This is a genomic window from Dechloromonas denitrificans (assembly GCF_020510685.1).
GTDB classification, from domain to species: domain Bacteria; phylum Pseudomonadota; class Gammaproteobacteria; order Burkholderiales; family Rhodocyclaceae; genus Azonexus; species Azonexus denitrificans_A.
In genome coordinates this window covers 4041650-4155210 of sequence record NZ_CP075185.1, presented here as the reverse complement: position 1 = coordinate 4155210, position 113561 = coordinate 4041650, and the positions used below count along the sequence as shown (strand labels likewise).

Here is a 113561-nt window from a genome sequence, read left to right as displayed (position 1 = left end):
TTGAATGCTGGGACCAAGGAAATTTTCTCCATTTGGAGTTCCTTTAAAAGTAATCAGTCGACGATTTTTGGGAAAGGGATCGGAATAATGAACTTGCCTCCGCGACGCCGAAACTCATGCAAGTTAGCAATGATCTCCTCGGCAAAATTCCAGGCCAATAGCAAGGCATAGTCAGGTTGACTGTTGAGGAGCTCTTCGTCAGACACCACGGGAATGTGCGCCCCCGGGGTAAAGCGGCCGATTTTTAGCTTTGATTTCTCAGTGACGAAATCAAGTACGTCTGTATCAAGGCGACAATAATTAAGCAGGGTCATGCCCTTAGCGGGAGCGCTGACGGCTGCGATGCGCTTGCCCTGATGCTTGAGCGAATGAAGCAACCACGTCAACTCTTCCTTGTTACGCCGTACGGAAGCAGCAAACTCGGCCAGCTTGTCGTGACGATATATGCCCATGTCAACTTCAGCTTGCAGCATGCGTTCTACATTCGGAGAGACCGGCCACATGCCAGCCCTGCCTACATGCACGCGGAAAGAGCCACCATGGATGTCTCGCTCCTCGATATGAAATATTTCCATACCGTGTTTGTGGAAAAAAGCCAACAGAGGCTTGACCGACAAGTACGATAGATGTTCGTGATAGATGGTGTCGTATTCGTTGTGCTTGAGCAAATTGACGAAGTACGGCGCTTCAAAAATCAATACGCCTTGTTCGCTGAGCAGAGATTTGACACTGGAGATGAAGGCGTCAACGTCGTCGACGTGGGCAAATACATTGGTCGCGGTAACTACCGATGCATGACCTTTGTCGGCAACGATAGTGCGAGCGGTATCTTCATTGAAAAAGTCACAAATGGTGTCGATGCCATTGGCCTGCGCGATCATTACGATGTTTGCCGCAGGGTCGACCCCTTGCACCCGCAAGCCTTGGCTTCGGAAAGCGCCCAGCAGCACGCCTACATTGCTGCCAATATCCACTGCCAAGTCCTTTGGGCCCAGCTTCAAGCGCGACACCACGCTGGCAGCGAACTCGGACCAATGCGCCTGACCGGTACGTGTGGTGGACGACTCGTAGGGATAGTCGTTGCGATATAAAACCTCAGGGGATACGACATGACTTAATTGAGCCAAGCCGCAGTCGTCGCACATCATTACCTGCAAGGGATAATGAATGTCCGGTTCACGCGTCTGATCCTTGCGCCGAAATTGGTCGGCCGGAGGCGTAAAACCCAAGTCGAGAAATTTATGCAACTTGGTGCTGCCACACATACGGCAATTCATGGGAGGTTATGCCTTTTTGTTTTATGGATTCAATGGAGTCAGCTAATCCGCGGGATTATATCCGATTGCCCTCGTCGAGTTAAGTTCGGAACCCGGTCGCCAGGGCGCTGCCGGCGGCAGGTTTCAGCATCCAAACCCCGGGCAAGGGGGGCAGGATCGAGAGCAGACGCTGCGCTGCCATCGGCGAACTCGATTGGCTCAATCCGCTCGGGTTGAAGGTCTGCTGGTCCAAGCTTGCATCAATCGCCAGCATCGAATCAACGCGCGAGAGCGGCTATCTGGTCGAGACGGAGAAACGCTAGGTGACCAGTTTGCTCCCCGCCGACAGTCGCCGTATCCTCCATGCGGTGCGAACCCACTGGTGCATCGAGAACGGCTTGCACTGGTGCCTAGATGCCACTTTCGGCGAAGACGTCAGCCTGATCCGCTTGCGCAATCCCGCCCAGAACCTCTCCTTTCTGCGCCGCCTCGTCTTGAATCTCTTTCGTGCCGATAAGTCTCGCTCAATCAGCATGCCCCGAAAACTCAAGGCTGTCGCCTACAATCCGGATTGTCTGCTTGTCGCTTTTCAGTTGCAGGAACTTTGATGCGCCAGCCCTGGCCCGGCCGCTGAGCCGATACGTTGGCTCGGTTACAACGAATTGACCGATCTCAGTTCTCGTCCAAAGATTGCACGTGTGCTGGAGGAAACAATGATGCAAAGTCCACCCTGGGAAACTCATCTAATTCGCCACCAGCAGTCGCGTTGAAAATGCGGATGCCATGATGCTGAGCGATTTGCTTGACGGCTCGATATTGCTCCCAAAGTCGCGCTAGTCCAATAAACTCTGTATACCAAGAACGAGGCTTGCCGCTAACATCTACCGTGCAGTCCTTGCCGCGCAAAACCGTTGGCTCGAAGAAATATTTATATTCGCCGCTGCGGAAGTGGTCATGGTCTGTGCCGAGGAGATATATCTCCGAAAACCCCATGTACATGGCGATCATCAAGCACATGACGGGGACAGACTGGACGGCAGGTATACAGGAGGCAATATCTGGAAGTTCGTCTATCGGATATTCGGAAAATCCGCCTGAGAAAACCGTATAACGCACTTCGCGTCCGACAAACAATGCTTCCTCGCGCACAACAGGCTCTTCTGTATAGTTTAGAAAAAGCGTCGCGTGCTCCAGTTTCTGGTGCATTTCACGGAACCAGGCAACTACGTCGGCTTGAGACATCAAGCCATAGGTAATTTGCGGCACGCAATGATATGCGGGTGCAATTTCCGAATATTCAGAGTGCAGATAACCGCTTGATACTGAAATCACGTGCTCGGACTTGAGCATGCTAATGTCTTGCTGTTTTACGCTAGGTCCGTTGGCAAGAATGAAACAACGCTGACCTGCATGCCGATTGCGCAACTCCGTATTCGGAGCGGCTAGACCAAGAGGCACGCGCAAGCGATCCAGCTCTTTCCGCAAGTGTTTGCCTCTACGCATGCTGCGTAGATAACTGCGTAGCGATTGAAGTATCGATATCACGATTCTAACGAGCAAGCCATCTTTTGGGCTTCACGTCTACACGACGTCATCGTTTCAGTTGGATTTATCATTTTTTCTGGCAACTGTCGATTTTTCTTAACAAAATTGATGGGGTCTGCAGCATCTAAATTGCTTCAACGCTCAGCATTTTGGCTGATGTTGGCTGCGAAGGCTATCCATTCACGGTTGAAATCGGTGTTTATGGGATCTCGGGAATTGCATTGTCATTGGTACGCTCGTCAGTGCCGGTTTGACCCGCGATTGATGACGTCATTGGCCAGTAGCTTCCTCGCCTCTTCCCGTCGTTCGTGGGCGCCCTTCAGGCTCGCATCGGGATAGATGCCAAGGGCCGAGCGCTTTTCCTTGCAATTGAATCGGTTCTTCAGTCGCCAGCGTTTATCCCGCTATCGATATTTCGAAGTACAGGTCGCCCCCGCCGACCAGGCTTTGCGCTTGGCTTGGCAGTGCGGGTCGTGGTGTCGGTCAGGGGCGTTTGGGGGCATTCTCTATCGGGCAATGGGCGGATGCCCCGAATAATGGCCCCGCACTGCTATGGACAAAAAATAGGCCAGAAACCTTGGTCTGTCGGGGTTTTCTGGCCTTCTTCGGGCTACTCTAAACTTGTTTCTGGTGGAGAGGATGAGGATCGAACTCACGACCTCCGCATTGCGAACGCGGCGCTCTCCCAACTGAGCTACCCCCCCAACTGCAACAATTCTAACTCAGTCTAATTCCCATCTCAAAGCCTAATAAGCCTCTGACGCTATCGCGGTGGAACCTGCCCGGAAAAATCGGCTCTCAACTGCGGTGACCAGATGCCTGAAAAGGAGATGCGATGCACCGTGGTGATTTGCTCGACAAGCGCTGCCAGCCATGCACGGGCGGCACGCCGCCGTTGTCCGCCGAAACGTCGCGTGGTTTGTTGGAAATGCTGCCCGGCTGGGCGTTGCGGAACGAACGGTTGGAGAAGTTGTTCGCCTTCAAGAACCATTATGAGGTGATGGCCTTCGTCAATGCCATTGCCTGGGTGTCGCACCGCGAGAATCATCATCCTGAGCTGACGGTCGGCTACAAGGATTGCCGAGTCTGTTACTCGACGCACGCCATCAACGGTTTGTCGGAAAACGACTTCATTTGCGCCGCCAAGCTGGAGCGGCTACGGGAAATTTGACTGCTTCAGCCTGGTCCGGCGCCCGCCACGGCGCGGCGCAGGCGATCGGCGACGGCCGCCCAGGCCGGATCGTCGGGCAGTGCTTCGACGGTGATCAGACTCATTCCGGCGTGGTCCATATCGCGTAACGCGGCATACAGCTCATGGGCATAGCCGACCGGATCGGCCGGCAGCATGCGCCAGATATGCGGCATGCCGGCATGCGGCGGCAGGCTGTGGCTGATGACGCCGCAGGCGTCGCCCTTGTGGCGCTGGGCGTTGAGAAAATCGAGCAGGCGTTCGCTGGCAATCAGTCGCATCGGCGTCTGCGGAGCGTAGTGTGCCGCCAGCGAGCCGGAGACGCGCGGTGCGCCGATGGCGGTTTCGATCGCCGGACGGCAGCCGAGCACGGCTTCGAGGTGGGCCGGGGAAATATGTCCGGGGCGCAGGACGACGGCTTCGCCGCGCGAGCAGTCGACGATGGTCGATTCGATGCCGACGGCACAGGGCCCGCCGTCGAGAATCAGCGGCACCCGGTCGCCGAGTTCTTCCTGGACATGCGCCGCGCTGGTCGGGCTGATCCGGCCGAAACGGTTGGCCGACGGGGCGGCGATGCCGCCATGGCCGCCGCTGGCGGCAAAGCGGCGGAGCAGTTCGAGCGCCACCGGATGACCGGGGACGCGCAGTCCTACGGTGTCCTGGCCGCCGGTCACGGCGTCCGGCACCCAGGCCTGCTTCTTCAGGATCAGCGTCAGCGGCCCGGGCCAGAAGGCTTCCATCAGTTCCCAGGCGACGGCCGGCACCTGTTCGGCCCAGTGGTCGACGGCGTCGTGGCCGGCCAGATGGACGATCAGCGGGTGGTCGGCCGGGCGGCCCTTGGCGGCGAATATCTTGGCGACGGCGGCCGGATTGGCGGCATCGGCCCCCAGGCCGTAGACCGTTTCGGTCGGAAAGGCGACCAGTTTGCCGGCACGCAGCAAGTCGACGGCGCGGGCGTATTCGGCTGCGGAAGGCGTCATGCGTCCTTGATGCCGATCGCCGTACGTGCCGCCAGCGCTGCTTGCTGCACCGTCGCGGCGTCCTCGCCGATCACTGTGAAATGGCCCATTTTGCGACCGGGGCGGGCGTGGTGCTTGCCGTAGAGGTGCAGCTTCAGATTGGGCACGGCATGCAGCTTGGTCCAGTCGGGTTCGCGATAGCGTTCGCCGTCGAACCACAGGTCGCCGAGCAGATTGACCATGACCGCCGGCGAATGGGCACGCGCTTCGCCGAGCGGCAGGCCGCACAGGGCGCGCACCTGCTGCTCGAACTGGCTGGTGACGCAGGCATCGACGGTGTAGTGACCGCTGTTGTGCGGGCGCGGCGCCATTTCATTGACGATCAGGCGACCCCGGCTGACGAAGAACTCGACGCCCATGGTGCCGATGTAGCCGAGTTTTTCGGCGATCCGGGCGGCGACCTCTTCGGCATCGCTCTTGACGCAACCGGTGGTCCGGGCGGGCACGATCGAAACGTCGAGGATGCCGTTGGTGTGCTGGTTTTCGCCGGTCGGAAAGCACCGAACCTGGCCGCGCTGGTCGCGGGCGAGGACGACCGAGACTTCGTAATCGAGGCTCAGGCGCTGTTCCAGCACGCAGGCTTCGCCATTGAAGCGGGCGAATGCCAGAAGGGCCTCGGCGGAGTTGTGGACCGTCGCCTGGCCCTTGCCGTCGTAGCCGAAGCGGGCAACCTTGAGGATCGCCGGAAACAGCGACGGGTCGGCCTTCTTGATATCGTCTTCGCCGTGAATCGCGGCGAACGGGCCGTGCGGCAGGCCGTTGTCGCGCAGGAAACTCTTCTCGGCGATACGGTTCTGGCAGATGGCGACGGCCGCTGCCGACGGGCGGACCGGCACGAACTTGGCCAGGTAGTCCAGCGTCTCGGCTGGGACGTTCTCGAATTCGGTGGTGATTGCCGCGCAGCCGTTGGCGAACTCGTCGAGCGCCGCAAAGTCATCGTAGGCGTCGCAGAAATGGCGCTCGGCGATCAGGCCGGCCGGGCTGTTCTTGTCCGGGTCGAGGACCCAGACCTGATAGCCCATTTCGTGCGCGGCGGTGACGAAGAAGCGGCCCAGCTGGCCGCCGCCCAGCATGCCCAGCGTGGCGGGCGGCAGGATCATGGTCGAAGGCATCGGATTCAAACTTCCGGCAGTTTCATGGCCAGGACCTTCTCGGTCTGGGCCTGGCGGAACGCCTGCAACTTGGCATTCAATTCCGGGTTGTCGTTGGCGAGCATGGCGACGGCGAACAGCGCCGCATTGGCGGCACCAGCCTCGCCGATGGCGAAGGTGGCGACCGGAATGCCCTTCGGCATCTGGACGATGGAATGCAGCGAATCGACGCCGGACAGCGCCTTCGACTGGACTGGTACGCCGAGTACCGGAATGGTGGTCTTGGCGGCCAGCATGCCCGGTAGGTGGGCGGCGCCGCCGGCCCCGGCGATGATCGCCTTGAGGCCGCGCTCACCAGCCATGGCCGCGTAGTCGAACAACAGGTCGGGGGTCCGGTGGGCGGAAACGACCCGGGCTTCGAAGGGCACGCCGAAGTCCTTGAGGATGACGGCGGCGGCCTGCATGGTCGGCCAGTCGGAATCCGAACCCATGACGACGCCGATCAGCGGCAGATGATTGCTCATAGTCCGGCCTTCCGTTCGGCGGCTTCGATGGTGTTGGCGAGCAGCATGGTGATGGTCATCGGGCCGACACCGCCCGGTACCGGGGTGATCTGCCCGGCCACTTCGGCGCAGCCGGCGAAATCGACGTCGCCGCACAGCTTGCCGTCGGGCAGGCGGTTGATGCCGACGTCGATGACGACGGCGCCCGGCTTGACCATGTCGGCGGTGACGAACTTTGGCTTGCCGACGGCGGCGACCAGGATGTCGGCACGCCGGGTATGGCCGGCCAGGTCCTTGGTGCGCGAGTTGCAGACGGTGACGGTGGCGCCGGCGTTGATCAGGAGCAGCGCCATCGGCTTGCCGACAATGTTGGAACGGCCGATGACCACGGCTTCCTTGCCGCTCAGATCGACATGGCCCTTCTCGAACATCTTCATCACGCCGTAGGGCGTGCACGGAATGAAGCGCGGATTGCCCTGGGCCAGCGCGCCGATGTTCTCGGCGTGGAAGCCGTCGACGTCCTTGGCGACGGCAATCGCTTCGAGTACGGCGGCTTCATCGAAATGCTTCGGCAGCGGCAGCTGGACGAGGATGCCGTGAATCGCCGGATCGGCATTCAGCTCGGCGATCTTGGCGAGTACCGTGGCTTGATCGACGGTCGGTTCGTAGGTGATCTTCTCGGAGTGCATGCCGATGGCTAGGCAGCCATTGACCTTGTTGCGCACGTAAACCTGGGAGGCCGGGTCTTCGCCGACCAGAATGACTACCAGCCCCGGGCGGTGTCCCTTGGCCGTCAGTGCTTCCACGCGGGCCTTGAAGCTCAGGCGTAGTTCATCGGCCAGAGCCTTGCCGTCGATAATTTGTGCTGTCATCGTCGCATCCAACAGAAAAGAAAAGGGGAAAGGCGGCTGCCTTTCCCTTTGAATTGGCGCGTATTTTAACAGATTACGCGGCGACGGCTTCCGCTGTCCCGACGGCCGCCCGTCCGGCGGCGAAGGCCTGGCGGTTCAGCTCGACCAGCTTTTCGCCCTTGCGCTGGAAACGCTTGAGCACGCAGTCGAGCAGCGTCTCGGCCGGAAACGGCAGGTGGTCGGCGATGGCGCCGAGCATCACGGTGTTGCCGAGGCGGATGTCGCCAAGCTGCTGGGCAATCGAGGTGGCATCGAAGGCGACGACCTTGTTGCCGCTTTTGCGGATTTCGCCGAGCGGATCGTCCGGATAATCGAACAGGCCGAGCTCGACGACCGGCGGGACCAGGCGGGCCGTATTCATCAAAGTGATACCGCCCGGGCGCAGCATGTGCTGCCAGCGCATCGCTTCGGCCGACTCGAAACCGAGCAGCACATCGGCGGTGCCCGGCGTGATCTGCGGCGACAGGACGCGCTGGCCGAAACGCAGGTGCGAGGAAACGACGCCGCCGCGTTGGGCCATGCCGGCGACTTCGGTTTTCTTGGCATCGTGGCCCATGGCGATCGCCGCTTCGGCGAGAATTTCGGTGGCGGTCATGACGCCCTGGCCGCCGATGCCGACGACGAGAATATTGGTGTTTTCACTCATCTCAGGCTCCACATCCCTTGCTGACCAGCTTGATTGGCGAAACCGGCGCGTAATGCACGATGGCTTTCGGCGCGCAGGGCTGGACGCACAGGCCGCAGCCGGTGCACACCGAGCTTTCGATGCGCACGAAAGCGAGGTCGACTTCCTTGCCGCTCGCCTTGACTTCCTTGCCGCGGCGCGTGACGTGGATCGCCGGGCAGCCGACGTCGATGCAGTTGCCGCAACCGGTGCACCGGTCGTCGATGACCTCGAACGGTTTCAGCTTGTGGTAATCCTTGATCAGCACGCAGGGCTGGTCGGTGATGATGACCGAGACTTCCGGCACCTTGACTTCCTCGCGGATGGTCTTGAACAGAACCGGCAGCTCGTAGGGGTTGACCTTGTGGATGCGCTCTTCCTTGACGCCGAGTGCCGAGACCAGCTTGGCGAAATCGACGCGGGGCGCTTCGTCGCCATGAATGTCGCGGCCGTTGCCCGGATTGTCCTGGCCGCCGGTCATGCCGACCGCGCGGTTGTCGAGCAGCAGCACGGTGACGTTGCCCTTGTTGTAGACCATGTCGAGCAGGCCTTGCATGCCCATGTGCAGGAAGGTCGAATCGCCGATCACGGCAACCACGCGTTTGTCCTTGTCGGCTTCGCCGCGGCCCTTGTCCATGCCGAGTGCAACGCCCATCGAGGCGCCCATCGAAACGCAGGTGTCGAGGGCATTCCACGGGTGACCGGCGCCCAGCGTGTAGCAGCCGATGTCGCCAGAAATGTTCAGGTTGCGCACCTGCGACAGCGTGTAATAGACGCCGAGGTGCGGGCAGGCGACACACATCGTCGGCGGCCGCGGGAAGACCTGCAGCGGAACGACGGCTTGCGGAGCCGGCAGCGGCTCGCCGAGCAGGCGGGCAATCGCCGGTTTCAATACGTTGGGCGACAGTTCGCCCTGCAGCGGCAGGATCTCCTTGCCCAGCACCTTGAGGCCTTGGGCCTTGAGTTCGGTCACGATCAGCGGCTCGACTTCCTCGACGACGACGACCTGGTCGACCAGCGCCGCCAGTTCGCGGCATTTCTCGAACGGCACCGGGCAGGAGAAGCCGAGCTTCAGGACCGGCGCATTCGGGAAGGATTCCTTGACGTGCATGTAGGCCGGGCCGGAGGCGATGAAGCCGACGCGCCGGTCAGAGCCGTGCTCGATGAAGTTGAGCGGCGAGGTTTCGGCCAGTGCGCGCAGTTCGCCGTCGCGTTTGAACATCAGCGGGATGCGTTTGCAGGCATTGCCCGGCACCATCACGAAACGGCCCGGTTCTTTCTTGAAGCCGGCGCCTGCGTGAGCGACGCGCTCGCCGGTGGTGACCAGCGACTTGACGTGGTTGATGCGCGTCGTCATGCGCAGGATGACCGGCACCTGGAATTGTTCGGACAGTTCATAGGCCTGCAGCGTCATCGCATGGGCCTCCTGCGAATCGGCCGGCTCGAACACCGGCAGGTGGGCGAAGCGGCCCCAGTAGCGGGAGTCCTGCTCGTTCTGCGAGGAGGACAGGCCGACGTCGTCGGCAATGGCGATGACCAGGCCGCCGATCACGCCGGTCAGAGTCAGCGTCATCAGCGCGTCGGAGGCGACATTCATGCCGACATGCTTCATGCAGCAGAAGGAGCGCGAGCCGGCGTAAGCGGCGCCGATCGCCACTTCCAGCGAGACTTTTTCATTGACCGACCACTCGGCATAGAGGTCCGGGTAGGTCGAGATCACTTCCAGCATCTCGGTCGACGGGGTGCCGGGGTAGGCAGCGGCGACCTTGACGCCCGCCTCCCAGACGGCGCGGGCGACCGCTTCGTTACCGGATAAAAGAAGCCGGCTGGCCGCCGGGGCTGGCATCACAGCTGCCATGGGTGCTCCTGTCGTCAATGCGAAACCGACGATTATAGGTGGCTGCGAAACCCTCGATTTGATACAGCGCAAGTCGATTCGCTTTTCCGATTTGTCTCACTTTGCGGGAGCGAATTTGCCATATTGGGGTTATCCACAATATTGCACGATACGAAGTTTGATTTTACAATGCGGAATAACAAGTAAGGGAAATCACGGGGCGGCCGAGTCACCCAAAGCCCCTCGTAAAGAGTTAAAGTTGTTTTGCAAAACAGGCAAAACAGAATGAAGCCAACTTAGGAGACAAACCATGGCCGATCAGCCGAATGCCCTGCCTGACCCGGCGGACGTAGATCCGCAGGAGACAAAAGAATGGATGGATGCCGTTGACGGCGTCATCAACCAGGAAGGTCCGAACCGCGCCCATTACCTGATTGAAAAGGTGATCGGCCAAGCCCGTCTGCAGGGTGTGGACATCCCCTATTCGGCCAATACCGAATACATCAACACCATTCCGGTCGACCAGCAGCCCAAGTACCCGGGCAATGCCGACATGGAAATCAAGATCCACTCCTATATCCGCTGGAACGCCATGGCCATGGTCGTCCGCGCCAACAAGGACACCAACGTCGGCGGCCATATCGCCTCCTTCGCTTCGGCTGCCGCGCTGTACGACGTCGGTTTCTCGCACTTCTGGCGGAGCATCCATGACGAATCCGGCGGCGACCTGATCTTCTTCCAGGGCCACTCGGTACCCGGCGTCTATTCGCGCGCCTTCATGCTCGGTCGCCTGAGCGAAGAGCAGATGGACAACTTCCGTCAGGAAACCGACGGCAAGGGCATTTCGTCCTACCCGCATCCGTGGCTGATGCCGGATTTCTGGCAGTTCCCGACCGTCTCGATGGGCCTCGGCCCGATCCAGGCCATCTACCAGGCCCGCTTCATGAAGTACCTCGATTCGCGCGGACTGGCCAAGGCTGGTGATCGCAAGGTCTGGGCCTTCCTCGGCGATGGTGAGACCGACGAAGTCGAATCGCTCGGCGCCATCGGCATGGCCGGGCGCGAAAAGCTCGACAACCTGATTTTCGTCATCAACTGCAACCTGCAGCGCCTCGACGGTCCGGTGCGCGGCAACGGCAAGATCATCCAGGAACTCGAATCCGAGTTCCGCGGTTCCGGCTGGAATGTCATCAAGCTGATCTGGGGCACGCAGTGGGACACGCTGTTCCTGCGCGACAAGAAGGGCATCATGAAGCAGCGCATGATGGAACTGTGCGACGGCGAGTACCAGACCTTCAAGGCCAAGAACGGCGCCTACGTCCGCGAGCATTTCTTCAACACGCCGGAACTCAAGGAACTGGTCGCCGACTGGACCGATGACCAGGTCTGGTCGCTGAATCGCGGCGGCCACGACATCTTCAAGATCTTCGCCGCCTACAACGCCGCCGTCACCCACAAGGGCCAGCCGACGCTGATCCTGGCCAAGACCATCAAGGGCTTCGGCATGGGGCAGGCCGGCGAAGCGATGAACATCTCGCACCAGCAGAAGAAAATGGACATCGAGCAGGTCGGCCGCTTCCGCGACCGTTTCGACCTGCCGGTGCCGGACGACAAGCTGGCCGAACTGCCTTACCTGAAGTTTGCCGAGGACTCGCCGGAATACCAGTACATGCGCCAGCGCCGTCTCGACCTCGGCGGCTTCCTGCCGCAGCGTCGGCGCCAGGCCGAACCGCTGGCCATTCCGCCGCTCGAAACCTTTGCCGCGCTGTTGAAGGCATCCGGCGAAGGGCGCGAACTGTCGACGACGATGGCCATCGTGCGCATCATGAACATGATGTTGAAGGACAAGAACGTCGGCAAGAACGTCGTGCCCATCGTGCCGGACGAATCGCGCACTTTTGGCATGGAAGGCATGTTCCGCTCGGTCGGCATCTGGAACCAGCAAGGCCAGAACTACGTGCCGGAAGACCATGACCAGCTGATGTTCTACAAGGAATCGAAGACCGGCCAGGTGTTGCAGGAAGGGATCAACGAAGCCGGCGCGATGAGCGACTGGATCGCCGCCGCCACTTCGTACTCCGTGCATAACGTCCAGACCATCCCGTTCTACATCTGTTACTCGATGTTCGGCATGCAGCGCGTCCTCGACCTGTGCTGGGCGGCTGGCGACCAGCGCGCCCGCGGCTTCCTGATCGGCGGCACCGCCGGCCGTACGACGCTGAACGGCGAAGGCCTGCAGCACGAGGACGGCCATAGCCTGATCCTCTCTAACCTGATCCCGAACTGCGTTTCCTACGACCCGACCTTCCAGTACGAAGTCGCCGTGGTCGCCCAGGACGGCATGCGCCGGATGTTCCAGGAGCAGGAAGACGTTTTCTACTACATCACGGTGATGAACGAGAACTACGAGCACCCGGAAATGCCGGCCGGTTCGGAAGCCGACATCATCAAGGGGATGTACCTGTTCAAGAAGGGTGGCGAAGCGGCCGGCCCGCGCGTCCAGCTGCTTGGCGCCGGGACCATCTTCCGCGAAGTCATCGCCGCCGCCGACCTGCTCAAGAACGACTGGGGTGTCGAGGCCGATCTGTGGGGTTGCCCGAGCTTCAACGAACTGGCCCGCAACGGTCAGGACGTGCAGCGCTGGAACATGCTGCACCCGCTGGACGAGCCGAAGCTGTCGCACGTCGAACAAAAGCTGGCCGGGGCCAAGGGGCCGGTCATCGCCTCGACCGACTACATCAAGCTGCTGTCCGAGCAGATCCGGCCGTTCGTCAAGGCGCCGTATGTCACGCTCGGCACCGACGGTTTCGGCCGTTCCGACACCCGCGAGAAACTGCGCAACTTCTTCGAGGTCGACCGTCACTGGGTCACGCTGGCTGCCCTCAAGGCGCTGGCCGACAGCGGCGAAATCAAGCGCGAAGTGGTTGCTGCCGCTCTGGTCAAGTACAACCTTGACCCGAACAAGCCCAACCCGATGTCGGTTTAATCAGGGAGAGACAACATGAGCCAAATCATTGAAGTCACAGTCCCCGATATCGGCGATTTCGAAAGCGTTCCGGTCATCGAACTGTTTGTGAAGGTCGGCGACACGATCAAGGTCGACGACGCCATCGTCACGCTCGAATCCGACAAGGCGACGATGGACGTGCCGTCCACCGTTGAAGGCGTGGTCAAGGAAGTGCTGGTCCAGCTCGGCTCCAAGGTTGGCGAGGGCGCCTTGCTGATCAAGGTTGAAACGGGTGGCGCCGCTGCGGCAGCCCCCGCCCAGGCCGCGCCAGCCGCTGCGCCAGTGACGGCCCCGGCCCCTGCTGCAGCACCGGTTGCCGCTGCCCCCGCCGCGGCGGGCGGCGTGGTTGAGGTCAAGGTGCCGGATATCGGCGATTTCGCCGAAGTCCCGGTCATCGAGCTGTACGTCAAGGTCGGCGACAGCATCAAGGTTGACGATGCCATTGCCACGCTGGAATCCGACAAGGCGACGATGGATGTGCCGTCTACCGTCGCTGGTACGGTCAAGGAAGTGCTGGTCCAGGTCGGGTCCAAGGTCGGCGAAGGTTCGGTGCTGATCAAGGTCGAAACCGGCGCTGCCGCTTCCGTTGCCCAAGTGGCGGCTCCGGCCCCCGCTGCGGCGGCTGCGGTTTCTGCTCCGGTCGCCTCGACCGTTGCGGCCGCTCCCGTTGCCAGCGCTCCGGCCGCCCTGGCTCCGGCCTTGCCGCTCGGCGCCAGGGTCCATGCCTCGCCGTCGGTGCGCGCCTATGCCCGCGAACTCGGCGTCGATCTGGCCAAGGTGCCGGCCACCGGCCCGAAGAACCGCATCGTCAAGGAAGACCTGACCAAGTACGTCAAGGGCGTGATGTCCGGTGCCACGGCGGCCCCGGTCGCCGCTGGCGCCAGCCTTGGCGGCGGGCTCGACCTGCTGCCCTGGCCGAAGGTCGATTTCGCCAAGTTCGGCGAGATCGAGGTCAAGCCGCTGTCGCGCATCAAGAAAATTTCCGGCCAGAACCTGTCGCGCAACTGGGTGATGATCCCGGCCGTGACCTATCACGAAGATGCCGACATCACCGACCTCGAAGCCTTCCGCGTGCTGCTCAACAAGGAAAACGAGAAGGGTGGCGGCGCCAAGCTGACCATGCTGGCGTTCCTGATGAAGGCTTGCGTCAAGGGCCTGCAGAAATTCCCGGAATTCAATTCCTCGCTCGACGGCGACAACCTGGTGCTGAAGAAGTATTTCAACATTGGCTTCGCGGCCGATACGCCGAATGGTCTGGTCGTCCCGGTGGTGAAGAACGTGGACAAGAAGTCGGTCTTCGAGCTGGCTCAGGAATCCGGCGATCTGGCCAAGCAGGCGCGCGACGGCAAGCTCAAGCCGGCCGACATGTCCGGTGCCTGCTTCACGATTTCCAGCCTCGGCGGCATCGGCGGCACCTACTTCGCGCCGATCGTCAATGCGCCGGAAGTCGCCATCCTCGGCGTCAACAAGTCGGCGATGAAGCCGGTCTGGGACGGCAAGCAATTCGTGCCGCGCCTGACCCTGCCGCTGTCGCTGACCGCCGATCACCGCGTCATCGACGGTGCGCTGGCGACCCGCTTCAATGTCTATGTTGCCCAGCTGCTGGCCGATTTTCGCCGCGTCGCGCTGTAAGGGGAGAACACCATGAGCAATCTGGTAGAAGTGAAAGTCCCCGACATCGGCGATTTTGCCGAAGTGCCGGTCATCGACCTGTTCGTCAAGGTTGGCGACAGCATCAAGGTGGACGACGCGATCTGCACGCTGGAGTCCGACAAGGCGACGATGGATGTGCCCTCGACGGTCGACGGCGTGGTCAAGGAAGTTTTGGTCCAGCTTGGTTCCAAGGTGGCCGAAGGCGCCCTGCTGATCAAGGTCGAAACCGGTGCCGCGGCGGCGGTCCCCGCCCCGCAAGCGGCTGCTCCTGCGGCTGTTCCTGCGGCAGCGCCGGTCGTGGCTCCGGCCGCCGGCAGCCATGCCGGCGGCGCCGATCTCGAATGCGAGATGCTCGTCCTCGGTGCTGGCCCCGGCGGTTATTCCGCCGCCTTCCGGTCGGCCGATCTCGGCATGAAGACGATCATCGTCGAGCGTTACGCAACGCTCGGCGGCGTTTGCCTGAACGTCGGCTGCATTCCGTCCAAGGCCTTGCTGCACGTCGCGGCGGTGATGGAAGAGGCCCAGCACGCGGCCGATCTCGGCGTCACCTTCGGCGCGCCGCAGGTCGATATCGACAAGCTGCGCGCCCACAAGGACAAGGTCGTCGGCAAGCTGACCGGCGGTCTGGCCGGTATGGCCAAGGGCCGCAAGGTCGACATCGTGCGCGGTGTCGGCACCTTCCTCGATCCGCATCACATCGAGGTCGAGGAAACCACCGGCAGCAGCCAGGACAAGACCGGCCAAAAGAAGATCATCCGCTTCCAGAAGTGCATCATCGCCGCCGGTTCGGCGGCCGTGCATCTGCCATTCATTCCGCAGGACCCGCGCATCGTCGATTCGACCGGGGCGCTTGAACTGCGCTTCGTGCCGGAAAAGATGCTGGTGATCGGCGGCGGCATCATCGGTCTGGAAATGGCCACCGTCTATTCGACGCTGGGCGCCAAGGTCGATGTCGTCGAAATGCTCGATGCCCTGATGCAAGGCCCGGACCGCGATGCGGTCAAGGTCTGGGAAAAGCAGAACCTGCACCGCTTCGACAAGATCATGCTGAAGACCAAGACGGTCGCCGTCGATGCCAAGGACGACGGCCTGTGGGTCAAGTTCGAAGGCGAGGGCGTCTCGGCCGAGCCGGTCAAGTACGACATGATCCTGCAAGCCGCCGGCCGCTCGCCGAACGGCAAGAAGATCGGTGCCGATAAGGCGGGCGTCGCGGTGACCGATCGCGGCTTCATCAATGTCGATGCCCAGATGCGGACCAACGTGCCGCACATCTTCGCCATCGGCGACGTCGTCGGCAATCCGATGTTGGCCCACAAGGCGGTGCATGAAGCCCACGTCGCGGCGGAAGTCGCGGCCGGCCACAAGGCCGCTTTCGACGCCACGGTGATTCCCGGCGTTGCCTATACTCACCCGGAAGTGGCATGGGTCGGCTACACCGAAGATCAGGCCAAGAAGGAAGGCCGCAAGGTCGAAGCCGCCAAGTTCCCGTGGGCCGCTTCCGGCCGAGCGATCGCCAACGGTGCCGAGTACGGCTTCACCAAGCTGATTTTCGATGCCGAAACGCATCGCGTGATCGGCGGGGCGATTGTCGGCCCGAACGCCGGCGACATGATCGGCGAAGTCTGCCTGGCCATCGAAATGGGCTGCGACGCAGTCGATATCGGCAAGACCATCCACCCGCACCCGACCTTGGGTGAAACGGTCGGCATGGCGGCCGAAGTGGCGCACGGTACCTGTACCGACGTGCCGGCCCCGCGCAAGAAATAGCAAGGCGATCCGAATGCGGTGATGTGCCGCTTCAGGCCCCGACGAATCGGCCGAACCCCACGCAAGTGGCGTTCGGCCGATTTTTTTGGCGAGCCCACAATGAACAAGGGCGTAGCGGTATTGGCCGCTACGCCCTGGTGGCTGGAGCCGGGGGTTTCCGCCGCGGCAGAAATCCCGGTGGTTTGCTGCTTAGACCTTGTACTGGTCGGCGATGGCGGTGCCGCCCAGAGCCGGGTCGCTGAACGACGGCGCCCCGGTTTCCAGGTGGCCGGCCAGACGGCGGCTGTAGTCGGCCTGGCCCTTCACCCGGACCGAGAAGTCGTACCAGTAGGCGCTGTCGCTTAGCGGCAGTTCGATACGGTATTCGCCCTTGGCCGGCACCACCTGGGTGAGGTTCTTGGCGTAGTACTTGTTGGCGACCAGAACGAAGGTGCAGGGCATGCTGCCGGCGTTGCTCAGCGTGATTGCCAGTTCGCCGGTGGCCGGGTTGTAGTCAGCCCGGACTTCCGGATTGGGCTGGGCAGCGGCGGCGACCCGCTTGGCGTTGCCGGTGAAGTGGCGGTGGAAGCCGTTGGGGCCGAGAACCCACAGGTCGTAGGTGCCGGCGGCGGCCGGTACCCAGGTGCCGACCAGTTCCTTGCCCGGCTCGACGGTATAGCGCCGGGGGACGGCAGTCAGGTTGAGGCGGTCATAGACGTGGAAGACGGCAGTCGCTTCGCCGCTGTTCACGAACTCCAGCTCGACCTTGGTGGCGCCGATGGCCTGGGTGTTGGGGACGATCCGGCCATGGACGTGCAGCTCGTAAGGCAGGGCACGGGCCGGCCGGATGCCGACTTCCTGGACCGGCATGACGGCCTGGGTTGGCGGAACCGGCGTCGGCTGCTTGGCGATGGCGCGGGCCCGGGCGGCCAGGGCCGTGGTGTCCGGCAGCTTCTTGAAGAATTCGGCATCGCTTGGATCGGCGAAGTTGAAGGCCGACAGCAGGTCGCCGCAGACGGCGCGGCGCCACGGCGAAATGTTCGGCTCCTCGACGGCGAAGCGGGTTTCGATGAAGCGGAGCACCGAGGTGTGGTCGAAGACCTGGGAATTGACCCAACCGCCCTTGCTCCACGGCGAAACCACGTACATCGGAACCCGCGGGCCGAGGCCGTAGGGGCGGTGCAGCAGGGCCAGCTCGTTGGCGTTGTTATGGTAGCTGACCAGGTGCTCGTGATACTCGCCGCGGGTGTCGACGGTCGAGTCGCCGGCCAGGACGGCCTTGGCCGGGTCGGCATTCCAGGACAGGTAGGACGGGGCGGCCGGCGGCGGGACGTGGTCGAAGAAGCCGTCGTTCTCGTCGAAATTGATGAAGAGGACGGTCTTGCTCCAGACCTCGGGATTGGCCGTCAGGGCATCGAGGACCTGGGCGGTGTATTCGGCGCCCTGAGCCGGGCTGGACGGGCCGGGGTGCTCGGAGCCTTCGGCGGTGGCAACGATCCAGCTGATCTGCGGCAGCTTGTCGGCGAGGACGTCTTCCTTGAGCTTGTCCAGATCGCGGGTGCTGATGCCGCGCTCGCGTAGGGCCTGGGAGTAGCCGGGGCGTTGGAACCAGGCGTCGCGGAAGGTCTTGAAGCCGGCCAGCGGGTTGTCGGTGAAATTGTCGGCCATGTTTTCATAAACCTGCCAGCTGATCCCGGCGTCTTCCAGGCGCTCGGTATAGGTGGTCCAGCTATAGCCGCCGATCTGGCCCGGGTCGGAATCGAACCAGTCGTAATCGTTGTAGGTGGCCGGGCCGTTGCCGAGGGCCAGCGGGTCGTTGGTGCCGGTCCATTGGAACAGGCGATTGGTGTTGGTGCCGCCGTGGAAGGAGCAGTGGTAGGCATCGCACAGTGTGAAGGCATTGGCCAGGGCGAACTGGAAGGGCATGTCCGACTGCTTGAAGTGGCCGAGCGAGTGATTCTGCTTGGCCTTCGGCCAGGCGTTCATCTGGCCGTTGTTCCAGGCGTACTGGGCATCGGTCCACGAGTGGGGCGTGCCGGCCACCCGCATGGTGTCGAAGTTCTGGGTGGTGTTCAGATGGAAGGGGGCGATCGGCTTGGCGGTGACGCGGGCCGACTGGTTGGGCTGGGTCCACACATTCTTGCCGACGATGTCGGTGCTGTTGGCAACCGGGATCGGGAACGGATCGCCGAAGCCGCGGACGCCGGCCAGGGTGCCGAAATAGTGGTCGAAGGAACGATTCTCCTGCATCAGGATGACGATGTGCTCGACGTCCTGGATGGTGCCGGTGCGCCGGTTGGCTTCGATGGCCAGGGCGCGCTGGATGGAGGGCGGCAGCATGCTCAGGGCGCCGGCGGCGCCGGTGGTGGCGGCTACGTTGCGGAGGAAATTGCGACGATTGATGTCGGTCATGGGAGTGCTCTGTATTGGTTGGCGGGAAGGGCTCAGGCCTTGGCGGCGCGGCGGCGGGTGAAACCGAGCAGGCCGAGGCCGGCCAGCAGCAGCGCGTAGGTTTCGGGTTCTGGTACGGCGGCGGTGAAGGTGAAGTCGTCCATCACGAAGCCGGCGTGTTCCTTGCTGGAAACCACCACGGTATCGACCAGGCCGTTGTAGCCGCTGGTCAGGAAGGTCGGCGTGGCGCTGGGATTGAGCAGGGCCGAGGAGCCGACCAGATTGCCGCCGAGGTACAGCTTGAAGCTCACTTCGGCGCCGGACAGCCCGGCGAAATAGGCACCCTGGAAGACGGTGGGGGTGATCAGGCCGATGGTGGCGGCCACGTCGTCGCCGCCCCATTGGGTGGTGATGCGGAAATCGCCGGAGTGGGCGGCAAACGGCGCTTGCTCGCCGGAGAAGGCGGTCCATCCATCGACGACCCAGTTGAGGCCGCCGTAGTTGCTGGGCAGGAAGCCGTCGCTAGCGATGTCGTCGAAGGTCAGCACGGTGGCCGAGGCGGCGGGGGCGAGAGAGGCCAGGGCGGCGACCACGGCCAGGCTGCGAATGATTTTTTTCATGGGAATTCCTAACAAGAGGTTGGGTAGCCAGAGTCATCGCCTTGTTGGGGATGCCTCTGGACTCGTTGGTTGGCCGTTCAGACGGCCTGGCGGGAACGGCGGCGGGCCACTGCGCCGAGCAGGCCGAGACCGGCCAGCATCAAGGCGTAGCTCTCGGGTTCCGGCACCGCTGCGGTGTTCAGGGAGAAGGACAGGTTGTCGGCATAGCCGTCGTTGTCGCCACCACCCTGCCGCTCCATGTCGAGGACGAAGCGGACCCGGGCGGTGCCGCTCGGCAGCAGGCCCAAAGCCTCCTGGTAGAACAAGCCGGAGATTTCGTTCCGGTCGGCGGCGCTCAAGGGGCCGAGGGTGGCCGAGCCCAGTTCGTTACCGGCGGTATCCAGGAAGCTGGCCTGGAAAATGGCGTTGTCGCCTTGGGCCGCCCAGCCGCCGAGCCAGCCGGTCAGGCTGAAGCTGACCTGGCCGCTGGCGATGGCGCCGGTGAAGGCGCTCAGGTCGATGGTCTGGGTGCCGGCGGCGTAGCTCCAGCCGGAGCCGCCGACGAACAGGCTGTTGCCGCGATCCACCGGGCCGGGCTGGGTCGGCTGGACCCAGTTCGGACCGTAGGCCACGGAACTGAAGAGGGCGTTGTCGGCGATGGCGGACCAGCCGGTGGTGCCGTTTTCGGCATCGCCATTGACGAGCAGGTTGTTGCCATAGGAAGCCGCTTGGGCACCCAGGCTGAGGGAGGCGCAGAGCAGGGCTGCGGCGATCTTGGGGGAAAACTTCATGTTGGTATCCACAATTGTTTGAAATTTCAAGGCGCACCCGCACCTTGTCCGGGAGGACAGAGATGTGGGCGATGTATTTAGGTGGTGCCACCGAAGCGTGGCGTGGGGCGCAATTTAGCGCTCCCATATGACATGACGGACCGCAGCTTATGAGCCGAATGAACTAGTGCGGGGAGGGGGCGGAACGTGGAGTACCGTCGGAGAACGAGCCGCCGGTGGTCCATTCGGACGCATCGTCAGCAGCATGGCCGGCAAAGTGGCGCACGGTGCGCGTACCGACGGGTCGGTGCCGCGCAAGAAATAAACGCGAAATGCGCTCAGGCGAAGCTGGAAAAGCGAAGGGCGACGGTAAATCCCGTCGCCCTTCTGGCTGGCGTTGAGCCTTACTTCGTAGCGGGTTTGCCGGCTGCCTTGAGCTTGCGGAAAACCGGCCCCCAGCTCGGATGGCCGGCTTCGGCCGGGGTCAGGTTGAAGGCCGGGTCGGCGGCGAGGGCCTTGGCGAACTCATCGCGACACGGTTTGCTCCGTTGGCTGACGCAGTGCATGAAAGCCAGGTATTTGTGCGCTTTGGCCTGGTCGCCGGGGGCTTCAAGGCCGAGGGTGAGCGCCGCCTGCAGTTGTCGGGCGGAGGTTTTGTAGGTGCCGTTCTCGTAGCTGGCGATGCCGCTGGCCAGTTCCTGCTGTGCCTTGTCGAGCGGTACCGCCGGCGCGCTGCCGTCCCTGGTGTCCGCGCGGGATTCCTTCGCGGTCCGGGCGGCAGGCGTTTCGCTATCCTTGGTCGTCGGGGCGGAGCAAGCGGCACACAAAAATACCAGGGCAAGCAGGCTCAGGGCACTGCGCAGCGGGGAAGGGTGGAGGGGTGACATCGGCAATGGCTTCATTCGAATTTGTGTTTGATGCGAAGGTTGGCGTCGGCGGCCAGATCGATATTTCGGCGATGCGGCGCGAAGTCGGCATTGCGGATTTCGATGCGGTGCTTGCCCGGCGGCAGCAGCAGTTCGGTTAGTGGCGGCGTGACGCCGGCCATTTTGCCGTCGACATAGACTTCGCCCCACGGGGCGATTGCCAGCCGGATGCGCCCGTTGGCTTCAACCGGGGCGGTGGCGACCGGCGGGACGGCTTCGAGCGGCGCCGTGGCGGTAAGGGCTGCTGGTGCGCTGGCCGGGGGCGGCGTCGACGGTGCCTTGTCCGGGGTTTGTTGCGTCGTGTTCTCCGCTATGGCGGCGGCCAGTTGCGGCTGTTCCGTCGGCTGGCGGAGCAGCCAGCCGGCCAGCACGGCCAGCCCGAGCAGCGGCAGGCCGAAGCGCAGGACGCGTTGCGGCCAGGCTGACCGGGTGGTCTTCCCGGCTTTCAAGGTTTTCAGCGGTACGGTCGCATCGCCGGGCTGTGCCGGGCGGGTCGAGGTAGCGGCGGCCGGCTTCTTCTGGGCCATTTTGGCGAGGCGACGATACTTGCGCAGCGCGCTGGCCATCTCGGCCGCACTCTGGAAACGCTTGTCCGGGTCCTTGGCCAGAGCGCGTGCGACGATGCGGTCGAAACCCTGCGGCAGATTCGGGTGGTAGCTGGAGGGCAGCGGCGGGGCGCTGTTGAGTACCTGATAGAGGATCGCGTTCACATTGTCGCCGGCGAACGGTGGCCGCCCGGCCAGCATTTCGTAGAGCACGACGCCGAGCGAGAACACATCCGAGCGGCCGTCGGCCTTTTGCCCGGTGACCTGTTCCGGCGACATGTATTTCGGCGAACCGAAGGCCGTCCCGGAGACGGTCAGCGAACCGCTCGGGATCAGTGCCACGCCGAAGTCGGCGATCTTCACCGCGCCGTTGTCGAGAACCATGATGTTGGCCGGCTTGATGTCGCGATGCACGACCTCGTTGGCATGGGCGAAAGCCAGTCCGTCGGCGACCTCGGCGGCGATTTCGGCGCAGCGCTCGGCTGGCATGGTCAGGCCCGAATCGAGTATGTCGCGCAGCGTCTGGCCGTTGAGAAACTCCATGGCGATGTAGGCCAGGTCGTCGCTCCGCCCGACGTCGTGGATGGTCACGATGTTCGGATGATTGAGTCGGCCGGCCGACTTCGCTTCGAGGTAGAAACGCTGTTCGAAAGCCTCGGCCTCCTCGCGCGACAGGCCGTTGCAGGCCACCGTCTTGATCGCCACCGTGCGATCGATCAGCGGATCGTGCGCCCGGTAGACGGTGCCCATGGCACCCCGTCCGAGCGTTCCGGTGATTTTGAAGCGACCTAGTTGCGCAAGTGACATCGGGATAGAGGCGGGCGGGGCATGCAAGGACAATGCCGGATATTGGGTTGTTGGGTCGTAGCTGTCAAGAAAGGCGCTCACGATGTGCTATATTTTGCGCCACTTCCCTTCTCCCGCCGGCTTTCCGGTCGAACAGCTTGAATCGCCTCCATCATCGTCTTGAACTTGCCTGCCTGTCCGATACCGGTCGGGTCCGTACGCTCAACGAGGATGCCGTCGCCGTCGATGGCGAGCATGGCATTGCCGTGATTGCCGACGGGATGGGCGGCCACCGTGCCGGCGAGGTGGCCAGCCGCATGGCCCTCGACATCCTGATGGAGCGCTTGCCGGCCAAGATCAGCCAGTTTCGCGCCGGAGCACGGCAACCGATGCCGCTGCAGTTCGCCGAGCAGATCATCGCCGAGGCGAACCGGGCCGTTTACACCGCCGCCCGCCAGCAGACCGGCTGTGCCGGGATGGGTACGACGCTGGCCATGGTCCTTTTGCACGGCCGCAGCATGGCCTTGCTGCACGTCGGCGACTCGCGCATCTACCGCCTGCGCGACGGCCGGCTGCAACTGCTGACGCGTGACGATTCGCTGCTCCACGATCAGGTCGAACTCGGCGTGATCGCCATCGAGGATGCCCGTGAGTCGCACAACCGCCATCTGGTGACCCAGGCCCTCGGCATCGGCCCGAGCGTCTCGGTGCATCTGCAGGAAGAGCGGGTGAGCAGCGGCGATATTTTCCTGTTGTGCACCGACGGCCTGAGCGATCTGGTTGAAGAAGACGATATCGAGCTGATTGTCGATTCGCTGCAGACCAACCTGCCGCTGGCCGCCAGCCACCTGGTCCAGCTGGCCAACGACAATGGCGGCTACGACAATATTTCGCTGGCGCTGGTCCGTGTGCTCGATGGCCAGCCGGCGGTCGCCCGGCCCGGCTGGCTCGCCCGCCTGTTCGGCTGGCTGGCTTCCTAGACTGCGGAGAAACGATCTTGGCCAAACTGGTATTGAGTCTGAACGGCAACCTGCTGAACCAGTATTTTATCGACCAGACCACCCTCAGCATCGGGCGCGACAGCGGCAACGACATCGTCATCAACGATGCGCTGCTCAGCCGCGAACATGCCCGCATCGTCTGCTTCGGCGAGGATCACATCGTCGAGGATCTGGGCAGCAGCAACGGCAGTTCGGTCAATGGCTGTCCGCTGCAGCGGCAGATCCTGCATCACCGCGACGTCATCGAGCTCGGTGCCCACCGGTTGTGCTATCTGAACACGCGCAAGTCGGCCGAGGTCGATCTCGAACGCACGATGCTGATCAAGGCGCTGCCGCAGACCGGCCAGCCAGCGGCCCATGCGCCGGCCTTCGTCATCCCCGCCTTGCGCCCGGCCCGCGCCTTGTGGCCGGAAGGGCGGGTCAAGGTGCTGGCCGGGCAGGGGCGCCATGTGATCGGTGAATGTGTCGGCCTGGATCGCGTCGTCACCACCTTCGGGATTCCCGGGGAGCAGCTCGCCGTGATCAGCCGGCGACCGCTGGGTTATTTTCTGACGCACGTCGAAGGGGCTCGCTTTCCCCGCGTCAATCAACGGGCGATCAATGGCGCGCCCTACGCCTTGAGTGACGGCGACCAGATCGAGGTCGCCGGTTACCGTCTGCACTTCCGTCTCGGCGGGCTTGCCGAACGCGTCTGAAGCCGGGTTTCCCGGTTCGTCAGCGGGGCTCCGGCGAAGTCAATTCAGCCGAAAGACGAGCGGGATGCGGACTGAAGCTTCGATCAACTGATCGCCCCGACGTGCCGGCACAAAGCGCCAGGTTCGAACCGCTTCCATGGCCGCCCGGTCAAGGGCTTCATCGCCGGCGCTGACCGCCAGTTTGACGTCGCGCGCCTCTCCCGCTAGTCCAACCCGCGCTTCGACAATCGTCGTGCCCTCGCTTCCCCGACGGCGAGCCGAGGGCGGATAGGCCGGTGGCTGATTGGCCAGGTAGGCCGCGTCAAACCGGGGCAGTTCCAGAGGGGCGGGTGCCGCCGAGGCGACGGCGCCTGCCGGCAAGGGGCCGTCAAGGACCGGAACATCCGCCCCGGAACTGGTGGGCAAGGCCGCTGCCGACGGCCCGGCGCTTGTCAGGCGTGGCGCGGCATTGGCCATTCGCCGGCTGTTCTGCTCCGACATGTCTGGCTGCCGCTCCCGGACGACAGGACGGGAAGGCGACGCCGGCATAGCCGCCTGGTTCGGCGCAGTTCCCAAGCTGGCTGTCAGGACGGGCAAAGTGCGGACGGCTTGCTCCGGAGCGTGCACGGCCACCGCCATCCCCAAGTGAAGGGCGGCGGAGGCACATAGGGCAAGGCGTAGCGTGGATGCCATCAAAACAGGTAGGACAGGGTCAGGCGCAGGCTGCGCGGCTCCGTGGGGTGCACGTGACGGTCGGAAGCGGGGGCTGTTTCACCGGGCAACTGCGAGTCGTACCAGTACTCGATGTCGCTCACCTTGCGGTCAAACAGGTTATAGACGTCCACAGCCAGCCTGGTCTGCCGGTCGAACTTGTAGCCCAGGCGCAGGTTGGCCAGGGTAGAAGCAGAGGAACGTACCGAGTTGTTCTCGATCAGCGGGCGCGGACCAAAGTAGCGCAAGCGCAGCGCCCCGTACCACGGGCCGATGTCATCGACGGTCATGCCCAGATTGGCGGTGGTGGTGACGGCGCCGGGAATATGGTCGCCGGTCGCATCGAAATCACGGAAGCGGGCCTGCGACCAGGAAAAATCGGCATCGATGGCCAGCCAGGCGGTCGGTGTGTAGAGATTGGTCCATTCCAGCCCCCGGCGGCGGGACGGCCGGGAGGGCTCGGTCGTTCCGGCATCGCCGACGAACAGCAGTTCGGACGCGGCGTCGAGTTGCCACAAGGAGAGCGTCGTCTGCCAGCCGGCCAGCGGCTCGCTGCGAATGCCGACTTCGTGGCCCTTGGTGCGAACCAGCGGCTTGACCCGATCGGCCGGTGTCACGCCATCGGCCGGGTCGACCTGGATGGTGGTGCCGCGAGCGTCGTTGGAGTGAAAGCCATGACCGTAGCTGAGGTAGAGCTCGCTGTTGCGCCATGGCCCGAAAATCAGGGAAAACTTCGGGGTCAGCATCTGGTCGCTGGCTTTGCCCGAATTGGCAGCCAGATTGGAGTTGACCTTGAAGTTGGCCGTGTCGCCCCGCAGCCCGCCAATGGAACGCAGCCAGGGCAGCCAGCGGATCTCGTTCTGGGCCCACAGGGCAAGGCTGGTCTGGCTGATGTCGTCTTCCCGCACGGTACTCAGGACGTTCCTTGACTGGGTGGCGTAGAGGGCGACCGGATTCAAACGGTCATGTCGCCCCTGAATTCCGAACGAATTTTCTACATCGAGGCCGCCCCAGCGGCTGAAGATGGCGTGGGATGCGGCGAAGCCGGCGGCTTGACGGCGCTCCGACTGCTTGAACTGGTCACCCGTGGCGCAACTGCCGGTAGCCGCGATGTCATTCAGGCAATACTGAAAGTTGGACCACAGGTCGAGGCCGGACCTCAGCCACCAGACGTTGGCCTTGCTCTGGCTGTCCTGGCCGCGCGTCGCCCATTCGCCAGACATGCTGTAGCGATAGGTTTCACCGCCCGTCGTCGGGTCCAGGCTGCCGAAACGATTGACCAGGCCGCTGTCGATCGCCCGTTGCGCGACTTGGTCGGTCGATGTCCAGGTGCCGCGATAGGCCATGCCGGTCACCGAGAAGCCATCGTTGCGACTGCCCTGGCTATAACTCAGGACGCCGTTGAGCTTGCGGTAATTCTCGTGGACTTCCCAGGGGCCGTCGTTGTGGAACCACTCGAGGGCATAGAGCAGATTGCCGTTGCCGATGGTCGGCGACCCGGCCAGCAGACTGCGGGCATAGCCGTGCTGGCCGACAGTAATCTGCCCCAGCGTGCCGTCGAGCTTGCGGACATAGTCGATATGGGCCGTCCCGGCTGACGAAAAGTCGCCCTCTTCGGCGTAATAGGGGCCCTTGCGGAAGCGCATCCGGTCGACGAGTTCGGGGATCAGGAAATTCAGGTCGGTATAGCCTTGGCCATGGGCATGACTGGGCATATTGACCGGCATGCCGCCGACGGAGGTGGCGAAGTCGGTGCCGTGGTCGAGGTTGAAGCCGCGCAGGAAATACTGGTTGGCCTTGCCGTCCCCGGCGTGCTGGGTAACGATCAGGCCGGGCACCATTTCGAGCACCTCGCCCGGTCGCAGTATCGGAACGGCTTGCAGGCGCTGGCTGGAGACCACGCCTTCGCTGCCGGCCGCCGCCTCGCCCAGCAGATTCTCGCTGCTGGCGCGCACCTCCACTGGCGACAGGAGTTTGGCTTCGTCCGCCCAGGCGCAGAGGCAGAGCGACGCGGTGTATGAAATGAAAAAAAATCGTCTTAATCGCATCGTTAAAAAAAACCGGTTGTCCGGCCCTCCTGGTTCGTCTGAATTTTCAATTCAATCTGGTGCAACCGCCACCGGATTGAATCCAACAACTAGTTCGTCATCCGCCATACCGGACAACTTGGCTGTGATTTCCTTCATCTCGTCGCTCCGCCCAGCTCGTGCAAGGCCTGTGCCGCTTCCGGGCGGGCCGGCTGGGCCTGCTGCAGATCATGCAGCAGGGCGCGGGCAGCGGCGACATCGACGCGACTCAGGGCGCCGGCCATGCGCAGCAGCGGATCGTAGGCGGGACGGAAGTCGGGGCTGGTGCGCAGGATGGCAAGCAGCGGTTCGCGCACCTGCCCCAGCATGCGCCGCACATCCGCCATCGGCTGGACATTGCGACCCGCTTCGATGAAGCGATTGCGGGCGGCCCAGTAGGCCGCCAGGCGGGTGGTCTCGGCGGATTCGCGAGGCGCGGCGAGGAGTTCGTCGGGGCTGATCTCGAGTTCGTGCAGCAAGGCGATCAGCCGATCGCGGGGCAGCGAGTCGGGCGCATAGGTGAGGCGGGGGGCGCGATAGGCAACGACCGGATGGTCGTCGGTATTGAGCGGGGCGTTGCCGGCAAAGCGGGTGAGGCTGCCCGGGCCGGCGATGAAGCTGCCGAGCAGCGCCAGCTCGTCGTTGATCCCGAAAGCCAGTGGATTGAGCGACGTCGCCGTAGCGGCCAGCCGTTGGCGAACCTCGGTCAGATCGATCGGCGCGCCATCCTGGCGGGCGACCAGTCCGATAACCGGGGTTTCCAGGCTGTTGGTGGCCAGTATCGCCCAGCTGTTCGGATAAACGCTCTGGAAGGCGCGAACGATGCTGCGCAGTGTGTCGAGGTCGAGTTGATGCAGGGGCAGCCACTGGCAGAACAGCCCCCCGGGCGCCAGCCGGTCGTGAACGGCGCGGAAATGTTCGACGGTATAAAGCGATCCGGAGCCGCTGCGCGCCGGATGGAAGTTGTCCGAGACGATCAGGTCGTAGCTGGCGCGGCTGGTGCGGACGAAACGCCGGGCGTCCGCAGTCATCAAGTGCAGGCGGGCCGGATCGCCATCGATCATGCGGGTGAAGTGGGCCGAGGCGTCGATGACCTCGGGCAACAGTTCCACCGCATCGACCTCAAGCTGAGGGTCGCCGGTGGCCGAGTAGGCGGTGATGCCGGTACCCAGTCCGAGAAAGAGGGCGCGCCGGGGCGCCGGGTGAAGGAGCAGCGGCAGTATGGCCTGGCGGGCATCGGCGAGCCGGGTGGCGCTACTGCCCTCCTGTTGCCGGTTGTTGATGTGCAGGCGATCGACGCCGTTGGCGTCCTCGACGATGCTCACCGTTGCCAGCGGTCCCTCGACATGACTGAGCAGTCGGCCGCCTTCGGGAATGTCGATGATCGCCAGGGAAGGCGCCAGCACGGCCAGGGTCAGCGCTGCGCCGGCGGTCGGCCAATGCGATGGCGCGGCCCAGGCGCGCCGAGTCGACAGGGCAAGATAGCCGGCAACGACGAGCAGGAGCACGAATTTTGGTCCAAGCGGCAGCAGCAGGACGCCGAACAGCGGGGGGGCGATGGCGGCGCCCAGCGTATTGACGCCAAGGGCGCGGGCAAAACTGATGCCGGCAGCCCTTGCCGCGGTGCCGAGATGGCTGAAGAGGGCGCCCATCGCGATGGTCGGGAGCAGGAAGGCCGCAATCGCCAGCATGGTTTCGGCGGCCAGGGCGGCCGCCATGCCGTTGCCCAGAATGTTCAGGGCAGCGGCCTTCAATGTTTCGGCGGCGGCCAGGCTCAGGATGCCTAGCAGGCAGGCTGCTGCCAGCCCGCGCAGCAAGCGGTCGCGTAAGCGGTCCATGCCGATTGCCTGGCAGCGCGGCAACCAGCGGTCATAGGCGGCGGCGCCAAGCGCCGTGCCAACCAGATACACCGCCAGCAGAATGGCGAAGGTGTAAACGGTATTTTCCGCGACCTGGCTGAGCACCCGGACGACCAGTACCTCGTAGCCAATGCCGAGCAGGCCGGTGGCGGCGAGCCAGAGCAAGGCCCCGCTTGCTTTCGCCGTCTGGGTTGCCGGGGCGCGGCAGTCGGGTTCGGCAAAAAGCTTCATCGCCAGTACGGCGCAAAGCAGATTGAGCAAGGCGCAAAAGCCCGCGGTGATGATCAGGCCGACGGCCGGGATTAGCCAGAAGGCAGCACCGAGTACGCCGAGCACCGCGCCCAAGGTGTTGCCGGCGTAGAGCGCCGCGATCGGCGTGCCTTGCCCGGCCATCCTGGCCAAGACCCGCTCCATGGCTGGCAGCGTCGCGCCCATCGGTGCGGTGGCCGGCAACAGGAGCAGGAAGGTGCCGAAGAAAGCCACCGCCCAGTGCCAGGCCGGCGATGGTTGGGCGCCGATCAGATCGAGAAGTGATCCGCTGATCGGCCCCAGCAGGAAGACCAGCGCCAGGCTCCACAGGCCGATGGCCGCTTCGCAGCCGGCATACCAGCGCGCTGGCCGGGCACTGCCCTCGATACGCGGGCCAAGCAGCAAGGCGCCGAGGGCCAGGCCGCCGAAAAAAGCAGCGACGACGGCCAGCACGGCCGCCGATTCGTGGCCCAGCCATAGCGCACTTTGCTGTGTCCAGACGATCTGGTAGCCGAGCGCGGCGCCGCCGGACGCCACCATGAGGACGAGCGCCAGACCTCGGCGGCTGCCCGGCTGGGCGGCCGCAAGGGGCGCCGCGGCGGTTGGCGCGGCGGCCGGGGCAGCTTGGGCTTCAGCCACTAAACGAAACCTTGTAGCCCCAGGAATCGAGATGGGTCGGAATCGCGTTGAATGGCATGGTCATGCGCCGGCCGCCCTGGTTGGCGGGAACGGCATGCATCAGAAAGCTCGGGAACATCACCAGATCGCCGGGGTCCGGCTGGGGACTGATCCATTTTTCGGCGTTGTAGGGGCCGACGGCAATGCCGGCGTGATCGTTCTTGAAGGAAAAGTCGACGCCACCCGGCGACTTCATGAACACCGTCCGCGAGTCGGGGTGGGTCGGCGTCAGGTACACAACGCCCGAGATGAAGCTGTTGGCGTGGTTATGCATGGCCTGGCGGCCGCCATTGTCCATGACATTGACCCACATTTCCTTCAGTGACCACCCCAGGCGCTCGCCGAACAGTACGGCGCCGAACTCGCTCAACTGGGGGGAGATCAGCATGGCGGCCTCGACCAGCAGCGGGCTGTCGCCTGGTTGCAGCATTGCCGTGTGGGTCAGGTTGGTGGAAGAGTTGTTCTCCTGATCGGCCACCGTGCTGAAATGTTTGATCAATCCGGCGAGCAGCTCAGGGCCGAGCAGGCCAGGTACCCGCATGATGGGCGTGGGAAAAATTCCGATGATTTCGTGCATGGCGAAGGTGGCTTGGGAAAAGGGTTCTGAGGGGGACGGACCCCAAGAATTCTTTATTTTATGCACGGCGATGTGACATCCCGATGACTGCCAAAGCGCAACTTGATTGTGTATTGAGTCGTCACAAAATTTTCACGGTGACTCCTTAGACTGCCTCGCATCGACAAATTGTGGCGCTACTCGCCGGGTCCGCTAAACCGGCTGCGTCGGATCATAAAGGGTGAATCCAATGAGCATTTTGAATTACCGGCGCGACTTCCTCCGCGCCAGTCTGGCGATGTGCGCTTCTGTTGCCGTACCTTCAGCGCGGGCCTGCGAGTTTTTTACCTCCACCTTACGCATTACCCATCCATGGACCCGGGCTTCGGCGCCGGGGGCTACGTCCGCCTTGCTGTGCATGAAGATCGACCAGGTGATTGAAGCCGACCGTTTGATCGGAGTCGAAACGCCGGTGGCGAATGGTGTGGAACTGGTTATCGACGGTGCTGTATCCCGCCTGAATCTGCCCATCCCCAAGGGGCGGGAAATCAACCTCGGTGAGGCCGGCGTGATCGTTCGGCTGGTGGATCTTAATCATCCCTTGCTGATTGCCCGGACCTACCCCCTCGCGCTTGTTTTCGAGAAAAGCGGCAAGGTGGATGCCGAGTTGAATGTCGATTACATGGACCAGGCACCTCCTGTCCGAGGGTGAAAAAATCCGACGGGTAGTCCGAAAGGCCTAGCTGCCTATCGTCATGGTGTCATTTGGCTTTCATAAGATGAACGTGGGGGAATGCCGCCCACGATGCAAACGAACCTCGACAACTGCACACAGATAATAGGAGCATGTTCAATGAACTGCAGATTTAGCAAGAAACCGCTGGTCCTGGCTGTCGCCACGGTCCTTGGCGGTCTCACCATGATTGCGGCGCCGCAAGTCGCCTTTGCCGCCAAGGCAGCCGGTACTTATGCAACCGGCGACTTCCACAACCACACGACCTGTTCTGACGGTTCGATCTCGATGCAGAAACTGGTCAAGAAAGTGACCGACAAGGTTGATACGCCGTGGGGTCTGGACTGGTTTGTCCAAGCCGGCCACGGCGGCACCGGCAACCGCAACTGTACGCTGGTGGAAGACGACACCCTGAGCACCGATGCCTATCCGTTTGTCTCGGGTACCGGCCCGACCACCACCTGGACCGCCAGCATCGGCGCTGGCGCAATCAAGGGCAACAACGGGGCGAGCAGCGGCAATATGTGGCGTTGGCAATCCATCCAGGAGTTTCAATATCCGTTGATCGAGTACCTGGCCACCGTCAAGAACCTGCCGTTGTTCATCGGTATGGAATCGGTCGTTGCCGGTCACGAGCACACCTCGATGTCGGTAATCACCGGCCAGATGCCGGATGCGCTGGATTTTGCCTCGATGCCCACCACGCCGGGCGGCCAGACCTTCGCCTCGGCAGTGGGTAACGCGACCGCCCTGGCTCAGTGGTCTTACTGCTTTGACCGCGGCGATACCGACACCAGCCGTGGCGCCGGCAACAACTGGAACTGCTCGGTCACCGGCAGTGCCAACGCCAGCGATGCCAACTGGAATGCCACCGCGCAGAAGCTGACGGGCAACAACGGCAACGCCGGTCACATGAAAACGGTTGAAGCGCTGAAATGGATGAAGGAATTCCATCCGAACGCCAGCTATTACGTGCCGGCTCACCTTGAGCGCGCCGGCCCGTTCAACCCGAATGGCTCCAATGGTTTCAACATTGAGCACCTGCGCAATTTCAATAACGCGGCTCCGAAGACCGCCTTTGGCTTCGAGACTCAGCCAGGCCACGGCGCGTCGGCGAATCGCGGCGAATATCAGGTCAATCGCAACACCTTCGATGGCGTCAAAGTGGACTCCGTCGGCGGCACGACCTACGGCGGTACCGGCGTCTACGGCGCCCAGGTTGGCGGGGTGTGGGATGCGCTGCTCGGCGAAGGTCGCAACTGGTGGTTCTTCGCCAGCTCCGACTGGCATAACCGCGGCAGCTTTGGTCCGGACGACCGTCGCTCGACCCAGGACTTCTATCCGGGCGAATACCAGCGTACGGCGGTCATGGTCCGTCATGGTGCCGACAAGCTGCGTCCGCAGACCATTGTCGATGGCCTGCGGACCGGCAATGCCTACTCGGCCAGCGGCCAGTTGATCGACCGCATGGCTTTCGTTGCCTGTGCCTCTTACCCCGGCGTTGGCAACCGTACCAACTCCGCGGTTGAAACGCTGGCCAAGGATGCAGTGCTGGACAACACCGACATCGACGTGGCCGGCTGCGCGACGATGGGCGAGAAGCTCAAGGTCCGTCCGGGTGCCGAAATCGTTGTCGCCATCGTCGTTCGCGATCCGGACGGTAGCAACTATTCGCCCTACACCTTCAGCAACCCCTCGCTGAAGCAAATCGGTATCGATCAGCCGCTGAACAAGCCGGTCCTCGATCACGTCGATGTCATCCGTGGCCTGGTCACGGGTTACAAGACGCCCGGTGCGGCCGACTATTCGGGTGAATGGCCGCGTAACACCAACTGGCTGAAAACCGATGGCACGACGGCCGATTTGTCGGCTGTGCCGGCCGCGGCGAAGAATCTTTCGGCAGCGATCATGAAGACTTTCGACAAGGGTGCCTGGGCAACGGTCCAGGGCCATCCCGAGTACAAGTCGATGGTCTTCCGTATTCCGGCCGTGCAGGCTTCGCAGTACATCCGTCTGCGCGGCACCAACCTGCCGGCTGCCGTGCCTTTCGAGACCGATGCCAGCGGCAATCCGCTGTCTGACCTTTACACCAATGCCGGCGACCGGAGCAAGCTGAGCATTCCCTGCACCGCGGTGCATAGCACCGGCAACCAGTTCGACGGTTGCCCGGATCACCTGGTCACGGCCACGACCGGCTCGCCCATCGCCGGCCAGAAGGCTGTGTCGTACGACGTGGCCGCCTGGTCCGACCTGTGGTTCTACAGCAACCCGATCTACGTCGAGGTTACTGGCAAGACCGTGGTCGCCGGCGTCAAGTAAGGCATTTGCGCAAGTACTCCCGGGACGCCGCACGGCGTCCCAATTGGAATACCTCTTGATTTAGGAGTAACAACATGAAGTTGAATTTGATCTCGGCCCTGGTTGCCGGTCTTTTTGTCGCCGCCCCGGCCTTTTCGGCCAACAACAGCATCACGCTCGATTTCGAAGGTCCGGCAAGCTTTGATTCGATTGGCGATTATTACAGCGGTCTGGGTGTTAACTTTGGTCTTGACGCCCTGGCGTTCCAGCAGGCCGATATGGTCGACTTTTCCAATCTGCCGTCGGGCACTGGCGTGATGTCTGCCGTCGGGGCCGATGCCGCTCTTAATTTTGCTGCCGGTTTCTCCAGCGCATCGTTCTATTACTCTTCGAGCGAAGCCGCGACGGTTGGCGTTTATTCCGGCCTGAATGGCACCGGTACGCTGCTCGGCAGTTTCATCCTGTCGAACAACGCTACTCTCGGTTGTTCCAACTCGGCTTTCTGTAACTGGACCCAGTCTTCCCTGGCCTTCAACGGAGTTGCCCATTCGATCGCCTTCGGCGAGGCCACCTACGTTGCCGGTTTCGATAACGTGACCGTCGCCGCCGTGCCGGAACCCAGCGAAGCGCTGATGCTGGCCCTTGGTCTTGGTCTGGTTTCCCAGGTCGTGCGGCGTGTTCGTCGCGAGAAAGCCAGCGTCTGAGCGTAATGCCCTGACGTTTGCGTTTGCGGACGCCGCGTCATTGTGCGCGGCGTCCTCTTTTCATTGTCACTTATTACCATCGTTTTTGCCGGACCCCGAGATACCCGATGAACCACACCTTGAGCAAGCCTTTGCCGACATCCGCCCGTGAAGAATATGCACCCACCGCCCGCCAGCATGGATTGACGCGTTGGTTGCGCGAACCCTTGCTGCATTTTCTCCTGCTCGGGGCGCTGCTCTTCGCAGTAGACCACGTCGTCAATGGCCGGGTGGACGATCCGCACACGATCCGTGTCGATGCCAGTGTCGATGAGCAGGCCATTCAGGTGTTCAAGGCGGCGCGCGGCCGGGAGCCGAACGAAGAAGAACTTTACGCCTTGCGCAAGGTCTGGCTGGACAACGAGGTCCTCTACCGCGAAGGTCTGGCGCTTGGCGTGGACAAGGGTGATCCGGCCATCCGTGAACGGGTGATCTTCAAGGCCTTGAGCGTTGTCGATTCCAACGTCAAATTGCCGCCTTTCGATGACAACCTGCTGCGCGAGTGGTTCGAGAAACATCGCGCCAAGTACGATGAGCCGGCCCGCTTCGATTTGCAGGAGGCGGTGCTGGTCGGAGACAGATCGGAAGCCGCCGTGCGCGCTTTCGTTGAAACCCTGCGCAAGGGCACGGCCGGCGAGTTGAATGCTGGCCTGCGGGTTTTCAAGGGGCGGCCCCGCTCGAATATCGTTCAGAGCTATGGCGACGAATTCGCCAAGGCGCTCGAGCAGTCGTCATCCCGCGAGTGGGTTGCGCTGCCGACGCGCGATGGCTGGCGAGCCGTCCAACTGGTCTCCATTTCCCAGCCCCGGCCGGCGAACTTTGAAGCGCTGCGTAACGTGGTCATGCAGGACTGGACCGATGCCACGATGGCTGAGCAGCGCACGGCGGCCGTGCGCGGGCTTGCCAGGAAGTACATCGTCAAGCTTGAACCGGTGGCGAAATGAATCTCTGGCGTCGGGTTTTCTTCCTGATTACGCTGGCCATCGCGTCGAGCGCCGCAGTCGCGCATGAAATGACGATGGCCGAGATGGAACTGCGCCAGTTGTCGCGCACCGAGTTCCAGTGGCAATGGACGGCGAGCGGCAACCGCCCGGCCGGCGAGGAAATGACGCCGGTCTGGCCGGAAGGCTGCAGCGAGGAGCGCGAGAACAATCTGGTGCGCTGCAGCGAAGCCGCGCTGGGCGGCAAGATGAGCATCAAGGGCATCGGCAAGAGCTATTCGGCGGCGATGATCAAGTTCTACTGGCTGGACGGCCAGTCGCGGGCTTACACCGTTTCCGGCAGCCAGCCGAATCTTCGCCTTTACGCTGCGGCGGACGACGATGCACGGGGCGGTCCCTGGACCTATCTGCACCTCGGTATCGAACATATCCTGCTCGGCGTCGATCACCTGTTGTTCGTCCTTGGGCTGCTGCTGATTGTTGGCCGGCGCTGGATGCTGGTGAAGACCATCAGCGCTTTCACCGTGGCACACAGCATCACCCTCGGTGCGGCCACCTTCGGCATTGCGCACGTTGCTCCCTTGCCGCTCAATGCCTCGATCGCACTATCGATTCTCTTCCTGGGTCCGGAGATCGTGCGCTGCTGGCGCGGCGAGACGAGTTTCACGATCCGGCACCCCTGGGTCGTCGCCTTCGCTTTCGGCTTGTTGCATGGCTTCGGCTTTGCCAGCGGGTTGGCTCAGCTCGGTCTGCCCAGCGAAGAAATTCCGCTGGCCTTGCTGCTCTTCAACGTCGGCGTCGAAATCGGCCAGCTTGGTTTCGTCATTGGCATCCTGATGCTGGCGCGCGCCTTCCGCTTGACCGAAATGCACTGGCCGAAACTGATGGAGCGCTTGCCCGGCTATGTCGTCGGGACGCTGGGCGCCTTCTGGACCATCCAGCGGGTGGGCATGTTGCTGCGGAGTGTTATATGAGATCCGGCATGAAGCATTGGCAAGAACATTCAGCACTGCTCGTCGCGCTGCTGTTGCTCGGCCCGGCGAGCGCGCTGGCGCATCAGGATACGGGCCAGGCGGCCGGCTTTGTTACCGGTCTGCTGCACCCGGTTTCCGGGCTCGACCACGTGCTGGCGATGGTTGCCGTGGGACTCTGGGGCGCCGTGCTCGAAGCACCGGCGATCTGGGTCCTGCCGGTTGCCTTCCCGGTCGTGATGGCCTTTGGCGGCCTGTTGGGCCTGCTCGGTGTACCGCTTCCCGGCGGCGAGATCGGCATCGCGCTTTCAGCCGTCGTGCTCGGAGCAGCGGTACTTGCCGAACTGCGTCCGCCGCTCTGGGTGGCGACCATCATCGTCGCATTTTTCGCCATTTTCCATGGTCACGCGCATGGTCGCGAGTTGCCCGACGGGACCAGCGCACAGCTCTACAGCCTGGGTTTCGTCATGGCCACCGGTCTGCTGCACGCGGTCGGCATTATGTTTGGCCTGGCGCATCGCTGGTCAGCCGGGCGTCAGGCCGTGCGCGCAGCGGGCGGCGGCGTCGCGCTGGCCGGGCTGTTCTTCCTGTGGAGGGCGGTCGCATGAGGCGCGTCGTTGGCCGAATCGTTTTAGCGCTGGCGGGGGTCGCGGTGGCCTTGCCGGTCAATGCTCACCTCGTCGAGACTGGCTTTGGCGAGTTTTATGATGGCATCGCCCATGTTGCGGTAACCCCCTCCGACCTGCTGGTCGTCGTCGCCTTGGCCTTGCTGGCCGGTCAGCGGGGCATTGTCGCGGCGCGTTATGCCGTGTTCGCCCTGCCCATCGCCTGGTTCGTTGGCGGTTTTATCGGTGCGCGTTGGCCGGCGCTGGCGGCGATGCCTTTGCTCACCACGCTGACCTTCGGTGTGGCCGGCGCCTTGGTCGCCCTCAACTTCAAGCTGCGGCAGCTTGGCGTTGCCGCGCTGGCGATCGGTGCCGGCGTGGTGCACGGCCTGGTCAATGGCGCGACCATGGCGCCCGCCGGGGCCAGCAGCCTGGCCCTGGGCGGCGTGGTCAGCGCCATATTCTGCGTGACGGCGATACTCTCGGCCGAAGTCTGTGCCTTGCCCAAGGGCTGGCCGCAAATCGTCGTTCGCGTCGCCGGCAGCTGGATCGCCGCCGCAGGTCTGCTGATGATCGGCTGGCTTTCGGTGTCCTGAGGCGGCTGCCCGGGCCGTAAGGTTCGAGTTTGCCGAGAGCGAGCGGCAAATGCCGTTGACCCGGCGCCCGGATGCTCACGATAATCGGCGGATGCCTGATACCCACTTACCCAATCGTCGTTCCAGCGCTGAGCAAAGCCGGCTGGAAGCGGTGCTGCGCGAGATGTTCGAGCACCGCATCTGTTTCAACGAAGTCCTTGGCCTGCAGGTCGCTTCTTTCGAGCCGGCCGCGCCGGCGCTCAGTTTTGCCATGCGTCCGGAGTTGATCGGCCATTATCTGCATGGCCGTCTGCATGGCGGGGTGATCGCCGCCTGTCTCGATACGGTGGCCGGCTTTGCCGTTACCGTCGCCATCGCCGAGAAATTCAACAGCGAAACGGCCGATCAGGTCGCCCAGCGCTTCGGCCGCCTCGGCACCATCGACCTCCGCACCGATTATCTGCGCCAGGGCATCGGCAAAAAATTCACGGCCACCGGCTGGCTTACCCGCCTCGGTGGCCGTATCGCCTCGGTGCAGATGAAGCTGGAAAACGAAACCGGCTTGCTGATCGCCACCGGCAGCGCTTCCTACGTCATCAGCTGAATCCCGCCGGGGCGGGCCGCTTAGAGAATCGGCAGGCCCTGCTGCTCGCCACGCTCGTAGACGACGTTGGCGCGGCCGACGATCAATGGGTCGAGGTTGCCGATCCGGTTGGTGTCCTTGTTGGTGTACGGCAGCTTGTGCAGCACGTAGCGCATGGCATTGAGCCGCGCCCGTTTCTTGCAGTTCGACTTGATCACCGTCCACGGCGCATCGGCCGTATCGGTGTGGAAGAACATCGCTTCCTTGGCCTTGGTGTAGTCGTCCCACTTGTCGAGCGAGGCCATGTCGATCGGCGACAGCTTCCACTGCTTGAGCGGATGGACCTTGCGCTCGCCGAAACGCCGGCGTTGCTCTTCCTGGCTGACCGAGAACCAGAACTTGATCAGGTGGGTACCATTGCGCGCCAGCATGCGCTCGAATTCCGGCGCCTGGCGGACGAATTCGGCGTATTCGGCTTCCGAGCAGAAGCCCATGACCCGTTCGACGCCGGCCCGGTTGTACCAGGAACGATCGAACAGCACGATTTCGCCGCTGGTCGGCAGATGCTCGACATAGCGCTGGAAGTACCATTGGCCGCGTTCGATATCGCTTGGTTTTTCCAGCGCGACGACGCGGGCGCCGCGCGGGTTCAGGTGTTCCATGAAGCGCTTGATGGTGCCGCCCTTGCCGGCCGCGTCGCGGCCTTCGAAGAGGATCACCACCTTCTGGCCGGTTTCCTTGACCCAGGCCTGCAGCTTGAGCAGCTCGACCTGCAGGCGGTATTTCTGCCGCTCGTAATTGCGGCGCTGCATCAGGTTCTTGTACGGGTAGCCGCCGTCGCGCCAGTCCTTGACCAGCTCCTCATCCGGGCTGGCGGGCAGGTGATCGGCGACGACACCCTGCTGTTTGAGCAGGTCGCGCAGTAAAGCCACCGACTCCTTGGTCGGCATGCCGGCGATCACGTCGCGCATGGCGCCCAGTTTCGTCTCTTCGGCACCGGCCACTGCGCCATTCACGGAAAATTCTTCAATGCCGCTGGCGCTCGAGGTCGGGGCGATATCGCCGCGGGCGACGGCGCGCTGACGGGATGCCGGCTTTTTCGCGGCGGCGGCCGGCGGGGTAGTCGTTGTTTTTTTCCTGGTAACCATGCCTTCTCTCCATCCTCGGGTGCGAAGGTTTCATTTCACGGCAAAGGTGCAGCCTTGTCTACTCCAGCAGTTCGACCGGGATCACGGCGCGCAGCACGGTCTGGGTTTCGCCCCGGCGGACGCGGTTGGTCAGCCACCACAGGGCGCCTTTCTTGATGCTCCAGTCGGTTTCGTGGCCGGCCAGGAGCAGCGCTGCGAGGCGGCCGAGCGAAGGCTGGTGACCGATCAGCAACACCGAGCCGGTGGCCTGGGGCCAGCCGGACGCGGCGATCAGTTCGGAGACGCAGGCTTCGGGACCGATCTTGCGCTGGGTCTCGAAAGGCAGCTTGAGCGCCTCGGCGGTCTGTTGCGTCCGGATCGCCGGGCTGGCGATGATGCGCAGATCCTTGGGCTGATGGGCATGGATCCAGGCCGCCATGATCCGCGCCTGTTTCTGGCCGCGCTCGGTCAGGCGCCGCTTCAGGTCATCTTCGCCATCCTCGGCTTCGGCATGGCGCCACAACAACAAATCCATCGCTCTGTCTCCGGAAAAAGCCGGCATGGTGACCTCCGATTGTTACCGCAACATTGCCGGATTATAGGTTGCGCTGCGCCGGCCAAGGGCCGCTCGCGTCCGGCCCGCTCTAAGGGTTTTCCCGCGGTCTCTTGCCAAGGGGCGGAAATCGCCGAATACTCGCAAAGCCGGTGGGCGACTCAAAAAAATATGGCCTCCGGCTTTCGGCTGAATTTATCGAACGCTGAACGGATGGAGACAATCATGACGCTAGCAGCCAAGGTGCGGACGCACAAACTTTCCCCTAATGCCGGCCTGTGCGCGGCCGGTTTCAACCTGATCGGCGCCGATTCGCCGGCGATCGAGGCGATGACCGATTTTTCCCGGGTCAATGCGGTGACCATCGCGGCCGGCGCCTCGCTGGCCGAGGCCAACGCCCGGATGATTTCGCGCGGCGTGCGGCTGCTGCTGGTGAGTGCCGGCGATGAGCAGATCGACGGGCTGATTTCGGCGCGCGACCTTCTCGGCGAGCGGCCGATGCAACTGGCCCAGTCGCGCGGCGGCAAGCGTGATGAGCTGACGGTGCGCGACCTGATGGTGCCGGCGGCCAGCATCGACACGCTGTATCTCAACGAAGTGCTGAACGCCCGCGTCAGCGATATCCTCGAGGCGCTGAAAAGCCTCGGGCGGCAGCACATCATGGTCGAGGACATCGACCCGGCCAGCGGTCAGCCGCGGCTGCGCGGCGTCTTCTCGGCGACGCAGATCGGCCGGTTGCTCGGCGTGCCGGTGCTCGGCTTCGATCTGCCTCAGACTTTCGCCGAAATCGAAGCGGCGCTCGCCAATTGATCCCGGTTCCGAACGGCCGTCCGGCGCGGGAAGACTTGCGGGAGCTGGCGGAGCAATCGCTGCTCGCGCATTTCGCCGATGTCTGCGAAGGGACGATCATCGTCGATGGCGCGGCCAACGTCGTCTGGATGACCGACCGTTATGCCCACCATCTCGGCATCGCCGATCCGCTGGCGAGCATCGGCCGGCCGGTCGAGGAAGTCATTCCGAACAGCCAGATGCGTCAGGTGATCGAAAGCGGGCGGCCGATCATGCTCGACATCATGGATTTCGGCCAAGGGGCCTTCGTCGTCACCCGGCTGCCGCTGCGCGATGCGGCGGGGCAGGTGGTCGGCGCCGTCGGCTTCATGCTCTACGACGACCCGCGTCATCTGGCGCCGGTGTTTTCCCGTCACCAGCGTCTGCGCGCCGATCTGGCCGAGGCCGAGCGCAAGCTGGCCGAAGCCCGGCGCACCAAGTACACCTTTTCCAGTTTCGTCGGTATCGGGCCGGCCTGTAGCGAGCTCAAGCTGGCGGCCCGGCGGGCGGCCCGCACCACTTCGTCGGTGCTGATCCTCGGCGAAACCGGCACCGGCAAGGAATTGCTGGCCCAGGCGATCCATGCCGCCAGTCCGCGCGCCAGCGGGCGTTTCGTCGCGGTGAACATCGCCGCCGTGCCGGAAACCCTGCTCGAAGCCGAGTTCTTCGGTGTCGCCGCCGGCGCCTATACCGGGGCGGATCGCCGCGGGCGGGTCGGCAAGTTCAAGCTGGCCGATGGCGGCACCCTCTTCCTTGACGAGATCGGCGACATGTCGCTGGCCTTGCAGGCGAAGTTGCTGCGCACCTTGCAGGAGCACGAGTTCGAGGCCGTCGGCTCGAACCGGCTGGAGACCGTCGATGTCCGGGTGATCGCGGCGACCAGCCGCAATCTCGAACAGATGGTGGCGGCCGGCAGCTTCCGCGCCGATCTCTATTACCGGCTCAATGTCATTACCCTGAAGACGCCGTCGCTGCGCGACCGGCCGGAGGATTTTCCGCTGCTCGCCGAGCACCTGGTGGACCACATCTGCCGGCACCAGGGCATGCCGGTGCACGGCATCACCCCGGCCGCCATCGAGCGGCTGCGTCTGCACGACTGGCCGGGCAATGTGCGCGAGCTGTCGAACGTGCTGGAGCGGGCGCTGTTGATGTCGGACGCCTACCTGATCGATGCCGTCGATCTCGATCGCTTGATGCCGGCCGTCAACGTCCCTCCGGCGCCTGATGCGGCGAGTGGCGGCGGCATGGCCGAGGCGGTGGCGCAGGCCGAGCGCGAGGCGATCCGGCTCGCCCTCGGGCATGCGCACGGCAACAAGGCGCAGGCGGCCCGCCTGCTCGGCATTTCCCGGGCGGCGCTGTACGAGAAGATTGCCGTGCTGGGAATCTTGACGGCGGCCTGAGTGTCTGCCAGGCCGGACAGCATGTCCGCCCGGGCAGACGCAATGGCGAGGGGCGGCCGGCTTGGCCAAGGCCGGTTTCCATTACTTTCAACGGCTTGGGTTTCTGGCACAAGGCGTGCGAGAGAGACGGTTCCGCAATAATTCATAAAGGAGACAACAGTGGACTTTCTCATCGTACTGGCCGCCCTGGCCTTTCTGATGTTCGTGGCCTATCGCGGCTACAGCGTCATCCTCTTCGCGCCGATTGCCGCCCTCGGGGCGGTCCTCTTCGTCGATCCCAATCTGGTCGCCCCGATGTTTACCGGCCTGTTCATGGACAAGATGGTCGGCTTCGTCAAAAACTTCTTCCCGGTCTTCCTGCTTGGCGCCGTCTTCGGCAAGGTGATCGAGCTCTCCGGCTTTTCGAAGGCCATCGTCGCTTCGGTGATCAACTTCATCGGCCGCGAACGGGCCATGCTCTCCATCGTCATCGTCTGCGCCCTGCTGACCTACGGCGGCGTCTCGCTGTTCGTCGTGGTCTTCGCGGTCTATCCGTTCGCCGCCGAAATGTTCCGCCAGGGCGGCATTCCCAAGCGCCTGATCCCCGGCACCATCGCCCTCGGCGCCTTCACCGTGACGATGGATTCGCTGCCCGGCACGCCGCAGATCCAGAACATCATCCCGACCACCTTCTTCAAGACCGACATCTATGCCGCACCGTGGCTGGGCATTATCGGCGCCGCCTTCATCCTGATCTGCGGCCTGGCCTACCTCGAATCGTGCCGGCGTCGGGCGGCGGCTGCCGGCGAAGGTTACGGCGACGGTCACAGCAATGAGCCGGAGCCGTTCGAACACGAAAAACTGGCGCATCCGCTGATCGCCATCCTGCCGCTGATCATGGTCGGCGTGATGAACAAGGTGTTCACTACCGCCATCCCGCTGCTCTACGGTGAGAAGGTTTCCTTCATTCCCGCCGTGATCGGCAAGGCGGCGCCGGTCGTCCAGCAGACCAAGGCGGTCGCCGCCATCTGGGCCGTCGAAGGCGCGCTGCTGGTCGGCATCGCCACGGTCTTCGTCTTTGCCTGGAGAAACGTCTTCAGCAAGTTTGCCGAAGGCAGCAAGGGGGCCATCGGCGGCGCCCTGCTGGCCACCATGAATACCGCTTCCGAATACGGTTTCGGGGCGGTGATCGCCGCCCTGCCGGGTTTCCTGGTCGTCGCCAACGCCCTGTCGGCGATTCCCAACCCGCTGGTCAATGAGGCGATCACCGTTACCGCGCTGGCCGGCATCACCGGCTCGGCCTCGGGCGGCATGGGCATCGCGTTGGCGGCCATGGCCGAGACCTTCATCGCCAACGCCCAGGCGGCCGGCATTCCGCTCGAAGTGTTCCACCGCGTCGCCTCGATGGCTTCCGGCGGCATGGACACGCTGCCGCACAATGGCGCCGTCATCACGCTGCTCGCCGTCACCGGCCTGACCCATCGCCAGTCGTACAAGGACATTTTCGCCATCACCATCATCAAGACCGTGGCGGTGTTCGTGGTGATCGGCGTGTATTACGCGACCGGTATTGTTTGATCCGCCAATAAATATAAAGAGGAGACAAAAATGGCCCTTACCCGTCACCCGATGGCGGCATCGCTGCGTGCTTCCGATACCGGCAAGGTCGTCACGGCGCGCGATGCCGTGCGCCTGATCAAGGACGGCGACACCGTCGCCACTGGCGGTTTCGTCGGCATCGGCTTTGCCGAGAACATCGCGATTGCCCTGGAAGAACGCTTTCTCGAAGGCGAACAGGCCGACATGCATGGCCTCGGCAGCCCGCGCAACCTGACCCTGGTCTATGCCGCCGGGCAGGGCGACGGCAAGGAACGCGGGCTCAACCACCTCGGCCATGACGGCCTGGTCGGCCGCGTGATCGGCGGCCACTGGGGGCTGGTCCCCAAGCTGCAGCAACTGGCGGTGGCCAATCGCATCGAAGCCTACAACCTGCCGCAAGGGGTGATCACCCACATGTTCCGCGACATCGCCGCGGGCAAGCCCGGCACCATCACCCGGGTCGGCCTCGGCACCTTCGTCGACCCGCGCTTCGGCGGCGGCAAGCTGAACGAGATGACGACCAAGGAGGTCGTCCGGCTGATGGAAATCGACGGCGAGGAATACCTGTTTTACAAGGCGCTGCCGATCAATGTCGGGATCATTCGCGGCACGACGGCCGACCCGGACGGCAACATCACCATGGAGAAGGAGGCGCTGACGCTGGAAGCGCTGGCCATCGCCATGGCGGCGCGCAATTCGGGCGGCATCGTCATCGTCCAGGTCGAGCGGATCGCCGAGCGCGGCACGTTGAACCCGCGTCAGGTGAAGATTCCCGGCATTCTCGTCGACTGCGTGGTGGTCGCCGAAAAGCCGGAATACCACATGCAGACTTTCAGCGAACCGTACAGCGCGGCTTTCGCCGGCGAGATCAAAGTGCCGATGTCGGCGATCGCCGCGATGCCGATGAGCGAGCGCAAGATCATCGCCCGCCGGGCGGCGCTCGAATTGCAGGCGAATGCCGTGGTCAATCTCGGCATCGGCATGCCGGAAGGCGTCGCCAATGTCGCAGCCGAAGAGCAGGTGATCGACCTGCTGACCCTGACCGCCGAACCCGGCGTGATCGGCGGCGTGCCGGCCGGCGGCCTGAGTTTCGGGGCGGCGACCAACGCCCAGGCGATCATCGACCAGCCCAGCCAGTTTGATTTCTACGATGGCGGCGGGCTGGACATCGCCTTCCTCGGCCTGGCCCAGGCCGACCGCCAGGGTAATCTCAACGTCTCCAAGTTCGGCCCGCGCCTGGCCGGGGCCGGCGGCTTCATCAACATTTCGCAGAATGCCAAGAAAGTGGTCTTCGTCGGCACCTTCACCGCCGGCAATCTGGAAGTCGCGGTGAACGAAGGCAAGCTGCAGATCATCGAGGACGGCAAGGCGACCAAGTTCGTCGAGGAAGTCGAACATCGCACCTTCAGCGGTTCGCAGGCCGCCAAGTGGGGCAAGACCGTGCTCTACATCACCGAGCGCTGCGTTTTCAAGCTGACCGCCGACGGGCTGGAATTGATCGAAGTCGCGCCGGGCGTCGATCTGCAAACGGACATTCTCGAGCGGATGGCCTTCACGCCGATCATGCATGAGCCGCCCAAGCTGATGGATGCCCGCATCTTTGTCGATCAGCCGATGGGCATCCGTCCGGCGATGCTCGAGCGTCCGTTGGCCGAGCGCCTTTCTTACGATGCCGCGCAGGACCTGTTTTTTGTCGATTTCGCCGGCCTCTCGGTACGCAGCGAAAACGACATCACGCGCATTCTCGAAGCGGTCGAAGCCGCCTTGGCGCCGATCGGCCACAAGGTCAATGCCATCGTCAATTACGACCGCTTCTCGATCGTGCCGGAACTGGTCGATGACTACATCGGTATCGTCAAGGGCATCATGGAGCGTCACTATCACAATGTGACGCGCTACACCGCCAGCACTTTCCTGCGCATGAAGCTCGGCGAAGCGCTGGAAAAACAACAGATCGCGCCGCAGATCTACGAGAATGCCGACGAAGCGGAAGGCAATCTGCGCAAGGGCTGATCACCACAGCGTCATTTGTTGGCCGGGGGCGGCGGCGGGCAGGCTATCATTGGCCGATTGCCGCTCCACCGGGGGCGGCTTCCTTCAGGTCGCAGTCGACACAGGTTTTTGCATGAAACTCTTTTCTTCGGGGCCGCTTGCCAAGCGGCAGACCCGCGTCGGGCTGGTGCTGGTTGCCGTGCTGGCAGCCGGCGCCCTTTTCTTTGCCGGCCCGGCCGCGAAAAAGCCGGCAGCGACGGTTGCGCCAGCCGCCAAGCCGGCGCTGACGGTCAGTTTGATCTCGCTGCAGGCCGAAGACTGGCCGCAAGTGCTGCCGGCCAATGGCAATGTCGTGGCCTGGCAGGAGGCGGTGATCGGGCCGGAAATCAGCAATTACCGGATCACCGAAGTGCTCGTCCAGGTCGGCGATCAGGTTCGCAAAGGCCAGGCCCTGGCGCGCATCGCCAGCGACACGGTGGCCAGCGAACTCGCCGAAGCCCAGGCCAGCGTGGCCGAAACCCAGGCCAGTGCGATGGAAGCGAAGGGCAATGCCGAGCGGGCCACGGAGCTGAAGGCCAAGGGTTTCTACAGCTCGCAACTCAATACCCAGTTCCAGACGGCCCAGCATACCGCCGCCGCCCGGCTGGCCGCGGCGCGTGCCCGGCAGCAGGCGGCCGAAGTGAAAATGAGCAAGACCAACGTGCTGGCTCCGGATGCCGGCGTGATCTCGGCGCGCAGCGCGACCGTCGGTTCGCTGACCCAATCCGGGCAGGAACTGTTCCGGCTGATCCGCGGCGGCCGGCTGGAATGGCGGGCCGAAGTCCCGTCGACCGACCTGGTCTACCTCAAGCCCGGCCTGGCCGCGGTCCTGATCAGCCCGAATGGCGGAACGGTGCGCGGTAGCGTGCGGGTCGTTGCACCGAGCGTCGATCCGCAGACCCGTAACGGGCTGGTCTATGTCGATTTGCCGGCTACCGACGCCGTCCGCGCCGGCATGTTCGCACGCGGCGAATTCCAGCTGGCGCAACGCCCGGCGCTGACTCTGCCGCAAACGGCGGTGGTCCTGCGCGAGGGCTTCGCCTACGCTTTCCGGCTGGACGGCGCCGATCGCGTCGCCCAGGCCAAGGTCACGCTCGGCCGGCGTCTCGGCGAGCGCGTCGAGATCGTTTCCGGGCTGGCAGCGGACGCCCGGGTGGTCGAGAATGGTGCCGGCTTCCTGGCCGATGGCGATGTCGTGAAGGTTGTCGAAGGCAGCAAGCCGTGATCAACGTTTCCTCCTGGTCGATCCGCAATCCGACCCCGGCCATTCTCTTTTTCCTGCTGCTCACGCTGGCCGGTTTGCTGGCCTTCAAGGGCATGAAGATCCAGCAGTTCATGGATATCGATCTGCCGATGGTCACCGTCACCGCCTCGCTGCCCGGTGCCGCGCCGGCCCAGATGGAAACCGAGGTGGCGCGCAAGATCGAAAATTCGGTCGCCACCCTGCAGGGCATCAAGCATATCTATACCAAGGTGCAGGATGGCACGGCCATCGTCACCATCGAATTCCGCCTCGAGAAGCCGACCCAGGAAGCGGTCGACGACGTCCGCGATGCGGTGTCGCGGATTCGTTCCGACCTGCCGGGCGACCTCAAGGACCCGGTAATCAGCAAGATAAACGTCGCCGGTGCGCCGATCCTGACCTATACGGTGGCGTCGAGCCGGATGGACGACGAGGGGCTGTCGTGGTTCGTCGACAACACGGTCAGCAAGGCCATGCTCAGCGTGCGTGGCGTCGGCGCCGTGGCGCGGGTCGGCGGGGTGACGCGCGAAGTGCATATCGCGCTTGATCCGGCCCGTCTGCTGGCCTTGAACGCGACGGCCGCCGATATTTCGCGGCAATTGCGCCGGATCCAGCAGGAAGCCTCGGGCGGCCGGGCCGATGTCGGCGGTATCGAGCAGTCGGTGCGCACCATCGCCACCGTCAACTCGGCGGCCGAACTGGGAGCGCTGGACATGGTCCTCTCGGACGGCCGGACGATCCGCCTCGATCAGCTGGCGACGGTCAGCGACACGGTGGCCGAGCAACGCTCGGCGGCATTGCTCAACGGCAAGCCGGTGGTCGGTTTTGAAATTACGCGCAGTCGCGGGGCGGGCGAAGTCGAGGTCGCCGAGGGCGTGCGCGCCACACTGCAAAAACTGCAAGCCGATCACCCGGATATCACCGTCACCGAAGCCTTCAATTTCGTCGATCCGGTCGAGGAAAATTTCGACGGCTCGATGGCGCTGCTGATCGAAGGCGCCATTCTTGCCGTCATCGTCGTCTGGCTCTTCCTGCGCGACTGGCGGGCGACGCTGGTTTCGGCCACCGCCTTGCCGTTGTCGATCATCCCGGCCTTTGCCGTGATGTATCTGATGGGCTTTACGCTCAACGTCGTGACGCTGCTCTCGATGTCGCTGGTCGTCGGCATTCTGGTCGATGACGCCATCGTCGAAATCGAGAACATCATGCGCCACCTGCGCATGGGCAAGACGCCCTACCAGGCGGCGATGGAAGCGGCCGACGAAATCGGCCTGGCGGTGATCGCGACGACCTTTACGCTGATCGCCGTCTTCCTGCCGACCGCTTTCATGAGCGGGGTGGCCGGAAAATTCTTCATCCAGTTCGGGTGGACCGCCGCCATCGCGGTTTTCTTCTCATTGGTCGTCGCCCGCATGCTGACGCCGATGATGGCCGCCTACATTCTCAAACCGCCCCGCCGCGACCACCCGGAGCCGCGCTGGATGACGATGTACGTCGGCTGGGTGGGCAAGTGCATGCGGCACCGGGTGTTGACGATGCTGGCGGCGGCGGCTTTTTTCCTCGGCTCGTTCGCGCTGGTGCCGTTTCTGCCGACCGGCTTCATGCCGCCGGACGATCTCTCGCAGACCCAGGTCTACCTGTCGCTGGCGCCGGGCAGTACCTTCCAGGAAACCTTTGCCGTCGCCGAGAAGGCCCGGCTGATCGTCGAAAAAAATTCGCATGTCAAAATGGTTTACACGGCGATTGGCGGCGGCGCGGCCGGCAGCGATCCGTTTGCCCCGCGCGGCGCCTCCGAGGTGCGCAAGGCGACGCTGACGATCAATCTGACACCGCGCCAGCAGCGCGGCGGCGTGACCAAGCAGAGCATCGAGCGCGAGTTCCGGACGATGCTCACCGACTTGCCCGGCGTTCAGGTCAAGGTCGGCCTCGGTGGCGCCAACGAAAAATATGTGCTGGTGCTGGCCAGCGAAAACGGCCCGCTGCTGTCCGAGCATGCCCGGCTGGTCGAGCGCGAGCTGCGCGGCATTCCCGGTATCGGCAACGTCACGACGACGGCCAGCCTGGTCCGCCCGGAGCTGGTCATTCGCCCCGATTTCGCCCGCATGGCCGATCTCGGCGTCACCTCGGCGGTCATCGCCGACACCTTGCGCATCGCCACCGCCGGGGATTACGACCAGAGTCTGGCCAAGCTCAATCTGGCGCAGCGCCAGGTGCCCATCGTCGTCAAATTGCCGCCGGCGGCGCGTCAGGATCTGAGTCTGCTGGCTCGGCTGACGGTGCCCAGCCAGCATGGCCCGGTGATGATCGCCAATGTCGCATCCTTGAGCCTGGCCGGCGGGCCGGCCGAGATCGACCGCTACGACCGGCTGCGCAACATCAATTTCGAGATCGAACTGAACAACCAGCCGCTCGGCGAAGTCGAGAAACTGGCCCTGGCCCTGCCCAGTCTGAAAACCCTGCCACCCGGCGTGCAGCAGACGACGGTCGGCGATGCCGAGGCGATGGGCGAGCTGTTCCAGAGCTTCGCCCTGGCCATGGCGACCGGCGTGCTGTGCATCTACATCGTGCTGGTGCTGCTCTTCAAGGACTTCGTCCAGCCGCTGACCATTCTGGCGGCGCTGGTCCTCTCGGTGCCCGGGGCTTTCCTGGCGCTGTTCATCAGCCAGACCGCCTTGTCGATGCCCTCGATGATCGGTCTGATCATGCTGATGGGCATCGCCACCAAGAACTCCATCCTGCTTATCGATTACGTCATCCTTGCCCGTCGCGAGCATGGTCTGGACCGTTGGCACGCGCTGCTCGACGCCTGCCGCAAGCGGGCCCGGCCGATCGTCATGACGACGGTGGCGATGGGCGCCGGGATGATGCCGATTGCCCTGGGCATCGGCACCGACCCGAGCTTCCGGGCGCCGATGGCGATCGTCGTGATCGGCGGCCTGGTGACGTCGACCTTCCTCAGCTTGCTGGTGATCCCGGTGGTGTTTACCTACGTCGACGACCTGATCGCGCTGGTGCGCGCCAAGGTCGGCTTGCCGCCGCATTAAGCCGGCGGTTCGGCGGCGTCCTGATCGAACAGGCGCTCGCATTCCTGCATGAAGGTCTCGGCGATCTCCGAGTGATAGTTCGGGTCGAGGGCCTCGGTCATCTCGTGGGCGGCATACAGCCCGGCCTCGCGCGACAGCGTGCCGGCGATCTGGCGGGCCAGCTGATCGCTCAGGCCCGACAGCTTGCGCCGTTCGGCATGGCTCAACTGGCGTTTCGAGCGCCACAGCCAGTCGGCGGCGAGCGTCGCCCCCTGGGCTTCGGTCAGCCATTGGCTGTGCTCGTAGTAAATCGTCAGGCGCTCGGCCGCCAGGGCAAAAATCAATGCAATGCACGTTCCGCGATCGCCTACTTCCGATTGCGTAGCCTTCTCCCGAATCATCTGCCGCCTTTGCTGTGTGTGTTGCTGAACCTTAGCACGTGAGGCGGCCGGCGGCCGCAGAGGCTGGCTCTTGAGCCGGGAAGCTCGGCCGGCCGAACCCGGGCGGCCGAAAAAGCAAAGGCCCCGCATTTTTCGCGAGGCCTCTGTTTCTATCCGAGCCCGCGGGAGCGGGCCGAACTCATTGTTCCTTTTCGTAAATCACGTCGGCCCGGCGATTTTCGGCCCACGATTCTTCGTCATGGCCCTTCAGCTTCGGACTCGATTCGCCGAGCGACTTGATCAGCACCTGCTTTTCCGGAGCGCCATGGCCGATCAGCGTTGAGCGGACGGTTTCGGCCCGTTTCAGACCGAGGCGCCGGTTGAAATCGGCGCTGCCGCGTTCGTCGGCATTGCCTTCGATGCGCAGCCGGGCGTTCGGATTGCTGGCCAGGTAGCGGGCATGGGCGCGCAAGGCCGGATCGTAGTCGGCCTTGAGGTCGGCGCTCTTGTAATCGAAATAAACGCTACGCTGGGTGCGCAGGCCGGCCTCGTCCATCCTGATCGGCGTTTCGGCGCGCTCGGCAGCCGGGCTGGCGCTGACCAGGTTGGTGCCGGCTGGCCGGGGTTCCGGCTGGAGCTCCGGCGGTACCGGCTGGCCAAGCAGTCCCGGATGCACCTTGAGCGAGCCGGTCTGGGGAATATGCTTGCTGGGCGGAATGTCCTTGGTTGAAACACAGGCGGCAAGCAGGGTGGACAGCAGGAGGGTGACCGGCAGGGAGGTGCGCATCTTGATTTCGGCGACGTGAGGAAGCCCGAATGATAGCCTCTTTGGGGCATTGACGAACAGGGTTGAATGCTCGGCCGGGCTTCCTGCCGGTCTGCTGATTATTGCGGTTTGTAATAAGTAAATTCACAAAACATCTTTGTTGTTATAACCGAGTCGGCTAAATTGCGTCCTCATATCCACTGAGGTGAGCCATGACCCAATTCCGCAAATCGATTTCCGGCCTGCTGCTGGCGCTGGTGGCCGGCGCCGCGCTGGCCGATGCGACGCTGCTCAATGTGTCGTACGACGTGGCGCGCGATGTTTACAAGGACTACAACCCGTTGTTCCAGAAATACTGGAAGGCCAAGTCCGGCGAAAGCCTCGAGCTGAAGCAGTCGCATGGCGGCTCGACCAAGCAGGTGCGGGCGGTGGCCGACGGCCTGGAGGCCGACGTGGTGACCATGAATCAGGCCAACGACATCGAGTTTCTGGCCGACAAGGGGCTGGTGGCCAAGGACTGGGCGCATAAATTTCCGAACAATGCTTCACCCTATACCTCGACGATGGTTTTCATCGTCCGCAAGGGCAATCCGAAGGCGATCAAGGATTGGGCCGATATTGCGGCGCCCGGCGTGCAGATGATCATTCCGCATCCGAAAAACACCGGCAACGGCCGCAACACCTATCTCTCGGCCTGGGCCTGGGCGCTCAAGCAGCCGGGTGGCAACGACAAGAGCGCCCAGGAATTTCTCGGCAAGCTGCTGAAGAATGCGCCGCTGTTCGCCGCCGGCGGCCGCGACGCGACGACGACCTTCATGCAGCGCCAGATGGGCGACGTGCTGATCACCTTCGAATCGGAGGCCGAGATGATCGCCAAGGAATTCGGCAAGGGCAACTTCGAAGTTGTTTACCCGAGCCTGACCATGCAGACCGAGTTCCCGGTCGCGCTGGTCGAGAAGGTGGTGGACAAGAAGGGGACGCGCAAACAGGCGCAGGCTTATCTCGACTACCTGTGGTCGAAGGAGGGTCAGGAAAATGCGGCGCAGAACTACCTGCGGCCGCGTGATCCGGAGATCCTGAAGAAATACGCCCAGTCCTTCCCGCCGGTGAAGACCTTCACCGTCGACGCGGTGTTCGGCAGTGCGACCAAGGCTTTCGCGGTGCACTTCAAGGACGGCGGCACCTTCGACCAGCTCTACCAAAGCAAGTAAATGGCGACAACAACGCATCGCGTGTTGCCCGGCTTCGGTCTGGCGCTGGGCTACACGCTGGTTTATCTCTCGTTGCTGATCCTGTTGCCGCTCGGCGGCATGGTGCTCAAGGCGTCCGAACTCGGTGTCGGCCAGGTCATCGATATCGCGCTCGGCGAGCGCTCGCTGGCGGCCTTTCGCGTGACTTTCGGGGCGTCGCTGGCGGCGGCGGCGATCAACGCCTTTTTCGGCCTGATCGTCGCCTGGATCCTGGTGCGCTATTCCTTTCCCGGCAAGCGCTTCGTCGATGCCCTGGTCGATCTGCCCTTCGCGCTGCCGACGGCGGTCGCCGGCATCACGCTGGCCACGCTGTATGCCGGCAACGGCTGGCTGGGTCGCTACCTCGAACCGCTCGGCGTGAAAGTGGCGTACACGCCGCTTGGCATCGTCTTCGCGCTGACCTTCATCACCCTGCCGTTTGTCGTGCGGACGTTGCAGCCGGTGATCGAGGATATCGAAACCGAGGTTGAAGAGGCTGCCGCCTCGCTCGGTGCCTCGCGCTGGCAGACTTTTACCCGGGTCATCTTTCCGGCCATCTTCCCGGCCCTGCTGACCGGCTTCGCGCTGGCCTTTGCCCGGGCCATCGGCGAGTACGGCTCGGTAATCTTCATCGCCGGCAATCTGCCGATGATTTCCGAAATCACCCCGCTGCTGATCATTTCCAAGCTCGAGCAGTACGACGTATTGGGGGCGACGGCGCTGGCCGTCGTCATGCTCGTCCTTTCCTTTCTGCTGCTGCTCGGCGTCAATGTGCTGCAGTGGTGGACGGCCAACCGGCACAAGCATGGCGAGCCGCTCGAAGCGACCGCGGCCAAGGCCGCCGGAGGTGCCCAATGAAAACCAACCGGGCAGCCCAGGAGGCCGGCTGGGTCCGCTATACCCTGCTGACGGTCGGCCTCGGCTTTCTCTTTTTCTTCCTTGGCTTGCCGCTCGTCGCGGTTTTCGTCGAGGCGCTGGCCCAGGGCGTGCCGCTCTATGTCGAGGCCTTGAAGGAACCCGAGACGCGCTCGGCGATCTGGCTGACCGTCGGCATCGCCGTTGCCGTGCTGCCCTTCAACATCGCCTTCGGCGTGGCGGCGGCCTGGGCCATCGCCAAGTTCGAGTTCAAGGGCAAGAGCCTGCTGATCACGCTGATCGATCTGCCGTTCGCCGTTTCGCCGGTGGTCGCCGGCCTGATCTTCATCCTGCTGTTCGGGGCGCAGGGCACGTTCGGCGCCTGGCTCTCGGAACACGATCTGAAAATCATCTTCGCCGTGCCCGGCATGATCATCGCCACGCTGTTCATCACCTTCCCGTTCATCGCCCGCGAACTGATTCCGCTGATGCAGGCACAGGGCAAGGATGAAGAGGAGGCGGCGGTGTCGCTCGGCGCTTCCGGCTGGCAGATGTTCTGGCGGGTGACGCTGCCCAATATCAAGTGGGGCCTGCTCTACGGCGTGATCCTCTCCAACGCCCGGGCGATGGGGGAATTCGGCGCGGTCTCCGTAGTCTCCGGCCATATCCGCGGCGAAACCAATACCCTGCCGCTGCACGTCGAAATCCTCTACAACGAATACAACGCCATCGGCGCCTTCGCCGCGGCTTCCATCCTTGCCTTGCTCGCCCTGGTCACTCTGGTCGCCAAGGCCACCGTCGAATGGCGGATGAAGAAGGAAACCGAAATGTTGAATACCGTCCTGGCGCCGGAGAAAACCTGATGAGCATCGAAATCCGCAATATCTCCAAGCGCTTCGGCAATTTCGTCGCGCTCGACAACATCAACCTCGCCATCCCGACTGGCGAGCTGGTCGCCCTGCTCGGTCCCTCCGGCTGCGGCAAGACAACGCTGCTCCGGATCATCGCCGGGATGGAAAGCGCCGATGGCGGCGAGGTGCTGTTCTCCGGGGCCGACGCCAGTCACCTGCACGCCCGCGAGCGCGAGGTCGGTTTCGTCTTCCAGCACTACGCGCTGTTCCGTCACATGACGGTATTCGAGAATGTCGCCTTCGGCCTGCGCGTCAAGCCGCGCAAGGAGCGGCCGGCCGAGGCCGAGATCAAGCGCCGGGTGATGGAATTGCTCGGCCTGGTCCAGCTCGACTGGCTGGCCGACCGCTATCCGTCGCAACTGTCCGGCGGCCAGCGCCAGCGCATCGCGCTGGCCCGGGCGCTGGCCGTCGAGCCGAAGGTGTTGCTGCTCGACGAGCCGTTCGGGGCGCTCGACACCAAGGTGCGCAAGGAGCTGCGCCGCTGGCTGCGCCGCCTGCACGACGACATGCACATCTCCAGCGTCTTCGTCACGCACGACCAGGAGGAGGCGCTGGAAGTGGCCGACCGGGTGGTGGTGATGAATCACGGCAAGATCGAGCAGATCGGCTCACCGGACGAGGTGTACTCCAGCCCCGCCTCGCCCTTCGTCTATCAGTTCCTCGGCAACGTCAATGTCTTCCATAGCCGGGTCCAGGGGGCCTATGCCGAAGTCGAGCGCGGCGAAGCGACGGAAAAGACCACGGCCTTTGTCCGCCCGCACGATATCGACATCACCCATCAACCGATCGAGGACGGCTTGCAGGCGACCGTCCAGCATGTTCATCCGATCGGTCCGGTGGTGCGCGTCGAGCTGCTGCATGAACGCGAGATCATCGAAGTCGAACTGTCGCGCGAGCGGCACGAGTCGCTGCAACTGGCGGCCGGTCAGTCGGTGTGGTTCCGGCCGCGGCAGATGAAGGTCTTCGGGGCCGACGAGGTGGCGTGCCCGACGCCGGAAAAGCAGGCGTTTCTGTTCTGAACCCGGTCAAGGAGGGCGCTTGGGGGCGGGTGCTATAATCGCCACCCATTTCGTGTCCGCCAGCCCAAACCGGTGATCTTTACCCTCGGCATCAATCATCACTCCGCACCCCTCGCCATCCGTGAGCGGGTGGCGTTCAATGCCGACAAGTTGCATCAGGCGCTGGCCGATCTGGTGCATAGCCAGCCGGTCAAGGAGGTGGCGATCCTGTCCACCTGCAACCGCACGGAAATTTACTGCGCCGCCGAAACGCCGGACGTGGTGATCGACTGGCTGGCCCGCTATCACCAGGTCGAGCGCAGTGAAATCGCTCCCTATCTGTATACCCACGACCAGCCGGAAGCCATTCGCCATGCCTTCCGGGTGGCCAGCGGCCTCGACTCGATGGTTATCGGCGAGCCGCAGATCCTCGGCCAGATGAAGGACGCCGTGCGCGTCGCCGAAGAGAGCGGGACGCTCGGCACCCAGCTGCACAAGCTGTTCCAGCGCTCATTCTCGGTCGCCAAGGAAGTGCGCAGCACGACGGCGATCGGCGCCAATATCGTGTCGATGGCGGCGGCCGGCGTGCATCTGGCCGAACGGATTTTCGAATCGATCGAGACGCAGCGCATCCTGTTCATCGGCGCCGGCGAAATGATCGAGCTGTGTGCCACCCATTTCTGCGCCCGTCATCCGAAGCAGGTGACCATCGCCAACCGCACGCTGGAACGCGGCCGGGAACTGGCCGAGCGCTTCAACGGCACGGCCATCCGTCTCGACGAACTGGGCGAGCATCTGGCGCAGAACGATATCGTCGTTTCCTGCACTGCCAGCCCGGTGCCGATCATCGGCCTCGGCTTGGTCGAACGGGCGATCAAGGCCCGGCGGCACCGGCCGATGTTCATGATCGACCTGGCCGTGCCGCGCGATATCGAGGAGGATGTCGGCAATCTCGACGACGTTTTTCTCTATACCGTCGACGATCTGGCCCTGGTCGTCGAGAGCGGCCTGGAGTCGCGTCAGGCGGCGGTGGTCGAGGCCGAGACGATTATCGCCAACCGGGTGCAGGACTTCATCGGCTGGCTGCAGTCGCGGGATACCGTGCCGGTCATTCGTTCGCTGCGCGATTCGGCCGAGCGCATGCGCCGGCACGAACTCGAGCACGCGATGAAATTGCTGGCCAAGGGCGAATCGGCCGACAAGGTGCTCGATCAACTGTCGCATCGCCTGACCAACAAGCTGCTGCACGCCCCGACCCAGGCCCTGAATCTGGCCGATGGTCAGGAGCGCCTCGAACTACAGTCGGCGGTTGGCCGGCTTTTCCATCTCCACGCCAACGACTGAGTCGCCAGCGGCTGGCGGCGGTGCCATGACCAGCCGGTTGCGGCCGGTGCGCTTGGCTTCGAGCAGGGCGTTGTCGGCCGCCTCGATCAGGGTCGCCGCCGTCAGGTAGTCCGGCAAGCTGGCGACGCCACAGCTGAAGGTGGCGCGCAGGGCGCCATGGGCATGGGCGTGCGGCAGGTTGGAAAAATCTTGACGGATCTGCTCAAGCAGGCTGACCGCACGGTCGGTCTCGATGTCGGACAATGCCAGAATGAATTCCTCGCCGCCGTAGCGGCCGACCAGATCGGTGTTGCGCAAACGGCCGCGGAGCAGCCAGGCTAGGCTGCGGATGACCTGGTCGCCGACCGGGTGACCGTAGTTGTCATTGACCGACTTGAAAAAATCGATATCGATCATCGCCACGACCAGCCGGCCGGCCGTCGAGACCGTCTGCAGCATGCGCTCCAGCTGGCCCTTGGCGGTCGAGTGGTTGAGCAGGCCGGTCAGGCTGTCATGGCGGCCGGAATGGAGCATTTCCCGGTAGCGCTCGATCTTGGTCTTGACGACCGAGGCGAGGATGATCGGATTGACCGGCTTGGTCAGGAACTGGTCGCCGCCGAGGCGCAAGGCTTCGACCTGCAGCGCGATGTCGGTTTCGCTCGACAGGTAGATTACCGGCAGGGCATGGAATTCGGGAATCTGCCGCAGCGCGCTGGTCACCTCGACGCCGGTGCAGAACGGCATGTGCATGTCCATCAGGATGGCGTCGGGCTGGTAGTCGGCGGCCGCTTCGAGCAGGGTTCGCGGGTCGTTGATGGCGCGGCTGTCGATGCCCTGCTGGGGCAGCGAACGGCGGATATGGGCGACGGCCGTGGCGGAGTCCTCGACGACCAGAACGCGGTGCGTTTCGTGTTCGTGCGTCTGGACCAGATCGAGAATGCGCGACAGCACGTCGCTGACCTTGTTGCCGACCGGCACACAGGTGTCGGCGCCGGCCCGTTGGAGCAGCACGATGCTTTCCAGATTCGAGGGCACCGACAGGCAGTAGAAATAGCTGGTCGGAAAAAGCGTTCGCAACTCCATGATGCACGAAACGCTGCTCGGCGGATAAATGCAGCCTTCCCGATCCGGGATGAAGACGATGGCCAGCGGCGCTTCGGCACTATCCGGCCGGCCGGCCCAGCGCAGCTCTTCCGGCGTGAAGCCGAAAAAGGCGAGTTGTTCGGCCAGGGCTGCGCTCCACGGGTGTGCGGCGCGGGAAACGATCAACACCCGCCGCGGGTAATCTCTCAGGTCGTCGCTGTTGCTTGGCGCATCAGCCAGGCGCCGGGTCGCCACGGCCGGCGTTTCGTGGCGGCGCAGTTCGCCCAGGATGATGCTCAGTTTGCGTTCGATGGCGATGGCCTGATCGATCGCCACCGGGTGCATCGAGCTGTCGCCGAACAGTGCCAGCGCGGTGTTTTCGAGTTCCTGGCAGGCGCGCACCAGCCCCGGCAGATGCAGGCGGTTGAGCTGCTCGGTCAAGCCGTTCAGGAGCAGGGTGAATTCGACGAACAGGTCGAAGTCACCGGACTCGCGATAGTTTGTCCAGTGCTGTTCCAGGGTTTCCGCCAGGGCAATGACGGAATGGGAGATATGGGGCATCGCGTAGGGGTATCCGGAATCGGGCGATTATGCGGGATGCGTCGGCTGCTGGCAACGCCGTTCATCGCCGACGGCAGGTGTTCTCGGGTACCATAACGCCCCCTTGAACCATTTAGCCGGCCGACCATCAGAAATGAAATCGAGCATCCGCCAAAAACTCGAGCTGCTGGTCGACCGTCTCGATGAAATCGACCGCATGCTTTCGGCGCCCAGTACCGCCAACGACATGGACCAGTTCCGCAAACTGTCGCGCGAGCGCGCCGAACTGGAGCCGGTGATCATCCAGTTCACCGCTTTCCGCCAGGCCGAGAACGATCTGGCCGAAGCCGAGGCGATGCTCGCCGACCCCGACATGCGCGACTTTGCCGCGGAGGAAATGGCGGCCGCCAAGGCCCGCTTGCCCGAGCTGGAAATCGAATTGCAGAAGTTGCTGCTGCCGAAAGACCCCAACGACGAGCGCAGCGTGCTGCTGGAAATCCGGGCCGGGACCGGCGGCGACGAATCGGCGCTGTTCGCCGGCGACCTCTTCCGGATGTATTCACGCTATGCCGAGCGTCAGCGCTGGCAGGTCGAGGTGCTGTCGGCCAGCGAATCGGAACTCGGCGGCTATCGCGAAATCATTTGTCGCATCGGCGGCAACGGTGCCTATTCGCGCCTCAAGTTCGAGTCGGGCGGGCATCGCGTGCAGCGCGTGCCGGAAACCGAAACCCAGGGCCGCATCCATACCTCGGCTTGTACCGTGGCGATCATGCCGGAAGTCGATGAGGTCGAGGACGTCAATCTCAACCCGGCCGATCTCCGGATCGATACTTTCCGCGCCTCCGGCGCCGGTGGCCAGCACATCAACAAGACCGACTCGGCGGTACGCATCACCCACCTGCCGACCGGCATCGTCGCCGAGTGCCAGGACGGCCGCTCGCAGCATGCCAACAAGGCCTCGGCGATGAAGGTGCTGGCGGCCCGCATCAAGGACGTCCAGGTACGCGCCCAGCAGGCCCATATTTCGAGCACCCGGAAGAGCCTGATCGGCTCCGGCGACCGCTCCGAGCGCATCCGCACCTACAACTTCCCGCAGGGCCGGATCACCGACCACCGCATCAACCTGACGCTGTACAAGATCGCCGCGATCATGGACGGCGACATGGACGAACTGCTCGGCGCGCTGGCCGCCGAACACCAGGCCGACCTGCTGGCCGAACTGGCCGAGCAAAACTGAGCATGACCCTCGGCGAGGCCTTGGCTGCAGCAAGGCAGAAGATCGACCGGCTCGACGCCCGGCTGCTGCTGCAATACGCCACCGGCTGCAGCCATGCCGATCTGCTGGCGCGGCCGGAAACGCCGCTCATTGCCCTGGCCTATGCGCAATTCGCGGCATGGGTCGAGCGCCGGGGGGCCGGCGAGCCGCTGGCCTATCTGGTCGGTGAGGCCGAATTCCGCGGCCGCGTCTTCCAGGTTTCGCCGGCGGTGCTGATTCCGCGGCCGGAAACCGAAGTGCTGATCGAACTGGCGCTCGACAAGCTGCGCGGCTTCGCAGCGCCACGGGTGCTCGATCTCGGCACCGGGTCCGGTATCGTCGCCATTTCGCTGGCCCTTGAATGCCCGGCGGCCCGGCTGGTTGCCGTCGATGTCTCGCCCGAGGCACTGTCCGTCGCCCGTACCAATGCCGGCCGTTTGGCGGCACCGGTCGATTTCCGGGCCGGTGACTGGTTTGCGCCGGTGGCCGGTGAACGCTTCGACCTGATCGTTTCGAATCCGCCCTACGTCGCCGGCGGTGATCCGCATCTCGCCCTCAACGGCTTGCCGTTCGAGCCGCAGCTGGCGCTGACCGATGGGGCCGACGGGCTGTCCTGTATCCGCCACATCGTCGCCGGAGCTCCGGCGCATCTGCAAGCTGGCGGCTGGCTGCTTTTCGAGCACGGTTACGACCAGGGCGAGGCGAGCCGGAACTTATTAACCGATGGCGCGTTCAAAGCGACATTCACTCATCGCGACCTGTCCGGCATCGACCGTGTTTCAGGCGCTTCCCTGTAATCTGGAGAAATCATGTCCGACGTGCAGCAACGCATTCACGAAACCGTTACCAACAATCCCGTGGTCCTCTACATGAAAGGCGACGCGCGTTTTCCGCAATGCGGCTTTTCGGCGACCGCCGTGCAAATCCTGAAAGCCTGCGGGGTCAATGACTTCGTCACGGTCAACGTGCTGGCCGATGAGGAAATCCGCAATGGCGTGAAGGAATACGCCAACTGGCCGACCATTCCGCAACTCTACGTCAAGGGCGAGTTCGTCGGCGGTTGCGACATCATGAAAGAGATGTACCAGGCCGGCGAAATGCAGAAATTGCTGGAAGACGTCGCCCAGGCCTGATCTGCGCTGCCGAAATGAAAAAGGCCCACCAGTCCGGTGGGCCTTTTTCATGGCAATCCGGTTTTTACACTTCGGCGGCCGAGAATTCGATGGTCGGGCCTTCGGCAACGATTTCCTTGACCGCACAATGGGCAATGCTGTCGAGTACCTTGGCCTTCTGCTCGGCGGTGAAATGTTCGGGGAAGCGCACTTCGGTCTTGAACTTGCCGAGGGTCAGCGGGCCGCCGCTACCGGCGAATGGCTTGCAGTTGATTTCGATGCCTTCGGCTGCTACGCCCAGCTCCTTGCAGGCTTTCTTGGCAAAGACGGCAGCGCAGGCAGCCAGCGAAGCGTAGAACGCTTCCAGCGGATTCATCAACGAACCGTTTACGGAATAATCGGCAGCGTGCTTGCCGGCGCTGACGTGGATAAGTGGCGTGTTATCGATAACGGTTGAGTACATGCGGTTCGTCCTGGGTTTGGTTTTTTTGCCATCGTGGCCGGGCTTCTTGGTATCGACGCCCATGTATATATTAATACTCTAATATACTAACGTGCAATTGCTGCCGGACTTGTCGTGCCGCAAGCCGGTCGATTCAGGCCGTGGCCAGCCGCTGGTTGGCCAGCGCCAGGCGGGCGGCCAGCACCTCGAGAAAGCCCTGGTAGAAATGCATGCGACAGGCTTCCGAGGCCTTGTGCAGTGCTTCGCCGCGTACCGTGATGATGTCGGCTGCGCTGAGCGCCGTGATGTCGGCCGCCCGCAATTGGGCCGGTCGGCTGATCACCGCCATTTCGCCGAAGCAGTCGCCTTTGGTCAAGACATTGAGCGTTTTGCCGCCCTTGCTGACCTTGAGCTGGCCTTCGGCCAGGAAACAGAAAAAGTCGCCGGGTTCGCCATCGTGGATGATCACGCTGCCCGGCGTGGCGCGCTGCCAGTGCGAGAAACGCAGGACTTCCCAGATTTCGACATCGCTGAAATGGGCGAAGAAGGGCAGGGCGCGCAGGATGCCGAATTTTTCGGTATCGGCGAACTCGCCAGTGGTCTTTTGCAACTGGCGCTTGCGCACGGCTCGGGCCAGGTCGTGGGCGAAGGGCTCCCAGCTCGGGTAGCGCTCGTCGCGCTCGCGGGTCATTGCCCGGCCGACGATCTCGTCGAGCACCGGCGGCAGGCCGGGGCGCAGGCTCGATGGCGTGGGCGCCAGGCTGTGGATGATCTGGTACACCATGTTGAACTGGTTGTCGGCCTCAAACGGCAGGCGGCCGGTGAGCAGTTGAAACATCACGACGCCGAGCGAATAGATGTCGGTTCGATGGTCGAGTGGCAATTCCAGTATCTGTTCCGGCGACATATAGGCCGGCGAGCCGATGCCCGAGACCTGGGTGCGCTCATTGTGGCCATTGGTGATGGCGGCGCCGAAATCGGTAATCTTGATGCCCGACTCGCCGCTCAGCAGGATATTGGCCGGCTTGATGTCGCGGTGCGTGATCCCCTGCCGATGCGCGAAATCGAGCGCCCGGCTGCATTTGAAGATCAGTTCGACAACGCGGTCGACCTCGAGCAGCCGGCCGGGCCGGGCGTGCTCGTCGAGCGTGCCGCCGGCGACGTATTCCATGACGATGTAGCAGAGCTTTTCGGCGACCACGGCATCGTAGATCTGGACGATGTGCGGGTGCTTCAATTTGCCGACCAGCGAGGCTTCGTTCAGGAACAGGTTGGTGTACAGCTTGCCTTTATTGGCATCGCTCAGGATTTCCGGCGTCGCCACCTTGATCGCCACGTCACGCTGGGCGAAAGGGTCGCGACCGAGATAGACGGTGCTGCTCGCCCCTTCGCCAAGCTTCTTGAAAAGCTCGTATTTGCCGAGCTTTCTGATCATCGCCTGGTGCCAGCCTTTGCTTTTATGGCATTACAGGCGCTTGCGGGCCCGGGCGATGGCGGCCCGGACCTGCTCCGGTGCGGTGCCGCCGATGTGGTTGCGCGAGGCCAGCGAGCCTTCGACGGTGAGCACGGCGAAGACGTCGGATTCGACCTGCGGGCAGAAGGCGCGCAACTCGTCGAGCGTCAGCTGCGGCAGATCGACGCCTTTCTGCTCGGCGGCCTTGACGGCGTGGCCGACCGCTTCGTGCGCGTCGCGGAAGGGCAGGCCCTTCTTGACCAGGTAGTCGGCAAGGTCGGTGGCCGTGGCGAACCCCTGGGTCAGCGCGGCCTGCATGTTCTCGGCCCGGACGGTGATGCCACCGGCCATGTCGGCGAAGATGCGCAGCGTATCGGTGACGGTGTCGACGGCGTCGAACAGCGGTTCCTTGTCTTCCTGATTGTCCTTGTTGTAGGCCAGCGGCTGCGATTTCATCAGGGTCAGCAGGCTGATCAGCTGGCCGTAGACGCGGCCGGTCTTGCCGCGCGCCAGTTCCGGCACGTCCGGGTTCTTCTTCTGCGGCATGATTGAGGAGCCGGTGCAGAAGCGGTCGGCAATCTGGATGAAGCCGACACGCGGGCTCATCCACAGCACCAGTTCTTCCGACAGGCGACTGATGTGCATCATCAGGACCGCGCAGGCGGCGGTGAATTCGATGGCGAAGTCGCGATCCGAGACGGCATCCAGCGAGTTTTCGCAGACGCCCTCGAAGCCCAGTTCGGCGGCGACGAATTCGCGGTCGATCGGGTAGGTCGTGCCGGCCAGCGCGGCGGCGCCGAGCGGCAGGCGGTTGGTGCGCTTGCGGGCATCGACGAAGCGCTCGGCATCGCGCCCGAACATTTCGAAATAAGCCAGCACGTGATGACCGAAAGTCACCGGCTGGGCGACCTGCATGTGCGTGAAGCCGGGCATCGGCGTCGCCGCTTCCTGTTCGGCCAGATCGACCAGTGCCGAGCGGAAAGCCTTGATCAGCACCAGGATGTCGTCGATCGCGTCGCGCAGGTAGAGGCGGATGTCGGTCGCTACCTGGTCGTTGCGCGAGCGCCCGGTGTGCAGCCGCTTGCCGGCATCGCCGACCAGCGCGGTCAGGCGCTTTTCGATATTGAGGTGCACATCTTCGAGATCGAGCGACCATTCGAAATGGCCGGCTTCGATCTCGCGCTGCACCGTTTCCATGCCGCTGACGATATCGGCATGGTCGGCGGCGCTGATGATGCCCTGCCTGGCCAGCATCTTGGCGTGGGCCAGCGAGCCGCGAATGTCCTGGCGCCACATCCGCTGGTCGAAATCGACCGAAGCGGTATAGCGTTTGACGAGATCGGAAACCGGCTCGGAGAAACGGCCGGCCCAAGTGTATTGCGTGGCGTTGGAAGTCATGACTCTGGTCTAGAATGGGGCAGTTAAGCGAAGAATTGAACGAAAACTCGCACGAAGAATGACAAGTATACGGCACTTTCCCGCGACACATCCGCTGCCCGACTGGCGTAATTTTGGCGTGATGCTGCGCGTGCTGCTCGGCGTCAATGCCATGGCGCTGCTCGCGGCGCTCGTTCTGGCGCCCGATCTGGGCGGCTGGCCGAGTGCCTACGTCGAACTGGCGGCGGTCGTCGAGCCGTGCCTGCTGATCTCTCTAGGCCTCCTGTCCATCTTGCGCGACGTCTTGTGGCGTCTGCCGTTGCGGCTCGGCCAGGGGGGCGTGCTGCTGCTCGCCGGGGCCTTGGCGTTCGCCCTCTACGGCTACTGGCAATCGCTGCTCGCCGCCGAGGGCGGCAGTGCCTGGCGGGCGGCCTTGCTGGCGGTGGCGGCGGCCGGTCTGCTGCTCGGTTATTTCGAGTTGCGCGCCGCGGCTTTTTCGCCGGCCCAGGCCGAAGCCCGGCTGGCGGCCTTGAATGCCCGCATCCGGCCGCATTTCCTGTTCAATTCGCTGAATGCCGTCCTGTCGCTGATCCGGGCCCGGCCGCAGCAGGCCGAGGAGGCGCTCGAGTCGCTGTCCGACCTGTTTCGCGCCGCGATGCGCGATCCGGGCGAACTGGTCAGCCTGGCCGACGAGATCGCCCTCGGCAAGCAGTATCTGGCGCTGGAAAAGTTGCGGCTGGGCGATCGCCTGGTGGTCGACTGGCAGGTTGGCGAGGTTGCGCTGAACCTGCCGATCCCGCCGCTGATGCTGCAGCCGCTGCTGGAAAATGCCGTCTATCACGGTATCGAACCGGCTGCCGAAGGTGGCGTCGTGCGCATTTCGATAGACCAGCAGGGCGACGAACTGCACATCGCCATCGCCAACCCGACTACCGGTCAGGTTCAGCATGCCGCCGGCAACCAGATTGCCGTCGCCAATATTCGCGAACGGCTGGCCTTGTATTACGATCTGGAGGCCCGGCTGGAGATTGTTGCCGGCGAGAAAACTTACGAGGTTCGGATCGCCCTGCCATGTCCCAAGACCGCCCGCTGAAAATACTGTTGGTCGATGACGAGCCGCTGGCCCGCCAACGCCTGCGCACGCTGCTCGGCGATATCGCCCTGCAGTTGCCGAGCGAAGTCGTCGGCGAAGCGGGTAATGGCCTGGCTGCTCTGGCCTTCCTGCGCGAGCAGGCGGTCGATGTCGTGCTGGCCGATATCCGCATGCCGGCCATGGACGGCATCGAACTGGCCGGCCACCTCGGGGCCTTCGAGCATCCGCCGGCGGTCATCTTCACGACGGCCTACGACAATTACGCGGTCCAGGCTTTCGATCTCAATGCCGTCGATTACCTGCTCAAGCCGGTGCGGACCCAGCGCTTGCTGACCGCCCTGCAGAAAGCCCGGGGCGCCCCGCGCCCCGCTCCCGAACTGCTGGCCGGCATCGGCCGCGCCGTGCGCGGCGGCGGCCGGACGCATCTGTCCTGCCATGAGCGCGGCCGGCTGTTGCTGGTACCGGTGGCCGAGGTGCTCTACTTCAAGGCGGATCTGAAATACGTCACCGCCCGTACCGTCGAGCGCGAATATCTGCTCGACGAGGCTTTGACCCATCTCGAAAACGAATTCGCCGAGCGCTTTATCCGCTTGCATCGGGCCGTGCTGGTCGGTAAATCGGCGTTGGCCGGTTTCGAGAAAGCCGTCGATGACGACGCCGATGCCTACGGCTGGGCGCTGCTGCGCGGCCTGCCCGAGAAACTGCCGGTCAGTCGGCGGCAGTGGGCGGCGGCCAAGGCGCTGGTGGTTAACTGAAGTGCTTCAGCAACCGGCGGCCACCACCGGTGGCGGCTCGCTGGGGCGAACGGCACGACGCGGCACGAGTTGGTCGTCGAGCAAGCGTTCGATGCGGAAAAAAACCTCATGGCGCGAGAACGGCTTCTTCATGAAATCGTCGGCCCCGATGCGCGCTCCGAAGAACTGCTCCATGGCTTGTTCGTTGCCGCTCATCATGATGACCGGCGTGTCGCGTGTCCGCGGATCGCGGCGGATGGCGCGCAGAGCGGCGAAGCCGTTCATGCCGGGCAGCATGATGTCGAGAAAGATCAGTTCCGGCTGATGCTCCTGCAGCAGCACCAGACCGGTTTCGGCATCGAGTGCTTCGAGCGTTTCGTAGCCGGCTGAACGGAGGAATTTCTTGAGCACCGTGACGATCGTCTTCGAGTCATCGATGATCAGAACGCGGGTGCCTTCGCGAGCATCGACCCGTTGCCGGCGGCGCCGTTCGGCGGCGGCCTGTTCGGACGGCGCGGCGGTAGAGGCCGGCATATTGCGTCCAAGCAGGGCCTTCAGTTGTTCAAGTATTCCCACGACCACCTCTTCAATCGACTGCCATGTTGCCGGTCGGATGCTGGCGCAACCCGGCGCTGCCTGAAATTTAAAAGGTCATCCGCGGCGCCTGGCCGCGGATGACCTTTGCATTTTATCGAAGGTTTTCGTTTGTCAGCGTGAATTATTTCCGTTCAGGACGATGCGGTGTCGCCCAGCAGCTTGCCGGTTACCTCGAAGACGTCGCCCGACAGGCCGGGCCGCTTCCTGATTTGTTCCAGGGCGAGGCGGGCATGGGCCTGGCGGCCGCTATCGAATTTCCGCCAGCGGTCGAAGCTGCGGACTAGTCGGGAGGCAACTTGCGGGTTCATCGCGTCGAGTTCGCTGATGCGCTCGGCCATGAAACGGTAGCCGCTGCCGTCGGCGGCATTGAAGCGCACCAGATTGGCGCCGAAATTACGGATCAGCGAATAGACCTTGTTCGGGTTGCTCAGCTCGAAAGCCGGGTGGCTGGTCAGGTTCCTGACGGTTTCCAGCGTGTTCGCCAGGCGGCTGCCCGATTGGGCGGCCAGCCATTTGTCGACGACCAGCGCTTCGTGCTGCCAGCGCTGGTAGAAGTCGGCCAGCACCGTCAGGCGCTCGCCGCACTCGGTCTGCGCCAAGGCGGCCAGGGCGGCAAACTGGTCGGTCATATTGTCGGCCTGCTCGTATTGCTGCAGCGCCAGCTGGCGAACCGATTCGCTGTTCAGTTCGAGCAGGTAGCCGAGGCAGGTGTTGCGCAAGGCGCGGCGCCCGGCTTCGTCGGCCGTCGACTGGTAGGGGCCGGAGGGGGCGAGGGCGGCGTAGATGGCGCGCAATTCGCCTTCCAGTTGCTCGGCGAGATGTCGACGCAGGCCGTTGCGGGCGGCGTGCAGCGCATCCGGATCGACTTCGGCGAGCGCTTCGGCCAGCGTCGCTTCGCCGGGCAGGCTGAGCGCTTCGGCGACGAAGGCGCTGCCGCGTGCGGCATGCTGCTCGAGCAGGCGGCGAATCGCGTCGACGAAGCTGGCCGGCCAGTTCGGTGCCAGACCGTCGGCAAGGCGCGCGGTAGCTGCCAGGATCAGTTGGGAAGCCAGGCGCTGGCCGGCCTCCCAGGCGTTGAACGGATCGCTTTCGAAACTTAGCAGGTGGCTCAGTTGCTGCGCCGTGTAGGCGAAATCGAGGACGACCGGCGCCGAGAAGTCACGAAGCAGCGAGGGCACCGGTTCGCTGGCGATGCCGTCGAAAGTGAATTGTTGCGTCGTTTCGGTCAGCTGCAGCGTTTTTTCGCTGCCCGGAATGATCTGGCCGGCGGCATCGAACAGCGCCACGCGGATCGGGATCAGATAAGGCGCGGCATCGCTGGCGCGCGGGTTGGACTGGGTAAAGCGCAGCGTGTAGCGGCTGCTGGGCGCGTCGAAGCTGCCGCTCGCGGCAATGTGTGGCGTGCCCGGCTGCTTGTACCAGCGCATGAATTGGCTGAAATCGAAGCCGCTGGCGGCGCTCATCGCCGCGACGAAGTCCTCGCAGGTCACCGCCTGGCCGTCGTGGCGACGGAAATATTCGTCCATGCCGGCACGGAAGCCGTCGCGACCGATCAGGGTTTGGATCATGCGGATGACTTCGGCACCCTTTTCATAGACCGTCGACGTATAGAAATTGTTGATCTCGACGAAACTGCTCGGCCGGATCGGGTGCGCCATCGGCCCGGCGTCTTCCGGGAATTGGGCGGCGCGCAGGCCGCGCACTTCGCGGATGCGGGCGGTCTGACGGTTGTGCAGGTCGGCGCCGAATTCCTGGTCGCGGAAGACCGTCAGGCCTTCCTTCAGCGACAGCTGGAACCAGTCGCGGCAGGTCACCCGGTTGCCGGTCCAGTTGTGGAAATACTCGTGCGCGACGACGCGGTCGATGTTCTCGAAATCGACATCGGTCGCCACGTCGCTGCGCGCCAGCACGTACTTGGTATTGAAGATGTTGAGGCCCTTGTTCTCCATGGCGCCCATGTTGAAGTCGCCGACGGCGACGATCATGTAATGGTCGAGGTCGCATTCGAGGCCGAAGCGCTCTTCGTCCCATTTCATCGACTTTTGCAGCGCCGCCATGGCGTGCGGGCACTGGTCGAGCTTGCCCGGTTCGACGTAGATGGCGAGCTGAACCGTCCGTCCGGAGGCGGTCTTGAAGGTGTCGAACAGGCCATCCAGCTTGCCGGCGACGACGGCGAACAGGTAGCAGGGCTTGCGGAACGGATCGCCCCAGCGCGCCCAGTGGCGGCCGTCGGCCTCGTCGCCGGCGGCGAGCGGGTTGCCGTTGGCGAGCAGCACAGGGAGCGCCGCCTTGTCGGCGTGCAGCGTCACCGTGTAGGTCGACATGACGTCCGGCCGGTCGAGGAACCAGGTGATGCGGCGGAAACCCTGTGCCTCGCATTGCGTGAAATAGCCATCCTTGGAACGGTACATGCCGGAAAGGCGGGTGTTCTTGTCGGGGTTGATGCGGACCACGGTCTGCAGCGTGAATTGGGCCGGTACGCTGGCGATGCTCAATTGCGTGGCGCTCAGCGTGTAGTCGACCGGTTGGCCGTCAACGCTGACGGCAATGGTTCCCAGTTCGTCGCCATCAAGGATCAGCGGCTGATCGGCGACCGCCGGATTGCGGCGGATGGCCAGCGTCGCGGTGACCGTCGTCGCCCCTGGATGGATGTCGAGATCGAGATCGACGGTGTCCACCAGGTAGGCAGGAGCGGTGTAGTCCTTGAGGTAAACGGTCTGCGGGGTATCGGTTTTCATTGTTTGACGGTGCGTGGGGAGTAAGCGTCCGATGATACGCCAAACCCGAAGGGGGCCGAATTGGCTAGCGCCGCTGCCAGACCTGCCAGCGTTCCCGGCCGGCAAATACCGGAATCGAGTCGGCGACTGCGCTATCGGCGAGGCGCAGGAAGTTGGGGCTCAGCAAATCATCGAGTTGTTCCGGCAGGATGCCGAACGGTGGTCCTTTGGCTTGATCGCAGAGGAAAAAGAAGCCGGCCAGCCGGCCGCCCGAGGGCAGCAGTTCGGCGACGCGCCTGGCCCAGTCGGCCCACAGTTTGCGCGGTAGGGCGCAGAGAAAGGCGCGTTCGTAGAGCAGGGCGTAGGGGGCGGCGGGCGTGAAGGTGAAAAAGTCGGCGCACAGCAGGTCCACTGCCCCCGGCGCGAAGACCCCGTGGCTCGCCGCATCGTCGAGAATCCCACGGGCGGTGGCGACGGCAACCGGCGAGAAGTCGAGCGCCGTCACCGGCCAGCCGCGTTCGGCCAGATGGGCTGCCTCCCAGGCACTGCCGCACCCCGGGATCAGCGTGTTCAACGGGCCGGGTTGCTCGGCCACGAATTGGGCAAAGGCGGCCGGCACGGCGCCGGCATCCCAGGGAGTAAGGCCGTCGCCAAAGCGCTTGCACCAGAAGTCCGGATGTTCCGGACGCTGGTCCGGCGGCTTGATCTGGGTCGAAGTGGGGGGCTGGTCGCTCATGCTAAGATTGCCCCCCTCGAAAACTTTGCTGCCTGACGCCCCATGCCTGCTCCCTCGAAGATAGTCATCGCCTCCCGCGAATCCCGCCTGGCCATGTGGCAGGCTGTTCATGTGCAGGGCCGTCTGGCGAGTCTAAATCCGGGAGCCGAAGTTGTCATTCTCGGCATGACCACCAAGGGCGACCAGATTCTCGACCGGCCGCTCGCCGAAATCGGCGGCAAGGGGCTGTTCATCAAGGAACTGGAAGTGGCGATGGAGGAAGGGCGGGCCCATCTCGCCGTGCATTCGATGAAGGATGTGCCGATGGTGATGCCGGAAGGCTTCGTGCTGGCCGCCATCTCGGCCCGAGAAAATCCTTGCGATGCCTTTGTCTCGAACAAGTTCGCCGGTCTCGACGAGCTGCCGGCCGGCGCCGTCGTCGGCACCTCCAGTCTGCGTCGCGAAGCCATCCTGCGTGCAAAGTATCCGCAGCTGGTCATCAAGAGCTTGCGCGGCAACCTCGATACCCGCCTGCGCAAGCTCGATGCCGGCGAATACGATGCGATCATCCTCGCCGCCGCCGGTTTGATCCGGCTCGGCCTGGAAACCCGCATCAAATCGGTGTTGACCGCCGAACAGTCGCTGCCGGCCCCGGGCCAGGGCGCGCTCGGCATCGAACTGGTGGCCGGAGCGGCCGACATGGCGCCGGTCGTCGCGCCGTTGAACGACCCGGAAACGGCGCATTGCGTCAAGGCCGAGCGCGCCTTCTCGCGTGCCCTCGGGGGCAGTTGCCAGGTGCCGCTGGGCGGCTACGCGATCATCGAGAACGGCCAGCTCTGGCTGCGCGGCTTTGTTGCCACGGCGGACGGCAAGGAGATGGTCAGCGCCGAATTGCGCGGCCATCCGGCCGACGACGAAGCGCTTGGCCGCCAGCTCGCCGAGCAACTGCGGGCGCAAGGCGCCGATGCCATTCTGGAACAGCTCGCCCACTGCCGATGAGCGCTAGCGGCCCGCTGGCCGGCCGGACCATCGTGGTCACCCGGCCGGTCGCCCAAGCCGGAGCGCTGGCTGAGGCGATCGTTGCGGCCGGTGGCCAGCCGCTGATTTTTCCCTTGCTCGAGATCTCCCCGGCTGCCGATCCGCAACCCCTGCGCGAGGCCGTGGCGCGGCTCGCCGATTACGGGCTGGCCATTTTCATCAGCCCGAATGCTGTCGACCATGCGCTGCCGTCCATTCTGGCGCACGGTCCCTGGCCCGCCGCGCTGATTCCCGCCGCGGTCGGCCAGGGTACGGTCAAGGCGCTGCTGGCCCACGGCATTGCCGGTTGCCTGGCACCGCGCCGGCAGTTCGATTCGGAAGCCCTGCTCGCCTTGCCGGAACTGGCCGCCGAGCACATTGCCGGCCGGCGGGTCGCCATTTTTCGCGGCGATGGCGGACGTGAGTTGCTGGCCGAGACGCTGCGCGCGCGCGGCGCCGAAGTCGATTGCATCACCTGCTACCGGCGCCGCGGTCCGTCGGTCAGCCCGGGGCCATTGCTTGATGCCTGGCGGGCCGGCCGACTCGATGCGCTGACGGTATCGAGTAGCGAGGGCCTGCGTTACCTGGTTGACTGCCTGGATGCCGAAGGCCGGCGCTTTCTGCAAACCACCCCGCTGTTCGTCCCGCATGCCCGGATTGCCGAGAGCGCCCGGGCTTTGGGTTTAAACAACATTATCCTGACGGAAGCAGCCGACAGCGGCATCATGGCCGGCTTAGGTGCTTATAATTGGGCAGCATGATGCCCGACAACAATAATCTCCCCGCTGCGAACGTGACCCCAAGCTCATCATCCCCGACCAGGTCCGCCTGGCAAAATCCCTGGCTGTTCGTCGCCCTCGCAGCCCTCGCGCTGGCCGGCTGGCAATGGCTGGAAACCCGCCAGCAACTGAACAACGTGCAGCAGGAAGTGGCCCGTCGTCTGGCCGAATCCGAAGCCGGCAACAAGGAAGACCGTGGCGCCCAGAAGCAGTTGCTGGCCCAGGTCGCGGATTTGCAGGCCAAGCTCGGCGCTCTGGATGGCAAGCTGGCCGAATTCCAGGGGCAGAGCGAAACCTTGCAATCGTTCTATCAGGAGATGGCGCGCAGCCGTGAGGAAGCGACGCTGCTTGAAGTCGAGCAGGCAGTCACGCTGGCCGGACAACAACTGCAACTGGCCGGCAATGTGCCGGTCGCCGTGCTCGCGCTGCAGACGGCCGATGCCCGTCTGGCCCGCCTCGACCGGCCGCAATACATGCCGCTGCGCAAGGCGCTGGCCAAGGATCTGGCGCAACTGACCGGGCTGCCCTTCGTCGATGTGCCGGGTATCAGCCTGCGTCTCGAACAGGTCGTCGCCGGGATCGACAAGCTGCCGCTCGCCGCCTATGGCCGCCCCGTCGAGTCATCCGAAAATCCGCCGGCCGGTAACGTGTTGCCCTGGTGGCAACGCTCGGGCGGCGAAATATGGCAGGAGCTCAAGGGCCTGGTGCGGATCCAGCGTTTCGATCGCGAAGAGCCGGTCTTGCTCGCGCCGGGGCAGAGTTTCTTCCTCCGCGAAAATCTCAAGCTGCGTCTGCTGAATGCCCGTCTGGCGCTGCTGTCGCGCGATCAATGGACTTTTCGCAACGAATTGAAGGTCGCCCAGCAATGGCTGACGCGCCATTTCGTCGCCGACGACAAGGCGGTGCAGGCGGCCCAGGCCACTTTGCGCCAGATGTCGGCGACCGAAATCAACGTCGAACTGCCCAGCCTGAATCAGAGCCAGGCAGCACTGCGTAACGTGCGGACCGGCAAGGAAAAGCCGTGAGAGGCCTGTTCTGGGTCTTGGCGCTGTTTGCGCTGGCGGTGGCCGTTGCCCTCGGCGCCCGGCTGAACGACGGTTATGTACTGCTGGTCTTCCCACCGTGGCGGGCGGAAGTTACGCTCAACCTGTTCATTCTGGCGCTGCTTGGCCTGTTCTTCGTGCTTTACCTCGGCATGCGCGGCATGGCGCTGACTTTCGGTCTGCCGCAACGGGTCCGCCAGTATCGCGAGAATCGGCAGCGCGAACGGAGCAGCCTGGTATTCCAGGATGCGGTGCGCCTGCTGTTCGAGGGGCGCTTCGGCCAGGCCCTGAAGAAAGCTGCCGAAGCGCATGCCGCCGGCACGGCGCCCGGCTTGTCCGCCTTGATCGCGGCGCGCGCCGCACAGCGCATGCGCGAGTCGGAAAAGCAGCAGGGCTGGATGGCGCGGGCCAAGATCGACGATCCGCGCACCGAAGCGGCGACTTTGATGCTCGAAGCCGAGATGATGAATGAGGCGCGGCATTTCGCCGATGCGCTGGCTGCACTCGACAAACTGCAGGGCAAGCAGGGCCGCCACATCGCCGCCCTTCGCCTGGAGTTGCGGGCGCGCCAGGGGCTGGGCGACTGGGACGGGGTACTCAAACTGGCCCGGCAACTGGTCAAGCGCGATGCGCTGCCCGCCGAAGTTGTCGGAGAGGTCAGGACGCAGGCGCATCTCGGCAACATCGCCAAGCGGGCTGCCGATCTCGGGCAACTGACCAGCTATTTGCGCGCCTTGCCGGTCGACGAGCGGGGGCGGCGTGTCGTTCTCGCCGCCGCCAGAGCTTTACTGGCGCTGGGTGCCGAGGCCGAGGCTCAGCAGCTGATCGAAGCGGTCCTCGACGCCGCGACGGATGATCTCTGGCAGCCCGAACTGGTTGCCATCTATGGTCGCCTGGCGGGCGAGGGGCAGACCTTGCGCATTGCCAAGGCCGAAGCCTGGCTCAGGAAGCATCCGGACGATGCCCGCCTGCTCAAGGCGCTCGGCCGGATGTGCTTGCGCCAGCGGCTGTGGGGCAAGGCACAGAGTTACCTGGAGGCGTCGCTGGCAGTCCAGCCGACGCCGGAAGCGCATCTCGAACTGGCCCGTTTGTGCGACCAGCTGGAGCGTACCGAAGAAGCGAACAAACATTACCGGGCCAGTGCTTTACTCGAGGTGAGTTGAGCGCTGCATGCGGGGGCGGAGGGGAAAATGCTGAATATCGACATGCGCAAAATCTATAACTTTTACCCCATCGAGCCGGCGCCCGATCCCGCCGGTTTGCCGACCGGCGGCGATATCTACTACGAATGCCTGGATTGCTCGGCGGTGATCAATTCGGTGCCGCATATCAAGGCGCTCTGCGTCTGCGGCAATCTGCAAGGCAGTGGCGGCCTGCTCCAGGTGGAAAACCCGGAACGGGTCCGGGTGGTCAGAGGCAAACTCAAGTAATCAGACCCATTCGGTCGGCTTGAGGAAAACTTCGTAAAGCTCGGCTTCCGGCGTGCCGGCCGCCGGCTGCCAGTCGTAGCGCCACTTGACGATGGGCGGCAGCGACATCAGGATCGATTCGGTGCGGCCGCCCGATTGCAGGCCAAACAGCGTGCCGCGATCCCAGACCAGGTTGAACTCGACGTAACGGCCACGGCGGTAGGCCTGGAAGTCGCGTTCGCGCTCGCCGTAAGGCATGGCGCGGCGTTTGGCGAGCACCGGCAGGTAGGCTTCGCTGAAAGCATTGCCGACCGCCTGGGTCAGATCGAAGCAGCGCGCGAAGCCGCCTTCGCTCAGGTCGTCGAAGAAGATACCGCCGACGCCGCGCGGTTCGTTGCGGTGTTTCAGGAAAAAGTACTCGTCGCACCATTTCTTGTACTTCGGATAGACCTCGTCGCCGAAGGGGGCGAGGGCATCCTTGCAGGTCTGGTGGAAATGGACGACGTCTTCCCGTTGGCCGTAGTAAGGCGTCATGTCCATGCCGCCACCGAACCACCAGACATCCTCTTCGCCTACCTTGCTGGCAACGAAGCAGCGGACGTTCATGTGCGCCGTCGGGCAGTACGGGTTGCGCGGGTGGAGGACCAGCGAGACGCCCATCGCCTCCCAGGCGCGCCCGGCCAGTTGCGGGCGGACGGCGGTGGCCGAGGCGGGCAGCGAGGCGCCGGTGACGTGCGAAAAGTTGACGCCGCCGCGCTCGAAAAAGTCGCCTTCCTCGATCAGCCGCGAAATGCCGCCGCCGCCTTCCGGGCGCTGCCAGCTGTCGGTGCGGAAGGCTTGACCGTCGAAGGCTTCGAGGTCGGCGACGATGCGGTTTTGCAGGCCGGTGAAAAATTCCTTGAGGCGGGTGGTGTCCATAAAATCTCCGGGGTAAAAAAACGGGCGGTCATGGCCGCCCGTGTTGTTCGAATGATGCAGAGTTCAGCGGCTGAGCGCGCGGTGCCCGATATCCTGGCGGAACTGCATGCCGTCGAAGTGAATCTGGGCCGCACATTCATAAGCCAGTTTCTGCGCCAGCTTGATGTTTTCGCCGAGCGCCGTGACGCACAACACGCGCCCGCCGCTGGTCACCACCTTGTCATCCTGCCTGGCGGTGCCGGCGTGGAAGACGTGGGCGCCTTCGCCGAAGCTGTTGCCGGTCGGCAGGCCGGCGATCGGATCGCCCTTGCGCGGGGTGTCCGGGTAGTTGGCGGCGGCCAGCACGACGCCGAGGGCGACGCGACGATCCCATTCGGCTTCGATCTGGTCGAGTGTGCCGTCGATGCCGTGTTCCAGCAGGTCGACGAAATCGGACTTGAGGCGCATCAGGATCGGCTGGGTTTCCGGGTCGCCCATCCGGCAGTTGAATTCCAGCGTCTTGACCGAGCCGTCCTTGCCGATCATCAGGCCGGCATAGAGGAAGCCGGTGAACGGGATGCCGTCGGCTGCCATGCCGCGCACGGTCGGCAGGATGATTTCGCGCATCGCCTTGGCGTGCACTTCCGGGGTGACCACCGGGGCGGGCGAATAGGCGCCCATGCCGCCGGTGTTGGGGCCGGTGTCGCCGTCGCCGATACGCTTGTGGTCCTGGCTGGAGGCGAGGGCCAACACGTTCTTGCCATCGACCATGACGATGAAGCTGGCTTCCTCGCCATCGAGGAACTCCTCGATGACGACGCGGGCGCCGGCTTCGCCCAGCTTGTTGCCGGACAGCATGTCGTCGATCGCGGCGTGCGCTTCGGCCAGATCCATCGCCACGACGACGCCCTTGCCGGCAGCCAGGCCGTCGGCCTTGATGACGATCGGGGCGCCTTGCTGGTCGATGTAGGCGTGGGCTGCGGCAGCCTCGGTGAAGGTGCCGAAAGCGGCCGTCGGGATGTTGTGGCGAGCCATGAAGCGCTTGGCGAAATCCTTCGAGGACTCCAGCTGCGCGGCTTCCTTGGTCGGGCCGAAAATCTTCAGGCCACGCGCCCGGAAGACATTGACCACGCCGGCGGCCAGTGGCGCTTCCGGGCCGACCAGGGTGAGATGAATCTTGTTCTGCTCGGCGAAATCAGCCAGCGCCTGCGGATCGGTGATGTCGATGTTTTCCAGCTCGTGCTCGCGCGCCGTGCCGGCATTGCCGGGGGCGACATAAACCTTCTGCAGACCGGGCGTCTGGGCCAGGCGCCAGGCCATGGCGTGCTCGCGGCCGCCGGAACCGATTACCAGTAGTTTCATTTGCTAGTTCCTAGTCGTTAGTTATTAGTCGGGAGCGATTAGTGAGCGCGTGTTGCTAGCAACTAACGACTCGCGACTGTTTTTAGTGACGGAAGTGACGGTTGCCGGTAAAGACCATGGCCAGACCATGCTCGTCGGCGGCGGCGATGACTTCTTCGTCGCGCATCGAACCGCCCGGCTGGATCACCGCCTTGGCGCCGGCTGCGGCCAGCACGTCGACGCCGTCGCGGAACGGGAAGAAGGCATCGGACGCGACGACCGAACCCGTGAGTTCGAGGCCGGCGTGCTGGGCCTTGATGCTGGCGATCTTGGTCGAATCGACGCGGCTCATCTGGCCTGCGCCGACACCGAGCGTCATGCCGTTGCCGCAGAAGACGATGGCGTTGGACTTGACGAATTTGGCGACGCGCTCGGCGAACAGCAGGTCTTCGATCTGCTGGGCGGTCGGCTGCACCTTGGTGACCATCTTCAGGCCGGAAGCCTGGGCGGTGAAGTTGTCCGGCGTCTGGACCAGCAGGCCGCCGCCGACGCGCTTGTATTCGAGCGCATTCAATTCGCGGGAGAGTGGCACGACCAGGACGCGCAAGTTGGTCTTGCCGGCCAGCGCGGCCTTGGCTTCGGCGGTGAAGGACGGAGCGATCAGGACTTCGACGAAGTGCTTGCGTTCGTTCATGGCGTTCACGACATCCATGCCGACTTCGCCGTTGAAGGCGATGATGCCGCCGAAGGCCGAGGTTGAATCGGTCTTGAAGGCCTTTTCGTAGGCGGCGAGCAGCGTGCCATCAATGGCCACACCGCACGGGTTGGCATGCTTGACGATGACGCAGGCCGGGACGTCGAAGGTCTTGACGCATTCCCAGGCGGCATCGGAGTCGCCGATGTTGTTGTAGGACAGTTCCTTGCCCTGCAGCTGGCTGTAGGCGGCGATGCTGCCGGCGACCGGGTTGGTGTCGCGGTAGAAAGCGGCGGACTGGTGCGAGTTTTCGCCGTAACGCAGGGTTTCGACACGGTCGAAAGCCAGTTGCAGCTTGGCCGGGAAGATCGAGGGGGCGGGGGCAGCCGCCTCCGGCTTGGCTTCGGCGCCGTCATCAAGACCGGTCAGCCAGTTGGCGATCATGCTGTCGTAGCGGGCGGTATGGGTGAAGGCCTTCTTGGCCAGGCCGAAACGGGTGGCCAGTTGCAGCGCGCCGCCATTGGCTTGCATCTCGGCGAGCAACGGGGCGTAGTCTTCCGGGTCGGTGACGATGGCGACGCCGGCGTAGTTTTTGGCCGAGGAGCGGACCATGGCCGGGCCGCCGATGTCGATGTTCTCGATCGCGTCTTCCAGCGTCACACCGGCCTTGGCGATGGTCGCGGCGAACGGGTAGAGATTGACGCAGACCAGGTCGATGGTCGGAATGCCGTGCGCTTCGATGGTCGCCAGGTGTTCCGGCAGATCGCGGCGGGCCAGGATGCCGCCGTGCACCTTCGGGTGCAACGTCTTGACGCGGCCGTCGAGCATTTCCGGGAAGCCGGTGTAGTCGCCGATCTCGGTGACGGTCAGGCCGGCATCGCGCAGCATCTTGGCGGTGCCGCCGGTGGACAGAAGCTTGACGCCCTGGGCGGCAAGGCCCTGGGCAAATTCGAGGACGCCGGTTTTATCGGAAACGGAAATCAGTGCTTGCTTGATGGACATGTTAGTCGGTAGTAGTTAGTTGTTAGTCGGTAGCTGCAAATTGCGGGGTGCCAGGTTTTAGTCGTTAGCTAATAACTAAGGACTAATGACTAGCAACTACAGCAACTGGTGTTCGGTGAGTTTCTTGCGCAGGGTGTTGCGGTTGATGCCGAGCATGTCCGAGGCCAGCGTCTGGTTGCCGCCCGCCTTGGCGAGGACGACTTCGAGCATTGGCTTTTCGACGCTTTTCAGCACCATGTCATAGATCGCGCAGGGTTTTTCGCCATCGAGATCGCGAAAATACTGCTCGAGTGCCCCCAGCACGCAAGCGGATATGTCTTGTTGTTGGCTCATGCTGCCAACGCCTCCTCTGAAATATATTTAAGATGTTCGTGCGCTTCTGCCTGTTGGAGGAAGAAGTCATTTACCGCCTGCATCTGTTGATCGATGCTGGGAAGTACATTCATTTCCTTGCGGAAGGCCGCTGAGCCGACCAGCCCCTTGGTGTACCAGGAGATGTGCTTGCGGGCGACCTTGAAGCCGGTTTCCGGGCCGTAGAAGTCGTACAGGTCGACCAGGTGCGCCTTGAGGATTTCGTGAATCTCGCTGACCTTGGCTGGCGGCAGGTGTTCGCCGGTGCTCAGGTAATGCTCGATTTCACGGAACAGCCAGGGGCGGCCCTGGGCGGCACGGCCGATCATGATGCCATCGGCGCCGGTGACGTCGAGCACGTGCTTGGCTTTTTCCGGGCTGGTGATGTCGCCGTTGGCGATGACCGGGATCTTGATTAGGGTCTTGACCATGGCGATGGTGTCGTACTCGGCTTCGCCGGTGTATTGCTGGCAGCGCGTCCGGCCATGGATGGCGACGGCGCGCACGCCGGCACTTTCGGCTATGCGGGCGATGGTCGGCGCGTTGCGGTTGGCCAGGTTCCAGCCGGTACGGAATTTCAGCGTCACCGGGGTGTTCGGGATGGCGGCCACCACGGCGTCGAGGATCTGGCCGACCAGCAGCTCGTCCTGCATCAGCGCCGAACCGGCCATCACGTTGCAGATTTTCTTGGCCGGGCAACCCATGTTGATGTCGATGATCTGCGCCCCGTTATCCACGTTGTGGCGGGCCGCCTCGGCCATCATCTTCGGATCGGCCCCGGCGATTTGCACTGAAATCGGTGCCACTTCCCCTTCGTGATTGGCCCGGCGCAAGGTCTTGGCGCTGCCATAGAGCAGCGAGTTCGAAGTGACCATTTCGGAGACGGCCAGACCGGCCCCCATTTTTTTGCACAACTGCCGGAAAGGACGATCCGTCACGCCGGCCATGGGGGCGACGAACAGATTGTTGCGAAGCTGAAATCCGACAAAGTCCATGGGCGATCAGGTGGCAGGCACATCAAGGGAGGTCGCGCATTTTACCCGAGTCGGCGCCTAAAAAATAGTCAAATCGTCAAGGCGAGGGTTAACAGCAGGGCGAAAATAAGCTGCAATCCGGCTGTCATGGCCAGGATGGTGTTGAACACCGGTCCGGGCGCGGTCTGGCGGAAACGGCGAATCAATTTGAGGGCCAGTGGCAGCGACAGCAGCGGCAATCCGGCCGACCAGCCGAGACTCGGCGCGAGCAGCGGCAGCAGGGCATACGGGGCGAGCATTTCAGCGGTGTAAATCCGTTTGGTCGCCGCCCGGCCAAGCTGCACGGCCAGCGTGTTCTTGCCGCTGCGGGCATCGCCATCGCGGTCGCGGTAATTGTTGACGGTGATCACCGCCGCCGCATGCATCCCGACCAAGCTGGCGGCGAGCAGCGCGATGGGCGTCAGGCTCAGGGTTTGCAGGTAGTAGCTGCCACCGACGGCAACCAGACCGAAAAAAATCCACACGAAGACTTCGCCGAACGGCCCGTAGGCAATCGGTTTCGGCCCGCCGGTATAAGCCCAGCCGGCAGCCAGCGAAGCAAGCCCGATGACGACGATGGGCAGGCCGCCATGCCAGACGAGGTAAATGCCGCAGAGAAAGGCCAGGGCGAACGACAGCCAGGCGCCGCTCTTGACCTTGCCCGGGGTCAGCCAGCCTTCCGCCGTGGCCCGCTTGGGGCCAAGGCGATCCGGCGTGTCGGTGCCGCGCAGGAAATCGCCGACATCGTTGAACAGGTTGGTGCCGATCTGGATGAAGGCGGCGCCCAGCGCGGCGGCCAGCAACGGCAGCCAGAGCACCTGGCTGGTATCGTGCCAGGCCACGGCGGTGCCGACGAGTACCGGTGACAGCGAGACCGAAAGGGTTTTCGGGCGGCAGGCGAGGAACCAGGCGTGCAGCCGCCCGGGGGTCATGGCCAAGCCCGGGCGCCCCAGATCATCCGTTTGGCGACGAAATGGCGGGCCGGCGGACAGAGGTCGAGGGCCAGCAGGCCGAGGCCGCGGGCCAGCTTGAGCGGGCCGCAGTCGTTCGAAAAGGCGCGGACGATCCGGTCGGTGAACAGAGCGCTGCCCCGGCGATCAAGGCGCCGGCTGGCGGCGTAGGCGGCCAGGCTGGCCTGGTCGAGGCCGTTGTTGAGCAATGTTTCGGCGAGCTGCCAGGCGTCGCGGATGCCGAGATTGAAACCCTGGCCGGAAACCGGGTGCAGGGTTTGCGCGGTATTGCCGATCCACACTTCGTGGCCCTCGACCAGCGTGTCGCGCAAGCGCAGGGCGAGCGGGAAGCGGCTGCGCGGGCCGGGTTGGGCGAAGCGCAGGCGCTGGCCGAACTGTTTTTGCAGGGCGGCGGTGAAGGCGCTGTCGTCCATCGCCATCACGGCATCGGCCTTGGCCGGCGGCAGCGTGAACACCACCGAGTATTCGTTGCCGAGCGGCAGCAGGGCGAGCGGGCCGTCCGGCGTGAAGCGTTCCCAGGCGCAATGGTTGTGGCCGGGTTGTGGCGTGATTTCGGCAATCACCGCATGCTGGTCGTAGTCGCTGACCGTGACGGCCGGGTCGTCGCCGGGCGTGCCTTCGGCGTGCACCAGCAGCTTGGTCCGGATCGTGCGCAGGGTTCCGGCCTGGCGCAAGCTGACGGTGACGTGCCCTTCGCCCGGGGCGATGGTGAGCACTTCGACCCCATCGAGCCGGGCGGCGGGCGCCAGTTGCCCGGCCAGCGCCGCGGCGAGGTCGCGGTAGCGGACGACATAGCCGAGCGCCGGCAGGGCGTAATCGGTGCAATTGATCAGCGTCCGCCCGAAGCCGTCCTTTTGCGAAACGTGGATTGTTTCGATCGGCGTTGCGGCCCGTGCCGGCCAGGCGTTGATCTGTTCCAGCAACTGGCGGGCGCCATGCGCCAGGGCGAGGGCGCGCGGGTCGTCCTGGGCCGAGTTCGGCGAGTTGCGATCAAGGAGGAGTGACGGCTGGCCGCCGGCCGCCAGTGCCAGGTGCAGCGTCATGCCGACCGGGCCGGCGCCAATGATCAGGATGTCGATGTCGGTGACGACCGGTTCAGTCATGGCGCATCACTTCCTCGATTTCGGCGATGCTCTTCGGCGCCGTGGTGAAAACGCTACAACCGCTTTCCGTGACGCGGACGTCGTCCTCGATGCGGATGCCGATACCGGCCAGGGCCGGCGGAATGTCGTCGGCGGGACGGATGTACAGGCCGGGTTCGACGGTCAGGGTCATGCCGGGCTGCAAGGTGGTCCAGGCGTCGCCAACCTTGTACTCGCCGGCATCGTGCACGTCGAGGCCGAGCCAGTGGCCGGTCCGGTGCATGTAGAAGCGCTTGTAGTCGCCTTTTTCGATCAGGTTGTCGAGATCGCCGCTTAGTAGTTTGAGATCGACCAGGCCCCGGGTTAGCACGCGTACGGCGGCATCGTGGCCTTCCATGAAGTGGCGGCCGGGAGCGGTGGCGGCGATGGCGGCGGCCTGTGCGGCGAGGACGATTTCGTACACGTCCTTCTGCGCCGCATTGAAGCGGCCATTGACCGGGAAAGTCCGGGTGATGTCGGCGGCGTAGCCGGCGACTTCGCAGCCGGCATCGATCAGGACCAGGGTGTTGTCGTTGAGCACCTTGTCGTTCGAGACGTAGTGCAACACGCAGGCATTGGCGCCGCCGGCGACGATCGGCGTGTAGGCGTGGGCGTCGGCGCCGCGCTTGCGGAATTCGTAGCTCAGTTCGGCTTCCAGTTCGTATTCCGCCATGCCGGGGCGGCAGGCGTGCATGGCGCGGGCGTGGCCGGCGCTGGCGATGTCGGCCGAGCGTTGCTGGATGTCGGCCTCGGCGGCATCCTTGACCAGCCGCATCGCGTCGAGTTCGGCGCGCAGGTCGTGAATGGCGCGCGGCGCCCGCTTGCCGGCCCGGGTCTGGGCGCGCACCTCGTTGAGCGCCTTGGCGATCCGGGTATCCCAGGCGGCGTCGTGACCGATGGCATGCCACAGGGTGTCACGGTCGACGAGGAATTCAGTCAGTTTCTTGTCGAGCTGCTCGATCGGGTAGGCGGCGTCGAAGCCGAAGGCGGTCTTGGCGGCTTTCGGGCCGTAGCGGTAGCCGTCCCAGGTCTCGCGCTCTTCGTGCTTTTCGCGGCAGAACAGGATGGATTTCGGCTTCTTGCCGCCGATCAGCACGACCACCGCTTCCGGTTCCGGGAAACCGGTCAGGTACCAGAAATAGCTGTCGAAACGATAGAGATGGTGCGCGTCGCGGTTGCGGATGACTTCCGGTGCCGTCGGCACGATGGCGACACCGTCGCCGATGATCTTCAGCAGGCGTTGGCGACGGGCGATGAAATGGGCGTGACTCATGCGTTCTTCAATTCCTTATCCAGTTCCGCCAGGCGTTGCGGCGTCCCTACGTCGACCCAGCGGCCGGCGTGGCGTTCCCCGCTGAGTGTCCCGGCGGCGATGGCGGCGTCGAGCAGTGGGCGTAGTTTCATTACGCTGCCGCGTGGCACGTCGGCAAAGAAAGCCGGCGAAAAAACGGCGATGCCGGCGTAGGTCAGCGTTTGCTCACCCTGGGCAAAAACGACGCGCTCGCCATCTAGGGCGAAGTCGCCGCCGCTGTGATGCGCCGGGTTGGCGACCATTACCAGGTGGGCCGGGCGGTCGGTCAGTTGGCTCGCCCTGGTGAAGTCCCAGTCGCAATAGATGTCGCCGTTGACGACGAGAAAGGGCGCGTCGCCCAGCAGTGGCAACGCATTGGCGATGCCGCCGGCGGTTTCTAGCGCGCCCGGCGGTTCCGGCGAGTAGCGAATGCTCAGGCCCCACGCCGAACCGTCGCCCAGCGCCGCCTCGATCAGCTCGCCGAGGTGCGCGTGGTTGATGACGATCTCCCGGAATCCCGCCGCCGCCAGTCGTTCCAGGTGCCAGACGATCAACGGCTTGCCGCCCGCCTGGAGCAGCGGCTTCGGCGTATGGTTGGTCAGCGGCCGCATTCGTTTGCCGCGCCCGGCGGCCAGGATGAAAGCTTTCATATGGTAGTCGTTAGTTATTAGTTATTAGTCGGTAGTTATTGGTTTTTGCTAGTGGCTAACGACTAGCGACTAACAACTCGCTTCACCGTCTGATCCCCTCCTGCAGGGTGTTGCCTTCCAGCGCATCGAGCAGATTGAGCAAGGGTTTCAGGGCGACATAACGGCCGGCCGTCTTGCGCGCATAGTTCATGAAGCGCGGCAGGTCTTCGCTGTATTTGTCCTTGCCATCGCGGTACTTCAGGCGGCAGAAGATGCCGAGTACCTTGAGGTGGCGCTGCAGGCCCATCAGTTCGTAATCGCGCCAGAAATCGCCGAAATCGGCACGGACCGGCAGGCCGGCGGCGCGGGCCTTTTCCCAGTAGCGGACGACCCAGTCGATTTCCTGTTCTTCTTCCCAGGAAATGAAAGCGTCGCGGAAGAGGGAAACGACGTCGTAACTGATCGGACCATAGACGGCGTCCTGGAAGTCGATGATGCCCGGTGTCAGGCGGGCGGCGCTTTCGACAACCATCAGGTTGCGCGGCATGAAATCGCGGTGCACGAAGACCTTGGGCTGAGCCAGCGCCGAGTTGATGAGGAATTTGAAGGTCCGGTCGAGCATCGATTTCTCGTCGTCGCTCAACGGGTAGCCGCGATGACGGCTGATGAACCACTCGGGAAAAAGGTCGAGTTCGCGGCGCAGCAGGGTGGCATCGTAGGGCGGCAGCGTGCTCGCCTTGGAGGCAAGTTGCCACTTGACCAGCACGTCGAGTACCGGGCGGATCAGCAGGTCGGCCAGGCTGAGGTCGGCATTCAGGGCGTCGAGATAGCCGATGCGGCCGAGGTCGGTGAGGACCAGAAAACCGTTGTCGAGATCCTTGTCGAGGACGCGCGGGGCGGCCAGGTCAGCCTTGGCGAGCAGGCCGGCGACGTGGATGAAGGGCAGGCAGTCCTCTTTGTCGGGCGGCGCGTCCATCAGGATGCGCGTGCTGCCGTCCGGCCAGGTCAGCCGGAAATAGCGGCGAAAGCTGGCGTCGGCCGAGGCCGGAGTGATCTGGACGGACTGTCCGGGAAAGCGACTGGCAACCCAGTCTGTAACAAGTTGATCGCGCGACATGTGCCTGGGGTGGGTTCGTTGTAAAATGGCCCGATTTTAACACTCGGGCATCGGCCATTCCGGTCTGGCCCTTTGCTGATTGCCCAGATGACCGGTTTTGCCCGCCGTCCGCTTGCCTTTTTCGTTTGTTGCCTGTTCGCCGGAATGCAGGCGAGTCACGCAGTCGACGCGGCGCATCTGCCGGTAATCCAAGGTGTGGCCGGTGATTTGCCCCCGGCCGGCGAAGCGATCACGGTAATGCAGCTGGCGGCTAACGATACTCCGGTGCGTTTGCGCACCGAGCGCAAGTTCAATGTGCTCGGCAAGTCCAGGCCGTCACGGTCGTCCGGGGTCGGCGTCGAGAATCCCGTCGAGTTGAAAAAAGACGATAGTTACCCGATGTTTCTGGTTGCCGATCACATCGAGGGGCGCACCAACGAAGTGACCGAGGCGGATGGCGATGTCGAATTGCGCAAGGCCGGCTCGCTGCTTTTTGCCGACAAGCTCGTCTACTGGCCGATCGAAGATGAAGTTGATGCGACCGGCAGTGTCCGTTTGCTGCAGGAAGGGACCGAGGTAACGACGCCGCATCTGCGGATGAAGCTGGCCGAGCAGATCGGCTTTGCCGAGAACGCCGATTATTACATCGTCAAGGAAGTGGCCAGCAAGCTCTATCGGCAGCAACAGACGGTCGTTACCGTGGCCAGCAGCAATGCCGGATCGACCGGTGCACCGATGATGCTGAACGTACCCAACAGCTATGGCTTGCCGACGGTTGCGCCGGCCCGTCGCCTGTCGTCAGCGAGCGGTCATGCCGAACGGACCGATTTCGAGGGCGAGAACCAGATCAACCTGACCAACGCGACCTACTCGACCTGCAAGCCGGGCCAGACGGACTGGTATCTGCAGGCCTCGGACATGCACCTCGACTACGACCGGAATGTCGGAGATGGTAGCAATGTCTCGTTGTGGTTCAAGGATGTTCCGATCTTCTATTCGCCGCTGGCTTCCTTCGCCCTGAACAATCAGCGCCGTTCCGGCGTGCTGCACCCGTTTTTCTCGACATCGACCCTGAATGGCCTCGATGTTACCGTGCCCTACTACTGGAACATTGCGCCGAATTACGATGCGACCTTCTATCCGCGCTACATGAGCAAGCGCGGCTTCCAGCTCGGGGTCGAAGGGCAGTACCTCGATTCGAATTACCGCGGCGTAACGCGTCTGGAGTACATGCCCAACGACGAGATCGAGAATCGCCGTCGTTACGCCTACAACATTCAGCACCAGCACTACCTCGGACGCGGCTTTTCAGCGGCGGTAAACTGGCAGGAGGTGTCCGACGATCGCTACTGGGAAGATATGTCTTCCCGCATGTTGCAGACTTCGCAGACCCAACTGCCGCAGCAGCTCTCGCTGACTTATGCGCCGTCGCCATGGTTGCAAACGACGACCCAGATGTTGCGCTATCAGACCTTGCAGCCGGATCCACTCAACCCGGTTGTCCGGCCTTATTTCCTTGAACCGCAAATCAACATCGTCGGCTTCCGGCCGAATGTACTGAAGACCGATCTCAGCATGATTGCCCAGTTCTCGCGCTTCACCCACCCGGACAAGGTTGTTGGCGACCGCTTCGTCCTTTATCCGCAAGTGTCGCTGCCAATCGTCCATCCGGCCTTCCAGATCACACCCAAGGTTGGCGTGCATATGACCCGCTATGCGCTTGATCAGCAGCTTGCCGGTGAGCCGACCAGCGTCAGCCGCACGTTGCCTGTTTTCACGCTCGACTCGACGGCGATTTTCGAGCGCGAGAGCAAATGGCTCGATACCGACTACATCCAGACGTTGGAGCCGCGCCTCTATTACGTCAACATTCCGTACAAGGACCAGAGCAAGATTCCGGTCTTCGATGCCGGTCTGTCCGACTTCAATTTCGCCCAGATTTTTGCCGAGAACCGTTACAGCGGTTATGACCGGATCAACGATGCCAATCAGCTGACGGCGGCGTTGACCACCCGTCTGCTCGATGCCAGTACCGGTGTCGAGCGCTTCAAGGCGATGATCGGCCAGCGCTACTATTTCAAGCCGCAACGGGTCACTATTCCCGGTGAAACCCGCCGCGCCGAAGATTTCTCCAACCTGGTTGCCGCGGTCAACGGCCTGGTCTTGCCGAAAACCTATGCCGATGCGGCCTGGGAATACAACTATCGCGACGGGGCCAGCGAGCGGCTGTCGGTCGGTGCGCGTTACCAACCGGATTTCGGCAAGGTATTGAGTGCCAGCTACCGCTATACACGCGACCCGCTGACCAGCAAAGGCCTGGTCGACCAGATCGATATCGCCGGCCAGTGGCCGCTTGCTGCCAACTGGTATGCTGTCGGACGTTACAACTGGTCGCTCAAGGACAGTCAATTGCTCGAAGCCATTGGTGGTGTCGAATACAATACCGGCTGCTGGGCGGTGCGTGTTGTTGCCCAGCGTCTCGAGGCCGTTTCCGGTACACCGAGTACCAATGTATTCTTCCAGCTCGAGCTGAGCGATTTTGGCAGTATCGGCTCCAATCCTCTCGGCCTTCTCCGGCGCAGCATTCCAGGCTACGGTAAAACCAACGAGTTGCCCGTCAGTAGCAGCCTGCTCACCCCACAATGATCACCATGCCCAAACTTATCAGTCGTCTGCTTGCCTTGATCTTCAGTCTCAGTGTCTTTCTCGGCACTCCCGTGCAGGCCGCACCGGACGAGCCGGTCGAGGCCGACCGCATTGTCGCGGTCGTCGGCAATGAGGTCATTACCTACTACGAGTTGCGCAGCCGCCTGGAATCGGCGCTGAAGCAGCTGCAGAAACAGGGTACGCCGCTACCGCCGCAGGATGTGCTGGAGCGCCAGATGCTCGAGCGCCTGATCATGGACCGTGTGCAGTTGCAATATGCCCGCGAGAGCGGTCTGCGCATCGATGACGCCCAGCTTGATCAGGCGATCAACCGGATTGCCGCCAATAACAAGCTGTCGCTGCCGCAGTTCCGTCAGGCGCTGGAAAAAGACGGCATCGAGTACGCCAAATTCCGCGAGGAGATCCGCAATGAACTGACCACGGTTCGCCTGCGTGAGCGCGAAGTCGATAGCAAACTGGTTATTTCCGACGGAGAAATCGACAACTATCTGGCAAGCCAGGTGGCTACCGGCGGCAACGAGGAGTACGAGCTGGCGCACATCCTGTTGCGTGCCCCCGAGTCGGCCAGTCCGGAACAACTGCAGAAACTTCGCCTGCGCGGCGAACAGGCATTGGCGCGGGCGCGGGCCGGCGAGAATTTTGCCGTCCTGACGGCGGCCTTTTCCGATGCCCCCGATGCATTGCAAGGCGGCGCCCTCGGCTGGCGGCCACTGGATCGTTTGCCGGCGCTTTATTCGGAGGTGGCGGCCCGCTTGCCGGTCGGTGAAGTCAGCGAGCTGCTGCGCTCCTCGGCTGGTTTTCATATTGTCAAATTGATCGCCAAGCGCGGTGGCAGCGCGCCGGCGTCGGTCCAGCAAACCAAGGCTCGCCACATCCTGGTGCGCATCAATGAAGTGGTTTCGGAAAGCGAAGCCCGCCGCAAGCTGGAAAATGTGCGCGAGCGCATCGTCAACGGTATCGATTTTGCCGAACAGGCCCGCCTCTACTCGCAAGACGGTTCCGCCGCCAAGGGCGGCGATCTCGGCTGGCTGAGCCCGGGTGATACGGTACCCGAGTTCGAGAGGGCGATGGACGCGCTGAAACCGGGCGACCTCAGCCCTGTCGTCCAGTCGCCTTTCGGCATGCATCTGATCCAGGTTCAGGAGCGTCGCGAGCGTGATGTCTCGGTCGAGCGCCAGCGTGGCGTCGCCCGCCAGGCCTTGCGCGACCGCAAACTTGATGAGGCCTATCAGGACTGGCTACGCCAGATGCGCGACCGCAGTTACGTCGAAAACCGCCTCGAAGAAAACTGATGCGGCCGATCATTGCCGTGACCAGCGGCGAACCGGCCGGCATCGGCCCGGAGCTGTGCCTGCGGTTGGCCGGCTACGCGGGCGATGCGCAACCGGTCATCCTGGGCGATCGCTCGCTGTTGGCTGAACGGGCGGCAAGCCTCGGGCTCGACGTCAGCCTGCGCGATTATTGCCCGAGCAATCCGGCAGACCGGAACGTGCTCGATGTCCTGCATGTTCCGCTCGCCGCGCCGGCGAAGGCCGGCGTGCTGAACGCCGCCAACGGCGCTTATGTTCTCGCTCTGCTCGATCGCGCCTTGGCCGGCTGTCAGTCCGGCGAATTCGCCGCGATGGTCACCGCGCCGGTGCACAAGGGGGTGATCAACGAAGCCGGCGTGCCGTTCACCGGCCACACCGAATATCTCGCGGAAAAGACTGCGACGCCGCTCGTCGTCATGATGCTGGCCGGCAGCACCGAACGCGGTCCGCTACGCGTCGCGCTGGTCACCACGCATCTGCCGCTGAAGGATGTGCCGGCGGCGATTACCGCCGACGTCCTGGAGCAAACGCTGCGCATCCTGCAGGCGGATCTGCAGCAGAAATACGCGCTGGCCCAACCGCGCATCCTGGTTGCCGGGCTCAATCCTCATGCCGGCGAAGGCGGTTATCTGGGCCGCGAGGAAATCGAGATCATCACCCCGGTGCTCGAGAAACTGCGTGCCGCCGGCATGCAACTGATCGGTCCGCTACCGGCCGACACGATGTTCACGCCGCCGATGCTGGCCCAGGGCGATGCCGTCCTCGCCATGTATCACGACCAGGGACTGACCGCTCTCAAATACGCCACTTTCGGCCACGGCATCAATGTCACGCTGGGATTGCCGATCATCCGCACGTCGGTCGACCACGGCACCGCGCTGGAACTCGCCGGCACCGGCCGCGCCGATCCGGGCAGCCTGTTCGAAGCGGTCGCCGAGGCGGCCCGCATGGCCACTGTAAAGGTACACACCCCATGAAAGGCCACGTCGCTCGCAAACGCTTCGGCCAGAATTTCCTTGTCGACCACGGCATCATCAATGCCATCGTTTCGGCCATCGATCCGCAGCGTGGCGATACCGTCGTCGAAATCGGCCCCGGCCTGGGGGCGATCACCGAGCCGCTGATGGCCCGCCTCGATCATCTGCATGTCGTCGAAATCGACCGCGACCTGATCGCCCGGCTGAAGACTCTGCACCCACCCGCTCGCATGACGATCCACGAAGGCGACGCGCTGGCTTTCGACTTCGCCACTATCGGCAAGGATCTGCGGCTGGTCGGCAATCTGCCCTACAACATCTCGACGCCGCTGCTCTTCCATCTTGCTGAGTACGTCGGCATCGTCCATGACATGCATTTCATGCTGCAGAAGGAAGTTGTCGAGCGGCTGGTGGCGGTGCCTGGCGAAACCGACTTCAGCCGGATTTCGGTGATGTTGCAATACCGCTTTCACCTCGAGTGGCTGATCGACGTGCCGCCGGAATGCTTCGATCCGCCGCCCAAGGTTCAATCGGCCGTGGTCCGCCTGATCCCCAAGGATGTTTCAGAACTCACCGCGAAAAGCCAGGCCAAGCTGTCGCAGGTTGTCCAGACGGCCTTCTCGCAGCGCCGCAAGATGCTGCGCAACACGCTGAAAGGCATGCTCAGCGATGCCGGATTTGCCGAGCTCGGCATCGATCCGACCCGTCGGGCTGAAGATATTCCGGTCGAAGGCTATGTCCGCATTGCCAACTATCTGAGTTAACCTCAAGGGATACCATCGCCCGCGTTTCGCAGGTGACAAAAAACCCCGCCGCGGCGGGGTTTTTATTTGCTGTGGCCGAATTACTTCTTCATCGGGCAGGTCTTGATGCCGAACAGCGAGTAGGCCGGGCACCAGCCCATCAAGCCGGTGGCGAGCGGGACGATGCCGATGTAGCCCCAGACCGGCAGCATGCCGGCTGCCGTGGCGCCGATCAGGCCGAGGCCAACGACGATGCGCAAAATTTTGTCGATGCCGCCAACATTGGTTTTCATGATGTGTTCTCCGTCGATTAGTGGGTACGGGCCGGACTTTAACGATGGTTGATGACCAGGTATGTAACCTCAGTCACACAAGCGCCATCTTCTGCAGGCCGGCACGGTCAACGATGCTCAGTTGCTCCCGGCCGAGTGTGACCAGGCCTTGGGCGGAGAACCCCTTGAGCAGGCGGCTGACGATTTCACGGACGCTGCCCAGTTCGTCGGCCAGTTGCTGGTGCGTGACATTCAGAACGGCTTCGTTGCGGGCCAGCAGCAGCTTGGCCAGGCGCTGATCGAGGCGGGCGAAGGCGACTTCCTCGACCAGTTGCATCAGTTCTCCGATGCGCTCGGCGAACAGGTGAAAGACGAAGTCGCGGAACGGGGCGTGCTCGAGCATCAGCGCCGCGAAGGCCGTTACCGGGAGGGCAAGCAGGGTGAGCGGTGTTTCGGCGATGCCGCGCGCGTTGTACTCGGTATGGCCGAGCAGGCAGCTCGAACTGATGATGCACGAGCCACCGGGGCCGACGCGGTAGAGCATCAATTCGCGGCCGCTGGCGGCCAGTTTGACGACCTTGATGCTGCCTTCGAGTAGCAGCGGAAAGCCCTGGCACGGCTGGTGCTCGGCGAAAACTGCGGCGCCGGCCGGCAGATGCATGACGGCGCCGGGTTGAAGCAGCGCGGCCAGACGCTCGGCCGGCAAACCGGACAGGGCCGGGTAGAGGTTCAGCAGCCGTTGCGGTTCGACCGCGGCAGTCGGCGCCATGTCAGTTGACGATCGCCCAGGCCGGTGCGTGATCGGACGGGCGTTCGCGTTTGCGCGGGGCACGATCGATGCCGGCCGCCGTGCATTGCTCGGCGAGCGGTTTCGACAGCAGGATGTGATCGATGCGCAAGCCGAGGTTCTTCTGGAAACCCAGCATCCGGTAGTCCCACCAGGAGAAGGTCTTTTCCGGTTGCTCGAACAGCCGGAAGCTGTCTTCCAGCCCGAGGCCGCACAGGCGCTGGAAAGCGGCGCGCTCGGGGGGGGAGACCAGGATGCAGTCGGCCCAGCGTTTCGGGTCATGGACGTCGCGGTCGTCCGGCGCGATGTTGTAGTCGCCGCACAGCGCCAGTCGCGGGTGGCTGGCCAGCTCGTCGCCCAGCCAGTCGGCCAGGGCATCCAGCCAGCGCAGCTTGTAGTCGTACTTGTCGCAGCCGACTTCCTGGCCGTTCGGCATGTAGGCGCAGACGATGCGCGTGTCGCCGACGGTGCCGGTAATCAGGCGTTTCTGTTCGTCGGGAAAGCGTGGGTTGCCGCACAGCACATCGTTGATCGGCTGACGGGCGAGGAGGGCGACGCCGTTATAGGTCTTCTGGCCGGAAAAGGCGACCTGGTAGCCGGCCGCCTCGATTTCGGCGCGCGGAAAGTTCTGGTCTTCCAGCTTCAGTTCCTGCAGGCACAGCGCATCCGGCTGCTGCTCGGCGAGCCAGTCGAGCAGATGTGGCAGGCGAACTTTCAGCGAATTGACGTTCCAGGTGGCGATTTTCATATCTTCGGAATGAGAGAGTCGGCAGACGATTCTGCCAAGACGAATGGCCGGTGCCATTCGCCTTGATAACGGGTAACGGGCAGCGTGCCGCGGTCGTCGATGCGGTCGATTAACCGCCCAGTGGCGGTTACGGCGCCGCCGCCGGCTTCGCTGCCGGGGTCAGGCCACCCGAGGGCTTGCTACCGTAGGCGGCGGTTTTCGGATAACCGGCCAGATCCAGCAGGTTGTCGTAGGCGCCGGCTTCGAAGCCGCGGACGCGCTGATTACCGACCTTCACCGAGGGGACGAAGACGTCGCCGACGAGCTGTTTCAACTCGTTGGCATCGGCCGCCGACTGCAGCATCTTTTCACTGAACGGCACGCCCCGGCCATTGAGCAGATCGCGCGCCTGCTTGCATTCGCTGGCACAGTCGGCCGAGGTGTAGAGCGTCACCGGGAAGGCTTCCATCGCCTTCTTGACGGCGAATGGCAGGTTGTCGCCGGTTTCGGCGGCGTCGCCGGTCTTGGCGACGCTCTTGACCTTGCCGGGCGGCGGGGTGTCGGAAATGACGGTTCGACCGGCCGGGTCGACCCAGCGATAGGTCTGGGCCGAAGCGCAGACGCTGGTTAGGACCAGACACAGTACGAGCAGGCGACGCATGGTTTTCCCCCTGGGCAGCTTAGGCCGCAATCATACCGCTATGGCGGAGCAGCGCGTCAACGCTCGGCTCGCGACCGCGGAAGGCCTTGAACGACTCGATGGCCGGGCGCGAACCGCCGACCGACAGGATCTCGTCGAGGAAGCGCTGGCCGGTCGCCGCGTCGAAGGGATTGCCGGCTTCTTCAAAGGCGGCATAGGCGTCGGCCGAGAGAACCTCCGCCCACTTGTAGCTGAAGTAGCCGGCGCCGTAACCGCCGCCGAAAATATGCGAAAAGCTGTTCGGGAAACGATGCCATTCGGGCGGCAGCAGCACGGCGACTTCGCGGCGCACCTCGTTGAGCAGCTGCATGACGCTCTGCGGGCCGGCCGGGTCGAAGCTCGAATGGAGCAGCATGTCGAACAGCGAGAACTCGATCTGGCGGACCGCCATCATGCCGCTCTGGAAATTCTTGGCGGCCAGCATCTTGTCGAACAGGGCGCGCGGCAGGGTGGCGCCGCTATCGACGTGGGCCGTCATGCCTTCGACGACTTCCCATTCCCAGCAATAGTTTTCCATGAATTGCGACGGCAGTTCGACGGCGTCCCATTCGACGCCGTGGATGCCGGAAACGCCCAGTTCCTCGCCGCGCGTCAGCAGATGATGCAGACCGTGGCCGGTTTCGTGGAACAGCGTGGTCACTTCGTCGTGCGTGAAGGTGGCCGGCTTGTCGCCGTTCGGGCGGGCGAAGTTGCAGTTCAGGTAGGCGATCGGCTTCTGGATGCCGCCGGCCGTCCGCCGCCGCGACCGGGCTTCGTCCATCCAGGCGCCGCCGCGCTTGGTTTCGCGGGCATAGAGGTCGAGGTAGAACTGGCCGACCAGTTCGCCGGCCGGCGTTTCCAGGCGGTAGAAGCGGACGTCCTCATGCCAGGTCGGCGCGCTATCGGGCTTGACCTTGACGTTGAAGAGGCTCTCGATGACCTTGAACAGGCCGCCCAGCACCTTCGGTTCGGTGAAGTACTGCTTCACTTCCTGTTCGGAAAAAGCGTAGCGCTTTTGCAGCAGCTTTTCCGAAACGTAGGCCGCATCCCATGGCTGGAAGTCGTCCAGGCCGAGTTCATCCTTGGCGAAGGCGCGCAGTTCGGCGATGTCCTTGGCGGCAAACGGCTTGGCCTTGGCCGCCAGTTCGCGCAGGAAGGCCAGCACCTGTTCCGGCGTGTCGGCCATCTTCGGCGCCAGCGAGACCTCGGCGTAATTGGCGTAGCCGAGCATGCGGGCTTCCTCGCGGCGCAGTTCCAGAATGCGCTGCATGATCGGTGTGTTGTCCCATTCCGGCTTGCTCGTCCCGTCGTTGAATTCGGCGGCGCGGGTGGCGTAGGCGCGGTACATCCGGGCGCGCAGTTCGCGATTGTCGGCGTACTGCATCACCGGGCCGTAGGACGGCGCCTGCAGGCTGAAGCGCCAGCCATCGACGCCAGCCTTGACGGCGGCGGACTTGGCTGCCTCCAAGGCGTCGTCAGGCAGACCGGCGAGTAGCGCCGGGTCGGTGATGACTTCGGCGAAGGCGTTGGTCGCGTCGAGCAGATTCTCGGCGAACTTGGCGGCCAGGCTGGAGAGTTCTTCCATGATCGCCTGGAAGCGCGGCTTCTGGTCTTCCGGCAACTCGGCGCCGCTCAGCCGGAAATCGCGGACTTCGTTGTCGACGACCTTCTTCTGTTCGACGCTCAGCGTGGCGTACTCGGCGCTGGCGCGCAGGGCCTTGTACTTGTCGAACAGTTTCAGGTTCTGGCCGAGCTCGGCGTAGAAGCGCGAGACCTCGGGCAGCATCTCGTTGTAGGCCTCGCGCCAGGGCGGCACGTCGTTGACCGAATGCAGGTGGCCGACAATGCCCCAGGCCCGGCTGAACGGCTCCAGTCCCGCGGCCAGCGGGCCGGCGAAATCCCGCCAGGTGGCCGGCGTGCGGTCGGCGGTCAGGCGTTCGATCAGGTCGCGTCCAGTGGACAGCAGCGATTCGATGGCTGGTTTGACGTGTTCCGGCAGAACGGTGTCGAAGCGCGGCAGGTCGGAGAAGTCGAGCAGGGGATTGTGGTTTGTCATGGGGTCCGGGCAATGAAAAAGGGCGGTGTGAGCCGCCCGATGTTGTTTTAGAGGGTTTTGCCGGTCAGGCGTTCATACGCCTCGATATATTTGGCGCTGGTCCGCGCGATGACATCGGCCGGCAGTTTCGGGCCGGGGGCGACTTTGCCCCAGTCCAGCGTTTCCAGATAGTCGCGGACGTACTGCTTGTCGTAGGACGGCGGGTTGCTGCCTTCGGCGTACTGATCGGCCGGCCAGAAGCGGGAGGAGTCCGGGGTCAGCGCTTCGTCGATCAGATGCAGCGTACCGGCGGCATCGATGCCGAATTCGAACTTGGTGTCGGCGATGATGATGCCGCGCGTCGCCGCATAGACGGCGGCTTCCTCGTACAGGCGGATGGCCGCGCTACGGGCTTCGGCACAGAGGTCGGCGCCGTTCTTGCCGGTGCCCTGCAGTGCGTCGGCCAGCGTCGCGGCGCAGTTGGTCTGAGCCTGGGCGAAGGAAACGTTCTCGTCGTGATCGCCGACCTCGGCCTTGGTGGCCGGCGTGAAGATCGGGCTGGGCAGCTTGGCGGCCATTTTCAGGCCGGCCGGCAAGGCGATGCCGCAGATCGCGCCGGTTTGCTGGTAATCCTTCCAGCCGGAACCGATGACGTAACCGCGCACCACGGCTTCGATCGGCAGCGGCTTCAGGCGCTTGACGACGACGGCGCGGCCGCGCACCTGGTCGCGCTCGTTGTCGGCGACGACCGATTCCGGATCGATGCCGGTCAGCTGGTTGGGCACGATGTGACCGAGCTTGTCGAACCAGAAGTTGGCGACGGCCTGCAGCACTTCGCCCTTGCGCGGAATCGGGTCGGGCAGGATGACGTCGAAGGCGGACAGGCGGTCGGTGGTGATGATCAGCAGCTTGTCGGCGTCGACCGCGTAGATGTCGCGAACTTTGCCCTTGGAGAGCAGTGGCAGGCTGGTGATGGACGACTGAAAGAGAGGTGCGGTCACGGCAATGTTCCCGAAGGCAAAACGAGCATTATAAATTATTGCGCGGCTTCGCCTTCTTCGGCGGCCAGCTTCTTGCGCAATCGGCGGGTACCCCAGGCGACCAGGCCGGCAATGACCGGGATCGAGAGGGCGGTGATCACGTCGGTCGACTGGTGGTGCAGGTCCTTGGTGCCCTTGGCCAGATATTGCACCAGTTGCGAACCGTAGTAGGTCAGTACGACCACCGACAGGCCTTCGACGGTTTCCTGCAGGCGCAGTTGCAGCCGGGCGCGGCGGTTCATCTGCGAGAGCAGTTCCTGGTTCTGGCGCTCCAGTTCGATATCGACGCGGGTCCGCAGCAGCTGGCTGTTGCGGGCGACGCGGCCGGACAGTTCTTCCTGGCGCCGGCTGATCGCTTCGCAGGTCGCCATCGCCGGCACCAGCCGGCGCTGCATGAATTCGTCGATGGTCGGCAGGCCGGGGATGCGCGTCTCGCGCAGTTCGGCGATGCGTTGCGACACCAGGCCATGGTAGGCGTTTGCCGCGCCGAAGCGGAAAGTGGTGCGGGCCACCGAGCGTTCGACTTCGGCTGCCAGCTTGGACAGGCTGGCCAGCACGGTGCGTTCGTCTTCCGGCGTGTGGGCCTGGCCGATGTGGTCCATCAGGTCGGCCAGCTGTTTTTCGGCGGAGTAGAGCCAGCCGGCCACTTCCTTGGCGACCGGCAGGCCGAGCAGGGCCATCATCCGGTAAGTCTCGATCTCGACCAGGCGTTGTACGGTGCGCCCGGCCTGGCGCTGGGTCATGCCGGTATCGAGGACGAGGAAGCGCGAGAAGCCGTTGTCGATCTTGAAGTCGGTGAATACCCAGGCATTGCCGTCGGCGACCTGCGCCGCAACCATCTGGCGACCGCTCGGGCTGAGCTTGGCGAGGACCGAGTCCGGGCTGATTTCATCGGTCGAGCGCAGTTCGACATGCGTCGCGACGATCAGTTTGCCGGGAATGGCCGACATCCATTCGGGATGGACGGCATCGAAGGCCGTCGCGTCGGGGTCGAGCACGCCGCCGACCGGCAGCGGGCGGAAAAAAGTGTAGCTGGAAAACTCCGTGTGCATTTCCCAGCGCAGCCGGAAGGAGCCGGCGTCGATCATCTGGTGGGCGTCGGAGCTTTCGATCGAATGGCACACCTGGGACTGGGTCAGCCGCGTCAGGTTGTCGCGTTCCTCGGCAATGCTGTGGCGACCGCGCTTGAATACCAGGTGCGAGACGAGTTGCGCGTCCTGCAAAGGGATCGGCGGCCGGGCATGGAATTCGTTGTTGAGGCGCTGCCGGAGCGGATGCTCTTCCAGTTCGGAAATCGTGAATCGCGGGTGCATGGGCGGTGGTGGGCAGGTTGGTCAGCGCAAGGCGGCTGCCCGGATTCTAGCATTGCGTTCCGCTGGCCAAATGCTTGCCGACTAGCCCTGCCCAGCGGCTGGCGGAAATGATGAAAAGGCGGCTGTTGCGTTGTATGCTGCGCAATCGACCGGCCTGTTCCGGCGATCATCCGTTGGCCAATGCGCCGGTCTGAACTCAGCGTTCGGGGCAAAGTGGTTGAAACTTTTCGAGCTGCCTGAAGAATTGCGGAAGGAGATTCATGGTCCCTGACAAGTTGGTCGACTCCGCTGCCGCTCCGCATCCTTCGGGAGATTCGCCAGGCTACGCCGATTCGGCCATTGAACAGGCGCTGCTCGATGCCATTCCGGCCAGCGTCGCGCATATCGATGGCGGCGGTCGCATCGTCGCCGTCAACCAGCGCTGGGCGGCTTCGGCCAGCGGCAATTGCCTGATCCCGGCCGGCAGTGTGCTGGGGAGCGATTACCTGGCCCTCTGCGAGGGCATGCCGGCCGGCGAGGCGGCGCTCTATCTGCGGGAAATTCTTGCCGGCAGCCGGGAGGGCGGCAGCTTTGCCTATCCCAGCGATTCGCCGGATGGCCGGCGCTGGTTTCGCGCCCATTTCGCCGCCTTGGCCGTGGCCGGCGAACGGGGGGCGCTGGCGATGCTCGCGGATATTACCCACGAGGTGCTCGCCGAGCAGAAACTGTTCGACGTGGCGCATTTCGACGCCCTGACCGGCTTGCCGAATCGCCTGCTGTTTCTCGACCGCCTGGGCAACGGGCTGGCCCAGGCCCAGCGCCTGCGCAAGAGTGTCGCGGTGCTGTGCATCGATGTCGATCGTTTCAAGGTGATCAGCGATTCCCTCGGCCGGGCGGCCGGCGAGCTGCTGCTCCAGGGGGTCAGCCGGCGTATCGCCGACGGCCTGCGGCACAGCGATACGCTGGGCCGCCTCGATCAGCAGAAATTCGCCGTGATGGTCGCGGAAGTTGGTCTGGGCAGCGATGCCGGGGTGGTTGCCCGCAAGCTGATGGCCTTGCTCGAACAACCCTTCGAGATCAACGGACAGAAGGTTTTCGTCAGCGCCAGCATCGGCATCGCGCTGGCGCCCGGCGATTCCGACGACGTTGAAACGCTGCTCGGTTTCGCCGATACGGCGATGCGCCGGGCGCGCGACGCCGGATGCAACACCTTCCGCTACTACACGGCCAGCATGAACGAGGGGGCGCTGGCCCGCCTCAGCTTCGATAGCGACCTGCACCAGGCGCTGGCCGGGAACGAGTTCGAATTGTTCTACCAGCCCAAGGTCAGTTGCAGCAGCGGTGACATCGTCGGTCTCGAAGCCTTGCTGCGCTGGCGCCACCCGGGGCGCGGCCTGGTCATGCCGGACGATTTCGTGCCGGCCCTCGAGGAGAACGGCTTCATCATCGGCGTCGGCCAATGGGTGTTGCGGGAGGCCTGTCGCCAGCTCAAGCACTGGCACGATCTCGGTTTCGGCCGGCCGTCGGTCGCCGTCAATCTCTCGGTGTATCAGCTGGAAAGCAGCGAACTGGTCGCCAGCGTTCGCGAAGCGCTGGCCGTCAGCGGCCTGCCGGCCGATTGCCTCGAACTGGAGGTGACGGAAAGCGCCTTGCTGCGCAATGTCGAGCGGGTCAAGTTGATCATGACCGAGTTGCGCCGGCTCGGCGTGCGCTTTTGCATCGAGAACTTCGGTACCGGCTACGCCAGCGTTTCGTATCTCAAACGCTTTCCCCTCGATGCCATCAAGATGGGCCGCTCGGTGATCCAGGACATCACGGCCGAAGCCGACGACGTCTCGATCACCCGGGCGGTGATCGGCATGGCCCACAATCTCAAGCTCAAGGTCATCGCCCAGGGCGTCGAGACGGAAGGGCAACTGGCCCTGTTGGTCGCCAATCACTGCGATGAAATCCAGGGCTATTTCTTCAGCCACCCGCTGCCCGCCGCCGACATTGAAAAGATCCTGGCCGACCGTTGCACGATGCCGGCGCTGCCCGCCGCGCCCAGCCCGCGCGAGCGGACCATCCTGATCGTCGATGACGAGGAGAATATCCTCGCTTCGTTGCGCCGCCTGCTGCGCCGCAACGGCTACCGGATCCTGACGGCGACCGGCGGCGAAGCCGGCCTCGAACTGCTGGCGGTGAACGAGGTCGATATCATCCTCTCGGATCAGCGCATGCCGGGCATGATGGGCGTCGAATTCCTGCGCCGCGTCAAGTCGCTTTACCCGCAGACGGTGCGGATGGTGCTCTCCGGCTATACCGAACTGCAGTCGATCACCGACGCGATCAACGAAGGCGCCATCTATAAGTTTCTGACCAAGCCCTGGGACGACGAGCTGCTCCGCGCCAACATCGAGGAAGCTTTTCGCCACAAGGAAATGGCCGATGAAAACCGCCGTCTCAGTGGCGAAGTGCAGGCGGTCAACACCCAGCTGGCCGAGGCCAATGGCCGGCTGCTGCAGACGCTGGGCGAGAAGGAGCGGCGCATCGAGCGCGATGAAATGACCCTGGATATCGCGCAGGAGGCTTTGCAGTGCATCCCGTTCCCGGTGCTCGGGGTCGATGACGAAGATCTGGTGGTCTTCGCCAATATCGAAGCCGAGCGCCTGCTGGGCGGCGGCAATCCGCTGCTCGGCAGCGCGGCGAGCGATTGCCTGCCGGCCCCCTTGCTCCGGTTGCTGCAGGGGAACGATGGTGATGTCGTCGATTGGGTGGCCGGCAGCGGGTCGTTGCGCGCCTTGTATCGACGGATGGGGCCGCGCCATGCCGAAAGCCGTCTGCTGATTATTTTTCCGGTCACGGTGGGCGGCTGATGGTCAGCCACCGGCCCGCCCTGGCTTGAGACACTGAGGAACGCGATGGATACTTTTGTCTGGAATGAGCGCTACCTGACCGGCGAGTCCGTTGTCGATGCCGAACATCAGGAGCTGGTCCGCATCATCAACTGGGTGGGCCGCCTGCAATCGGCGGAAGCCGCGGCGGATGAGGTTGAAAGAGTATTCGGCTATCTGGTGAACTATGCAGTCACCCACTTTTCCCACGAGGAAGAGTTGATGGCCCAATCGGCCTGCGACGAGCGCCATGTCGCGCTGCACAAACGCATCCATCAGGATTTCGCGCAGCAGATCTCCAACATGCGCGCCGTCGATACCGGTCAGGCCGACACCGAGTTCCTGCTCCGTTTTCTGACCAACTGGCTGGCCTATCACATCCTCGGCACCGACCAGGCGATGGCCCGCCAGGTCCAGAGTATCCGCAGCGGCATGTCGCCGCAGCAGGCCTACGAAACCGAGCAGGCCCGGGTCTCCGATCCGGCCACGGCCAGCCTGCTCGACGCGGTGCATTCGCTGTATGGGGTGATTGCCGGCCGCAATCAGGCGCTGATCGATCTCAACCGCCAGCTCGAGCAGCGCGTCGAGACGCGGACGCAGGCGTTGTCCCAGGCCAATTGCGAGCTGGTGCTTGAACAGGCCAAACTCAAGGAGGCGCTGGCGACCGTCGAGGCAACCCAGCACCAGTTGGTCGAGTCGGAGCGCAAGCGGGCCGGACTCGACGCGCAGCGGGCCTTGCAGCAATTGCTTACGCAGATCGTCGATGGCGATCCGGTGCCGACCCTGGTTATCAACGCCGAGCACCAGGTAACCCACTGGAACAAGGCCTGTGCCGCGGTAACCGGCCGGTCGGCGGCGGAAATGCTGGGCAGCAACCGGCACTGGGCGGCCTTCTATCCGAACGAGCGGCCGATCATGGCCGACCTGATTGTCAGCGGCGCACTGGATGGTGGGTTCGAACAGTTGTACCCGGGCAAATTCCGGCGTTCGTCGCTGATCGACGGGGCGTTCGAAGCCGAGGCATTTTTCCCGCATTTCGGGGAAAGCGGCCGCTGGTTGTTCTTTACCGCCGCCCCGCTGCGCAATGCCACCGGCCGTATTGTCGGGGCCATCGAGACGCTGCAGGATGTCACCGAGCGCCATAGCGCCGAAGAAGCCTTGCGTGCCCATCAGGCGCACCTCGAACATATGGTCGAACAGCGCACCGCCGAGTTGCGCGAGGCCAATCGCCAACTGGCCGAGGACAATGCCCGGCGGGAAAGAGCGGAGGCCGAACTGCTGCGGCGCAATAGCGAACTGACCCGGCTCAACGAGCAGCTTTCGACTGCCCGGGAGCAACTGGCCCAGTCGGAAAAACTCGCCTCGATCGGCCAACTGGCGGCCGGTGTCGCCCATGAGATCAATAACCCGATCGGCTACGTGTATTCCAACATCGGCGCCCTGGAAAAATATATCGCCAGCCTGTTTCGCATTCTCCAGGCCTACCAGGCCGTCGAGCCCGATGGGACGACCGAGCAGGGGGCCTTGCTCGGCGCGCTGCGCCAGGAAATCGACCTGAATTTCCTGCGAGAGGACATTCCGCTGCTGATGGACGAATCGAAGGAAGGGATCACCCGGGTCAAGAAAATCGTTCAGGATCTGAAGGATTTCTCGCGGGTGGACAGTTCCCAGTCCTGGCAGCGGGTCAACCTGCACCAGGGCATCGATTCGACGATCAACATCGTGGCCAGCGAAATCAAGTACAAGGCCGATGTCGTCAAGCATTACGGCGATCTGCCCGAAGTCGAGTGCCTGCCTTCCCAGCTCAACCAGGTCTTTCTCAACCTGCTGGTCAATGCGGCGCATGCCATGGGGCCGGAGCATGGCTGCATCACGATTACCACCGGCGTGAGCGGCGACAGCGTCTGGCTGGAATTTGCCGATACCGGCAGTGGTATTCCGGAAAGTATCCGGCAAAAGATCTTCGATCCGTTCTTTACGACCAAACCGGTCGGCAAAGGCACCGGACTGGGGTTGTCGCTGTCCTACGGCATTATCAGGAACCACCATGGCAGCATCGAGCTGGAGAGCGAAGTCGGCAAAGGCAGCACTTTCCGCATCACGCTGCCCATTCGCCATGACGCGGACGGAGATCCGACGGTGCCCAACGCGAACGCGGCGAGCCGGTCATGAGACGGGGGCGCTAGCCATGCATCGCTTGCTGGCCCGCCAGTTGAAGCGGCAGTTCGGGAGCCTGCATGACGTCCCGGACGGCCTGAGCGAGTTCATTCAGGCGATTGACCAGGCTTACGGCAAAGCCGATGCGGATTTCGCTCTGCTGGCCCATTCGCTCGACGAGATGTCCCGCGAACTGAACGAACGCAACGATGCCCTGCGCCGGGATCGGGATGCGCAGGCGGCGATGGCGCATCGGCTGGAGGATACGCAGAACCAGCTGGTCCAGTCGGAAAAGATGGCGTCGGTCGGCCAGCTGGCGGCCGGGGTGGCCCACGAAATCAACAACCCGGTCGGCTACATCAACTCCAATCTCAATACCCTCGGTGTTTACGTCGGTGAACTGCTCGAACTGCTCGCCGGCTACGAGGCCAGCGAGGCCGAGTTGCCGGCGGCGCAACGCCAGAAATTGCAGGCCCTGCGCGAAAAGATCGACCTGCCGTATCTCAAGGAGGAATTGCCGGCGCTGCTTGGCGAATCGCGGGAAGGAATCGGCCGGGTCACGAAAATCGTCAATGACCTGAAGGACTTTTCCCATAGCGACAAAGGGGTGTTCACCTGGGTCAATATTCACCACGGGCTGAACTCGACGCTCAACATCGCGACCAACGAGATCAAGTACAAGGCCGATGTGCTTAAGGATTACGGCGACATTCCGGACATCGAGTGCCTGCCGTCGCAGCTCAACCAGGTCTTCATGAATCTCGTGGTCAATGCCGCCCAGGCGATGGACGGTACGAAGCGCGGGACGATCACGGTACGCACCCGGCAACTCGATGCCGAAACGGTGAGCATCGAAATCGCCGACGATGGCGGCGGCATCGAAGAGAAAAATCTGCTCCGAATCTTCGACCCGTTTTTCACCACCAAGCCGATCGGCAAGGGGACGGGCCTGGGCCTCGCGTTGTCCTACGGCATCATCCAGAAACACCACGGCAGCATCCACGTCGCAAGCGTCGCCGGCCAGGGCACGACCTTTCGTATCTGCCTGCCGATCAGCCAGCCGGTTCAGGCGTGATCGTATATTTGGCTGCGCCCCCGGCCGACGCAAAGCCTATCTCTTTTCGGTACATGACGAAGAGGTTCAATAAATCCAACGTCTCAATTCGCCCGCCTGCGCGCCCTTTCACCGCGGTTCGGTTGAATGATGGGTTGGACGGCATAGCCTGTGCATCTCTAATCTTTCGGAAGATAGCTCTTGAGCGAATGTCGGACGGCTTCCATTCGATCCTGCAACATTTCGGTCGTGGGGGCGCAGCTCCTGAAAAATTCGTCCGCGTCCCGCGCTGGCTTGCGACGGGCCGCATCTTCGATAATTCGATCATAGGCGGCTGCCTCTATGCCTAGCCGAACGATCTGCTCACATAAATCGTCCGAGAAGTAGTGGGCATTCTCAACGGCGCTATGGATTGCTGAGCGCGCTTCTGGTCGAAGTTTCAGGAATTGCTCGGCTTGTGCAAGCGTGAACTCGTGCCCGACTACACCATCACCAAGAGGGGCAAAGTTCAGTATTACGGACTCATACGCGAGTTCAATATCGAGCACCGCGGCAGCACTCATGACTCGCCTGCGATGTTCGGACATCCGATCTCGTGCTTCGGCGCGGCGCTGGAGCCAGGGAACAAAGATTGCGACGGCTATAGCGAGAATTGCGCCAATTGCCTGAAACCAAGCGGCTTGGCCTGCTGGGTCCATTTTGCACCACCACATGGATAGTCCGACCCATTCTAGCTGGCAAGTCATAGAGCCTCCGAAGCGTTCGAGCACGCTGTTGTAGCCCAATGGCTAATCAGACGCAAAAGCGTCCGGCTGATTGTCAATATTAGCGACATGGCTTTAATCCTCGTAACCCAATGAGTGAGTTGAGGTTATCCCGTGCGCATTTTCTTATCAATGGCAATGGCACCGACCCGCGTTGGCTGTCGGCCGACTGCCCCGGGCAAGGTTTTGCCGGTCCCGCCCGGGCTATTCCTCGTCCTTCGGTTTACTCGAACTGTTTAGCGGATTTTCATCTATCGGATTTTTGCCGCCCTCAAGTAGGATGGCTCTTCCGATGACTAGAGGAGATTCAAGCGAATGAAGATGACCACTTCTATTGAGCGCGGCACTGAATATCTTTGCATCAAGCTGGGGGCTGCCGTCACTGCCATTCAGCAGGTGGCCGTCGTCAAAGGACTCCCGATGTGGGAGGTTGAACGCAAGATGGGTTCCGGGACGAAAAAACGTTTGATTGTCTCGGCGCGTGCCCTTCTACCCCTTGTCGCTCCAGGCAATGCCTGCTTGCAGGGAGCGCAATAAGCGGCAGTGTTTACCGTGCCACGTCCGGCGCGGCGTTCGGCAGGTCGCCTGGGTTTGCCTTGAGGCGAAGCAGGTAACTGCCGAACTCCTGCTCCAGGTTCGGGGCGGCGTGGTCGAGCAGGAAGTTGCGGAATTTCTGGCCGGCCGGCAGCAGGCGCTTGCTGTTCATATGGACGACGTACCAGGTGCGTTCGATCGGCGTGCCGATCACATCGAGCAGGCAGATTTCGCCGGTTTTCAGTTCGAGCGGCAGCGTATGCAGCGAGAGCAGGCTGACGCCCATGCCGGCCATCACTGCCTGCTTGATCGTTTCGTTGCTGCCCAGGCTGATCGTTCGGGCCGGCGTGAATAGGTGATTCCTGAACATTTCCTCGGCCACCCGGCGCGAGCCGGAGCCTTCCTCGCGCAGCAGGATGGTTTCGTGGCGCAGTTCGTGCAGGTCGAAACGCCGGGCGGCGGCCAGCGGATGCTCGGCCGGGGCGATCAGGACGTAGGGGTGGCTGGCCAGCGGTTCGGCGTGGGCGTCGATTTCAACCGGCGTCCGGCCCATTACGGCGAGATCGATGGCGTTGTCCTGCAGTTTCTGGAGCAAGGCCTCGCGGTTGCCGACGGTGAACTGCACTTCGACGCCCGGATGTTCCTGGGCGAACTTGGCGAGCAGTTTGGGCATGAAGTATTTGGCGGTGCTGACCAGGCCGACCGAGAGCAGGCCGGTTTCGGCGCCGAGCAGGCCCTGCAGGTTGGCTTCGGCATCCTTGATTTCACCGAGCACGCGCAGCGCGTGATGGACCAGCATTTCGCCCGCCCCGGTCAGCGCGACGCCGCGTCCCAGGCGCTCGAACAGCGGCAGGCCGACGTTGTCTTCGAGCTGTTTCAACTGCATCGAGACGGCCGGCGGGGTCAGGTGCAATTCCTCGGCGGCGCGGGCATAACTCAGATGGCGGGCGGCGACGACGAAAATCTGGAGCTGGCGAAGCGTCAGGCTGCGAATGAAATTCACCGGGGTCGTTTCTTAAGAGTGATGTCGATTAATTAAGGCAGGGTTTAACTTTAGGCTTTGCTTCCGGGGATGGCAATGGCCGACGGGAAACGTCGGGCGAGCCGATGAAAAACCCCGCCGGAGCGGGGTTGCTTGCGTTATCGGCAGTGGGCGGCCAGCTTGTCGCGCCAGCCCGGGTAGATCTGGTCGGCGTCCTGTGGGAAGGAGGCGAAGGCGCGGGCGAATTCCCGATGCTCCTTGGCCCATTCGATCGGGTCGGCCCCGGCTTTCCAGCATTCGTAGGCCTGGCGCAGCGAGCGGGCGCCGGCCGCCGGGCTGTCGAGGTGACCGTAGGCGCCGCCGCCGGCCGTGTTGATGACGTTGCCGTGGCCGAGGTTGGCGAAAAAGCCGGGCAGGCGGAGCGCATTCATGCCGCCGGAGATGATCGGCGTCGTCGGCCGCATGCCGTGCCATTTCTGGAAGTAGGCCGGCCCCTGGTATTCCTCGCGCTCGATGATGTAGGCGATGGCGCGGTCGTCCTTGTCGCCTTCCATCTTGCCGTAGCCCATGGTCCCGACGTGGATGCCGGAAGCGCCTTGCAGGCGGCTCATCTTGGCCAGCACGTAGGCGGTGTAGCCGCGCTTGGCCGAGGGCGAGGTGACGGCGCCGTGGCCGGCCCGGTGGTAGTGCAGGTACTGGCGCGAGAAGTAGCGGCGGGCGGTGGTGACCATGCCCGGGCCGCCGACGTAGCCATCGACCAGAAAGGCCACCTTGTCGGCATCCGGGCCGAAAGTTTCGAGGATGAATTCGCCGCGGGCGATCATTTCGGCGTGGTCGTCGGCCGTGATGTTCGCCGAGAACAGCTTGGCCTCGCCGGTTTCGTCCATCGCCCGCTTCATCGCGTCATAGACCAGCGGGATGGTCTGGCGCAGCGGCGAAAAAACCTGGTTGCCCTGCGGCTCGTCGTTCTTGATGAAGTCGCCGCCCAGCCAGAACTGGTAGGCGGCCTTGGCGAACGGCTCGGGGCGCAGGCCGAGCTTGGGCTTGATGATGGTGCCGGCGATGTAGCCGCCATTCTCGACCGGCCGGCCGAGGATGCGCCAGAGGTTGCTGATGTCGACGGAGGGCCCGTCGAACAGTTCGATGACCCGGCGCGGCACGTAAAAGTCGTACATCTTGGCGTGCTCGATGTCGCCCATGCCCTGGTTGTTGCCGATGGTCAGCGTCAGGAAGGAGACCATCATCATCCGGCCGTCGATGATGTTGCGGTCGAACAGATCGAGCGGGTAGGCGATGCGCATTTCCTCGCTGGCCTCGTCGATCAGATAGACCAGCGCATCGACCCCTTTGGTGAAGTCGTCGGTGGTGCACACCTCGACATTGGTGCCGGTCGACGATTCGGCGGCAAAGTGGGCGGCGGCCTCGAGGTAGCCGTGGCCAGCTTTCGGCTTCATCTTGTAGGCACAGAGAATGTGGCGGCCTCCGGCGATCAGGTCTTCTTCCTTCAGACTGAGGTCGGCGTAGCGGTTTGACTGGTCCATCGTCTTGTCTCCTAGGGGGGCGGAAGGCGTGCTGCGATGGACTGAATGCTAGGAGCTTCAATAGATAAACAACAGTCAGATGTTTTTATCCAATCGATAAGCTTTTGCTGATTGATTGGCCGGTCGGCATTTCCCCGACGCATTCGGTATCATCGGCGGCATGAATTTTCGCCGTATCGCCAACAGCATCGTCACCCGCCTGCTCCTGCTCGGCATCGTCATCGTTCTGGCCGGTGTCGTGGCGCGCTATACGCTGCTCGGCGCCTATCTGCGCGAAGATGTCGAGAAGGTCGTTTCGGCTCAACAGCTGGCCCTGGCCACTTACGTCGCGCACGATATCGACTACAAGATTCGCGAACGGCAGGCGATGCTCAGGCAACTGGCCAAGGTCCTCCCGGCGCACCTGTTGCATCGCCCCGAGGAACTCCGGGCGTGGCTCGGCGAGCGCCACGAATGGCAGCCGCTGTTTTCGCAAGGCCTGTTCGTCGTCGATCCGAGCGGCCTGGTGTTGGGCGATTATCCGCGGCGGCCCGAGCGGCTCGGGATGAGTTATCGCGATCGCGACTACGTGCGCGAGGCCCTGGCCGGCAAGGCAGCGGTTGGTCGGCCGGTGGTCGGCCGGATCACCAAGGAGCCGGTGCTGCCGCTCGCCGTACCTGTCAGGAAGGCGAACGGCGAAGTTCAGGCCGTGCTGGTCGGCATCACGGCCATTGGCGCCCCGGGTTTCCTCGACCTGTTGCAGCAGGGCCGGATTGGCGAAAGCGGCGGTTTCCTGCTGGTCTCGCCGCGCGACCAGTTGTTCGTCGCCGCCAGCGATCCGGCCATGGTCCTCCAGGCGACGCCGCCGCCCGGCGTTAACCCGTTGCACGATCGGGCCATGGGCGGCTATCGAGGGCACGGCGTGACGACCAATGCGCGGGGCGTCGAAGAAGTGTCGGCCATGGCTTCGGTCGCCAGCACCGGCTGGTTCGTGGTGGCCCGCCTGCCGACCGCCGAAGCCTTTGCCCTGGTCAAGCATGTTCAGAATTTCGTGCTGCGGCATGCCGCCACGTCCATTGCCTTCTTCCTGCTGGTGGCGACCGGCAGTCTGCTCGCCGTTTTTCGGCCATTGTTCCGGGCGGCCGACCATGCCGACAAAATGACGCGCGGCGAGTTGCCGCTCGAACCGCTTCCGGTGGCCCGGGCCGACGAGGTCGGCCATCTGACGGAAGCCTTCAACCGGCTGCTGGTCAAACTGCAGGCGACCCAGGCCGAATTCGCCCGCATGGCGCATCACGACACCCTGACCGGTCTGCCGAATCGGGCACTGCTCTGCGACCGGATTCAGCAGGTGTTGCGCCGCGCGCATCGCAACGACACCCGGTTCTCCATCCTTTTCCTCGATCTCGACGGCTTCAAGGCGATCAACGACGCCCTCGGCCACGAGGCGGGCGATCTGGCCCTGGTCCAGGTGGCGCAGCGCCTGCAGGCGAGCATCCGGGAGACCGATACGCTGGCCCGGGTCGGTGGCGACGAATTCGTCATCGTGGTCGGCGATCTCGGGGCCGAGCCGGGCTATCTCGAAGAATCGGCCAAGGCCGTCGCCACCAAATGCATCAAGGCGATCGACCAGCCATTCCATCTGCGCGGCCAGGAATGCTCACTCGGCCTGTCGGTCGGGATCGCGCTCGGCGACGGGCGAAGCGATGCCGACGACTTGATGTCCCTGGCCGACCGCGCCATGTACCAGGCCAAACAGGCGGGACGCGGGCGCTATGTGATGGCTGGCGCCGCGGCCGACTAAGCGTTCCCGGGGCGGCGCGTCGCCGGCCGGTTTACCTGCCGGCCTTCGGCCTGCAGCCAGTCGCTGAAGGCGGCCACCGAGGGCCGACTGGCCATCGCTTCCGACATCACCAGGTAGTAGGCGTAGGGCGACGGGATGGTCAGCGCGAAGGGCATCAACAAGCGCCCGGCGGCGACCTCGGCCTCGACCAGCGGCGACAGGGCGAGCGCGACGCCCTGGCCATCGAGCGCCGCTTCGACGGCGAGCACCGCATTCGAAAAGCGCGGGCCGCGCCGGGCGTCCACGCCGGGCACGCCGGCCGTGTTCAGCCATTGCGCCCAGTCGGGCTGGCGGCCTTCTTCGCCGATCGTTTCGTCGTGGATCAGCACATGGCGGGCGAGGTCGGCCGGACTGTCGAGCGGCTTGTCCGGCGTCGGCAGGCGGGGGCTGCACACCGGTACGCAATTCGGGGCGAAAATCTTTTCAACGCGCAGGCCGGGGTAGTTGCCGGTGCCGTAGCGGATGGCGACTTCGCTGGTCGCCGTCCGCGGGTCGGTCTGCCGCTCGACGAAGAGCATCGTTTCGCCGTGCCGATCGACCGCGTCGGCACTGCTCGACAGGCGGAGCGCAATGCCCGGATGGCTGGCGGCGAAGCGCGGCAGGCGCGGCACCAGCCAGCGCGAAGCGAAGGAGGGCGGGGCATTGACGGTGAGCGGGCCATCGTCGCCCTGGCGCGAACTTTCGATGGCCGCCGCCAGGCAGTCGAAACCTTCCCGTATCTTCGGCAGCATGGCCATGCCCTGCGGCGTCAGTTCGATGGCCCGGGTCAGGCGGCGAAACAGGCTGAGGTCGAGGTAGCTTTCGAGCAGCTTGATCTGCTGGCTGATGGCGGCCGGGGTGACGTGCAGCTCTTCCGCCGCCTTCTTGAAACTGAGGTGGCGGGCGGCGGCTTCGAAGGCACGCAGGGCGGGCAGAGGGGGAAGTCGATAGCTCATGGGTGACGATTAAGTTTTATTTATCCATCGCATCATAAAGTGTCGTTTGCCGACCGGCAATCGGCGTTTTATCGTACCGCCCCTGAGCTTTTCCACCCCCCCCAAAGGATGCATTACCATGAAACACGCCCTGTTCGCTGCCGCTCTCCTTTCTCTCGCCCTGACCGCCTGTGGCCAGAAGGACGCAGCGGTAGCGGCACCGGAAGCCGCCCCCGTGGCCGCCCCGGCCCCTGCACCGGAAGCCGCTCCGGCCCCGGCCCCTGCTGCCGCCAGCGAAGCTGCCCCGGTTGATGCGGCTGCCCCGGCCGCCGCCGATGCGTCGAAGCCGGCTGCCGAAGCCGATCTGAAGCAGCGCTGAGCGCCTGCGTTTTACCTTATTGCGTCAATCTCCCCCTGACGATCATGCGCCCTTGAAGTATTGGGCTTGAGCCCGCCTTGTGCGGGCTTTTTTTTACTTTCTTTCCCAGGATCACTACAGACCATGCAGACCTCGAATGGATCATCCCGTATCCAGTGCGCCAAACTGCGCAGCAAGGTAATGTCGGCCGAAGAGGCCGCCAACCTGATTCCGTCCGGCGTCAATGTCGGCATGAGCGGTTTTACCGGTGCCGGCTACCCGAAGTTGGTGCCGTCGGCCCTGGCCAAACGCATCATGGACGCCAATCTGTATGGCAAGAAATTCAAGATCGGCGTGTGGACCGGCGCCTCGACCGCGCCCGACCTGGACGGCGCGCTGGCCATGGTCGATGGCGTCGAGATGCGGCTGCCCTACCAGTCGGACCCGACCTGCCGCAAACGGATCAATGCCGGCGAGATGGAATACATCGACATTCACCTGTCGCATGTCGCGCAGTTCGTCTGGTCCGGCTTTCTCGGCAAGCTCGACATTGCCGTGGTCGAAGTGGCCGGGGTTCTGGAAGACGGGCGGCTGATTCCCTCGTCGTCGGTCGGCAACAACAAGACCTGGCTGGATCAGGCCGACAAGATCATCCTGGAAGTGAATTCCTGGCAAAACCCCGAGCTCGAGGGGATGCACGACATTTACTACGGCACCCAGCTGCCGCCGCACCGCAAGCCGATTCCGCTGGTCCGCACCCAGGACCGGATCGGCGAACCGTATCTGCGCTGTGACCCGAACAAGGTCATCGCCGTCGTCGAAACCAACAGCCCGGATCGCAATTCGGCTTTCTCGGCCCCCGATGAAAACTCCCGCAAGATCGCCGGCCACATCCTCGAATTCTTCGAGCACGAGGTCAAGAAAGGCCGCCTGCCGGTCGACCTGCTGCCGCTGCAGTCGGGTGTCGGCAACATCGCCAATGCCGTGATGGCCGGCCTCAATCAGGGCCCGTTCGAGAACCTGACGGCCTATACCGAAGTGCTGCAGGACGGCATGCTGGAGATGATCAAGTCCGGCAAGCTGACCTGCGCCTCGGCCACCGCCTTCTCGCTGAGCTCGGGCGCCCTGGCCGAACTGAATACCGACCTGGCGCGCTACAAGAACAACATCATCCTGCGCCCGCAGGAAATCTCGAACCACCCGGAAATCATCCGCCGGCTCGGGGTCATCGCGATGAACGGCATGATCGAGGCCGACATCTACGGCAACGTCAATTCGACCCACATCATGGGCACCAAGATCATGAACGGCATCGGCGGCTCCGGCGACTTCGCCCGCAACGCCTATCTGTCGATGTTCATGACGCCGTCGCAAGCCAAGGGCGGGGAAATCTCCTGCATCGTGCCGATGGCTTCGCACGTCGACCACACCGAACACGACGTCCAGATCCTGGTCACCGAACAGGGCCTGGCCGACCTGCGCGGCCTCTCGCCGAAGCAACGCGCCAAGGCGATTATCGAGAACTGCGCCCACCCGCACTTCAAGCCGGCGCTGAGCGACTACTACAAGCGCGCCCTCGATCATTCGCCGGGCAAGCAAACGCCGCATCTGCTCGAAGAAGCCCTGAGCTGGCACCTGCGTTACCTGCGCCAAGGGGCAATGTAAGCCGATGATCGTCCGCCCGCGGCCGCACTGGTTCTACCTGCTCTTCGTGCGCCGCGGTTCGCTGGTCCACCTGATCCTGGCCCAGCAAATCTTCGTCTTTACCGTTGCCTGTGCCGTGGTGGCGGCCCACGGCCATTTGCTGCACTGGAAAGTGCCGCTGACGGCCAGCCCGTTTTCGCTGATCGGGGTGGCCCTGGCGATCTTTCTCGGCTTTCGCATCAACGCCAGCTATGACCGCTACTGGGAAGCCCGCAAGCAGTGGGGGACGGTCCTCGTCGAAGTCCGCAACCTGGCCCGCAAGGCGCTGACCTGCGCCGGTCCGGCCGACCAGGCCCGGCCGTTCATCCTCGGCCTGATCGCCTTCGCTACCGTGCTGCGCAACCAGCTGCGCGACGATCCCCGCGAACGCGGACTGGCCGGGCTGTTGCCGGCGGAGGTCGTCGGCCAGGTCGTGCCGGCGCGCGGCGGGGCCAACCTGATCCTCCTCTGGCTGGCCCAATGGCTGCGGGTCAGGCGGCAAACCGGCGACCTCCAGCCGATCCTCGCCCAAAGCATGGAGCAGGGGCTCGACGCCCTGTCGGGGGCGCTCGGCGGCTGCGAGCGCATCGCCAATACGCCGCTGCCCTTCACCTACTCGGTGATCCTGCATCGGTCGTCCTACCTCTACTGCCTGCTGCTGCCCTTCGGCCTGGTCGATGCGATCGGCCTGATGACGCCGCTCATCGTCACCTTCGTCTCCTACACCTTCTTCGCCCTGGAGGCGCTGAGCGACGAGATCGAAGATCCCTTCGGCCGCATGCCCAACGACCTGGCGCTCGATGCCATCGTCGCCGGCATCGATGCCAGCCTGCGCGAAATGCTCGGCGAAACGCCGCCGCCGGCCCCGCTGCCCGACCAGAACTTCGTCCTCAACTAAAGGCTGTGCGCGGCCTGGCCAAGCTCGGCCAGCGATAGCCCGCCGAGATGCGGCAGGACCCGCCGGGCGCCGGCAAAATCCTGCCCGGCGGTGTATTCGCTGACCGTCACCACGGCAGCCAGCCCGGCACCCTGTGCGGCACGCAAGCCGTTGGCCGAATCCTCGATGGCCAGGCAGGCGGCGGCCGGCAACTGCAATTTTTCCAATACCCACAAATAGATGTCCGGGGCTGGTTTCTTGGCCGGCACGACATCGCCGGCCCCGATCACGGCGAACCAGCCGGCGGCATCCGAGCCGAGGCTGGCGCGGAGCAGGGCGTCGACATTGGCGGCCGAGGTGGTGGTGGCGATCGCCAGGCGGATGCTGGCCCGCCGGGCTTCGTCGATCAGGCGGGCGATGCCGGGCCGCAGCGCCACGCCGCCCCGGCCGACCAACTCGACGTAATGGGCCGTCTTGGCGGCGTGCACTTGGTGGACCAGCCGGTCGAAATCGGCCCGGGCGGCGACGGCCGGGGCGCAGTGTTCGGCGAAGTGGCGGATGCGTTCCTTGCCGCCGGTGATGTCGAGCAGGCGGCCGTACAACACCTCGTCCCAGTGCCAGTTCAGGCCGCATTCGGTAAAAGCCCGGTTGAAGGCCGGGCGATGGCCGTCGCGCTCGGTTTCGGCGAGCGTCCCGTCGACGTCGAAAATGATCGCTTGCAGTGGGTTCATGGCGAGCAACGATAACCAGGGAAGAGCGCCGGTTCCAGTCAGGAATAGTTAAGTCGGACTTAAGTGCATTACGCATTAAGTAAATGCTTATCGCGATAGTAAAAAATACTGACTATTGCTTAACTAACTATGGTCTTATCTTTGCAGGCATCGCGGTAAGGAAACCTGACAGGAGCCATCATGCAATTCGGACGAACCACGCTTTCCAAATTCGTCATCGAGCAAACGCGGCTGCAGCATGGCGAACTCGGTGCGCTGCTCATCGACGTCGCGGCCGCCGTCAAAACCATCTCGGCGATGGTCGCCAAGGGCGCGCTGAGCGGCAATCACGGCGCCCTCGACAGCACCAACATCCAGGGCGAGGTGCAGAAGAAGCTCGACGTGCTGACCAACGAGGCGATCCTGCGCCATTGCGAGTGGGGCGGCCAGCTGGCCGGCATGGCTTCGGAGGAAATGGACGACCCCTACCGGATCCCGGTCGAATATCCGCGCGGCCGCTACCTGCTGGTTTTCGACCCGCTCGACGGGTCGTCGAACAGCGACGTCAATGTCTCGGTCGGCACCATTTTCTCGATTTTCGCCCGGCCCGCCGTCGGCGATGCCGAACTGGCCGACTATCTGCGTCCCGGCCAGCAACAGGTGGCGGCCGGTTACGCCATCTACGGCCCGGCGACGATGATGGTGCTGACCCTCGGCAACGGCACGCACGGCTTCACGCTGGACCGCGAAAACGGCAATTTCATCCTCACCCATCCCGATATCCGGGTGCCGGAAGATACCCGCGAATTCGCCATCAACACCTCCAACGAGCGTTTCTGGGAGCCGCCGGTGCAGCGCTACGTCAGCGAATGCAAGGCCGGCCGGACCGGCGTGCGCGGCGTCGATTTCAACATGCGCTGGATCGCCTCGATGGTTGCCGAAGTGCACCGCATCCTGATCCGCGGCGGCATCTTCATGTACCCGAAGGACAGCAAGGACCCGGCCAAGCCCGGCCGCCTGCGCCTGCTCTACGAAGCCAACCCGATGGCGATGCTGATCGAGCAG

General features: G+C 63.6%; 101 protein-coding genes and 1 tRNA gene (2 of these 102 running past the window's edge). 49 read left to right on the top strand and 53 right to left on the bottom strand.

The genetic code is table 11. The features are described from left to right. Positions 1-32: the beginning of a cupin domain-containing protein gene (locus tag KI611_RS19770; RefSeq protein ID WP_226417359.1), read on the bottom strand. 352 nt of this gene lie to the left of the window's left edge; 32 of the gene's 384 nt are visible here — the first part of the coding sequence; its start codon is at positions 30-32; its stop codon lies beyond the left edge, outside the window. Positions 33-53: 21 nt separating this feature from the next. Beyond that, a complete protein-coding gene (locus tag KI611_RS19765; protein ID WP_226417358.1) occupies positions 54-1265 on the bottom strand; it encodes a class I SAM-dependent methyltransferase in 1212 nt (403 codons plus the stop codon). Between the two features lie 314 nt (positions 1266-1579). Here KI611_RS19765 and KI611_RS19760 point away from each other — a divergent pair, with 314 nt between their 5' ends. Continuing rightward, positions 1580-1864, top strand: a complete 285-nt coding sequence (locus tag KI611_RS19760; protein WP_226417357.1) for a hypothetical protein — start codon at positions 1580-1582, stop codon at positions 1862-1864. 64 nt (positions 1865-1928) lie between these two features. On the opposite strand, the gene KI611_RS19755 is transcribed toward KI611_RS19760, so the two are convergent. The 3 genes from KI611_RS19755 to KI611_RS19750 all read right to left on the bottom strand — a co-directional run bounded on the left by KI611_RS19755 (position 1929) and on the right by KI611_RS19750 (position 3505). Beyond that, positions 1929-2606 (bottom strand): hypothetical protein, encoded by a 678-nt coding sequence (locus KI611_RS19755; RefSeq protein ID WP_226417356.1) that lies wholly within the window; start codon positions 2604-2606, stop codon positions 1929-1931. Positions 2607-3040: 434 nt separating this feature from the next. Then, complete coding sequence (locus KI611_RS22220; RefSeq protein WP_413464017.1) at positions 3041-3187, bottom strand: Arm DNA-binding domain-containing protein; 147 nt, start codon at positions 3185-3187, stop codon at positions 3041-3043. A 242-nt stretch (positions 3188-3429) separates the two neighbouring features. After that, a tRNA-Ala gene (locus tag KI611_RS19750) sits at positions 3430-3505 on the bottom strand. A 131-nt stretch (positions 3506-3636) separates the two neighbouring features. Between KI611_RS19750 and KI611_RS19745 the strand changes: the two genes are divergently transcribed. Continuing rightward, entirely contained in the window at positions 3637-3972 is a 336-nt protein-coding gene (locus KI611_RS19745; protein ID WP_226417355.1) for a 4a-hydroxytetrahydrobiopterin dehydratase, read from the top strand. 5 nt (positions 3973-3977) lie between these two features. Here the strand turns inward: KI611_RS19745 and KI611_RS19740 are convergent, their stop codons facing one another. The 6 genes from KI611_RS19740 to KI611_RS19715 all read right to left on the bottom strand — a co-directional run bounded on the left by KI611_RS19740 (position 3978) and on the right by KI611_RS19715 (position 10036). Next, positions 3978-4970 (bottom strand): L-threonylcarbamoyladenylate synthase, encoded by a 993-nt coding sequence (locus tag KI611_RS19740; protein WP_226417354.1) that lies wholly within the window; start codon positions 4968-4970, stop codon positions 3978-3980. Continuing rightward, complete coding sequence (locus KI611_RS19735) at positions 4967-6109, bottom strand: 5-(carboxyamino)imidazole ribonucleotide synthase (RefSeq protein ID WP_226419952.1); 1143 nt, start codon at positions 6107-6109, stop codon at positions 4967-4969. The genes KI611_RS19740 and KI611_RS19735 overlap by 4 nt, the downstream gene beginning before the upstream one ends. A gap of 17 nt (positions 6110-6126) precedes the next feature. Beyond that, a complete protein-coding gene (purE, locus tag KI611_RS19730) occupies positions 6127-6624 on the bottom strand; it encodes a 5-(carboxyamino)imidazole ribonucleotide mutase (RefSeq protein WP_226417353.1) in 498 nt (165 codons plus the stop codon). Beyond that, entirely contained in the window at positions 6621-7475 is an 855-nt protein-coding gene (gene folD / locus KI611_RS19725; RefSeq protein WP_226417352.1) for a bifunctional methylenetetrahydrofolate dehydrogenase/methenyltetrahydrofolate cyclohydrolase FolD, read from the bottom strand. The genes purE and folD overlap by 4 nt, the downstream gene beginning before the upstream one ends. A 73-nt stretch (positions 7476-7548) precedes the next feature. Beyond that, complete coding sequence (locus tag KI611_RS19720) at positions 7549-8160, bottom strand: indolepyruvate oxidoreductase subunit beta (protein ID WP_226417351.1); 612 nt, start codon at positions 8158-8160, stop codon at positions 7549-7551. 1 nt (position 8161) lies between these two features. Beyond that, a complete protein-coding gene (locus KI611_RS19715; RefSeq protein WP_226417350.1) occupies positions 8162-10036 on the bottom strand; it encodes a thiamine pyrophosphate-dependent enzyme in 1875 nt (624 codons plus the stop codon). Positions 10037-10325: 289 nt separating this feature from the next. Between KI611_RS19715 and aceE the strand changes: the two genes are divergently transcribed. Genes aceE through lpdA form a run of 3 tightly spaced genes read left to right on the top strand, consistent with a single transcriptional unit; the run spans position 10326 to position 16442 of the window. After that, complete coding sequence (gene aceE, locus KI611_RS19710; protein ID WP_226417349.1) at positions 10326-13001, top strand: pyruvate dehydrogenase (acetyl-transferring), homodimeric type; 2676 nt, start codon at positions 10326-10328, stop codon at positions 12999-13001. Between the two features lie 15 nt (positions 13002-13016). Further along, a complete protein-coding gene (gene aceF / locus KI611_RS19705; protein ID WP_226417348.1) occupies positions 13017-14654 on the top strand; it encodes a dihydrolipoyllysine-residue acetyltransferase in 1638 nt (545 codons plus the stop codon). 12 nt (positions 14655-14666) lie between these two features. Further along, complete coding sequence (gene lpdA, locus KI611_RS19700; protein ID WP_226417347.1) at positions 14667-16442, top strand: dihydrolipoyl dehydrogenase; 1776 nt, start codon at positions 14667-14669, stop codon at positions 16440-16442. A 189-nt stretch (positions 16443-16631) separates the two neighbouring features. Here lpdA and KI611_RS19695 read toward each other — a convergent pair whose 3' ends face one another. From KI611_RS19695 to KI611_RS19675, 5 genes are all read right to left on the bottom strand, one after another. Continuing rightward, positions 16632-18833 carry a phosphocholine-specific phospholipase C gene (locus tag KI611_RS19695; protein ID WP_226417346.1) on the bottom strand — a complete coding sequence of 734 codons (2202 nt, stop codon included), beginning with the start codon at positions 18831-18833 and terminating at the stop codon, positions 16632-16634. A gap of 32 nt (positions 18834-18865) precedes the next feature. Beyond that, positions 18866-19432 (bottom strand): PEP-CTERM sorting domain-containing protein, encoded by a 567-nt coding sequence (locus KI611_RS19690; protein ID WP_226417345.1) that lies wholly within the window; start codon positions 19430-19432, stop codon positions 18866-18868. A gap of 77 nt (positions 19433-19509) precedes the next feature. Then, the gene (locus tag KI611_RS19685) at positions 19510-20202 is read right to left on the bottom strand and encodes a PEP-CTERM sorting domain-containing protein (RefSeq protein ID WP_226417344.1); all 693 of its coding nucleotides are present in this window, start codon (positions 20200-20202) and stop codon (positions 19510-19512) included. A gap of 383 nt (positions 20203-20585) precedes the next feature. Next, positions 20586-21068 carry a TssQ family T6SS-associated lipoprotein gene (locus tag KI611_RS19680; protein ID WP_226417343.1) on the bottom strand — a complete coding sequence of 161 codons (483 nt, stop codon included), beginning with the start codon at positions 21066-21068 and terminating at the stop codon, positions 20586-20588. An 11-nt stretch (positions 21069-21079) separates the two neighbouring features. Next, positions 21080-22459: a serine/threonine-protein kinase gene (locus tag KI611_RS19675; RefSeq protein WP_226417342.1), complete on the bottom strand. Its 1380-nt coding sequence runs from the start codon at positions 22457-22459 to the stop codon at positions 21080-21082. A gap of 137 nt (positions 22460-22596) precedes the next feature. On the opposite strand from KI611_RS19675, the gene KI611_RS19670 reads away from it, so the two are divergent. Next, complete coding sequence (locus KI611_RS19670) at positions 22597-23418, top strand: PP2C family protein-serine/threonine phosphatase (RefSeq protein ID WP_226417341.1); 822 nt, start codon at positions 22597-22599, stop codon at positions 23416-23418. A gap of 17 nt (positions 23419-23435) precedes the next feature. Next, entirely contained in the window at positions 23436-24134 is a 699-nt protein-coding gene (locus tag KI611_RS19665; protein WP_226417340.1) for an FHA domain-containing protein, read from the top strand. Positions 24135-24173: 39 nt separating this feature from the next. On the opposite strand, the gene KI611_RS19660 is transcribed toward KI611_RS19665, so the two are convergent. The 4 genes from KI611_RS19660 to KI611_RS19645 all read right to left on the bottom strand — a co-directional run bounded on the left by KI611_RS19660 (position 24174) and on the right by KI611_RS19645 (position 30253). Continuing rightward, positions 24174-24614 carry an energy transducer TonB gene (locus tag KI611_RS19660; protein ID WP_226417339.1) on the bottom strand — a complete coding sequence of 147 codons (441 nt, stop codon included), beginning with the start codon at positions 24612-24614 and terminating at the stop codon, positions 24174-24176. Positions 24615-24805: 191 nt separating this feature from the next. Further along, entirely contained in the window at positions 24806-26779 is a 1974-nt protein-coding gene (locus KI611_RS19655; protein WP_226417338.1) for a TonB-dependent receptor, read from the bottom strand. Positions 26780-27006: 227 nt separating this feature from the next. Next, positions 27007-29637: a fused MFS/spermidine synthase gene (locus KI611_RS19650; RefSeq protein WP_226417337.1), complete on the bottom strand. Its 2631-nt coding sequence runs from the start codon at positions 29635-29637 to the stop codon at positions 27007-27009. Next, on the bottom strand, positions 29630-30253 hold the full coding sequence (locus KI611_RS19645; RefSeq protein ID WP_226417336.1) for a putative 2OG-Fe(II) oxygenase: 624 nt from the start codon (positions 30251-30253) through the stop codon (positions 29630-29632). The genes KI611_RS19650 and KI611_RS19645 overlap by 8 nt, the downstream gene beginning before the upstream one ends. A 229-nt stretch (positions 30254-30482) precedes the next feature. On the opposite strand from KI611_RS19645, the gene KI611_RS19640 reads away from it, so the two are divergent. The 8 genes from KI611_RS19640 (at position 30483) to KI611_RS19605 (ending at position 37702) form a co-directional block, all read left to right on the top strand. After that, positions 30483-30944, top strand: a complete 462-nt coding sequence (locus tag KI611_RS19640) for a copper chaperone PCu(A)C (RefSeq protein WP_226417335.1) — start codon at positions 30483-30485, stop codon at positions 30942-30944. A 141-nt stretch (positions 30945-31085) separates the two neighbouring features. Continuing rightward, entirely contained in the window at positions 31086-33284 is a 2199-nt protein-coding gene (locus KI611_RS19635) for a hypothetical protein (protein WP_226417334.1), read from the top strand. A gap of 74 nt (positions 33285-33358) precedes the next feature. Further along, positions 33359-33967 carry a PEP-CTERM sorting domain-containing protein gene (locus tag KI611_RS19630; RefSeq protein WP_226417333.1) on the top strand — a complete coding sequence of 203 codons (609 nt, stop codon included), beginning with the start codon at positions 33359-33361 and terminating at the stop codon, positions 33965-33967. A 107-nt stretch (positions 33968-34074) separates the two neighbouring features. Beyond that, positions 34075-34950, top strand: a complete 876-nt coding sequence (locus tag KI611_RS19625; protein ID WP_226417332.1) for a peptidyl-prolyl cis-trans isomerase — start codon at positions 34075-34077, stop codon at positions 34948-34950. Next, positions 34947-35921, top strand: a complete 975-nt coding sequence (locus tag KI611_RS19620) for a HupE/UreJ family protein (protein ID WP_226417331.1) — start codon at positions 34947-34949, stop codon at positions 35919-35921. The genes KI611_RS19625 and KI611_RS19620 overlap by 4 nt, the downstream gene beginning before the upstream one ends. Before the next feature lie 8 nt (positions 35922-35929). Then, on the top strand, positions 35930-36526 hold the full coding sequence (locus KI611_RS19615) for a HupE/UreJ family protein (protein ID WP_226417330.1): 597 nt from the start codon (positions 35930-35932) through the stop codon (positions 36524-36526). Further along, the gene (locus KI611_RS19610) at positions 36523-37119 is read left to right on the top strand and encodes a HupE/UreJ family protein (RefSeq protein WP_226417329.1); all 597 of its coding nucleotides are present in this window, start codon (positions 36523-36525) and stop codon (positions 37117-37119) included. The genes KI611_RS19615 and KI611_RS19610 overlap by 4 nt, the downstream gene beginning before the upstream one ends. 91 nt (positions 37120-37210) lie before the next feature. Then, on the top strand, positions 37211-37702 hold the full coding sequence (locus KI611_RS19605; RefSeq protein ID WP_226417328.1) for a thioesterase family protein: 492 nt from the start codon (positions 37211-37213) through the stop codon (positions 37700-37702). A gap of 20 nt (positions 37703-37722) precedes the next feature. On the opposite strand, the gene ppk2 is transcribed toward KI611_RS19605, so the two are convergent. Together ppk2 and KI611_RS19595 are read right to left on the bottom strand one after the other, a co-directional pair. After that, positions 37723-38829 carry a polyphosphate kinase 2 gene (gene ppk2, locus KI611_RS19600; protein ID WP_226417327.1) on the bottom strand — a complete coding sequence of 369 codons (1107 nt, stop codon included), beginning with the start codon at positions 38827-38829 and terminating at the stop codon, positions 37723-37725. A 58-nt stretch (positions 38830-38887) separates the two neighbouring features. Further along, positions 38888-39343: a SixA phosphatase family protein gene (locus KI611_RS19595; RefSeq protein WP_226417326.1), complete on the bottom strand. Its 456-nt coding sequence runs from the start codon at positions 39341-39343 to the stop codon at positions 38888-38890. Positions 39344-39586: 243 nt separating this feature from the next. Between KI611_RS19595 and KI611_RS19590 the strand changes: the two genes are divergently transcribed. From KI611_RS19590 to KI611_RS19565, 6 genes are all read left to right on the top strand, one after another. Further along, entirely contained in the window at positions 39587-40171 is a 585-nt protein-coding gene (locus KI611_RS19590; protein ID WP_226417325.1) for a CBS domain-containing protein, read from the top strand. Continuing rightward, entirely contained in the window at positions 40168-41589 is a 1422-nt protein-coding gene (locus tag KI611_RS19585) for a sigma-54 interaction domain-containing protein (protein WP_226417324.1), read from the top strand. Before KI611_RS19590 ends, KI611_RS19585 begins: the two co-directional genes overlap by 4 nt. Before the next feature lie 159 nt (positions 41590-41748). Further along, a complete protein-coding gene (locus tag KI611_RS19580; RefSeq protein ID WP_226417323.1) occupies positions 41749-43146 on the top strand; it encodes a GntP family permease in 1398 nt (465 codons plus the stop codon). A 30-nt stretch (positions 43147-43176) separates the two neighbouring features. After that, on the top strand, positions 43177-45180 hold the full coding sequence (locus KI611_RS19575) for an acyl CoA:acetate/3-ketoacid CoA transferase (protein WP_226417322.1): 2004 nt from the start codon (positions 43177-43179) through the stop codon (positions 45178-45180). A gap of 112 nt (positions 45181-45292) precedes the next feature. Beyond that, complete coding sequence (locus tag KI611_RS19570) at positions 45293-46423, top strand: efflux RND transporter periplasmic adaptor subunit (RefSeq protein WP_226417321.1); 1131 nt, start codon at positions 45293-45295, stop codon at positions 46421-46423. Next, the gene (locus KI611_RS19565; protein WP_413463983.1) at positions 46420-49485 is read left to right on the top strand and encodes an efflux RND transporter permease subunit; all 3066 of its coding nucleotides are present in this window, start codon (positions 46420-46422) and stop codon (positions 49483-49485) included. Before KI611_RS19570 ends, KI611_RS19565 begins: the two co-directional genes overlap by 4 nt. On the opposite strand, the gene KI611_RS19560 is transcribed toward KI611_RS19565, so the two are convergent. Both KI611_RS19560 and KI611_RS19555 read right to left on the bottom strand, forming a co-directional pair. Beyond that, positions 49482-49865, bottom strand: coding sequence for a hypothetical protein (locus KI611_RS19560; protein WP_226417320.1), 384 nt, complete (start codon positions 49863-49865; stop codon positions 49482-49484). The two genes, KI611_RS19565 and KI611_RS19560, sit on opposite strands and share 4 nt — an antisense overlap. 178 nt (positions 49866-50043) lie before the next feature. After that, on the bottom strand, positions 50044-50631 hold the full coding sequence (locus KI611_RS19555) for an OmpA family protein (RefSeq protein WP_226417319.1): 588 nt from the start codon (positions 50629-50631) through the stop codon (positions 50044-50046). 191 nt (positions 50632-50822) lie between these two features. On the opposite strand from KI611_RS19555, the gene KI611_RS19550 reads away from it, so the two are divergent. From KI611_RS19550 to hemA, 5 genes are all read left to right on the top strand, one after another. Further along, positions 50823-51821, top strand: coding sequence for a sulfate ABC transporter substrate-binding protein (locus tag KI611_RS19550; RefSeq protein ID WP_226417318.1), 999 nt, complete (start codon positions 50823-50825; stop codon positions 51819-51821). After that, the gene (gene cysT / locus KI611_RS19545; RefSeq protein WP_226417317.1) at positions 51822-52697 is read left to right on the top strand and encodes a sulfate ABC transporter permease subunit CysT; all 876 of its coding nucleotides are present in this window, start codon (positions 51822-51824) and stop codon (positions 52695-52697) included. Continuing rightward, the gene (gene cysW, locus KI611_RS19540; RefSeq protein ID WP_226417316.1) at positions 52694-53557 is read left to right on the top strand and encodes a sulfate ABC transporter permease subunit CysW; all 864 of its coding nucleotides are present in this window, start codon (positions 52694-52696) and stop codon (positions 53555-53557) included. Before cysT ends, cysW begins: the two co-directional genes overlap by 4 nt. Continuing rightward, a complete protein-coding gene (locus KI611_RS19535) occupies positions 53557-54624 on the top strand; it encodes a sulfate/molybdate ABC transporter ATP-binding protein (protein ID WP_226417315.1) in 1068 nt (355 codons plus the stop codon). The genes cysW and KI611_RS19535 overlap by 1 nt, the downstream gene beginning before the upstream one ends. 72 nt (positions 54625-54696) lie before the next feature. Then, positions 54697-55947 carry a glutamyl-tRNA reductase gene (gene hemA, locus KI611_RS19530; protein ID WP_226417314.1) on the top strand — a complete coding sequence of 417 codons (1251 nt, stop codon included), beginning with the start codon at positions 54697-54699 and terminating at the stop codon, positions 55945-55947. Here hemA and KI611_RS19525 read toward each other — a convergent pair. Then, positions 55900-57570 carry a diguanylate cyclase gene (locus KI611_RS19525; RefSeq protein ID WP_226417313.1) on the bottom strand — a complete coding sequence of 557 codons (1671 nt, stop codon included), beginning with the start codon at positions 57568-57570 and terminating at the stop codon, positions 55900-55902. The two genes, hemA and KI611_RS19525, sit on opposite strands and share 48 nt — an antisense overlap. Positions 57571-57703: 133 nt before the next feature. Between KI611_RS19525 and prfA the strand changes: the two genes are divergently transcribed. From prfA to grxD, 3 genes are read left to right on the top strand one after another with little or no spacing between them, the layout of a single operon-like run. Continuing rightward, positions 57704-58786 carry a peptide chain release factor 1 gene (prfA, locus tag KI611_RS19520; RefSeq protein WP_226417312.1) on the top strand — a complete coding sequence of 361 codons (1083 nt, stop codon included), beginning with the start codon at positions 57704-57706 and terminating at the stop codon, positions 58784-58786. Positions 58787-58788: 2 nt separating this feature from the next. Next, complete coding sequence (prmC, locus tag KI611_RS19515) at positions 58789-59601, top strand: peptide chain release factor N(5)-glutamine methyltransferase (protein WP_226417311.1); 813 nt, start codon at positions 58789-58791, stop codon at positions 59599-59601. 12 nt (positions 59602-59613) lie between these two features. Beyond that, positions 59614-59937, top strand: a complete 324-nt coding sequence (gene grxD / locus KI611_RS19510; RefSeq protein ID WP_226417310.1) for a Grx4 family monothiol glutaredoxin — start codon at positions 59614-59616, stop codon at positions 59935-59937. 64 nt (positions 59938-60001) lie between these two features. Here grxD and KI611_RS19505 read toward each other — a convergent pair whose 3' ends face one another. From KI611_RS19505 to argH, 3 genes are all read right to left on the bottom strand, one after another. Further along, positions 60002-60379, bottom strand: coding sequence for an OsmC family protein (locus KI611_RS19505; RefSeq protein ID WP_226417309.1), 378 nt, complete (start codon positions 60377-60379; stop codon positions 60002-60004). Positions 60380-60512: 133 nt separating this feature from the next. Further along, the gene (locus KI611_RS19500; protein ID WP_226417308.1) at positions 60513-61793 is read right to left on the bottom strand and encodes a serine/threonine-protein kinase; all 1281 of its coding nucleotides are present in this window, start codon (positions 61791-61793) and stop codon (positions 60513-60515) included. Between the two features lie 30 nt (positions 61794-61823). Continuing rightward, entirely contained in the window at positions 61824-63209 is a 1386-nt protein-coding gene (argH, locus tag KI611_RS19495; RefSeq protein ID WP_226417307.1) for an argininosuccinate lyase, read from the bottom strand. A gap of 58 nt (positions 63210-63267) precedes the next feature. Here argH and KI611_RS19490 point away from each other — a divergent pair, with 58 nt between their 5' ends. Then, entirely contained in the window at positions 63268-64281 is a 1014-nt protein-coding gene (locus KI611_RS19490; RefSeq protein ID WP_226417306.1) for a sensor histidine kinase, read from the top strand. After that, on the top strand, positions 64260-65036 hold the full coding sequence (locus KI611_RS19485) for a LytR/AlgR family response regulator transcription factor (protein WP_226417305.1): 777 nt from the start codon (positions 64260-64262) through the stop codon (positions 65034-65036). Before KI611_RS19490 ends, KI611_RS19485 begins: the two co-directional genes overlap by 22 nt. A 6-nt stretch (positions 65037-65042) precedes the next feature. Here KI611_RS19485 and KI611_RS19480 read toward each other — a convergent pair whose 3' ends face one another. The 3 genes from KI611_RS19480 to KI611_RS19470 all read right to left on the bottom strand — a co-directional run bounded on the left by KI611_RS19480 (position 65043) and on the right by KI611_RS19470 (position 69065). Next, the gene (locus KI611_RS19480; RefSeq protein WP_226417304.1) at positions 65043-65549 is read right to left on the bottom strand and encodes a response regulator; all 507 of its coding nucleotides are present in this window, start codon (positions 65547-65549) and stop codon (positions 65043-65045) included. A gap of 194 nt (positions 65550-65743) precedes the next feature. Continuing rightward, positions 65744-68350, bottom strand: a complete 2607-nt coding sequence (gene pepN, locus KI611_RS19475; protein ID WP_226417303.1) for an aminopeptidase N — start codon at positions 68348-68350, stop codon at positions 65744-65746. A gap of 64 nt (positions 68351-68414) precedes the next feature. Then, positions 68415-69065, bottom strand: a complete 651-nt coding sequence (locus tag KI611_RS19470; protein ID WP_226417302.1) for a methyltransferase domain-containing protein — start codon at positions 69063-69065, stop codon at positions 68415-68417. 42 nt (positions 69066-69107) lie between these two features. Here KI611_RS19470 and hemC point away from each other — a divergent pair, with 42 nt between their 5' ends. Genes hemC through KI611_RS19445 form a run of 5 tightly spaced genes read left to right on the top strand, consistent with a single transcriptional unit; the run spans position 69108 to position 73313 of the window. Further along, positions 69108-70043 (top strand): hydroxymethylbilane synthase, encoded by a 936-nt coding sequence (gene hemC, locus KI611_RS19465; protein WP_226417301.1) that lies wholly within the window; start codon positions 69108-69110, stop codon positions 70041-70043. Then, positions 70040-70822 (top strand): uroporphyrinogen-III synthase, encoded by a 783-nt coding sequence (locus KI611_RS19460; RefSeq protein ID WP_226417300.1) that lies wholly within the window; start codon positions 70040-70042, stop codon positions 70820-70822. Before hemC ends, KI611_RS19460 begins: the two co-directional genes overlap by 4 nt. A gap of 32 nt (positions 70823-70854) precedes the next feature. After that, the gene (locus KI611_RS19455) at positions 70855-71865 is read left to right on the top strand and encodes a uroporphyrinogen-III C-methyltransferase (RefSeq protein WP_226417299.1); all 1011 of its coding nucleotides are present in this window, start codon (positions 70855-70857) and stop codon (positions 71863-71865) included. After that, positions 71862-73046, top strand: a complete 1185-nt coding sequence (locus KI611_RS19450) for a heme biosynthesis protein HemY (protein ID WP_226417298.1) — start codon at positions 71862-71864, stop codon at positions 73044-73046. Before KI611_RS19455 ends, KI611_RS19450 begins: the two co-directional genes overlap by 4 nt. 27 nt (positions 73047-73073) lie before the next feature. Then, positions 73074-73313, top strand: a complete 240-nt coding sequence (locus KI611_RS19445) for a hypothetical protein (protein ID WP_226417297.1) — start codon at positions 73074-73076, stop codon at positions 73311-73313. Here KI611_RS19445 and hemF read toward each other — a convergent pair whose 3' ends face one another. The 10 genes from hemF to KI611_RS19395 form a co-directional block, all read right to left on the bottom strand. Further along, positions 73314-74210: an oxygen-dependent coproporphyrinogen oxidase gene (hemF, locus tag KI611_RS19440; protein WP_226417296.1), complete on the bottom strand. Its 897-nt coding sequence runs from the start codon at positions 74208-74210 to the stop codon at positions 73314-73316. 63 nt (positions 74211-74273) lie between these two features. Beyond that, on the bottom strand, positions 74274-75551 hold the full coding sequence (gene purD / locus KI611_RS19435; RefSeq protein WP_226417295.1) for a phosphoribosylamine--glycine ligase: 1278 nt from the start codon (positions 75549-75551) through the stop codon (positions 74274-74276). Positions 75552-75633: 82 nt separating this feature from the next. Beyond that, positions 75634-77226, bottom strand: coding sequence for a bifunctional phosphoribosylaminoimidazolecarboxamide formyltransferase/IMP cyclohydrolase (gene purH / locus KI611_RS19430; RefSeq protein ID WP_226417294.1), 1593 nt, complete (start codon positions 77224-77226; stop codon positions 75634-75636). 96 nt (positions 77227-77322) lie between these two features. Continuing rightward, positions 77323-77559 carry a Fis family transcriptional regulator gene (locus tag KI611_RS19425; RefSeq protein WP_226417293.1) on the bottom strand — a complete coding sequence of 79 codons (237 nt, stop codon included), beginning with the start codon at positions 77557-77559 and terminating at the stop codon, positions 77323-77325. Continuing rightward, positions 77556-78572 carry a tRNA dihydrouridine synthase DusB gene (dusB, locus tag KI611_RS19420; RefSeq protein ID WP_226417292.1) on the bottom strand — a complete coding sequence of 339 codons (1017 nt, stop codon included), beginning with the start codon at positions 78570-78572 and terminating at the stop codon, positions 77556-77558. Before dusB ends, KI611_RS19425 begins: the two co-directional genes overlap by 4 nt. Before the next feature lie 68 nt (positions 78573-78640). Beyond that, positions 78641-79522 (bottom strand): 1,4-dihydroxy-2-naphthoate polyprenyltransferase, encoded by an 882-nt coding sequence (locus KI611_RS19415; protein WP_226419950.1) that lies wholly within the window; start codon positions 79520-79522, stop codon positions 78641-78643. After that, entirely contained in the window at positions 79519-80664 is a 1146-nt protein-coding gene (locus KI611_RS19410; protein ID WP_226417291.1) for an FAD-dependent monooxygenase, read from the bottom strand. The genes KI611_RS19415 and KI611_RS19410 overlap by 4 nt, the downstream gene beginning before the upstream one ends. Further along, positions 80657-81955, bottom strand: a complete 1299-nt coding sequence (locus KI611_RS19405) for an aminopeptidase P N-terminal domain-containing protein (RefSeq protein WP_226417290.1) — start codon at positions 81953-81955, stop codon at positions 80657-80659. The genes KI611_RS19410 and KI611_RS19405 overlap by 8 nt, the downstream gene beginning before the upstream one ends. Further along, positions 81952-82623 (bottom strand): N-acetylmuramate alpha-1-phosphate uridylyltransferase MurU, encoded by a 672-nt coding sequence (murU, locus tag KI611_RS19400; protein WP_226417289.1) that lies wholly within the window; start codon positions 82621-82623, stop codon positions 81952-81954. The genes KI611_RS19405 and murU overlap by 4 nt, the downstream gene beginning before the upstream one ends. Before the next feature lie 82 nt (positions 82624-82705). Further along, the gene (locus KI611_RS19395) at positions 82706-83719 is read right to left on the bottom strand and encodes an aminoglycoside phosphotransferase family protein (RefSeq protein WP_226417288.1); all 1014 of its coding nucleotides are present in this window, start codon (positions 83717-83719) and stop codon (positions 82706-82708) included. Between the two features lie 87 nt (positions 83720-83806). Between KI611_RS19395 and KI611_RS19390 the strand changes: the two genes are divergently transcribed. The 4 genes from KI611_RS19390 to rsmA are packed head-to-tail and all read left to right on the top strand — an operon-like array spanning position 83807 to position 89416. After that, a complete protein-coding gene (locus tag KI611_RS19390; protein WP_226417287.1) occupies positions 83807-86344 on the top strand; it encodes an LPS-assembly protein LptD in 2538 nt (845 codons plus the stop codon). A gap of 5 nt (positions 86345-86349) precedes the next feature. Continuing rightward, positions 86350-87657, top strand: coding sequence for a peptidylprolyl isomerase (locus KI611_RS19385; RefSeq protein WP_226417286.1), 1308 nt, complete (start codon positions 86350-86352; stop codon positions 87655-87657). Further along, positions 87657-88652: a 4-hydroxythreonine-4-phosphate dehydrogenase PdxA gene (gene pdxA, locus KI611_RS19380; RefSeq protein WP_226417285.1), complete on the top strand. Its 996-nt coding sequence runs from the start codon at positions 87657-87659 to the stop codon at positions 88650-88652. Before KI611_RS19385 ends, pdxA begins: the two co-directional genes overlap by 1 nt. Then, positions 88649-89416: a 16S rRNA (adenine(1518)-N(6)/adenine(1519)-N(6))-dimethyltransferase RsmA gene (rsmA, locus tag KI611_RS19375; RefSeq protein WP_226417284.1), complete on the top strand. Its 768-nt coding sequence runs from the start codon at positions 88649-88651 to the stop codon at positions 89414-89416. The genes pdxA and rsmA overlap by 4 nt, the downstream gene beginning before the upstream one ends. 80 nt (positions 89417-89496) lie before the next feature. On the opposite strand, the gene KI611_RS19370 is transcribed toward rsmA, so the two are convergent. The 7 genes from KI611_RS19370 to KI611_RS19340 form a co-directional block, all read right to left on the bottom strand. Continuing rightward, positions 89497-89688 (bottom strand): DUF2892 domain-containing protein, encoded by a 192-nt coding sequence (locus KI611_RS19370; RefSeq protein WP_226417283.1) that lies wholly within the window; start codon positions 89686-89688, stop codon positions 89497-89499. Positions 89689-89761: 73 nt separating this feature from the next. Next, positions 89762-90436, bottom strand: a complete 675-nt coding sequence (locus KI611_RS19365) for a Crp/Fnr family transcriptional regulator (RefSeq protein WP_226417282.1) — start codon at positions 90434-90436, stop codon at positions 89762-89764. 1 nt (position 90437) lies between these two features. Next, positions 90438-91202, bottom strand: coding sequence for an exodeoxyribonuclease III (xth, locus tag KI611_RS19360; protein WP_226417281.1), 765 nt, complete (start codon positions 91200-91202; stop codon positions 90438-90440). A gap of 127 nt (positions 91203-91329) precedes the next feature. After that, positions 91330-91842, bottom strand: a complete 513-nt coding sequence (locus tag KI611_RS19355) for a glutaredoxin family protein (RefSeq protein ID WP_226417280.1) — start codon at positions 91840-91842, stop codon at positions 91330-91332. 19 nt (positions 91843-91861) lie between these two features. After that, a complete protein-coding gene (locus tag KI611_RS19350) occupies positions 91862-93916 on the bottom strand; it encodes a M3 family metallopeptidase (protein ID WP_226417279.1) in 2055 nt (684 codons plus the stop codon). Between the two features lie 47 nt (positions 93917-93963). Then, on the bottom strand, positions 93964-94896 hold the full coding sequence (locus KI611_RS19345; RefSeq protein ID WP_226417278.1) for a phosphoribosylaminoimidazolesuccinocarboxamide synthase: 933 nt from the start codon (positions 94894-94896) through the stop codon (positions 93964-93966). Between the two features lie 35 nt (positions 94897-94931). Beyond that, on the bottom strand, positions 94932-96248 hold the full coding sequence (locus tag KI611_RS19340; protein ID WP_226417277.1) for a DUF3422 family protein: 1317 nt from the start codon (positions 96246-96248) through the stop codon (positions 94932-94934). A 260-nt stretch (positions 96249-96508) separates the two neighbouring features. On the opposite strand from KI611_RS19340, the gene KI611_RS19335 reads away from it, so the two are divergent. Genes KI611_RS19335 through KI611_RS19325 form a run of 3 tightly spaced genes read left to right on the top strand, consistent with a single transcriptional unit; the run spans position 96509 to position 102332 of the window. Then, positions 96509-99082: an EAL domain-containing protein gene (locus KI611_RS19335; protein WP_226417276.1), complete on the top strand. Its 2574-nt coding sequence runs from the start codon at positions 96509-96511 to the stop codon at positions 99080-99082. Between the two features lie 45 nt (positions 99083-99127). Next, the gene (locus KI611_RS19330) at positions 99128-101272 is read left to right on the top strand and encodes a hemerythrin domain-containing protein (RefSeq protein ID WP_226417275.1); all 2145 of its coding nucleotides are present in this window, start codon (positions 99128-99130) and stop codon (positions 101270-101272) included. A 16-nt stretch (positions 101273-101288) separates the two neighbouring features. Continuing rightward, positions 101289-102332: an ATP-binding protein gene (locus tag KI611_RS19325; RefSeq protein ID WP_226417274.1), complete on the top strand. Its 1044-nt coding sequence runs from the start codon at positions 101289-101291 to the stop codon at positions 102330-102332. A 158-nt stretch (positions 102333-102490) separates the two neighbouring features. Here KI611_RS19325 and KI611_RS19320 read toward each other — a convergent pair whose 3' ends face one another. Beyond that, a complete protein-coding gene (locus KI611_RS19320) occupies positions 102491-102874 on the bottom strand; it encodes a hypothetical protein (protein ID WP_226417273.1) in 384 nt (127 codons plus the stop codon). 516 nt (positions 102875-103390) lie between these two features. Here KI611_RS19320 and KI611_RS19315 point away from each other — a divergent pair. After that, entirely contained in the window at positions 103391-103612 is a 222-nt protein-coding gene (locus tag KI611_RS19315; RefSeq protein WP_226417272.1) for a hypothetical protein, read from the top strand. 10 nt (positions 103613-103622) lie between these two features. Here KI611_RS19315 and KI611_RS19310 read toward each other — a convergent pair whose 3' ends face one another. Continuing rightward, a complete protein-coding gene (locus KI611_RS19310) occupies positions 103623-104612 on the bottom strand; it encodes a LysR family transcriptional regulator (protein WP_226417271.1) in 990 nt (329 codons plus the stop codon). A 137-nt stretch (positions 104613-104749) separates the two neighbouring features. Continuing rightward, a complete protein-coding gene (locus tag KI611_RS19305; RefSeq protein ID WP_226417270.1) occupies positions 104750-106132 on the bottom strand; it encodes a ribulose-bisphosphate carboxylase in 1383 nt (460 codons plus the stop codon). 160 nt (positions 106133-106292) lie between these two features. Here KI611_RS19305 and KI611_RS19300 point away from each other — a divergent pair, with 160 nt between their 5' ends. After that, positions 106293-107915 carry a diguanylate cyclase domain-containing protein gene (locus KI611_RS19300; protein ID WP_226417269.1) on the top strand — a complete coding sequence of 541 codons (1623 nt, stop codon included), beginning with the start codon at positions 106293-106295 and terminating at the stop codon, positions 107913-107915. On the opposite strand, the gene KI611_RS19295 is transcribed toward KI611_RS19300, so the two are convergent. Next, positions 107912-108889, bottom strand: coding sequence for a transcriptional regulator GcvA (locus tag KI611_RS19295; RefSeq protein WP_226417268.1), 978 nt, complete (start codon positions 108887-108889; stop codon positions 107912-107914). The two genes, KI611_RS19300 and KI611_RS19295, sit on opposite strands and share 4 nt — an antisense overlap. A 118-nt stretch (positions 108890-109007) precedes the next feature. Between KI611_RS19295 and KI611_RS19290 the strand changes: the two genes are divergently transcribed. The 3 genes from KI611_RS19290 to KI611_RS19280 all read left to right on the top strand — a co-directional run bounded on the left by KI611_RS19290 (position 109008) and on the right by KI611_RS19280 (position 111807). Then, positions 109008-109247, top strand: a complete 240-nt coding sequence (locus tag KI611_RS19290) for a hypothetical protein (RefSeq protein WP_226417267.1) — start codon at positions 109008-109010, stop codon at positions 109245-109247. Positions 109248-109370: 123 nt separating this feature from the next. Continuing rightward, entirely contained in the window at positions 109371-110891 is a 1521-nt protein-coding gene (locus KI611_RS19285; protein WP_226417266.1) for an acetyl-CoA hydrolase/transferase family protein, read from the top strand. 4 nt (positions 110892-110895) lie between these two features. Continuing rightward, the gene (locus tag KI611_RS19280; RefSeq protein ID WP_226417265.1) at positions 110896-111807 is read left to right on the top strand and encodes a bestrophin family protein; all 912 of its coding nucleotides are present in this window, start codon (positions 110896-110898) and stop codon (positions 111805-111807) included. On the opposite strand, the gene KI611_RS19275 is transcribed toward KI611_RS19280, so the two are convergent. Then, a complete protein-coding gene (locus KI611_RS19275; RefSeq protein WP_226417264.1) occupies positions 111804-112517 on the bottom strand; it encodes an HAD family hydrolase in 714 nt (237 codons plus the stop codon). The genes KI611_RS19280 and KI611_RS19275 overlap by 4 nt on opposite strands. 180 nt (positions 112518-112697) lie before the next feature. Between KI611_RS19275 and KI611_RS19270 the strand changes: the two genes are divergently transcribed. Further along, a protein-coding gene (locus KI611_RS19270) for a class 1 fructose-bisphosphatase (protein ID WP_226417263.1) crosses the window boundary here: on the top strand, positions 112698-113561 show its 5' portion. It continues 210 nt past the right edge of the window; 864 of the gene's 1074 nt are visible here — the first part of the coding sequence; the start codon lies at positions 112698-112700; its stop codon lies off the right edge, out of view.

Excerpts from the sequence above, each read along its gene's own strand:
- KI611_RS19765 (WP_226417358.1), bottom strand. The coding sequence starts at position 1,265 with ATGTGTGGCAGCACCAAGTTGCATAAATTTCTCGACTTGGGTTTTACG.
- KI611_RS19755 (WP_226417356.1), bottom strand. The coding sequence starts at position 2,606 with ATGCTCAAGTCCGAGCACGTGATTTCAGTATCAAGCGGTTATCTGCAC.
- KI611_RS19745 (WP_226417355.1), top strand. The coding sequence starts at position 3,637 with ATGCACCGTGGTGATTTGCTCGACAAGCGCTGCCAGCCATGCACGGGC.
- KI611_RS19740 (WP_226417354.1), bottom strand. The coding sequence starts at position 4,970 with ATGACGCCTTCCGCAGCCGAATACGCCCGCGCCGTCGACTTGCTGCGT.
- KI611_RS19735 (WP_226419952.1), bottom strand. The coding sequence starts at position 6,109 with ATGATCCTGCCGCCCGCCACGCTGGGCATGCTGGGCGGCGGCCAGCTG.
- purE (WP_226417353.1), bottom strand. The coding sequence starts at position 6,624 with ATGAGCAATCATCTGCCGCTGATCGGCGTCGTCATGGGTTCGGATTCC.
- folD (WP_226417352.1), bottom strand. The coding sequence starts at position 7,475 with ATGACAGCACAAATTATCGACGGCAAGGCTCTGGCCGATGAACTACGC.
- KI611_RS19720 (WP_226417351.1), bottom strand. The coding sequence starts at position 8,160 with ATGAGTGAAAACACCAATATTCTCGTCGTCGGCATCGGCGGCCAGGGC.
- KI611_RS19715 (WP_226417350.1), bottom strand. The coding sequence starts at position 10,036 with ATGGCAGCTGTGATGCCAGCCCCGGCGGCCAGCCGGCTTCTTTTATCC.
- aceE (WP_226417349.1), top strand. The coding sequence starts at position 10,326 with ATGGCCGATCAGCCGAATGCCCTGCCTGACCCGGCGGACGTAGATCCG.
- aceF (WP_226417348.1), top strand. The coding sequence starts at position 13,017 with ATGAGCCAAATCATTGAAGTCACAGTCCCCGATATCGGCGATTTCGAA.
- lpdA (WP_226417347.1), top strand. The coding sequence starts at position 14,667 with ATGAGCAATCTGGTAGAAGTGAAAGTCCCCGACATCGGCGATTTTGCC.
- KI611_RS19695 (WP_226417346.1), bottom strand. The coding sequence starts at position 18,833 with ATGACCGACATCAATCGTCGCAATTTCCTCCGCAACGTAGCCGCCACC.
- KI611_RS19690 (WP_226417345.1), bottom strand. The coding sequence starts at position 19,432 with ATGAAAAAAATCATTCGCAGCCTGGCCGTGGTCGCCGCCCTGGCCTCT.
- KI611_RS19685 (WP_226417344.1), bottom strand. The coding sequence starts at position 20,202 with ATGAAGTTTTCCCCCAAGATCGCCGCAGCCCTGCTCTGCGCCTCCCTC.
- KI611_RS19680 (WP_226417343.1), bottom strand. The coding sequence starts at position 21,068 with ATGTCACCCCTCCACCCTTCCCCGCTGCGCAGTGCCCTGAGCCTGCTT.
- KI611_RS19675 (WP_226417342.1), bottom strand. The coding sequence starts at position 22,459 with ATGTCACTTGCGCAACTAGGTCGCTTCAAAATCACCGGAACGCTCGGA.
- KI611_RS19660 (WP_226417339.1), bottom strand. The coding sequence starts at position 24,614 with ATGTCGGAGCAGAACAGCCGGCGAATGGCCAATGCCGCGCCACGCCTG.
- KI611_RS19645 (WP_226417336.1), bottom strand. The coding sequence starts at position 30,253 with ATGCACGAAATCATCGGAATTTTTCCCACGCCCATCATGCGGGTACCT.
- KI611_RS19640 (WP_226417335.1), top strand. The coding sequence starts at position 30,483 with ATGAGCATTTTGAATTACCGGCGCGACTTCCTCCGCGCCAGTCTGGCG.
- KI611_RS19635 (WP_226417334.1), top strand. The coding sequence starts at position 31,086 with ATGAACTGCAGATTTAGCAAGAAACCGCTGGTCCTGGCTGTCGCCACG.
- KI611_RS19630 (WP_226417333.1), top strand. The coding sequence starts at position 33,359 with ATGAAGTTGAATTTGATCTCGGCCCTGGTTGCCGGTCTTTTTGTCGCC.
- KI611_RS19625 (WP_226417332.1), top strand. The coding sequence starts at position 34,075 with ATGAACCACACCTTGAGCAAGCCTTTGCCGACATCCGCCCGTGAAGAA.
- KI611_RS19620 (WP_226417331.1), top strand. The coding sequence starts at position 34,947 with ATGAATCTCTGGCGTCGGGTTTTCTTCCTGATTACGCTGGCCATCGCG.
- KI611_RS19615 (WP_226417330.1), top strand. The coding sequence starts at position 35,930 with ATGAAGCATTGGCAAGAACATTCAGCACTGCTCGTCGCGCTGCTGTTG.
- KI611_RS19610 (WP_226417329.1), top strand. The coding sequence starts at position 36,523 with ATGAGGCGCGTCGTTGGCCGAATCGTTTTAGCGCTGGCGGGGGTCGCG.
- KI611_RS19605 (WP_226417328.1), top strand. The coding sequence starts at position 37,211 with ATGCCTGATACCCACTTACCCAATCGTCGTTCCAGCGCTGAGCAAAGC.
- ppk2 (WP_226417327.1), bottom strand. The coding sequence starts at position 38,829 with ATGGTTACCAGGAAAAAAACAACGACTACCCCGCCGGCCGCCGCCGCG.
- KI611_RS19595 (WP_226417326.1), bottom strand. The coding sequence starts at position 39,343 with ATGGATTTGTTGTTGTGGCGCCATGCCGAAGCCGAGGATGGCGAAGAT.
- KI611_RS19590 (WP_226417325.1), top strand. The coding sequence starts at position 39,587 with ATGACGCTAGCAGCCAAGGTGCGGACGCACAAACTTTCCCCTAATGCC.
- KI611_RS19575 (WP_226417322.1), top strand. The coding sequence starts at position 43,177 with ATGGCCCTTACCCGTCACCCGATGGCGGCATCGCTGCGTGCTTCCGAT.
- KI611_RS19570 (WP_226417321.1), top strand. The coding sequence starts at position 45,293 with ATGAAACTCTTTTCTTCGGGGCCGCTTGCCAAGCGGCAGACCCGCGTC.
- KI611_RS19560 (WP_226417320.1), bottom strand. The coding sequence starts at position 49,865 with ATGATTCGGGAGAAGGCTACGCAATCGGAAGTAGGCGATCGCGGAACG.
- KI611_RS19555 (WP_226417319.1), bottom strand. The coding sequence starts at position 50,631 with ATGCGCACCTCCCTGCCGGTCACCCTCCTGCTGTCCACCCTGCTTGCC.
- KI611_RS19550 (WP_226417318.1), top strand. The coding sequence starts at position 50,823 with ATGACCCAATTCCGCAAATCGATTTCCGGCCTGCTGCTGGCGCTGGTG.
- cysT (WP_226417317.1), top strand. The coding sequence starts at position 51,822 with ATGGCGACAACAACGCATCGCGTGTTGCCCGGCTTCGGTCTGGCGCTG.
- cysW (WP_226417316.1), top strand. The coding sequence starts at position 52,694 with ATGAAAACCAACCGGGCAGCCCAGGAGGCCGGCTGGGTCCGCTATACC.
- KI611_RS19535 (WP_226417315.1), top strand. The coding sequence starts at position 53,557 with ATGAGCATCGAAATCCGCAATATCTCCAAGCGCTTCGGCAATTTCGTC.
- KI611_RS19525 (WP_226417313.1), bottom strand. The coding sequence starts at position 57,570 with ATGCCCCATATCTCCCATTCCGTCATTGCCCTGGCGGAAACCCTGGAA.
- prfA (WP_226417312.1), top strand. The coding sequence starts at position 57,704 with ATGAAATCGAGCATCCGCCAAAAACTCGAGCTGCTGGTCGACCGTCTC.
- prmC (WP_226417311.1), top strand. The coding sequence starts at position 58,789 with ATGACCCTCGGCGAGGCCTTGGCTGCAGCAAGGCAGAAGATCGACCGG.
- grxD (WP_226417310.1), top strand. The coding sequence starts at position 59,614 with ATGTCCGACGTGCAGCAACGCATTCACGAAACCGTTACCAACAATCCC.
- KI611_RS19505 (WP_226417309.1), bottom strand. The coding sequence starts at position 60,379 with ATGTACTCAACCGTTATCGATAACACGCCACTTATCCACGTCAGCGCC.
- KI611_RS19500 (WP_226417308.1), bottom strand. The coding sequence starts at position 61,793 with ATGATCAGAAAGCTCGGCAAATACGAGCTTTTCAAGAAGCTTGGCGAA.
- argH (WP_226417307.1), bottom strand. The coding sequence starts at position 63,209 with ATGACTTCCAACGCCACGCAATACACTTGGGCCGGCCGTTTCTCCGAG.
- KI611_RS19490 (WP_226417306.1), top strand. The coding sequence starts at position 63,268 with ATGACAAGTATACGGCACTTTCCCGCGACACATCCGCTGCCCGACTGG.
- KI611_RS19485 (WP_226417305.1), top strand. The coding sequence starts at position 64,260 with ATGTCCCAAGACCGCCCGCTGAAAATACTGTTGGTCGATGACGAGCCG.
- KI611_RS19480 (WP_226417304.1), bottom strand. The coding sequence starts at position 65,549 with ATGCCGGCCTCTACCGCCGCGCCGTCCGAACAGGCCGCCGCCGAACGG.
- pepN (WP_226417303.1), bottom strand. The coding sequence starts at position 68,350 with ATGAAAACCGATACCCCGCAGACCGTTTACCTCAAGGACTACACCGCT.
- KI611_RS19470 (WP_226417302.1), bottom strand. The coding sequence starts at position 69,065 with ATGAGCGACCAGCCCCCCACTTCGACCCAGATCAAGCCGCCGGACCAG.
- hemC (WP_226417301.1), top strand. The coding sequence starts at position 69,108 with ATGCCTGCTCCCTCGAAGATAGTCATCGCCTCCCGCGAATCCCGCCTG.
- KI611_RS19460 (WP_226417300.1), top strand. The coding sequence starts at position 70,040 with ATGAGCGCTAGCGGCCCGCTGGCCGGCCGGACCATCGTGGTCACCCGG.
- KI611_RS19445 (WP_226417297.1), top strand. The coding sequence starts at position 73,074 with ATGCTGAATATCGACATGCGCAAAATCTATAACTTTTACCCCATCGAG.
- hemF (WP_226417296.1), bottom strand. The coding sequence starts at position 74,210 with ATGGACACCACCCGCCTCAAGGAATTTTTCACCGGCCTGCAAAACCGC.
- purD (WP_226417295.1), bottom strand. The coding sequence starts at position 75,551 with ATGAAACTACTGGTAATCGGTTCCGGCGGCCGCGAGCACGCCATGGCC.
- purH (WP_226417294.1), bottom strand. The coding sequence starts at position 77,226 with ATGTCCATCAAGCAAGCACTGATTTCCGTTTCCGATAAAACCGGCGTC.
- KI611_RS19425 (WP_226417293.1), bottom strand. The coding sequence starts at position 77,559 with ATGAGCCAACAACAAGACATATCCGCTTGCGTGCTGGGGGCACTCGAG.
- dusB (WP_226417292.1), bottom strand. The coding sequence starts at position 78,572 with ATGGACTTTGTCGGATTTCAGCTTCGCAACAATCTGTTCGTCGCCCCC.
- KI611_RS19415 (WP_226419950.1), bottom strand. The coding sequence starts at position 79,522 with ATGACCCCCGGGCGGCTGCACGCCTGGTTCCTCGCCTGCCGCCCGAAA.
- KI611_RS19410 (WP_226417291.1), bottom strand. The coding sequence starts at position 80,664 with ATGACTGAACCGGTCGTCACCGACATCGACATCCTGATCATTGGCGCC.
- KI611_RS19405 (WP_226417290.1), bottom strand. The coding sequence starts at position 81,955 with ATGAGTCACGCCCATTTCATCGCCCGTCGCCAACGCCTGCTGAAGATC.
- murU (WP_226417289.1), bottom strand. The coding sequence starts at position 82,623 with ATGAAAGCTTTCATCCTGGCCGCCGGGCGCGGCAAACGAATGCGGCCG.
- KI611_RS19395 (WP_226417288.1), bottom strand. The coding sequence starts at position 83,719 with ATGTCGCGCGATCAACTTGTTACAGACTGGGTTGCCAGTCGCTTTCCC.
- KI611_RS19390 (WP_226417287.1), top strand. The coding sequence starts at position 83,807 with ATGACCGGTTTTGCCCGCCGTCCGCTTGCCTTTTTCGTTTGTTGCCTG.
- KI611_RS19385 (WP_226417286.1), top strand. The coding sequence starts at position 86,350 with ATGCCCAAACTTATCAGTCGTCTGCTTGCCTTGATCTTCAGTCTCAGT.
- pdxA (WP_226417285.1), top strand. The coding sequence starts at position 87,657 with ATGCGGCCGATCATTGCCGTGACCAGCGGCGAACCGGCCGGCATCGGC.
- rsmA (WP_226417284.1), top strand. The coding sequence starts at position 88,649 with ATGAAAGGCCACGTCGCTCGCAAACGCTTCGGCCAGAATTTCCTTGTC.
- KI611_RS19370 (WP_226417283.1), bottom strand. The coding sequence starts at position 89,688 with ATGAAAACCAATGTTGGCGGCATCGACAAAATTTTGCGCATCGTCGTT.
- KI611_RS19365 (WP_226417282.1), bottom strand. The coding sequence starts at position 90,436 with ATGGCGCCGACTGCCGCGGTCGAACCGCAACGGCTGCTGAACCTCTAC.
- xth (WP_226417281.1), bottom strand. The coding sequence starts at position 91,202 with ATGAAAATCGCCACCTGGAACGTCAATTCGCTGAAAGTTCGCCTGCCA.
- KI611_RS19355 (WP_226417280.1), bottom strand. The coding sequence starts at position 91,842 with ATGCGTCGCCTGCTCGTACTGTGTCTGGTCCTAACCAGCGTCTGCGCT.
- KI611_RS19350 (WP_226417279.1), bottom strand. The coding sequence starts at position 93,916 with ATGACAAACCACAATCCCCTGCTCGACTTCTCCGACCTGCCGCGCTTC.
- KI611_RS19340 (WP_226417277.1), bottom strand. The coding sequence starts at position 96,248 with ATGCACCCGCGATTCACGATTTCCGAACTGGAAGAGCATCCGCTCCGG.
- KI611_RS19335 (WP_226417276.1), top strand. The coding sequence starts at position 96,509 with ATGGTCCCTGACAAGTTGGTCGACTCCGCTGCCGCTCCGCATCCTTCG.
- KI611_RS19330 (WP_226417275.1), top strand. The coding sequence starts at position 99,128 with ATGGATACTTTTGTCTGGAATGAGCGCTACCTGACCGGCGAGTCCGTT.
- KI611_RS19325 (WP_226417274.1), top strand. The coding sequence starts at position 101,289 with ATGCATCGCTTGCTGGCCCGCCAGTTGAAGCGGCAGTTCGGGAGCCTG.
- KI611_RS19320 (WP_226417273.1), bottom strand. The coding sequence starts at position 102,874 with ATGAGTGCTGCCGCGGTGCTCGATATTGAACTCGCGTATGAGTCCGTA.
- KI611_RS19315 (WP_226417272.1), top strand. The coding sequence starts at position 103,391 with ATGAAGATGACCACTTCTATTGAGCGCGGCACTGAATATCTTTGCATC.
- KI611_RS19305 (WP_226417270.1), bottom strand. The coding sequence starts at position 106,132 with ATGGACCAGTCAAACCGCTACGCCGACCTCAGTCTGAAGGAAGAAGAC.
- KI611_RS19300 (WP_226417269.1), top strand. The coding sequence starts at position 106,293 with ATGAATTTTCGCCGTATCGCCAACAGCATCGTCACCCGCCTGCTCCTG.
- KI611_RS19295 (WP_226417268.1), bottom strand. The coding sequence starts at position 108,889 with ATGAGCTATCGACTTCCCCCTCTGCCCGCCCTGCGTGCCTTCGAAGCC.
- KI611_RS19290 (WP_226417267.1), top strand. The coding sequence starts at position 109,008 with ATGAAACACGCCCTGTTCGCTGCCGCTCTCCTTTCTCTCGCCCTGACC.
- KI611_RS19285 (WP_226417266.1), top strand. The coding sequence starts at position 109,371 with ATGCAGACCTCGAATGGATCATCCCGTATCCAGTGCGCCAAACTGCGC.
- KI611_RS19280 (WP_226417265.1), top strand. The coding sequence starts at position 110,896 with ATGATCGTCCGCCCGCGGCCGCACTGGTTCTACCTGCTCTTCGTGCGC.
- KI611_RS19275 (WP_226417264.1), bottom strand. The coding sequence starts at position 112,517 with ATGAACCCACTGCAAGCGATCATTTTCGACGTCGACGGGACGCTCGCC.